Origin of the sequence: Candidatus Flexicrinis affinis (assembly GCA_016716525.1) — a bacterium.
GTDB classification, from domain to species: Bacteria; Chloroflexota; Anaerolineae; order Aggregatilineales; family Phototrophicaceae; genus Flexicrinis; species Flexicrinis affinis.
The window spans coordinates 57672-171236 of record JADJWE010000009.1; the positions used below are offsets into that span (position 1 = coordinate 57672).

The 113565-nt window shown below is 63.2% G+C and carries 114 protein-coding genes, 1 tRNA gene and 1 pseudogene (1 of these 116 cut by a window edge); 50 read left to right on the top strand and 66 right to left on the bottom strand.

The window, feature by feature from the left end:
* The first annotated feature begins 180 nt into the window (after positions 1-180).
* Positions 181-1566, top strand: a complete 1386-nt coding sequence (gene murD / locus IPM16_19405) for a UDP-N-acetylmuramoyl-L-alanine--D-glutamate ligase (GenBank protein MBK9125270.1) — start codon at positions 181-183, stop codon at positions 1564-1566.
* A gap of 199 nt (positions 1567-1765) precedes the next feature.
* Here the strand turns inward: murD and IPM16_19410 are convergent, their stop codons facing one another.
* Together IPM16_19410 and IPM16_19415 are read right to left on the bottom strand one after the other, a co-directional pair.
* Positions 1766-1981: a cold shock domain-containing protein gene (locus IPM16_19410; protein MBK9125271.1), complete on the bottom strand. Its 216-nt coding sequence runs from the start codon at positions 1979-1981 to the stop codon at positions 1766-1768.
* Positions 1982-2185: 204 nt separating this feature from the next.
* Entirely contained in the window at positions 2186-3013 is an 828-nt protein-coding gene (locus IPM16_19415; protein ID MBK9125272.1) for an alpha/beta hydrolase, read from the bottom strand.
* Positions 3014-3075: 62 nt separating this feature from the next.
* Between IPM16_19415 and IPM16_19420 the strand changes: the two genes are divergently transcribed.
* A complete protein-coding gene (locus IPM16_19420) occupies positions 3076-3798 on the top strand; it encodes a VOC family protein (GenBank protein MBK9125273.1) in 723 nt (240 codons plus the stop codon).
* Here the strand turns inward: IPM16_19420 and IPM16_19425 are convergent.
* The 3 genes from IPM16_19425 to IPM16_19435 all read right to left on the bottom strand — a co-directional run bounded on the left by IPM16_19425 (position 3795) and on the right by IPM16_19435 (position 7739).
* Positions 3795-5348 carry a PAS domain-containing protein gene (locus IPM16_19425; protein ID MBK9125274.1) on the bottom strand — a complete coding sequence of 518 codons (1554 nt, stop codon included), beginning with the start codon at positions 5346-5348 and terminating at the stop codon, positions 3795-3797. The two genes, IPM16_19420 and IPM16_19425, sit on opposite strands and share 4 nt — an antisense overlap.
* Positions 5349-5458: 110 nt before the next feature.
* Positions 5459-6682, bottom strand: a complete 1224-nt coding sequence (locus tag IPM16_19430) for a cytochrome P450 (GenBank protein ID MBK9125275.1) — start codon at positions 6680-6682, stop codon at positions 5459-5461.
* A gap of 133 nt (positions 6683-6815) precedes the next feature.
* Positions 6816-7739 (bottom strand): hypothetical protein, encoded by a 924-nt coding sequence (locus tag IPM16_19435; protein MBK9125276.1) that lies wholly within the window; start codon positions 7737-7739, stop codon positions 6816-6818.
* A 338-nt stretch (positions 7740-8077) separates the two neighbouring features.
* Between IPM16_19435 and proB the strand changes: the two genes are divergently transcribed.
* The 3 genes from proB to IPM16_19450 are packed head-to-tail and all read left to right on the top strand — an operon-like array spanning position 8078 to position 9767.
* Positions 8078-9184: a glutamate 5-kinase gene (proB, locus tag IPM16_19440; GenBank protein ID MBK9125277.1), complete on the top strand. Its 1107-nt coding sequence runs from the start codon at positions 8078-8080 to the stop codon at positions 9182-9184.
* A 26-nt stretch (positions 9185-9210) separates the two neighbouring features.
* Positions 9211-9471, top strand: a complete 261-nt coding sequence (locus IPM16_19445; protein MBK9125278.1) for a hypothetical protein — start codon at positions 9211-9213, stop codon at positions 9469-9471.
* 59 nt (positions 9472-9530) lie between these two features.
* Positions 9531-9767: a DUF4926 domain-containing protein gene (locus IPM16_19450; GenBank protein MBK9125279.1), complete on the top strand. Its 237-nt coding sequence runs from the start codon at positions 9531-9533 to the stop codon at positions 9765-9767.
* A gap of 12 nt (positions 9768-9779) precedes the next feature.
* Here the strand turns inward: IPM16_19450 and aac(3) are convergent, their stop codons facing one another.
* The gene (gene aac(3) / locus IPM16_19455; GenBank protein MBK9125280.1) at positions 9780-10583 is read right to left on the bottom strand and encodes an aminoglycoside 3-N-acetyltransferase; all 804 of its coding nucleotides are present in this window, start codon (positions 10581-10583) and stop codon (positions 9780-9782) included.
* A gap of 92 nt (positions 10584-10675) precedes the next feature.
* On the opposite strand from aac(3), the gene IPM16_19460 reads away from it, so the two are divergent.
* Both IPM16_19460 and IPM16_19465 read left to right on the top strand, forming a co-directional pair.
* A complete protein-coding gene (locus IPM16_19460; GenBank protein MBK9125281.1) occupies positions 10676-11149 on the top strand; it encodes a DinB family protein in 474 nt (157 codons plus the stop codon).
* A gap of 210 nt (positions 11150-11359) precedes the next feature.
* The gene (locus IPM16_19465; GenBank protein MBK9125282.1) at positions 11360-12415 is read left to right on the top strand and encodes a fasciclin domain-containing protein; all 1056 of its coding nucleotides are present in this window, start codon (positions 11360-11362) and stop codon (positions 12413-12415) included.
* 139 nt (positions 12416-12554) lie between these two features.
* Here IPM16_19465 and IPM16_19470 read toward each other — a convergent pair whose 3' ends face one another.
* From IPM16_19470 to IPM16_19495, 6 genes are all read right to left on the bottom strand, one after another.
* The gene (locus IPM16_19470) at positions 12555-13730 is read right to left on the bottom strand and encodes a hypothetical protein (GenBank protein ID MBK9125283.1); all 1176 of its coding nucleotides are present in this window, start codon (positions 13728-13730) and stop codon (positions 12555-12557) included.
* Positions 13731-13830: 100 nt separating this feature from the next.
* Positions 13831-14094, bottom strand: coding sequence for a hypothetical protein (locus tag IPM16_19475; protein MBK9125284.1), 264 nt, complete (start codon positions 14092-14094; stop codon positions 13831-13833).
* A gap of 157 nt (positions 14095-14251) precedes the next feature.
* A complete protein-coding gene (locus IPM16_19480; GenBank protein ID MBK9125285.1) occupies positions 14252-14803 on the bottom strand; it encodes a Uma2 family endonuclease in 552 nt (183 codons plus the stop codon).
* A 465-nt stretch (positions 14804-15268) separates the two neighbouring features.
* A complete protein-coding gene (locus tag IPM16_19485) occupies positions 15269-16321 on the bottom strand; it encodes a hypothetical protein (protein ID MBK9125286.1) in 1053 nt (350 codons plus the stop codon).
* 120 nt (positions 16322-16441) lie between these two features.
* Positions 16442-16819 (bottom strand): type II toxin-antitoxin system death-on-curing family toxin, encoded by a 378-nt coding sequence (locus IPM16_19490; GenBank protein MBK9125287.1) that lies wholly within the window; start codon positions 16817-16819, stop codon positions 16442-16444.
* Positions 16819-17040 (bottom strand): hypothetical protein, encoded by a 222-nt coding sequence (locus IPM16_19495; GenBank protein MBK9125288.1) that lies wholly within the window; start codon positions 17038-17040, stop codon positions 16819-16821. Before IPM16_19495 ends, IPM16_19490 begins: the two co-directional genes overlap by 1 nt.
* Before the next feature lie 121 nt (positions 17041-17161).
* On the opposite strand from IPM16_19495, the gene lpdA reads away from it, so the two are divergent.
* A complete protein-coding gene (gene lpdA, locus IPM16_19500; GenBank protein ID MBK9125289.1) occupies positions 17162-18568 on the top strand; it encodes a dihydrolipoyl dehydrogenase in 1407 nt (468 codons plus the stop codon).
* Positions 18569-18855: 287 nt separating this feature from the next.
* Here lpdA and IPM16_19505 read toward each other — a convergent pair whose 3' ends face one another.
* From IPM16_19505 to IPM16_19535, 7 genes are all read right to left on the bottom strand, one after another.
* Positions 18856-19623, bottom strand: coding sequence for an alpha/beta hydrolase (locus tag IPM16_19505; GenBank protein MBK9125290.1), 768 nt, complete (start codon positions 19621-19623; stop codon positions 18856-18858).
* A 161-nt stretch (positions 19624-19784) separates the two neighbouring features.
* On the bottom strand, positions 19785-20693 hold the full coding sequence (locus tag IPM16_19510) for a GNAT family N-acetyltransferase (protein ID MBK9125291.1): 909 nt from the start codon (positions 20691-20693) through the stop codon (positions 19785-19787).
* A 30-nt stretch (positions 20694-20723) separates the two neighbouring features.
* Entirely contained in the window at positions 20724-21632 is a 909-nt protein-coding gene (locus IPM16_19515) for a GNAT family N-acetyltransferase (GenBank protein MBK9125292.1), read from the bottom strand.
* A gap of 67 nt (positions 21633-21699) precedes the next feature.
* Positions 21700-22848, bottom strand: coding sequence for a M20 family metallopeptidase (locus tag IPM16_19520; GenBank protein ID MBK9125293.1), 1149 nt, complete (start codon positions 22846-22848; stop codon positions 21700-21702).
* Between the two features lie 31 nt (positions 22849-22879).
* Entirely contained in the window at positions 22880-24199 is a 1320-nt protein-coding gene (locus tag IPM16_19525) for a hypothetical protein (GenBank protein MBK9125294.1), read from the bottom strand.
* 324 nt (positions 24200-24523) lie between these two features.
* Positions 24524-24997, bottom strand: a complete 474-nt coding sequence (locus IPM16_19530; GenBank protein MBK9125295.1) for a hypothetical protein — start codon at positions 24995-24997, stop codon at positions 24524-24526.
* A 203-nt stretch (positions 24998-25200) separates the two neighbouring features.
* Positions 25201-25728, bottom strand: coding sequence for a hypothetical protein (locus IPM16_19535; GenBank protein ID MBK9125296.1), 528 nt, complete (start codon positions 25726-25728; stop codon positions 25201-25203).
* A 277-nt stretch (positions 25729-26005) separates the two neighbouring features.
* On the opposite strand from IPM16_19535, the gene IPM16_19540 reads away from it, so the two are divergent.
* A complete protein-coding gene (locus IPM16_19540; protein ID MBK9125297.1) occupies positions 26006-26356 on the top strand; it encodes a VOC family protein in 351 nt (116 codons plus the stop codon).
* Positions 26357-26359: 3 nt separating this feature from the next.
* Here IPM16_19540 and IPM16_19545 read toward each other — a convergent pair whose 3' ends face one another.
* The 4 genes from IPM16_19545 to secA all read right to left on the bottom strand — a co-directional run bounded on the left by IPM16_19545 (position 26360) and on the right by secA (position 30648).
* Entirely contained in the window at positions 26360-26572 is a 213-nt protein-coding gene (locus tag IPM16_19545) for a DNA-binding protein (GenBank protein MBK9125298.1), read from the bottom strand.
* A 229-nt stretch (positions 26573-26801) separates the two neighbouring features.
* Positions 26802-27422: a hypothetical protein gene (locus IPM16_19550; protein ID MBK9125299.1), complete on the bottom strand. Its 621-nt coding sequence runs from the start codon at positions 27420-27422 to the stop codon at positions 26802-26804.
* On the bottom strand, positions 27415-27792 hold the full coding sequence (locus IPM16_19555; GenBank protein MBK9125300.1) for a hypothetical protein: 378 nt from the start codon (positions 27790-27792) through the stop codon (positions 27415-27417). The genes IPM16_19550 and IPM16_19555 overlap by 8 nt, the downstream gene beginning before the upstream one ends.
* Before the next feature lie 36 nt (positions 27793-27828).
* The gene (secA, locus tag IPM16_19560) at positions 27829-30648 is read right to left on the bottom strand and encodes a preprotein translocase subunit SecA (protein MBK9125301.1); all 2820 of its coding nucleotides are present in this window, start codon (positions 30646-30648) and stop codon (positions 27829-27831) included.
* 257 nt (positions 30649-30905) lie between these two features.
* Here secA and IPM16_19565 point away from each other — a divergent pair, with 257 nt between their 5' ends.
* The gene (locus IPM16_19565; GenBank protein MBK9125302.1) at positions 30906-31301 is read left to right on the top strand and encodes a RidA family protein; all 396 of its coding nucleotides are present in this window, start codon (positions 30906-30908) and stop codon (positions 31299-31301) included.
* A gap of 21 nt (positions 31302-31322) precedes the next feature.
* Here IPM16_19565 and IPM16_19570 read toward each other — a convergent pair whose 3' ends face one another.
* The 6 genes from IPM16_19570 to IPM16_19595 all read right to left on the bottom strand — a co-directional run bounded on the left by IPM16_19570 (position 31323) and on the right by IPM16_19595 (position 39206).
* Positions 31323-32072 (bottom strand): PKD domain-containing protein, encoded by a 750-nt coding sequence (locus IPM16_19570; protein MBK9125303.1) that lies wholly within the window; start codon positions 32070-32072, stop codon positions 31323-31325.
* Positions 32073-32094: 22 nt separating this feature from the next.
* Positions 32095-33696: an amidohydrolase gene (locus IPM16_19575; protein ID MBK9125304.1), complete on the bottom strand. Its 1602-nt coding sequence runs from the start codon at positions 33694-33696 to the stop codon at positions 32095-32097.
* Between the two features lie 255 nt (positions 33697-33951).
* The gene (locus tag IPM16_19580; protein MBK9125305.1) at positions 33952-35685 is read right to left on the bottom strand and encodes a hypothetical protein; all 1734 of its coding nucleotides are present in this window, start codon (positions 35683-35685) and stop codon (positions 33952-33954) included.
* 32 nt (positions 35686-35717) lie between these two features.
* Positions 35718-37058 carry an ABC transporter permease subunit gene (locus IPM16_19585; GenBank protein ID MBK9125306.1) on the bottom strand — a complete coding sequence of 447 codons (1341 nt, stop codon included), beginning with the start codon at positions 37056-37058 and terminating at the stop codon, positions 35718-35720.
* A gap of 85 nt (positions 37059-37143) precedes the next feature.
* Positions 37144-38517 (bottom strand): HAMP domain-containing protein, encoded by a 1374-nt coding sequence (locus IPM16_19590; GenBank protein MBK9125307.1) that lies wholly within the window; start codon positions 38515-38517, stop codon positions 37144-37146.
* Positions 38517-39206: a response regulator transcription factor gene (locus IPM16_19595; GenBank protein ID MBK9125308.1), complete on the bottom strand. Its 690-nt coding sequence runs from the start codon at positions 39204-39206 to the stop codon at positions 38517-38519. Before IPM16_19595 ends, IPM16_19590 begins: the two co-directional genes overlap by 1 nt.
* Before the next feature lie 217 nt (positions 39207-39423).
* On the opposite strand from IPM16_19595, the gene IPM16_19600 reads away from it, so the two are divergent.
* The 3 genes from IPM16_19600 (at position 39424) to IPM16_19610 (ending at position 42826) form a co-directional block, all read left to right on the top strand.
* Entirely contained in the window at positions 39424-40128 is a 705-nt protein-coding gene (locus IPM16_19600; protein MBK9125309.1) for a DUF3298 domain-containing protein, read from the top strand.
* Between the two features lie 118 nt (positions 40129-40246).
* The gene (locus IPM16_19605; protein MBK9125310.1) at positions 40247-41647 is read left to right on the top strand and encodes a hypothetical protein; all 1401 of its coding nucleotides are present in this window, start codon (positions 40247-40249) and stop codon (positions 41645-41647) included.
* Positions 41648-42025: 378 nt separating this feature from the next.
* Positions 42026-42826 (top strand): hypothetical protein, encoded by an 801-nt coding sequence (locus tag IPM16_19610; GenBank protein ID MBK9125311.1) that lies wholly within the window; start codon positions 42026-42028, stop codon positions 42824-42826.
* On the opposite strand, the gene IPM16_19615 is transcribed toward IPM16_19610, so the two are convergent.
* A complete protein-coding gene (locus tag IPM16_19615; protein ID MBK9125312.1) occupies positions 42798-46070 on the bottom strand; it encodes an NACHT domain-containing protein in 3273 nt (1090 codons plus the stop codon). The genes IPM16_19610 and IPM16_19615 overlap by 29 nt on opposite strands.
* 246 nt (positions 46071-46316) lie before the next feature.
* Here IPM16_19615 and IPM16_19620 point away from each other — a divergent pair, with 246 nt between their 5' ends.
* The 4 genes from IPM16_19620 to IPM16_19635 all read left to right on the top strand — a co-directional run bounded on the left by IPM16_19620 (position 46317) and on the right by IPM16_19635 (position 51410).
* Positions 46317-48809: an AAA family ATPase gene (locus IPM16_19620; protein MBK9125313.1), complete on the top strand. Its 2493-nt coding sequence runs from the start codon at positions 46317-46319 to the stop codon at positions 48807-48809.
* A gap of 126 nt (positions 48810-48935) precedes the next feature.
* Entirely contained in the window at positions 48936-49172 is a 237-nt protein-coding gene (locus IPM16_19625) for a DUF433 domain-containing protein (GenBank protein ID MBK9125314.1), read from the top strand.
* Between the two features lie 167 nt (positions 49173-49339).
* Positions 49340-51007 (top strand): restriction endonuclease, encoded by a 1668-nt coding sequence (locus tag IPM16_19630; GenBank protein MBK9125315.1) that lies wholly within the window; start codon positions 49340-49342, stop codon positions 51005-51007.
* Positions 51008-51110: 103 nt separating this feature from the next.
* A complete protein-coding gene (locus tag IPM16_19635; GenBank protein ID MBK9125316.1) occupies positions 51111-51410 on the top strand; it encodes an antibiotic biosynthesis monooxygenase in 300 nt (99 codons plus the stop codon).
* Between the two features lie 81 nt (positions 51411-51491).
* Here the strand turns inward: IPM16_19635 and IPM16_19640 are convergent, their stop codons facing one another.
* Positions 51492-52412 carry a UbiA prenyltransferase family protein gene (locus tag IPM16_19640; GenBank protein MBK9125317.1) on the bottom strand — a complete coding sequence of 307 codons (921 nt, stop codon included), beginning with the start codon at positions 52410-52412 and terminating at the stop codon, positions 51492-51494.
* Positions 52413-52648: 236 nt separating this feature from the next.
* On the opposite strand from IPM16_19640, the gene IPM16_19645 reads away from it, so the two are divergent.
* From IPM16_19645 to IPM16_19655, 3 genes are all read left to right on the top strand, one after another.
* A complete protein-coding gene (locus tag IPM16_19645) occupies positions 52649-53338 on the top strand; it encodes a hypothetical protein (GenBank protein MBK9125318.1) in 690 nt (229 codons plus the stop codon).
* A gap of 87 nt (positions 53339-53425) precedes the next feature.
* Positions 53426-54232 carry a hypothetical protein gene (locus IPM16_19650; protein ID MBK9125319.1) on the top strand — a complete coding sequence of 269 codons (807 nt, stop codon included), beginning with the start codon at positions 53426-53428 and terminating at the stop codon, positions 54230-54232.
* A 52-nt stretch (positions 54233-54284) separates the two neighbouring features.
* Entirely contained in the window at positions 54285-55178 is an 894-nt protein-coding gene (locus IPM16_19655; protein MBK9125320.1) for a hypothetical protein, read from the top strand.
* On the opposite strand, the gene IPM16_19660 is transcribed toward IPM16_19655, so the two are convergent.
* The 5 genes from IPM16_19660 to IPM16_19680 form a co-directional block, all read right to left on the bottom strand.
* A complete protein-coding gene (locus tag IPM16_19660; protein MBK9125321.1) occupies positions 55175-55714 on the bottom strand; it encodes a DinB family protein in 540 nt (179 codons plus the stop codon). The two genes, IPM16_19655 and IPM16_19660, sit on opposite strands and share 4 nt — an antisense overlap.
* Complete coding sequence (locus tag IPM16_19665) at positions 55711-56487, bottom strand: methyltransferase domain-containing protein (protein MBK9125322.1); 777 nt, start codon at positions 56485-56487, stop codon at positions 55711-55713. Before IPM16_19665 ends, IPM16_19660 begins: the two co-directional genes overlap by 4 nt.
* A gap of 4 nt (positions 56488-56491) precedes the next feature.
* A complete protein-coding gene (locus IPM16_19670; protein ID MBK9125323.1) occupies positions 56492-58330 on the bottom strand; it encodes a hypothetical protein in 1839 nt (612 codons plus the stop codon).
* A 76-nt stretch (positions 58331-58406) separates the two neighbouring features.
* Positions 58407-59210 carry an enoyl-CoA hydratase/isomerase family protein gene (locus IPM16_19675; protein MBK9125324.1) on the bottom strand — a complete coding sequence of 268 codons (804 nt, stop codon included), beginning with the start codon at positions 59208-59210 and terminating at the stop codon, positions 58407-58409.
* A 48-nt stretch (positions 59211-59258) separates the two neighbouring features.
* Positions 59259-59768 (bottom strand): PaaI family thioesterase, encoded by a 510-nt coding sequence (locus tag IPM16_19680; protein ID MBK9125325.1) that lies wholly within the window; start codon positions 59766-59768, stop codon positions 59259-59261.
* A gap of 126 nt (positions 59769-59894) precedes the next feature.
* Here IPM16_19680 and IPM16_19685 point away from each other — a divergent pair, with 126 nt between their 5' ends.
* Positions 59895-60959, top strand: coding sequence for a Gfo/Idh/MocA family oxidoreductase (locus tag IPM16_19685; protein ID MBK9125326.1), 1065 nt, complete (start codon positions 59895-59897; stop codon positions 60957-60959).
* Between the two features lie 177 nt (positions 60960-61136).
* Here IPM16_19685 and IPM16_19690 read toward each other — a convergent pair whose 3' ends face one another.
* From IPM16_19690 to IPM16_19700, 3 genes are all read right to left on the bottom strand, one after another.
* Complete coding sequence (locus tag IPM16_19690; protein ID MBK9125327.1) at positions 61137-61679, bottom strand: dihydrofolate reductase; 543 nt, start codon at positions 61677-61679, stop codon at positions 61137-61139.
* Between the two features lie 100 nt (positions 61680-61779).
* Entirely contained in the window at positions 61780-62466 is a 687-nt protein-coding gene (locus IPM16_19695) for an AraC family transcriptional regulator (protein ID MBK9125328.1), read from the bottom strand.
* Positions 62467-62481: 15 nt separating this feature from the next.
* The gene (locus IPM16_19700) at positions 62482-62751 is read right to left on the bottom strand and encodes a DUF2277 domain-containing protein (GenBank protein MBK9125329.1); all 270 of its coding nucleotides are present in this window, start codon (positions 62749-62751) and stop codon (positions 62482-62484) included.
* Between the two features lie 110 nt (positions 62752-62861).
* Here IPM16_19700 and IPM16_19705 point away from each other — a divergent pair, with 110 nt between their 5' ends.
* Complete coding sequence (locus IPM16_19705) at positions 62862-63962, top strand: site-specific DNA-methyltransferase (protein MBK9125330.1); 1101 nt, start codon at positions 62862-62864, stop codon at positions 63960-63962.
* A 145-nt stretch (positions 63963-64107) separates the two neighbouring features.
* Positions 64108-64689 (top strand): TlpA family protein disulfide reductase, encoded by a 582-nt coding sequence (locus IPM16_19710; protein ID MBK9125331.1) that lies wholly within the window; start codon positions 64108-64110, stop codon positions 64687-64689.
* Positions 64690-64693: 4 nt separating this feature from the next.
* Here IPM16_19710 and IPM16_19715 read toward each other — a convergent pair whose 3' ends face one another.
* Positions 64694-64996, bottom strand: coding sequence for a hypothetical protein (locus IPM16_19715; protein MBK9125332.1), 303 nt, complete (start codon positions 64994-64996; stop codon positions 64694-64696).
* A gap of 394 nt (positions 64997-65390) precedes the next feature.
* Here IPM16_19715 and IPM16_19720 point away from each other — a divergent pair, with 394 nt between their 5' ends.
* The 4 genes from IPM16_19720 (at position 65391) to IPM16_19735 (ending at position 67056) form a co-directional block, all read left to right on the top strand.
* Complete coding sequence (locus IPM16_19720) at positions 65391-65603, top strand: helix-turn-helix domain-containing protein (GenBank protein MBK9125333.1); 213 nt, start codon at positions 65391-65393, stop codon at positions 65601-65603.
* Between the two features lie 34 nt (positions 65604-65637).
* Positions 65638-65949 carry a hypothetical protein gene (locus tag IPM16_19725; protein ID MBK9125334.1) on the top strand — a complete coding sequence of 104 codons (312 nt, stop codon included), beginning with the start codon at positions 65638-65640 and terminating at the stop codon, positions 65947-65949.
* A 141-nt stretch (positions 65950-66090) separates the two neighbouring features.
* On the top strand, positions 66091-66411 hold the full coding sequence (locus tag IPM16_19730) for a hypothetical protein (GenBank protein ID MBK9125335.1): 321 nt from the start codon (positions 66091-66093) through the stop codon (positions 66409-66411).
* 93 nt (positions 66412-66504) lie between these two features.
* Positions 66505-67056 (top strand): HNH endonuclease, encoded by a 552-nt coding sequence (locus tag IPM16_19735; GenBank protein MBK9125336.1) that lies wholly within the window; start codon positions 66505-66507, stop codon positions 67054-67056.
* Positions 67057-67086: 30 nt separating this feature from the next.
* On the opposite strand, the gene IPM16_19740 is transcribed toward IPM16_19735, so the two are convergent.
* The 3 genes from IPM16_19740 to IPM16_19750 form a co-directional block, all read right to left on the bottom strand.
* Positions 67087-67779 (bottom strand): hypothetical protein, encoded by a 693-nt coding sequence (locus IPM16_19740; protein ID MBK9125337.1) that lies wholly within the window; start codon positions 67777-67779, stop codon positions 67087-67089.
* A gap of 124 nt (positions 67780-67903) precedes the next feature.
* A complete protein-coding gene (locus IPM16_19745; protein ID MBK9125338.1) occupies positions 67904-68758 on the bottom strand; it encodes an IS3 family transposase in 855 nt (284 codons plus the stop codon).
* Positions 68755-69042 carry a transposase gene (locus IPM16_19750; protein ID MBK9125339.1) on the bottom strand — a complete coding sequence of 96 codons (288 nt, stop codon included), beginning with the start codon at positions 69040-69042 and terminating at the stop codon, positions 68755-68757. The genes IPM16_19745 and IPM16_19750 overlap by 4 nt, the downstream gene beginning before the upstream one ends.
* Positions 69043-69246: 204 nt before the next feature.
* On the opposite strand from IPM16_19750, the gene IPM16_19755 reads away from it, so the two are divergent.
* On the top strand, positions 69247-69876 hold the full coding sequence (locus IPM16_19755) for an NYN domain-containing protein (GenBank protein ID MBK9125340.1): 630 nt from the start codon (positions 69247-69249) through the stop codon (positions 69874-69876).
* 4 nt (positions 69877-69880) lie between these two features.
* On the opposite strand, the gene IPM16_19760 is transcribed toward IPM16_19755, so the two are convergent.
* From IPM16_19760 to IPM16_19770, 3 genes and pseudogenes are all read right to left on the bottom strand, one after another.
* On the bottom strand, positions 69881-71389 hold the full coding sequence (locus IPM16_19760) for a hypothetical protein (GenBank protein MBK9125341.1): 1509 nt from the start codon (positions 71387-71389) through the stop codon (positions 69881-69883).
* A gap of 348 nt (positions 71390-71737) precedes the next feature.
* A complete protein-coding gene (locus tag IPM16_19765; protein ID MBK9125342.1) occupies positions 71738-72001 on the bottom strand; it encodes a hypothetical protein in 264 nt (87 codons plus the stop codon).
* Positions 71994-72743: pseudogene (locus IPM16_19770) on the bottom strand (tRNA-dihydrouridine synthase family protein). Before IPM16_19770 ends, IPM16_19765 begins: the two are co-directional and overlap by 8 nt.
* A 126-nt stretch (positions 72744-72869) precedes the next feature.
* On the opposite strand from IPM16_19770, the gene IPM16_19775 reads away from it, so the two are divergent.
* Entirely contained in the window at positions 72870-73700 is an 831-nt protein-coding gene (locus IPM16_19775) for a peptidylprolyl isomerase (protein MBK9125343.1), read from the top strand.
* Positions 73701-74755: 1055 nt separating this feature from the next.
* On the opposite strand, the gene IPM16_19780 is transcribed toward IPM16_19775, so the two are convergent.
* The gene (locus IPM16_19780; GenBank protein MBK9125344.1) at positions 74756-75508 is read right to left on the bottom strand and encodes a M4 family metallopeptidase; all 753 of its coding nucleotides are present in this window, start codon (positions 75506-75508) and stop codon (positions 74756-74758) included.
* 895 nt (positions 75509-76403) lie between these two features.
* Here IPM16_19780 and IPM16_19785 point away from each other — a divergent pair.
* Positions 76404-77693, top strand: coding sequence for a hypothetical protein (locus IPM16_19785; protein MBK9125345.1), 1290 nt, complete (start codon positions 76404-76406; stop codon positions 77691-77693).
* Positions 77694-78473: 780 nt separating this feature from the next.
* On the opposite strand, the gene IPM16_19790 is transcribed toward IPM16_19785, so the two are convergent.
* The 6 genes from IPM16_19790 to IPM16_19815 form a co-directional block, all read right to left on the bottom strand.
* Positions 78474-79415 (bottom strand): PPC domain-containing protein, encoded by a 942-nt coding sequence (locus IPM16_19790; protein MBK9125346.1) that lies wholly within the window; start codon positions 79413-79415, stop codon positions 78474-78476.
* An 11-nt stretch (positions 79416-79426) separates the two neighbouring features.
* A complete protein-coding gene (locus IPM16_19795) occupies positions 79427-80161 on the bottom strand; it encodes a hypothetical protein (GenBank protein ID MBK9125347.1) in 735 nt (244 codons plus the stop codon).
* A 205-nt stretch (positions 80162-80366) separates the two neighbouring features.
* Entirely contained in the window at positions 80367-81050 is a 684-nt protein-coding gene (locus tag IPM16_19800; protein MBK9125348.1) for an MBL fold metallo-hydrolase, read from the bottom strand.
* Positions 81051-81248: 198 nt separating this feature from the next.
* Positions 81249-81533: a phosphotransferase gene (locus IPM16_19805; GenBank protein MBK9125349.1), complete on the bottom strand. Its 285-nt coding sequence runs from the start codon at positions 81531-81533 to the stop codon at positions 81249-81251.
* Between the two features lie 423 nt (positions 81534-81956).
* Positions 81957-82916, bottom strand: coding sequence for a GAF domain-containing protein (locus tag IPM16_19810; GenBank protein MBK9125350.1), 960 nt, complete (start codon positions 82914-82916; stop codon positions 81957-81959).
* On the bottom strand, positions 82850-83440 hold the full coding sequence (locus IPM16_19815) for a response regulator (GenBank protein ID MBK9125351.1): 591 nt from the start codon (positions 83438-83440) through the stop codon (positions 82850-82852). Before IPM16_19815 ends, IPM16_19810 begins: the two co-directional genes overlap by 67 nt.
* A 259-nt stretch (positions 83441-83699) precedes the next feature.
* On the opposite strand from IPM16_19815, the gene IPM16_19820 reads away from it, so the two are divergent.
* Positions 83700-83773 (top strand) — tRNA-Ala (locus IPM16_19820).
* A 58-nt stretch (positions 83774-83831) separates the two neighbouring features.
* Entirely contained in the window at positions 83832-84002 is a 171-nt protein-coding gene (locus tag IPM16_19825; GenBank protein MBK9125352.1) for a hypothetical protein, read from the top strand.
* Between the two features lie 72 nt (positions 84003-84074).
* Here IPM16_19825 and IPM16_19830 read toward each other — a convergent pair whose 3' ends face one another.
* Together IPM16_19830 and IPM16_19835 are read right to left on the bottom strand one after the other, a co-directional pair.
* A complete protein-coding gene (locus IPM16_19830) occupies positions 84075-84761 on the bottom strand; it encodes a hypothetical protein (protein ID MBK9125353.1) in 687 nt (228 codons plus the stop codon).
* Positions 84643-85647: a M23 family metallopeptidase gene (locus tag IPM16_19835; protein MBK9125354.1), complete on the bottom strand. Its 1005-nt coding sequence runs from the start codon at positions 85645-85647 to the stop codon at positions 84643-84645. The genes IPM16_19830 and IPM16_19835 overlap by 119 nt, the downstream gene beginning before the upstream one ends.
* A 979-nt stretch (positions 85648-86626) precedes the next feature.
* On the opposite strand from IPM16_19835, the gene IPM16_19840 reads away from it, so the two are divergent.
* The 3 genes from IPM16_19840 to IPM16_19850 all read left to right on the top strand — a co-directional run bounded on the left by IPM16_19840 (position 86627) and on the right by IPM16_19850 (position 89075).
* Positions 86627-87262, top strand: a complete 636-nt coding sequence (locus tag IPM16_19840) for a hypothetical protein (GenBank protein MBK9125355.1) — start codon at positions 86627-86629, stop codon at positions 87260-87262.
* A complete protein-coding gene (locus IPM16_19845) occupies positions 87256-88095 on the top strand; it encodes a hypothetical protein (protein ID MBK9125356.1) in 840 nt (279 codons plus the stop codon). The genes IPM16_19840 and IPM16_19845 overlap by 7 nt, the downstream gene beginning before the upstream one ends.
* 158 nt (positions 88096-88253) lie before the next feature.
* Positions 88254-89075 (top strand): hypothetical protein, encoded by an 822-nt coding sequence (locus IPM16_19850; GenBank protein MBK9125357.1) that lies wholly within the window; start codon positions 88254-88256, stop codon positions 89073-89075.
* Positions 89076-89425: 350 nt separating this feature from the next.
* Here IPM16_19850 and IPM16_19855 read toward each other — a convergent pair whose 3' ends face one another.
* Positions 89426-89803, bottom strand: coding sequence for a hypothetical protein (locus IPM16_19855; GenBank protein ID MBK9125358.1), 378 nt, complete (start codon positions 89801-89803; stop codon positions 89426-89428).
* Between the two features lie 31 nt (positions 89804-89834).
* On the opposite strand from IPM16_19855, the gene IPM16_19860 reads away from it, so the two are divergent.
* The 4 genes from IPM16_19860 to IPM16_19875 all read left to right on the top strand — a co-directional run bounded on the left by IPM16_19860 (position 89835) and on the right by IPM16_19875 (position 93254).
* Positions 89835-90305, top strand: coding sequence for a hypothetical protein (locus IPM16_19860; protein ID MBK9125359.1), 471 nt, complete (start codon positions 89835-89837; stop codon positions 90303-90305).
* A 79-nt stretch (positions 90306-90384) separates the two neighbouring features.
* Positions 90385-91125, top strand: coding sequence for a DUF4231 domain-containing protein (locus tag IPM16_19865; protein MBK9125360.1), 741 nt, complete (start codon positions 90385-90387; stop codon positions 91123-91125).
* Between the two features lie 134 nt (positions 91126-91259).
* Positions 91260-91835 (top strand): hypothetical protein, encoded by a 576-nt coding sequence (locus IPM16_19870; GenBank protein MBK9125361.1) that lies wholly within the window; start codon positions 91260-91262, stop codon positions 91833-91835.
* A gap of 273 nt (positions 91836-92108) precedes the next feature.
* A complete protein-coding gene (locus IPM16_19875; protein MBK9125362.1) occupies positions 92109-93254 on the top strand; it encodes a CoA transferase in 1146 nt (381 codons plus the stop codon).
* A 129-nt stretch (positions 93255-93383) separates the two neighbouring features.
* Here the strand turns inward: IPM16_19875 and IPM16_19880 are convergent, their stop codons facing one another.
* Both IPM16_19880 and IPM16_19885 read right to left on the bottom strand, forming a co-directional pair.
* A complete protein-coding gene (locus IPM16_19880; protein ID MBK9125363.1) occupies positions 93384-93599 on the bottom strand; it encodes a hypothetical protein in 216 nt (71 codons plus the stop codon).
* 2 nt (positions 93600-93601) lie between these two features.
* Positions 93602-94117 (bottom strand): hypothetical protein, encoded by a 516-nt coding sequence (locus IPM16_19885; protein ID MBK9125364.1) that lies wholly within the window; start codon positions 94115-94117, stop codon positions 93602-93604.
* Positions 94118-94270: 153 nt separating this feature from the next.
* Here IPM16_19885 and IPM16_19890 point away from each other — a divergent pair, with 153 nt between their 5' ends.
* Positions 94271-95059, top strand: a complete 789-nt coding sequence (locus tag IPM16_19890; GenBank protein MBK9125365.1) for an SRPBCC domain-containing protein — start codon at positions 94271-94273, stop codon at positions 95057-95059.
* A gap of 3 nt (positions 95060-95062) precedes the next feature.
* Entirely contained in the window at positions 95063-95770 is a 708-nt protein-coding gene (locus IPM16_19895) for a DUF2461 domain-containing protein (GenBank protein MBK9125366.1), read from the top strand.
* 201 nt (positions 95771-95971) lie between these two features.
* On the opposite strand, the gene IPM16_19900 is transcribed toward IPM16_19895, so the two are convergent.
* Together IPM16_19900 and IPM16_19905 are read right to left on the bottom strand one after the other, a co-directional pair.
* Positions 95972-96760: a hypothetical protein gene (locus IPM16_19900; protein MBK9125367.1), complete on the bottom strand. Its 789-nt coding sequence runs from the start codon at positions 96758-96760 to the stop codon at positions 95972-95974.
* A gap of 336 nt (positions 96761-97096) precedes the next feature.
* Positions 97097-97801, bottom strand: a complete 705-nt coding sequence (locus tag IPM16_19905) for a hypothetical protein (GenBank protein MBK9125368.1) — start codon at positions 97799-97801, stop codon at positions 97097-97099.
* Between the two features lie 183 nt (positions 97802-97984).
* Here IPM16_19905 and IPM16_19910 point away from each other — a divergent pair, with 183 nt between their 5' ends.
* Both IPM16_19910 and IPM16_19915 read left to right on the top strand, forming a co-directional pair.
* The gene (locus IPM16_19910) at positions 97985-98737 is read left to right on the top strand and encodes a polyprenol monophosphomannose synthase (GenBank protein MBK9125369.1); all 753 of its coding nucleotides are present in this window, start codon (positions 97985-97987) and stop codon (positions 98735-98737) included.
* On the top strand, positions 98734-99063 hold the full coding sequence (locus IPM16_19915) for an NGG1p interacting factor NIF3 (protein ID MBK9125370.1): 330 nt from the start codon (positions 98734-98736) through the stop codon (positions 99061-99063). The genes IPM16_19910 and IPM16_19915 overlap by 4 nt, the downstream gene beginning before the upstream one ends.
* A 156-nt stretch (positions 99064-99219) precedes the next feature.
* On the opposite strand, the gene IPM16_19920 is transcribed toward IPM16_19915, so the two are convergent.
* The gene (locus IPM16_19920; GenBank protein MBK9125371.1) at positions 99220-101865 is read right to left on the bottom strand and encodes a YfhO family protein; all 2646 of its coding nucleotides are present in this window, start codon (positions 101863-101865) and stop codon (positions 99220-99222) included.
* A gap of 191 nt (positions 101866-102056) precedes the next feature.
* On the opposite strand from IPM16_19920, the gene pgeF reads away from it, so the two are divergent.
* From pgeF to murJ, 3 genes are read left to right on the top strand one after another with little or no spacing between them, the layout of a single operon-like run.
* Positions 102057-102833, top strand: coding sequence for a peptidoglycan editing factor PgeF (pgeF, locus tag IPM16_19925; GenBank protein ID MBK9125372.1), 777 nt, complete (start codon positions 102057-102059; stop codon positions 102831-102833).
* On the top strand, positions 102821-103291 hold the full coding sequence (locus IPM16_19930) for an adenylyltransferase/cytidyltransferase family protein (protein ID MBK9125373.1): 471 nt from the start codon (positions 102821-102823) through the stop codon (positions 103289-103291). Before pgeF ends, IPM16_19930 begins: the two co-directional genes overlap by 13 nt.
* 23 nt (positions 103292-103314) lie before the next feature.
* A complete protein-coding gene (gene murJ / locus IPM16_19935; protein ID MBK9125374.1) occupies positions 103315-104892 on the top strand; it encodes a murein biosynthesis integral membrane protein MurJ in 1578 nt (525 codons plus the stop codon).
* A gap of 164 nt (positions 104893-105056) precedes the next feature.
* Here the strand turns inward: murJ and IPM16_19940 are convergent, their stop codons facing one another.
* The 3 genes from IPM16_19940 to IPM16_19950 are packed head-to-tail and all read right to left on the bottom strand — an operon-like array spanning position 105057 to position 106688.
* A complete protein-coding gene (locus IPM16_19940) occupies positions 105057-105497 on the bottom strand; it encodes a type II toxin-antitoxin system VapC family toxin (protein ID MBK9125375.1) in 441 nt (146 codons plus the stop codon).
* Positions 105494-105745 (bottom strand): hypothetical protein, encoded by a 252-nt coding sequence (locus IPM16_19945; protein MBK9125376.1) that lies wholly within the window; start codon positions 105743-105745, stop codon positions 105494-105496. Before IPM16_19945 ends, IPM16_19940 begins: the two co-directional genes overlap by 4 nt.
* Positions 105746-105767: 22 nt before the next feature.
* A complete protein-coding gene (locus IPM16_19950; GenBank protein ID MBK9125377.1) occupies positions 105768-106688 on the bottom strand; it encodes an SDR family oxidoreductase in 921 nt (306 codons plus the stop codon).
* A gap of 135 nt (positions 106689-106823) precedes the next feature.
* Between IPM16_19950 and purD the strand changes: the two genes are divergently transcribed.
* Both purD and purN read left to right on the top strand, forming a co-directional pair.
* The gene (gene purD / locus IPM16_19955) at positions 106824-109103 is read left to right on the top strand and encodes a phosphoribosylamine--glycine ligase (protein MBK9125378.1); all 2280 of its coding nucleotides are present in this window, start codon (positions 106824-106826) and stop codon (positions 109101-109103) included.
* Positions 109096-109746 carry a phosphoribosylglycinamide formyltransferase gene (purN, locus tag IPM16_19960; protein MBK9125379.1) on the top strand — a complete coding sequence of 217 codons (651 nt, stop codon included), beginning with the start codon at positions 109096-109098 and terminating at the stop codon, positions 109744-109746. The genes purD and purN overlap by 8 nt, the downstream gene beginning before the upstream one ends.
* Positions 109747-109763: 17 nt before the next feature.
* On the opposite strand, the gene IPM16_19965 is transcribed toward purN, so the two are convergent.
* Positions 109764-110582, bottom strand: coding sequence for a thioredoxin domain-containing protein (locus IPM16_19965; GenBank protein MBK9125380.1), 819 nt, complete (start codon positions 110580-110582; stop codon positions 109764-109766).
* Positions 110583-110709: 127 nt separating this feature from the next.
* Between IPM16_19965 and IPM16_19970 the strand changes: the two genes are divergently transcribed.
* Positions 110710-111834, top strand: coding sequence for a 5-(carboxyamino)imidazole ribonucleotide synthase (locus IPM16_19970; GenBank protein ID MBK9125381.1), 1125 nt, complete (start codon positions 110710-110712; stop codon positions 111832-111834).
* Positions 111835-112110: 276 nt separating this feature from the next.
* The gene (locus IPM16_19975; GenBank protein MBK9125382.1) at positions 112111-113283 is read left to right on the top strand and encodes an MFS transporter; all 1173 of its coding nucleotides are present in this window, start codon (positions 112111-112113) and stop codon (positions 113281-113283) included.
* Positions 113284-113440: 157 nt separating this feature from the next.
* On the opposite strand, the gene IPM16_19980 is transcribed toward IPM16_19975, so the two are convergent.
* On the bottom strand, positions 113441-113565 hold the 3' portion of the coding sequence (locus IPM16_19980) for a M3 family oligoendopeptidase (GenBank protein MBK9125383.1). It continues 1582 nt past the right edge of the window; the window shows 125 of its 1707 coding nt (coding positions 1583-1707); the start codon falls outside the window, past its right edge; its stop codon occupies positions 113441-113443.

Below are 113565 nucleotides of genomic sequence, written 5' to 3' on the forward strand. Positions count from 1 at the left end.
TTTGATCGGTCGAATACGGGGTGGAGATGTAGTGTTGCATGTGAGCGAGTACAAGCCTCTTGATCGCCAGCGTACCCGATCCCCAAGTATAGCGCCCTTATCCCTGTTCTCTTGACCCTGTTTTCTATACACTGACTGCTGAATCCTGAACACTGACTCCAGCCAACGGGTATCTCGCCCATGCTCAAACACTTCGACGTATTGAACGGCCGGCGCGTGGTGATCGTGGGGTTCGCGCGGCAGGGGCAGGCGCTGGCGCGTTGGCTCCCGACTGTCGGCGCGCGCCCGATCGTCACCGACAGCAAGAGCGCCGAGCAGTTGGGCATCGACCCAGCTGACTTCCCCGGCGTGCGTTTCGTGCTGGGCGAGAACCCGCCCGACCTGCTTGACCGTGCCGATCTGGTGTGCGTATCCGGCGGCGTGCCGCTGACGATCCCACTGATCGTGGACGCCGCAGCGCGCGAAATCCCCGTGACCAACGACGCGCAGTTGTTCGTGGACCGCTGCCCCGCGCCGCTGATCGGCATCACCGGCAGCGCCGGCAAGACCACCACCACCACACTGGTCGGCCAAATGATAAAGGCCGGCGGATTCCAGACATGGATCGGCGGCAACATCGGCAGCGTGCTGCTCGACGTGCTCAACTACATCCAGCCCAAAGACCGCGTCGTGATGGAACTGAGCAGCTTCCAGCTCGAGCTGATGCACTCCAGCCCGGCCATCGGCGCGATCCTGAACGTCACGCCCAACCACCTCGACCGGCACGGCACGATGGAAGCGTACATGAACGCCAAGTCGCAGATCATCGCGCATCAGAACAGCGAAGGCGTCGCGGTGCTGAACAAGGACGACATGGGCAGCATGGTAATGGAGGGCCTCGCGTCCGGCGACGTGTGCTGGTTCACGCGCCGCGAGATCGTCTCCGACGGGGCGTTCCTGGCCGGCGAACGGCTGTTCGTCAGCGGGCGCAGCAGCACCACTGGCGACCCGCAGTACGTGTGCGACGTGTCCGACATCCCCCTACGCGGGACGCACAACGTCTCGAACGTATTGGCCGCCTGCGCGATTGCCGGGGCGGCGGGCGTCGCTGCCGAGCCGCTGGCGGCGACGATCAAGGCGTTCAAGGGCGTGCCGCACCGGCTTGAGACCGTGCGCGTCGTCAACGGCGTGACGTGGGTGAACGACTCGATTGCCACCGCGCCGGAACGGGTGCTGGCGGCGCTCGACAGCTACACCGAACCCATCGTGCTGCTGTTGGGCGGCGCGGACAAGAAACTGCCGTGGACCGAGTTGATGGCCGTGACCATGCGCAAGTGCCGGCATATCGTGTGCTTCGGGCGCGACGGCGACATCCCGCTGCAGGCGATGGAGCAGGTGAGCGGCGACACGGGGATCATGTCGCGCGTCGGCACGCTGGACGAGGCGGTGGCGGCGGCGGCACGCGTGGCGCAAGCCGGCGACGTCGTGCTGCTCAGCCCGGGCATGACGAGTTACGACGCCTATCTCAATTTCGAAGTGCGCGGCGAAGCCTTCCGCACGCTGGTGGCGGGGCTGGCGGGGGAGTAGGACGCCTTGTCCACAGGGCTTTCGCCCTCTGGACTCCCGTATCTACGGATATGGGACACACGCGTCTCATATCCACGAGAAGCGAGGTGCAGGAGTGCAAACTCCTGCCGGGGTTTGGGGCAGCGCCCCGACGCAGGAATCGAAACCGCCCGTGGAGGACATCCGCGGGCGGTTTGTGTTCTGATGGAGCGGACCAGAATTACTTCTGGACGACCGTCACGGCGCTAGCCTGCTTGCCCTTCTTTCCATCGGTCACCTCAAACTCGACCTCGTCCCCCTCGTTCAGGGTGCGGTAACCGCGCGACTGAATTTCCGAGTAGTGAACGAAGAGGTCCTGACCGTTGGGCTGGGCGATGAATCCATAGCCCTTTTCACCGTTGAACCACTTCACCGTACCGCGAACACGATCACCCATTGCTGCAACTCCTGACAACTGCGAATTTGCTGCATCCTGCAAAGTGCACCCACGTCTTCTCTTAGTTGCGAGGAGCTGTTCGAGGTACTTCTAAGCGGGGCGAGCATCGCTCGAGCTGGGGCCACAACACCCCGAATCACCCGAAGCGCACGATCAGGTTACTCCCATTTCGTTTGGCGCGCAAGTGATATGTGTTAAGAAATGTTAATCACTGTAATAAGGCCCGGGCGTTCCCGTGAACTGCGACAACGCTTCCAGAATTCTCACCGTCGCGGGATCGGGGTCTTCGTAGGTCGGTAGATGCGCGGTGTTCGGGCGTTCCCACAGCTGCGCGTTGGGGATTTCGTGCGCGGCGCGCCGCGCCAGATCCACGAAGCTGGGCGTGTCGAGCAGCCCGCCGATCACCAGCGTTGGCGCCATGATTTCGCGCAGGCGGGTGGTGGCCGGCGGGTCGAGCTTGATCGACCGGCAACCTTCGGGCACGGGAACGTCGAACGAACCCCGCTGCATCGTGAATACCGCCTGCCGCAGTGCCGGGTTAACGTCCTTCGCCGCGCGGTGTTGGCCGACGAGCCAAAAGTCGACATTGAGCTGTGCCGCCGCATCCAGATCGCCGCTGTCGATCAGCGCGTCTTCTTGATCGCCGAACGCGTCGACCTCCCACCCCGTTATGGCGCCTCCCACCGCCGGCGCGGCGAGGATCAGCCCGCGCACGCGGTCAGGCGCCGCCAGCGCGACATCCAGCGCGACACTCCCGCCGAACGACGCGCCGATCAGCACGGCCCGATCTATCGCCAGATGATCCATGAGCCGCAGCACGATGTCGTGGTAGGCGAACGCATGCGGCGGTAGGGTCGACTGTCCGCAGCCGGGTAGATCAAGGCGCACGGCGCGATACTTCTCCGTCAGCGTCGGCCACTGCGGGTCCCACATGCGGTGGTCGCAGATGCCGGCATGCAGCAGCACGACAGGCTCGCCGTCCCCGCTTACGTCATGGAATAGCGTGATGTCGTCAAGTATGATACTCGTCATTGAAACGTCCTCAGTTTTCGCGGCGGCGTGGCCGGGCCGGCCATCACCAAATAGGTTCGCGTATGTTGAAGTTCGATCATATCATCCTTGCCGTTTCGGATCTCGCCGAAGCCTCGCGCGATTTCGAAGCGGCTGGCTTTACCGTCTCGCCGGGGGGCGTCCACAGCGCCGGCACCACCCACAATGCGCTTGTACTGTTGTCGGACGGCGCGTATCTCGAACTGATCGCCCGCACCGGCGCACCCACCCCGGAGGGTAGCACGGATTTGACCTTCTTGCTGGAGCACGGCGAAGGGCCTGTCGGCTTGTGCTTGTCCAGCGACGACCTTGACGCCGACGCCGAGAAGATTCGCATGCGCGGCGCGTCGGTCAACCCGCCGCTGGACGGCGGGCGGGTGCGACCTGACGGCGTGTGGATGCAGTGGCGCATCGCGTGGGTCGAGGAATTACAGCTTCCGTTCATCATTCAGGACGTGACACCGCGCGAACGGCGCGTGCCGGACGACGACCTGACCGCGCTGACGCACATGAACGGCGCGCGCGGCCTGCGCGGCGTGAACATGCGCGTCGGGTCGGCGAGCACGATGGCCCGGCTGCATGCCGTGTTTGGTGAGCCGGTGAAGGCCGGAGCGCGAACGGTGGCGTTCGACTGCGCAGGCGGGATCGTGCATGCGGAAGTGACCGGAATCACTGACGCGATCGAGTCGATCGTCCTCAGCGGGATCGACACGCCGTTCACCGTGCGCAATTCGCGCTTCGTGCCGGTGGCGTCCGTAAGCGCCTAGACGACGATCTGTTCCAGCGCGACGACCAATGGCAATTCGACCGTGACGGTGGTGCCTTTGCCGACCGTGCTGGCAATACGAATCGCACCGCCGTGGGCCTCCACCGACTGCTTGACGATTGTCAGGCCGAGGCCCGTGCCCGGAATTCCGCTGGTTTCGGCGCCGCGGAAGAACGGCTGGAAGACCTGTTCAAGCTCGTCTTCGCCGATCCCCATGCCGCTGTCCTCGACGGCGACGAGAATCTTCGAGCCATTCACCGCAACGCGGACGTTCACCTGCGTGTACTTGCCGGAGTATTTGAGGGCATTGGAGATCAGGTTCGAAAACACCTGCTGCATGAGCGTTTCATCCAGTGCGGCGGTGATTTTATTGGGCGTGGATGTGATGACGACGCGGCCTGCTTCGCCGCGTACCAGCTCGGTTTCATTGGCGATGGCCCGCAGGAATCGCGGCAAGTCGACCGGCGTGACACGTAGGGTGAACCCGCCCGTTTGCAGCCGATGGATGTACCCGATCTCGTCGATCAGCGCGCCAAGCCGCTTGAGCTGGCTTCGCATGCGTACGATCTGATCCTGCCGTTTGTCGGGCGTCATGATGTCGAAGTAGCTGTCGAGCAGGTCGATCGACAGCGAGATCACCGTCAACGGTGTACGGAACTCGTGCGCGACGACCCACAGGAATCGGTTCTTGACGTGATGGAGTTCGCGCTCCTTCTCAAGCGCGCTCTCGGCTTCGAGCTCCGCCTCGCGCAGGGCGTGGTTGATGCGCTCGAGCTCGGCGGTGCGATCGGCCAGCGCGGTGCGCGTGTCGATCAACTCGGTGATGTCGCGCGATGAACCGACCAGCGCGATGACCTCGCCGTCCGACCCGATCAGCGGAATCTTGTAGGTGTCGGTGTGGATACGGCCGCCGGGCATGTCGAGCGTTTCAACCAGATGCAGCGGCTCGCCGCTGGCGAACACGTGCTGCACCTGCGACTTGAAGTAGGCCGCCAAATCTGGCGCCATCACGTCGTCGATCAAGCGATCTTCGACCTCCTCACGCCGAGTATAGCCGATGATCTTGGCGAACTCGTCGTTGCAGTAGGTGATGGCCGTGCTGCGATCGACCACGAAGATGAAGTCCGGCATTGCGTTGACCAGCGAGTCGAGGAAGTCCTCGGCCTGTGCGACGCGTGTCTCCAGCTCGGCCTTCTCGCGCAGGACCGTCTCGCGGGTGGCGCTTCGGTCGTACTCTTCACGCGGCAGCAGCTCGCGCCCGGAGATGACCGTGTGGCCCTCGCCATCGTCGAACCAAGCCCACGACAACGCGACGCTGGGACGCGTCGCTAGCCTGCCCATCATCGGTCCGCCGCTTGGCGCGTTGCTTAGGCGAGCAAAGAGCTGTTCCCAGTCTTCGTCGTGGATCAGATTGTCGATTCGTTGACCGATGATGCCCGGCACGACGGACGTCATTGCCGGGTTGGCCGCAACGATTATGCCATCAACCAGAATCGCCACGAGATCAGTCGTGCGCGCGAACAACGGGCTGTTGACGAATGAAAGCTGCATGCCGGATTGGTGCATGGATGATGACGTGAAATGTGATGGTGACACCAGTCAGTGTACCCCGTATTGGCGTACTATGCGCTAAGTGTCTCATCAGGTGCTGATCAGAGTGCTTACCAAGCCACTGGCAAGGCGCGCAAACCGTGAATCAGCAGGTTGTCCGTCCACGCTAATGTATCGACGTCGGCGTTGAGTCGAAGCGTCGGGACGCGCCGAGTCAAGGCGTCAAGGGCGATCGCACCTTCAAGCCGTGCTAGCGGCGCGCCGAGACAGAAGTGGATGCCAAACCCGAAGGCGACGTGCGGATTTGGACTGCGCGTGATGTCGAAGCGCTCCGGGTCGGGGAACACTGCCGGGTCGTGGTTGGCGGCCATCAGCGCCGGCACAATCATGTCGCCGGCCTTGATGTAATGCCCGTCCCAGTCGACGTCTTCCAATGCGTAGCGTTCGGTGGGCGTTTCGAGCGGGCCGTTGAAGCGCAGCATTTCCTCGATGGCGCTTGGCATCAACTCGGGGTTGGCCTTGAGCAGGTCGAATTGATCGGGATGAGTCAGCAGCGCAAGCGTGCCGTTGCCGATCAGGTTGACGGTCGTCTCGTGGTCGGCCACCAGCAGCAGGAACAGCATCGACAGCAGCTCCATGCGGTCGAGGCGGTCGCCTTCTTCTTCGGCATGGACGAGGTTGCTGAGGATATCGGCGCGCGGGTTGTCGCGGCGTTCGTCGATCAACGCGTTCATGTACACGCCGAATTCCAGCGCGGAGTTTCGGGCGTCGTCTTCGCTGGTGCCGAACAGCAGGTTGGTCGTCCACATGCGGAACTTGTCGCGGTCGGCAGCGGGGATGCCAAGCATTTCAGCAATGACGGTGATCGGTAGCGGGAACGCAAAGGCGTCGATCAGGTTGGCTTCGCGCGATTGCGTCATCGTGTCGAGGAGGTCGTCAGCGATCTCACGGATGCGCGGCTTGAGGTCGGTGATCATTTTGCGCGTGAACGCCTTGTGCACCAGCGCGCGCAAGCGGGTGTGGTCGGGCGGGTCGAGGTTCAGCATGTGTCGGCTGACGGCATCGAAGACGGGGTCCGGATCGTTCGTGCCGACGTGCTGCTGCCTCAAATCGGGCGGGAGCTTCGTCACGTCCTTACCGAAACGCGGGTCTTTTAGCGCGGCCTGTACGTCGTGATAGCGCGTGAAGAACCAGAACGTGCGCCCAGAGACTGGGCCGATCCCAGCGTAAATCGGGTCGTTTTTGCGCATGAGCTTATAGACAGGCTGAGGATTGCGGCGGACCTCAGGCGACCACAGTTTGTACGTGTTGACGGTGTCGGTGATTTCCGGCATGGAACGGCCTCGGTGTGCATCGGACTTCTCAATTTTACGCGAAACACCGGCATCGCGTTGCAGCGCATGAATAGAAAACGCAGGATCAGCTTCGACCCTGCGTGTCGTGTGCCATGCGGGTAGGGCAGCGTGGCTATGCGTGCTGGGCGATGTTCTTCCACTGGGCGAGGTTATAGAGCTGCCCATCCAGTTCGAGGTGCAGAAGATGCGCGTGCATTTCGATGAGCTGTTGGCTCAGGATGCCCAGAGCCTCGGTACCGAGCACGTCGCCCATGGCCAGCGTCAGCATTTCACCGTCGACCGCCAGTAGCTTGAAGCCGAACGCGCCATCGGCATAAGGCGGCAGATCGCGGACGGCATCCGCCGGCATAAGCAGGGTATCGAGCAGCAGATGTTGATTTTCGCGGCGCAGTTGGCGGACTTGGGTCGCCAGCGGGCTGTCATCGAGCGAGAGAAGCGAGTCGAAACCATCGTTGCGGGTGCGCACCGGCTTTTGCACGATTCCGACCAGCGAGTTGGCGATGTCGGCGGTGCTGATCGCGTAGAGCGTCGGCTCGACCAGACCGGCGTTGAGTAGTTGATCCAGTCGGTATGCGGCGATCATGCGATTGGCATCGGCGGGCATGACCCAGCGAACATCGTCTTCATGCGCTTGATCGACCGTGTGCCAGTCGAACGACCCCAGCAGGGACATCAAACGCGGGCGGGCGGTGCTGTACTGCGAGGCGTTTTCGACCGCTTGCAGCATCGTCCCGATGGCGTTGGTCTTAATGTTCTGGGCGTGCAGCTTGAGCCGACGGAAGTAGGCCGCCTTCTCGCCTTCATATTCGTCGCAGGCCTCGATGATGGCGTCGAACTTGCGCATCACGTCCTTCGCCTGTGCCAGGATCTGGCGCGGCGATGCCGCCAACACGCCGTGAAGCATCACGTCGAAGTCGCGCAGCGCCGTATAGAAACTCTTGGTCTTGGGCTGTGCGCTCAGGGTAACCGGACGCGTGGACAAGGTCGGGGGCTTCACGATAGCCATCTCGTACTTTAGCACTGCCTCAATGTACATCGGAATCGACCATGAAGATTGAGTTGTGAAAGAACCCTGACATCGCCATCGCATTGCTCACGCCATACTCAACTTTTCAGGCGAAGAACCCGAGAATCGGCCGCGAAATGAGTACTTGTTGGCCAATGTTATCTTAATGATTAAGAACCCATGTTCCCTCAACGGCGGCCTTGTGCATTGTGTGATGAGCGACTCACGTCAAGGAAGGTATGACTCGCGTACCATATTGCGACAGCGCAGCGCCCGTTGAGCATCCGGCAAACGTCCCCTACACGCTCGGCCCCATACCCCGTAGAATCATGCGACTTGATTGCCACGCAGTACATCTTTGGATCATCATGGCCCGCACGACCACGCGTCTCGTCGTCAAGATCGGCACCAGCAGCCTCACCGGCGGAACGCCCGCGCTGCAGCGTCCGCGCATGCTCGAGCTGGTCCAGCAGATCGCGCGCATCCACGCCCACGGTATCGAGATCATTCTGGTGACGTCCGGCGCGCAGGCCGCGGGCCGCGAACGCTTGGGTTTTCCGACGCTTGATCGTTCGGTGCCGGCCAAGCAGATGCTCAGCGCAGTGGGCCAAAGCCGTCTGATGCACTACTACAGCCAGTTGTTCGAGATCTACGAGATCGTCGTGGCGCAAATCTTGCTTACCCGCGACGACCTGACCAACCGGACGCGCTACCTGAACGCGCGCGACACGATTGTCGAACTGATCGGCCGGCGGATCATCCCGATCATCAACGAGAACGACACGATCGCTACGAAGGAATTCCGCGTCGGCGACAACGACAATCTGGCGGCGATGATCGCCAGCTCGCTCGAGGCCGACCTGCTGGTGATGCTGACCGATCAGTCCGGCCTATTCACCGCCGACCCGCGCCGCGACCCGAACGCCCACCTGCTGCGCGATGTCGAACGAATCGACGACTCGGTTTACGCGCTGGCCGGCGGCACCGCCTCGAGGCTTGGCACGGGCGGTATGGTCACCAAGATCGAGGCGGCACATACCGCTACCCGTGCCGGCGTGACGACGATCGTCGCCTCCGGCACCGAGCCGGACGTGCTGGCGCGCATCATCAGCGGCGAGAAGATCGGGACGCGCTTCCACCCCAACGAGGTCGACTTGCAGAGCCGCAAGCGTTGGCTGTTGACCGACAAGCCGCACGGGTCGGTGTGCGTCGACGCCGGGGCCAAGCGCGTGCTGGTCGAGCGCAAGGCGAGCTTGCTGCCCGTCGGCGTGACGCGCGCAATCGGGACGTTCGACCGGGGCGAGACGGTCACGATTATCGGGCCGGATGGCGAGAAGATCGCGCATGGGTTGAGCAACTACAAAGCCGAAGACCTGCGCCAGTTGTGCGGGGTGAAGTCGCACCGGATCATCGAAATCCTCGGCTATACCTACGGCGACACGATCATCCACCGCGACAACATGGTGATGTTGTGAGGCTTCCATATGCGGATCGGGCTGTAGTGGAACGTCGCAAACTTGAACTGTACCTCCTCAATGGCGATCACCCGCAGAATGGTGGAAAGGCCGAATTCTGGCATCGTCGCGGGTTTTCTGTGGCACAATTGCAGGTACTGATTGATGCGCTGCTAGAGCACGCGCTCAACGGTACGGTCGAAGGAACTCGCAACACGCCCGTTGGCATACTTTACGCGATTGCGGGACCTATCACGGTTCCGAGTGGGGCTCCCACAAACGTATTATCAGTATGGGAACTCGCCTAGGGCAGCGATAGACCCAGACTTATCACGGCCTATCCTGCAAGGTAGGTTGGAGGACGAGTATGATAAACGAGTACGATGTCGTAGTCGTGACCGACGACCTAGACGAGTTCGATATCAGGGCAGGCGATATTGCTACTGTGGTCGATCTGAACCCGGACCACGAGTATGCGTTGATTGAAGTCTTCAGCGCAACAGGCGCGACGATCGGTGTATATCCGGTCGCTTTGAGTGCGATTCGACCGCTCCAACCCACCGACATTCCGAGTGTCAGACTGGCATCATCCGGGAAAGCATAAGTGGCGTAGTTCTCACTCCCCGAACCGCAGCTCGAGCCAATCCACTGCGAACGAAACGAGGTCCGCGGCGTCGAACAGGTACGATTGCGCACTGCCGACGCGACCCTGCCGGCCACCGCCCGCCGCCAAATGCGCCCGCGCGATCTGTTCAAGCGTGTACGTGTCGTGCGGGTCGCCGGTGTCGAAGTCCTCGACTTCGACCCATACCGTGCGCCCGTCACGAAGAAGCGGCACGGCATAGCGGACAACGCGTTTGCGGCGCATCCGGGCGCGATTTTCGGCATGGTGCAACAGCGTGATCGTGTCGAGCGGCGCGCCGAGCAGCAGCACGCGCCCGCCGGCCTCGACCAGTTTGGCAAACGGCGATCCGGCCCCATAACCGTAGTTCAGCGGATGATCGCCGGTGATCCACGCGGCGCGCGCACCGACCGCGCACACCGACGCCTCAGGGTTCATGCTGCGACGCGCGCCCGGCCACGTCCTCACGCATTCGGCCAGCACGCCGTGATCGCGGACAGCACGCGCGGTCAGAGGCTCGAACGGCGGGTGATGCGCGCGGTACGCCGCCTGCGTTGCCTCGGGAAGTTCGTGCAGAAAGTCGGGGATGTCGTTCCAGCCGACGTACATCATCACCGTGCCGGACGGGGTCAGCGCGTCAAGCAGGGCGTGGACGACCTCGTTGGGGCCGCCCATGACCGGGCCGATGGCTTTATAGCCGGCGTGCAGCATGACGATGTCGCCGGGGGCGACGCCGAGCGCGCGGATGTCCGCCGTCAACTGCGACCGGGTGTATGGAATTCGCGCTGCCAGAGTCATCGCAAACCTGTCAGGATCACGTGAGAAACGTGCGAAGTCGTGCGTCTACATATCATACTGGAGACCGGTTGACCACGCACAAGGAGCACGCCATGGCGGCCTACACCGACCGTACATCTGCAATGGAGCGCCTGCGCAGTTTCCCTGACGAACTGGAGTCGTTGGTCACGCCGTTGAGCGACGCCGACCTCGACCGGCACGCCCCCGGCGAGTGGTCGACGCGGCAAATCGTGCATCATCTGGCCGACAGCCACATGAGCGCCAACTTTCGCTTTCGCAAGCCGCTGAGCGAGCCGAACCCGGCGCCGCTGCCGGTCTACGATCAGGAGGCGTGGGCCGAGATGGCCGATTCGAGGCTGCCGATCGCGCCGTCGCTGCTGATCCTGCGCGGGCTGCACGCGCGCTTCGTGGCGCTGCTGGAGTCGCTCGCCGATGCGCAGTGGATGCAGACCGGCAGTCATCCGGACTGGGGCATCGTGACGGTCGAGAACGTGGCGTATCGCTACGCGGCCCACTGCGACGTGCATCTGGCGCAGATCCAGCGCGCGCTGCGCGGCGAGCCGTAGGCGGAACGCGCTGCGTCGGTGTGCATGCGACCGGAGCAGGACGGCCAACGTTAACGCGAATTCCCCATTCGCTTAGTTGGCACTACGCAATAACTCGACAGTGGCTCATCCATAATTCGTTTGGGATTAAACAATTCCATCCATGCTTAGGCCCAGTGTGCAGAGAGCACATGTGTTTATCGGTACAGTCAAAGCATGGAGATTCACAGTATGCGCAAGTTGATCGTAGTGCTCGTCCTCGCCCTGTTCGCCGTCCCCGTATTCGCTCAGGACGCCGAACTCCCCACCATCGCCGACATTGTCGTCGCCAGCACCGAAGCGGAGACCCCGGAGTTCACCGTTCTGTTGGCCGCGGTTGCCGCTGCTGACCCCGCCTTCCTTGAGACGCTGTCGAACCCGGATGCCGGCGTGACCGTCTTCGCCCCGACCGATGCCGCCTTCGGCGCGCTGCTCGAGGCGCTCGACATGTCCGCTGAGGACGTGCTGGGCAACGCCGACCTGCTGAACTCGGTCCTGGCCTACCATGTGGTCCCGGGTGTCTTCAACGCGGAGGCCGTTGTCGCCGCTGACGGCGCGATCCTTGGCACGTTCCTTGCCCATCAGGGTCTGCTCGTGTCGGTCACCGATGACGGCGCGTTCGTCAACGAGGCGACCATCGTCGCCACCGACATCGCGGCCAGCAACGGTATCGTGCACGTGATCGACGCCGTGCTTGTCCCGAACATGGACGACATGATGGGCGACGACATGGGCGAGATGATGGAAGAGCCGACCGCCTCGATCGCCGAGACCGTGGTCGCCGCCTCGAGCGCCGAAGCGCCTGAATTCACCGTGCTGCTGGCCGCCGTTCTGGCCGCCGACCCGAGCATCCTCGACACGCTGATCAACGGCGGGCCGTACACCGTCTTCGCTCCGACCGATGCCGCCTTCGGCGCGCTGCTTGAGGCGCTGGGCGCCACGGCCGAAGAAGTTCTGGCCAACACCGACCTGCTGAACACGGTTCTGGCTTACCATGTCGTGCCGGGCACCTTCGTCGCCGGTGACATCGTCGCCACGGCCGAGGCCATGGGCGGCGATGCCGAGACGATGACCAGCGGCTTCAGCATCGCCACGCTGCTGCCGGGCGGCCTGCTCGAGATCGGTGTGAACGGCGGCGCCGTCACGATCAACGAGACGGTCAACGTCATCGCCACCGACGTGTACGCGACCAACGGCGTGATCCATGTGATCGACGCGGTCCTGGTCCCGGCCGCGGACGAGATGTAAGCACCCTGCGCCCCCGCGCAGCCCTGATTACTGGTAGTCACACCACCCCCGGTCGGATCGGCCGGGGGTGGTGTGTTTTGGGGTGGAACGAGTAGAGTTGACCTTTGTGATCACATTTTGGGAGCGGACATACTAGTTATCAATTCTTTGACCTGCCGAACTGAATTGCTCTAGCACCTTCCAGTAGTATTGACCGCAGTGAATTTTCTCTCTTAGCAATCTGCTCGAGATGTTGCTGAGTCACGACCACACATATCGCGTTGTCTTCATGGTAGGCGCGTCGAATCAGGCTATCTGCAGCTCGATCCTTATCTTGTCCGGTAATGCCGTTGCGCGAGAAAATGGCACCAAATTTGGTGTGACTCAAGCGCATCCGATACAGAAAGTAGCCGACTTCACTTACCCCGATCGGCGTCGACCAATTCTTGCACTCAATTAGGAAGCTCCGACCAAACGTCTCTGTGTCGACTGTAGGTGACAAGTGACTGTTGTGAACTACTAGGTCATGCTCCCCATCTTGTGTCTCACTACGCACGTTTCTTCGCGGAGTCAGACCCGGCATTAGCATAACGAGATATGCTGCCAGCGTTTCGAGCGCATTCCCGATGGCTGTAGTGGTTTTGTGATGAGCATCAGTGTTTGCTAGGAGCGCGCGCAGGTATGCTTGATTAACCGGAAACTCCAACAGCGATGTCGGTAGGGCGAATAGATGAGAATGCTCAGGGTGCGTTATCGCGAACTTCACGATTGCGTCTTCAGGAAAGCCGGAAGAAAGCGCCCAAGAGTCATGTTTGCGCGCTCGGCCATGCATAGGCTCAATCAGGTGGTTGAACTGCTCAAGTGCCTGTGCACTCATTCCGAGCCTGTTGCGAACCCTCTGCATGCCTTCACCGACACGATGACCTACAAGATAGTCATCGCCGTGGGTGAGAATTGACCAGTAGAACATCGCTCCTTGGTCATTCAGTTTCTCGTAGAGCATGGAAAACCAAATAGTCAGTCCCGCTTTGTATGTCTTCACTTTTTCCTGAAGCTGGAGTCCATTGAGATAGTCCCAGCCGTTTAGGAGTAATTCAGTACCCGTGAATGGCATCCCTATCTCTAGGAACCTCATGGCGGTAGCTCCGTAAAGTCTGACCAATTCCTCCGCCCGAGTCTCATCTTCATACTCAGGACGCGGATCGAGAGGACCGCCACGCTGTGACGAGGTTTGCAGGTAGGCAATGATCTTCTGCAGTACTTCCTCTGAATGGAATCCATCGGACTGTTCTCCGTCAATGAAAAACTGATGGATCATCTCATTGTGTGTGACCAAGAATGCCCCCATTTGACAAATAGACGACTCGCGTGCGCAGGAATTTGGGATCAGACTGAAAGCTGTGTTAGCTACGCTCTCTGACCAATTTCCCGTACTCCTAACGTTGTAGAGACCGTTTTTGTGCTGGCGCGGCCCGCGTAGTTTCACGATTCTGGGCCTGAAGCAATTTGACGATTGCCGTCTGTAGCTTGATGATACGGTCAAGCATGATGGCCAGCCCTGCGGTGAAGAGAGCTCCGACCAAGAGCGCCAATGCGATCCCAAGCCAATTGAGATCACTACCACGGCTCAAGATTCCACCCAAAATAACAAACACCAGCAGCGCCAACTGTAAACCTACTGCGAAGATCATTGGCTGCATCGCATACTCCGCATGGTAATGAAATGGTTACAAGATACTATAAAGTATTGGCTGATATGACGCAACTAACTCGCGCGCGTTGAAACCCGCTTCAGCGGGTCTGCGGACTAGCGCGGGGCTTGAGCCTCGGGCGGCGGCACGCGCCGCACCCCGCAAGCTACCCGCCGAACACCGTGCGCAGCGGGATGCTCAGGCCGGGGAGAACGTCGCCGCCGTCGAGTGAGTCGTCAATGTGCAGCACGCGCACGGCCCGCCCGGGGGCGTAGATGACCGCCGCCTTGCGCTCCGGATAGATCACCCACACGGTCGTCCCCGCGGACAGATAATTGGCAACCTTCACGGTAAGGCGCTCGGCGGAGGCGGTCGTCACCGGATGCTCGACCTCCACGGCCAGATCAGGCGGCAGCCGATTGTAGCCCTCGCCGTCCAGCTCGGTCTGGCGCGACTTGAGGACCACGCCGACATCCGGCGCGTAGCGTTCCCCGAACACCCGGTAGCCGCCGTCTGCGCCGGTGACGTGGGCGATGTCGTTCTGCATCACGTGGACGTTGATTAGCGTGGCAATCATCACGGCGATTTTCGAGGCATAGGCGTTCGATGGCACGACGTGAATCTCCCCGCCGATGAACTCGAGTATCTTGTTGTCTTGATCCTCAAGGGCCAGCTTCTCAAACGCCTCGGCCGTGAGGGCGGTGACCTGCTCAAACATGCGGGGTCATCCTCGCCATGTGGACATGTCTAGTATAGCGGATCGCCTGAGTTGCTGCGCCCGGCGGGGGGCGGGGGGGGGGGGGGGGGGGGGGGGGGGGTGGGGGGGGGGGGGGGGGGGGGGGGGGGGGGGGGGAAAAGGGAGGGGGGGGGGGGGGGGGGGGGGGGGGGGCGGGGGGGGGGGGGGGGGGGGGGGGGGGGGGGGGGGGGGGGGGGGGGGGGGGGGGGGGGGGGGGGGGGGGGGGGGGGGGGGGGGGGGGGGGGGGGGGGAAAGGGGGGGGGGGGGGGGGGGGGGGGGGGGGGGGGGGGGGGGCGGGGGGGGGGGGGGGGGGGGGGGGGGGGGGGGGGGGGGGGGGGGGGGGGGGGGGGGGGGGGGGGGGGGGGGGGGGGGCGGGGGGGGGGGGGGGGGGGGGGGGGGGGGGGGGGGGGGGGTGGGTGGGCACAGCTACGCCGGTCTCCCGCGCCCTCACCACCCGCCGGCGGCAGGGACAGACAGCAGCGCCGGGTCGCCGCGGGCAATGCCGCCGGCGTACATGGCGAGCAGGAGGTAGTCGACATGGAAGATGTCCGCCGCTGTCGGGCTTTGCACGCTCGCGATCACCTTCTTGACGTTCTTACTGGCGAACTCGGCGTAGAACACGCCGATCGTCGACCACGTGTTTGACGTCGTGTTCGTGAACTGCTTCGTGGTGCTGACCTTGGTGGCCGGCGTGCCGTCGTTATAGGTGATCTTGATCGCCAGCTTCACGTTCGAACCGGACACCGGCGTGCTGTTGAAGCTTCCCGACATCCGGAGCAGGTCGCCGGGCTTGATCTTGAGATGGTCGAGCGGGAGCGACACCTTTTGCAGCAGCTTGCCGCCGGCAATTCCCCGGAACTCGACATCGCACGTACCGACGCACGTTCGTACAATTTTCGGCGGATTCGTGTCGCCTTTGCGCTTCCACGGCGATCCGAGCGCGTTCGTCTCGAAGCTGAAGTCGTCGAGCATATTGGTGAACGAATTGACCCGGATGCTCACGCGGGCTTGCGACGGTGCGAGCACCGTCTGCGGGTTCATGCTGGCGATGCGAACGCGGTAAGTCGCCGCTGTCAGCGGAACTTCGCTGAGCACGGGCCAAATGTCGTTGTCGCACATGATGTGATTTGGCAGCGGGACGTCAAGCCGGTACAGCGTGACAAGGACGTTGTAGTTGACCCAGTAGACTCCGGTGTTGAAGAACGTCCCGCTGGTGTCGATGGTCACCGTCCCGCTGTATGGCATCGTGAACGTGAACCACACGCTGTTCTTCGAAAAGTCGGACGGGTCGCAGGTCGTGTCTTCGATCAGCGAGCCTTCGAGCGTGGCGTCTTCGACTCCGGTGATGGTCGCGCGACCGTTGAGCTTAACGTGGACGGCATCGTTGGCGTTGTCGCCCGGGATCGGCGTGCGTGGGGCAGGCTGCGCCTGCGTGGATGTCATGGTGCTGAGGAATAGGAGGGCTGCGAGGATCCCGACACGGGCGGCGCGGGCGAGCATGGGCCGTCTCCTGTTAACCAGCGGTAGTTACAGGATATGCGATTCTGGTCCGGCCGCCAACTCACCGGGACGCGGGTACTGTGAACGTGTTTCGCCGAGTAAGGTTCGGCATGAGCTGGCTTATTCTCGCGCCCTAACCCGAGCCGCGATCCAATCGCGCACATCGGCTACCGTGCGTTCACCACGCGCAACGCTGATCGTGAAGTCGTACGCATCGTCTTCTTCCCAAGCTTCGGCAAGGCCATTGAGATTCAGGAACACGACAAGCGTAATAACGGCAGTACGCTTGTTGCCATCTACGAAGGGATGATTGAGGATTAACGAGTGAAACAGGGCCGCACCCTTGTCAACGACCGTCGGATACGCATCAGAGCCGAAAGCACTTGCCCGCGGTCGCATCACGGCAGACTCGAGCATGTTGACGTCCCTAACCCGTGCCGTACCTGCAAGGATCGCTGCATTGATCGCAGTGACCTCTCCGACGGAAACGTATCGCATTAGCTCTCAGCGAGTCGATTCAGGAGTGGCTGATGCTTCTCGATTGCCTTGTGCACGGCGTCAATGAACTCCGAACTGACGTCATCGCTGCCTTTGAGGTAGGCATCAAGAACGCGAGCTGCGAGCTCACTCGACGTCAATCCATGCTCGGATGCCATCTGTTCGAGTTGGGCGCTCTGCTGTTCATCCAGCGTGACGATGAGAGTGTTGATTTCGGCCATGTTCGATACCCGTTAACCTGATCACAGTATAGCTGATTGCCTTCGCCCACGTAACCTCTCCCCCGTACGGCGCGTCTGTTACAATATGCCGAGATCCCACCATTTATAGGAGTCCCGAGATATGGCGAACGAGTACGATGTCGTCGTGCTGGGCGCTGGCCCCGGCGGCTACGTGGCCGCGATCCGCGCCGCCCAGCTTGGCCTGAAGACGGCCATCATCGAGAAGAAATACTGGGGCGGCGTGTGCTTGAACGTCGGCTGTATCCCCAGCAAAGCCCTGCTGCGCAACGCCGAACTGGCGCACATTTTCACGCATCAGACCGAGCAGTTCGGCATCAAGGTCGACGGCACGGTGTCGTTCGACTTCGAGGCGGCGTACAAGCGCAGCCGCGAGGTCAGCGACCGGCTGACCAAGGGCGTCAAGTTCCTGATGAAGAAGAACAAGATCGAGACGTTCGACGGCTGGGCGACGTTCACCGACCCGCACACGCTGTCGGTCGAGCTGAACGACGGCAAGACGCAGACCGTGCACGGTAAGAACATCATCATCGCCACCGGCGCGACCACCCGCCTGCTGCCGGGCCTGAAGGTCACCGACAAGGTCGTGACCTACGAAGAGCAGATCATGACCGACAACCTGCCCAAGTCGATCGTGATCGTCGGCGCGGGCGCCATCGGCATCGAGTTCGCTTACGTGATGAAGAACTACGGCGTCGACGTGACGGTGGTCGAATACCTCGACCGCGCGCTGCCGCTGGAGGACGACGAGGTCAGCCGCGAGCTGGAGAAGGCGTACAAGAAGCTGGGCGTCAAGCTGATGACCGGCCACGGCGTCGAGAAGGTCGAGGAGACCAAAAACGGCGTGAAGGTCACAGTCAAGGCGACGAAGGACGGCAAGACGAGCGAGATCGAGGCCGAGAAGGTGTTGGTCGCGATCGGGTTTGCGCCGCGCACCGAGGGCTACGGCCTCGACAAGACCGGCGTCAAGCTGACCGAGCGCGGTGCAATTGCCATCGACGATCACATGCGCACAAACGTCTCGCACATCTTCGCCATCGGCGACGTCACCGCCAAGCTGATGCTGGCGCACGTGGCGGAGGCGATGGGCATCATCGCGGCCGAGGCGATCGCCGGGCACAGCCCTAAGCCGCTCGAATACAAGATGCTGCCGCGTGCGACGTACTGCCAGCCGCAGGTCGCCAGCTTCGGTTATACCGAGAAGGAAGCCAAAGAGGCCGGCTTCGAGATCAACGTCGCCAAGTTCCCGTTCCAAGCCAACGGCAAGGCGCTCGGCCTCGGCGAGTCGACCGGGTTCGTCAAGCTGATCAGCGACAAGAAGTACGGCGAGCTGCTCGGCGGGCACATGGTCGGCCCGGATGTGACCGAACTGCTGCCGGAGCTCACGCTGGCGCGCTATGCCGAACTGACGCCGGACGAGATCGCGCGCAACGTGCACGCGCATCCGACCCTCAGTGAGGCGATCAAGGAAGCGGCGCACGGCCTCGAAGGGCACATGATTAACCTGTAGGAGAAGACGTCAGCGGTCAGAAGTCAGTCGTCAGGCTAAAACACGGCCAGATTCGTAGGGCCACGGCACTGCCGTGTCCAATGCACCTCACCCCAAACCCCTTTCCGCACGGAGAGGGGTCTTTGCTTGCCGCGAGTGTGCTTGTCTCCCCTCTCCCTCAAGGGGAGAGGGGCCGGGGATGAGGGGAGTGGGGTGCGCGGATCACAAGGGCGAGCCAGCGGCTCGCCCCTACTGACGTCTGGTACCTGAAGTCCGCATTCTGACAACTGACTCCTGATACCTGAGAACTATCCTGCCAAAAACGCCCCGATCGCCGCGACGGCCTGCGCGCCGGCGCTCTCGTACAGCATCGTGTAGTGATTGCCGGCGACACGCACGTACTGGCAGTTGGGCAGCATCGACAACGTTTGCTGCGCGCCGTCGTCAGTCAGCACCGGCGGTGTGGGCGCAGGGCCGACGCCTTCCGTGCCGTGAATGAGAATTGCGGGATGGGTCGCACGTGGCATGGTCGCGTTCCAGTCGACTTCGAGGATCTGGTCGACGGCGGCGCCGATGACCTCGGGCCGGCTGCGCGGCAGCACTTGACCGTTCGGCAGGTCTTCGACATCGGCGCGGTAGTAGGCGACGATGTGGTCGTTCCAGATGCCCTGATGATATGCCGGGATCTGCTTCATGGCGGCGAGGTAGGCGTCGAAGCTGGCGACCGGCTGACCGAGCCGCTTGAGCGCCGGCGCGATCAAGTCTTTCACAGCCGGGTGCATCACGCCTGCGTCGAGGATCACCATCTTCTTGACCCGCTCGGGATAGTTCGCGCCGAGGTAAATCGTCATCAGCCCGCCGTAACTGTGCCCGCCGATGTTGGCGCGTTCGAGGCCGAGCGCGTCCATCATGCCGACGATGTCGCGAGCGTGATCTTCGGGGCTGTACACGGCGCCGGAAGGCTTATCGCTCAGGCCACGCCCGCGCAGGTCGACGGCCAGCACCCGCGCGTGTTGTGTGAGGCCCGCGGCGATCAGACCGTCGAAGTGGTGGCAGTTGGCGGATAAGCCGTGCATGAGGATCAGCGGCTCTCCGTCGCCGCCGTGATCGATGTACGCCAGTTTGATACCATTTGTCTGTACGAATTTCTGCTCGCTCACCGGTTTCCTCCGTTGGCGTAGGTCGCGCTAATGGCGGGTATTGTACCGCGCTGTGCGGCGCCAACCCGCACGGGCGCCTAAAGCACGAATGCCGGATTAGTGATGCAGTACCGGTCAAACTGTCCGAAGCGGTGGTCGCTCAACAGCAGGCCGAACGACTTGTCGATTTCGAACCCGCGCCCAAGCAGGTACTGAATCGCCACGCGGTTCGACATCGGCACGCGCACGGTGAGCGACTCATGGCCGTGCTGTGCGGCGAGCGTTTCGGCGTGGGCGAGAACTGCCGGCAAGTCAGCGGCGCTCAATGCTGCAAACGGCCCGCTGCGCTCGCCGACATAGCCGTAGCCGATAATTGTATCGTCGCGCACGGCCGCGAAGCCGGTGCGACTTCGCAGAAACAAGCCGTGTTCGGGATCGCGCCGGAAACCCAGCACGGTCTCATCCACCATGCCGAGCTGCTCCAGCAGCTCCGGCGAATCGGTCAGCGGCATGATGCTCAGGCCAACCGGCGGCAGCGGCACGACCTCAGGACGGCGTGTGTATGCGTGGACCGACAACTGCGCCGAGACGCCGGTCTTGAGGTAACGCACCAACGCCCGCGAGTCCATCGTCGCGAGGATGCAGCGATTGGTTGCACCGTCTGACGGGAATGCCCGCGCCAGAAGTTCACGCCCGATACCGCCCGCCTGTCGGCCGGGCAGGACGAACAGCTCGGTCAGTTCGCGCACCGATCCGCGCAGGATCGAGCGTGCATAACCGATCGCCTCGCCGTCTTCTTCTGCGATCCAGAAGTGTTCGCAGTGCGCGGCAAGGTGGTCGAAGATGGCGCGATAGCGCGGCCACTGGTCGGCGACGGCCTGTGCGTCGATGACCGGCGCATTGGGCGCGCTGCCGCTGCGGCGCGAAAGGTCGGTGATCGACGCGAGGAACACGGCATAGGCCGCGTAGGAGTCCGCCGGCGTGCCCTGCCGAACTATGGTCGTCATCGTCGTTGGCCGCCTTTCCGGGCCGTGCGCTTACACGAAGAACGGCGGTACAGTCAGCAAATACTGCTCGAACGCGCCGAACGGCGTGTCGCTGAGGAAGAACGTGTAGAACGGGTCGATATGGTAGCCGCGCCCGATGAGATAGCCGAGCGCCGAATGATTGACAGCCGGGACATCGATCCCGAACTCCTCGATGCCGAGCGACGCGGCGTGCGACTCGGCGTGGGCGAGGATGGCCGGCAGGTCGTGGGAATCCAGTGCGGCGAACGGCCCGCTGCGCTGGGACACGTAGCCATAGCCGACCGGTGCGCCGCCGCGCCAGTAGGCGAAGCCCTGCCGGTTTGCCGTCAGCCACGCCTGCTCGGGGTCGCGTCGGAAGCCAAGCAGCTTGGAGTCGACCTCCGCGACGAACGCGATGTCCTGCGCCGACCCGGTCAGAGGCGTGACGCTTACGTCAGGGTCGGGGGGCTCGACCGTCACAGGTTCCCGATACATCCCGAAGATCGTAAACTGCGGACGCACGCCGGATTTCATGTAGCGGCCCAACGCGCGCGTGTCCGACGTGGCGACGATGAAGCGGTTGGTCGCGCCCTCGGCTGGAAATGCCAGCGCCAGCAGTTCACGGCCCACCCCGGCCGACTGGTTGCCCGGATGCACGAAGAACTCGGTCAGTTCGCGCACGGTCCCGCGCAGGATCGAGCGGGCATAGCCGACGATCTGGCCGGCGTTCTCGGCGACCCAGAAGTGCTCGTTGTGCTCGGCGAGGTGCTGGAACAGCGGGCGGTAACGCTGCCATGCCGCATCGACCTCGGCCGGGTCGAATGCGTTCGCGGCGACTTCCATACCGATGCGGCGCTGCAGATCCACGACCGCGGCGCGAAACACGCCGAACATTGCGTATGAGTCGTTTGTCGTCCCGGGTCGAAATGTAACGTTCACAGCCACCTTCCCTTCGGGTAACCGGACGTGGTGCGGCGCCGATCGGGCTGGCGTCGGGTTATGCGAGCTACTCGCTAACCCACTCCTTCAGCATACCGGCGACGAGCGCGGCGCGCTGCGGCAGGCTGTTGATCACGACGTGTTCGTGCAGCGCGTGCAGGCCATCGCCTTGCGGGCCGAGGCCGTCGAGCGTCGGGACGCCCATCGCCGCCGTGATGTTGCCGTCGCTGCCGCCCCCGCTGCCATCTTCACGCACGGTCAGGCCGAGCTTCTCGCCGATCGCCTTGCACTGGGCGAACGAGCGCTCCATCTGGGCGTTGTGCTCCATCGGCTCGCGGCTGTGAATCTCCTCAAGCCACACCTTCGCGCCGGGGATATGCGGATGCAGATTGCTCAGGCTGTCCTTGATCGTCGCCAGCGCGCGCAGGGTCATCACGCGGGTGTCGATGTACGCGCTGGCCTTTGCCGGGATGACGTTGCCGGCGCTGCCGCCGTCGATCATCGTGACGCTGACGGACGTACCGTTCTTGAGGTCGTTGAGCTGATTGATCTTGTCGATCTGCTGAGCCAACTCGACGATGGCATTGATGCCCTTCTCAGGCTGATTGCCAGCATGAGCGGCGCGGCCTTCGACGTGCACGCGGAAGGTCGCGAGGCCCTTGCGCCACGTCTTGAGCGCGCCTTCCTGCGTGGCCGGTTCCATGACCATCACGAGGCCACAGTCTTTGGCCGTCTCGCGCAGGACGGGGATCGAGTAGATGCTGCCGACCTCTTCATCGCTGGTCATCAGCACCCATACCGGGCGGTTGGGGAACTGGCCGAGCTCACGCAGGCCGCGGATGGCGGTCAGGACGATCGTGATGCCGCCTTTCATGTCAATGGCACCGGGACCGAACAGCTTGCCATCGGCGTCGATGGTGACCGGGCGTTCGGCCAGCGTGCCCAACGGCCACACCGTGTCGATGTGGATCAGGAACATCAGCGGCTTGCCGGGGGCGTCCTCGTTCCACTTCGCGAGCAGAAAGTCACCGACGGCGGTCTGCGGGATGCGGGTGATCGAGGACGCGCCGAGTGCCTCGAACTGCTGGCGCATGTGTTCGCCGAGCGCATCGACCGACGCCTTGTCGGTGGTTGGGGTCTCGAAGTTGACCAGCGCGGTCAATTGATCGACCATCGCCTGCTTCTGACCCGTGAAGTAGGTGAGCAGTTCTGACATTGTGTTCGATTTCCTTACTGCCTGTGGGGAGTTAGAACGGGCAAAGATCCTGCGCCGTATACGACGGACTGCGGCTTCCATAGCGATTGAGCTGCGCCAAGGCTTCCGGCGCGGTCTCGATTATAGTCCCGACCGCTTCGCAGGCGCTACTGACATTGGCCGTGCTTTGGAACGTCTCAAGGAACGTGCGGGCCATCTGCGCGTAGACCGGCGTGCGTTCCGGATCGTCGTAAATGCGCTGAATTTCCTGAAAGGTCGTGGTTTGCAGCGGGCTGGCCTGCACGACTTGTGCTTGCAGCAACCGGTACAGCGCGTAGCTCTGCAGCAGGTCGGGCTCGTCGTTGAACCAGAAGCGGAGGTCGGTGTTGTCGATGGCGCCGCGGTAGATGGTCTCGGCGGCGGCGTAGTCCCCGCGTAGGAGTGCGCGGTCGCCTTCGTGCAGCACCTGAATCTTGAAGCGCGGCGGCTCAAGTTCCACGATGCTTAGCACGTATTGGCTGCCGTTCCAGTCGTAGATGTTGGTGCCGGTGCGCAGCGGCCCGGTCTCGGCCGTGCCGCGCGACGTCAGCCGTACGACGATCTCGCTGACCTCGTCATTGTCGAAGTCGAGCACCTGCGCCGGATCGGTGCTGGTGACGTTGGGTGGCAGCAGGTCGACAAATCGCGAGCGCACCGGCGAGAACGTCACGAGCTGGGTGCGGTATTCACAGGTCTCGGCGGTGGGGCAGGACGGGATCGCCAGCAGCAGGTCGTTGCGGCGGTCGCGGTTGACGTCGAGGAAGGCCAGCACAGTCGGCGCTTGATCGGTATCCGAGACGGCCTCGAACAACACTTCGACGGTGCCGGCACGGCAGCCGAACACCGCGACGCCCGCTTCGCCGTCTGGCGACACGTACGGCACAAGCACGTCGGGGCGACCTTCACCGGTATAGTCGATGTCGGCGCGGGCGATGGCGTCGTTCGGTGTGACATCCCAATCGTCCTTCAGCACGTCGATCAGTGTTTCGGCGTCGCCGCCGAGGTTCAGATAACGCGTGATCTCCTCGATCAGCACGGTGGCGTTGGCGGGCGGGGAGTCTTCGAGCGCGACCTCGGCATTGGCGGCCGGACAGGCGGAGAAGTCGGGTGTGGCGGTGGCGGGCGGGGCGATGGCGACGACCGTCGACGGGGCGCTGAGGTCGGGCTGGCCGATCAGCGAGACGCCGCTGGGCAGCAGATCGCCGTACACGACGCGACCGATGGTGGCGGTCGGGAACGGGGTAATCGCGCGGCGCGCCGGCTCCGGTGACGGGACGCACGCGGCGAGCAGCAGTAGGGCGATCAGGGCGGGGACGAGCGTCGATCTAGGCATGGCCGGAAGTATACCATGCACAGGGAAAGCGATCAGGATTCAGGATTCAGATGTCGGGCCGGTGTATGGGCGAGCCGACGGCTCGCCCACTTCCGCCGAGCGTTGAAACGCCCGGCTGATCGGCCCGAAACCCGCTAAAGGGGTTGGCTGCACAGCGCTCGCCAAACAACCGGAAATTTCACCGTGACGAGCATTCATGCTGGCGTAAGCTGTACATACGCTGCTTGGCTCAGCCCCTTCAGTGGGCTTTGATCTTGTTAGCCTCGGGTTTCAACCCGTGGCGGTGTAGGGGCGGCGCGCCGGGGCGATCGCGTTGTCCGTGAGTCACTCCTCGCTGCCCTCGTCTGCCGCATCCGCGGTCGGCAGCATGGTCGGGAAGGGGCCGAGGTTGACCGGCGTCGCGCGGCGGGCGACCTCGATGTCCCGGATGTGGCTCTCGTCCAGATAGCCCACTGACGTTGTCGGCATGCCGCTGGCGGCGTCGATCCCGATTTCGAGCGCGACGAATGGACCGTAATTGCCATCGCCGCCATACAGCCTGACGTCTTCAAGATTGCCCCACACCCGGTACACGAACGTCTCGCCCACAGTCGGCAGCGCGTCGATCATGCCGTGCATCTGGCGGTAAGCGTAGGTTGTGATTCGAGCCGAAAACTCCCGGGTGGGTTCGCCTTTCATCCCCCAGAAGTGTGCCACGCGACGGGCTTCGGCGAGCAGGTCGGCGTCTGTCCACTCTTTGGTTGACGCCTGATGACTGACCAGGAACATCACCACTATCATCAAGACAGGTAGGAACATGGTCGCCAGAATCCTGAGACGAGTTGACGTAAGCATAGTGTGTTTTCCGATCCTCACTATCCTAGACCGAGGTGATAGCAATAGTAGCTAACCGGGGCAGTGGCCGACGCAACCTGACAGACGTAACCGTCCTGATATAGGCGCTCAGAGCTGGAGTTCCACAATTTCGTAACAAGACTTCCGTCACTCTTCAATTTCACCCACTAAAGATTGGAAAACCACGGATAATTCAGCGATTCAACGCCAATCAGAGCCTCGCTTCCCGCAACGGCTGCATTTGCAATATCAAAACCTGTCTGAACCGAGGTAAAGCTTACTTGTGGATATCCATTGAAGAACATGGTCCATCTTCCTCCGCCGGCTCCGTAATCCCAGAGAACGGAAAAATCAGATGTCTGCTGCACGATATTACCCACATGGACTGTTACAACGCTGCTTGTTGTGAACTTGTATGAATAAACGAGTGAGTAAGAAGCTGGGCCGTAGTATCGATCATAGACCCATCCAATCTCCAAGAATGCATTGGCTGGCGCGCTGCCGGCTGTAATCTGCGGGGTTACAGCCACACGATTGAAGACACCTAATCCAGAACCGCCTGCATCTAAGTTGGGGTTTGTCATTGTGATCGTACCGATGACTCCCCGAACTTTGCCCTCCTTAACGAACTGACGCGTGGCGTTACTCAAGGCAAGTGTCGACGATGCAAGTGCGACTAGTACGAGCGCTACCATAGGAAGACGTAGAGTCCTGAACATATCCTGATATTTTCCTGAATCTGGAACTGACAATAATGAGTTTACCCCCCCCAAGATTCTATGTCAACTAGGACATAAGTACGACCGGGCTATGGCTGTTATGATCTCTGACATCCGGCCAGTCGGCTGTCGGCAGCATAGTCGGGAAGGGGCCGAGTTGACCGGCGTTGCGTTCCTGTCCGCCGCCCGGTTTGCGTGAACACTAGAACGCATGTACTATTATCGTAACCCGAAGCGCGGCAGGAGATGTGCCATGATCCTCGATAAGTTCACCATCGCGACCACCCACACCGAGGCGATGGTCGCCTTCTACAACGCCGCGTTCGACGCCGACCTTAAACCGATCCACGGCACACCGTTCTACGCGGGCACCCTCGCCGGACTTGCGCTTATGTTTTGCCCGAATGAGATCGTGCAGATCAAGGCCGAGAAGAACCGGATTCAGATGCGGTTCACGGTGGAGGACGTTGCGGCGGTCGTGGCGCGGGCGTCCGCGCACGGCGGTGGGCCGTACGGCGAACGCTATGAAGATGACACGACTGCAATCGGGTGGGGGATCCACGACCCCGACGGCAACTCGATCGAGCTGCGGCAGGTGAAGTAGTCGCTAGGGCTTGAACGTCAGGCCGCGGTCGGCCAACGCCTCACGCAAGATGCGCATCGCCTTTGGTCCCATGCCGTGCAGCGTGAGCAGATCCTTCTCGGTGTGCTGCGTCAACTGCTCAAGGCAGGTGATCCCGACGCTTTCCAGCGCGCGGGCCGCCGGCGCACCTGTCTTGGGCAGGTCGGAGGTGGGTTTGGGCGCGTGTTTAGCCGGCATGGAGTCCTCCACGATGCACAAAGTGATGAGTGATGAGTCCTAAGTGATGAGAAGACCTGTTACCTCGTCGCCGGGCATAGATTTCGATCGGATTGATCGGGTTTGAGGCACTCAATCTTGTAGGGGCGACCTGCCAGGTCGCCCGCGTGCAGGATTGCGGGAATACGCGCTGCTCACGTGACGCCGCTCGCCGATACGAGACTCATCACTCGGCACTCAGCACTGTCCCTTATCCCCGCTCCGCTAACAGCCACGACCACGCGCGCCACGTGACGATCGCGCACAGGGTGAGGCTGGACGCCAATAGCAGCGGATAGAGCAGGCCGAGGAGATCACCGGGAGGCCGGGCAAGCAGGCGAGCGCCGGCCGATAGCAGCAGCCCCGTACCGGCGACGTAGTGCCACGTGTGATAGTGCGGGCTGCGGTTCAGGCGCACCATGCGCTGTGTAAAGCGCCCGAGCAAGATAACCGCGACGCCGAGCGCCGCCGGGCCGATCACTCCGCTCACCGCGATTAACAGTGGGGGAGCGGCGGCAGCCGAAGGGCGTGCAGGCGGGGGCGGAGCGCCCCGCAGCATGAACCATGCCAGGCGCACCGTCAGGATCAGGGTGACGATTCCGCTGATGGCCTGCATCTGATCGGCCAGCGAATCGACCGGTGTGCCGGTATTCGCCTCTCGGACAAACGCCGCGGCATACCCCAGGACGGGGATGCCGTACAGGCGCCAATAGGTATGATGCGGGCTGAAGCGGTCGTAGAACCGCGCGATCAGCAGTAGAACCGCCAGCAGGAAAGCCAGCGGAAACCATGCGAAGAGGATAAGCGCCTGATAGACGACAAGCTCAACCACGCGCCACCGCCGCGGTGGACGGTTGCTCCGATCGCATCAGACACTGGATGACGGTTAGCCGAAAGTCACGATTGCGGCACGCAGCCAGAAAGTTGTCGACCGTACGGCGCAGGCCACTGTATTGCGTTATCCGGTAGCACGTTTCGCCATGCCCTCGTACGGCCACGACGATACGATCCTCGTTCAAGGCGCGCAGGCCGTCTTCGACCTCCGCGAGCGGACGCCGTGTGCGTGCGGCGATCTGGGCGGCACTCAACATGGTTTCCGGCGCGTCGCTCAGGACTCGCAAGATGTCCCATTTGAGGAAGCTATTGATCGTACGAAGCGCGACCTCGACCAGCGTCGTCTCAAACGGGATTTGTGCTGCCATTGTCGTCACACACTTCCTGCCTGCTGATAACCGTTCCTAACTGCGCGCGTCAGAAATTCGATCCTGTTTCATGTGACACTTCTTGTATTTCTGCCCGCTGCCGCACCAGCACGGATCGTTCGGGCCGGGCCGCTTGATGGCGCGGACGGGCTGCGGGCGCTCGGGGCCGCTGTTTCCGGCTGTGGCGGTCGCGCGCTCAGCCGGGGATGCGGCGGCGAGCTCTGGCGCGGCGGCGCGACCGGTGGTCATCGCGCGGCGCTGCGGCGTGGCCTGCGCCTGCTGAATCTGTACGCGGAAGATGCTGTTGAGCGCCTGCGTCCGCACGCGCGCTTCCATGTCGTCGAACATATCGAACGACTGGCGCTTGTACTCCACCAACGGGTCGCGTTGAGCGATGCTAACGAGTCCGATGCCCTCGCGCAGGATGTCGAGGTCGGTCAGGTGGCGCTGCCACTGATTGTCGATCGACATGAGCAGGATGCGCTTCTCGGCCAACAGCATGACCGGGCCGAGTTCTTCGGTCTTGCGATCATAGGCCTTTTCGCCCGCCTCGAGCAGCAGGGCCTTCAGCGCCGCGCGGTCGTCGCCACAGAGGTCGATCGTGTCGTCAGTGATGTCCTCCGGCACGGGGAAGATCGTCAGCATCTGACGGTAGAGCATGGTCGCGTCCATCTCGCTCTCCGGCGCGAAGTACGCGTCCAACTGCTCCTCGATCGCCTCGTCGAGCATCTCCATGTACTGATCGCGCAGGCTTTCGGTGGCGGTCAGGATGTCGCGCCGGCGCTGGTAGGTCAGGTCGCGCTGGCGGTTGACGACGTCGTCGTATTCCTTGACGCGCTTGCGGGTGTCGAAATGATAGCCTTCGACGCGCACCTGCGCCTGCTGGATCATGCGCGTGATGAGGCTGTGCTCGATCGGCTCGTTGTCGGGCAGCTTGGCCCAGTTCATCACACCGCGCATGCGCTCGCCGCCGAACCGGCGCACGAGGTCGTCATCGAGGCTGAGCATGAAGCGCGACTCGCCCGGGTCGCCCTGACGGCCTGAACGTCCACGGAGCTGGTTGTCGATTCGGCGCGCCTCGTGACGCTCGGTGCCGAGCACGAACAAACCGCCCGCGTCGATCACCTTCTGCCGTTCGGACTTGGTGATCGCCTTGGCCTCGGCGAGCGCCGCTTCCCAGTCGTCGTGGGTGACCTGCGTGACATCGATGCCCTTTTCGCGCAGCATCTGGCGCGCAAGCCCGTCCGGGTTGCCGCCAAGCAGGATGTCGACACCACGCCCGGCCATGTTGGTGGCGATGGTCACGGCGCCAGCACGCCCGGCCTGTGCGATGATCCCGGCCTCGCGCTCGTGCTGCTTGGCGTTCAGAACTTGATGCGGAATCTTCGACTTCTTGAGAAATTCGCTGAGGCGTTCGCTGGTCTCGATGGCGACCGTACCGATCAGCACAGGCTGGCCTTTGTCGTAGCGTGCCTTGATTTCGTTCGCGATGGCCTCGAACTTGGCCTTCTCGTTGATGTAGATCAGGTCATTGTTGTCGGCGCGTGCGATCGGCAGGTTGGTCGGGATGCTGACGACATCGAGTTTGTAGATCTTGTAGAACTCTTCCGACTCGGTCATCGCCGTACCGGTCATGCCGGCCAGCTTGTCGTACATCAGGAAGAAGTTCTGGAACGTAATGGTCGCCAGCGTAAGATTCTCGCGCCGGACCTCGACATTCTCCTTCGCTTCGATCGCCTGATGGAGACCTTCGCTGAAACGCCGGCCGTACATCAAGCGGCCCGTGAACTCGTCCACGATGATGATCTGGCCGTCCTGAACGACGTATTCCTTGTCCTTGGTGTACAGGGCATGGGCGCGCAGGCAGTTGTCGAGATAGGGGATCATCTCGGCGTGTTCGGGGTGATACAGCTCGTCAATGCCGAGCAGCTTCTCGATCTTTTCGGTGCCGGCCTCGGTCAGGAAGGCGACGCGATCCTTCTCGTCGACGACGTAGTCGCCATCAGGCGCTTCGTTGACGACGCTGTCGTGACTGCTCACCTTGAGCCGGCGCACTAGGTCGGCAAACTTGCGATAGAGATCGGACGGCTTCTCGGCCGGACCACTGATGATAAGCGGCGTACGCGCTTCGTCAATTAGGATGTTATCGACCTCGTCGACGATGGCGTAGTGCAGGCCGCGCATCTGCACGAGCTGGTTCTCTTCCCACACCATGTTGTCGCGCAGGTAGTCGAAGCCGAACTCGTTATTGGTGCCGTAGGTGATGTCCGCGCCGTAGGCCTCCACGCGCTTGACCGGGCGCAGATTCTGATAGCGTGCGTCGTTGCTGCCGAACTGCGGGTCGTACAGGAACGACGCCATGGCCGGGTCGTTGCCCATGTTCTGAATCACGGCCACGCTGAGGCCGAGGAAGTCATAGATTGGGCCCATCGTCTGCACGCCGACCTTGCTCAGGTAATCGTTGGGCGTGATCAGATGGACGCCTTTGCCCAGCAGGGCATTGAGGTAGATGGCGAGAGTGGCGGTGAGCGTCTTGCCTTCGCCGGTCTTCATCTCGGCGATCTTGCCCTCGTGCAGCACCATGCCGCCGATGAGCTGAACGTCGAAGTGACGCTGGCCGATAGTGCGCTTGGCCGCTTCGCGGACGACCGCGAAGGCCTCCGGCAGGACGGCTTCCAACGGCTCGCCCTCTTCGATGCGTGCCCGGAACGCGTCGGTCTTGGCGCGGAGCTGTTCGTCCGTTAGCGCGGAGATCGTGGGTTCGAGCGCGTTGATCTGATCGACGCGGTCGCGGTATTCATTCAGCACACGGTCGCCGCCGCCGCCGAAGAGTCGTTTCGTGATCGAGCGGAACATGCGTCCTTCTTCGTCTGAGAGACGTCAATTTGGCCACCGCATTATAGCACAGCCTCCGCCTCGCGAATCTCAGGGGAGCGTAAGCATCGTATATGCGTTGTATTGGCGGCATGACTATCACGGCGGAGCGATGGTAATAATCGGTCGTATAATAAGGGTACGGCGGCTCCGTTCGGCAAAGCGCGCCGGGCGGGACGCCCACCGGTCCGATCACGCCGGGGCATACCGTATAGATAGACAGATAGGGGTTTATTGCCATGCTCGAACAGACTCGTATCCCCGTTCGTTCTACACTCGCCGAAACGTTTCCGTATTCTCGCGCAGTCCGCATTGGCAACGTCATCACCGTATCCGGTACGGGGGCGTATGGCCCGGACGGCAACATCGTCGGGCCGCGTGACCCTTATCAACAGGCCGTGCGCATCTACCAGATCATCGACGATGCGCTAAGGCACTTCGGCGCAACTCGCAACGATGTCGCCCGCGTCGGGATCTACGTCACCAACATCAAGCACTGGGAGGCGGTCGGCCGGGCGCACAAAGAGTATTTCTTCAGCGAGCCGCCGGCAGTCACGCTGACGCAGGTCTCCGCGCTGCTGTATCCGGAGATGCTGGTTCTGATCGACGCGATGGCGGTCGTCGCGGAGTCGTAACCCCGCGCCTGCTGCGAGACGCTATTCTTCCTCTGGCACCGGGCATTCGCCGGTGATCGTGGTGAACCAGTCGGCACGGACCCAGCCGGTGACCGTGCGGCGCACGTAGTACCACGTGTTGCCTTCATCGTCGTAGGCCGCCAGATTGGTTGAAAGCGAACCGCTGGTGACGCGACCCTTTGGTGCTCCACGATTGCTCGGCGTGTTGAGCATGGTTACCGGACTGCGCACCGACAGCGTGCAGGTCGGCAGGCGCAGTGTCAGACCGCGAATGGCGGTGCTGCTGCCGCTGACGTTCCTGACGGTGAGCTGTACGACGTAGCGCCCTTCGGCAGCGTAAGTGTGCGAGGGTTCGAAATCGGTCGAGGTCGTGCCGTCGCCGAAGTCCCACAGCACTAACCCTCTACCGCGGGTACGATTGTCGAACTTCACCGTGAGCCGGCGCGAGTCCGCGATGCCAAAGCTGGCGCGCGGCGCGGCTGGGCCGGGCGTGGGCGTGATCGTCGGCGTGTTGGTGGGCGTTAACGACGCGGTCGGTGTCGCGGTATCCGTGGCGGTTGCGGTCGGTGTCGAAGTGGCGGTCGGGGTCGGCGTGGGCGTATCTGTCGCGGTGGCGGTCGCAGTCGCAGTCGCCGATGCCGTGACCGTCGCAGTCGGGGTCGAGGACGGCGTTGCCGTGGGTTCGGCAGCGCCGGTGCAGCCGATGGCAGCGGCCGTCGCGACGATCAGCACCGCACCCAACCGGATGAGTCGTACGTGTCGAGCGTTCATCGTCCCTCCAACCACGGTTAGCTTACACGCCGCCGAAGCGCCATTCGCCGCCAGTCATCGTGCCGACGACCTGTGCGTGCGGCAGTTCGTCCAGCGGGATATCGAACAAGTCGCGATCCCACACCACCAAGTCGGCCAGATAGCCCGGCGTCAGCCGCCCGAGATGGTGCTCCATGCCGGCGGCATAGGCCGGGCCTTCGGTATAGCCGCGCAGCGCCTCGTCCAACGTGAGCCGGTTCTCGGGGTACCAACCGTCCGTGCCGGGCGCGCCATCGGACGCGCGGCGCCGGGCGACCGCTGCATACACCCCGATCACCGGATCGAACGTGTCGACCGGGCTGTCGCTGCCGAACGCCACCGGTGCGCCGAGGTCAAGCTGCACGCGGGCGTTGTAGGCGAGCCGCGCACGTTCGCCCCAATAGGCGTCGGCCATCTCGATGTCGGAGACGGCGTGGATCGGCTGAATGCTGGCGATGATGTGCATTTGTGCGAGGCGTCCCACGTCGTCCGGGTGGATCAACTGGACGTGTTCGATGCGATGCCGGCGCTGGTCGGGCCGTTCGCCGCGGGCCGCTTCCTCGGCGCGGACGACTGCATACACGTCCAATACCGTGCGAACCGCTGCATCGCCGATCGCGTGGATCGTGGACGGGATGCCGTTCGCGCTGGCCCGGCTAACGAGCTGCTGCATCTCGTCTTTCTCTGTGACGATTACCCCAAAGTTGTCCGGTTCACCGTTGTACGGGGCCAGCATGTGCGCCGTGCGCGGGCCGAGCGCCCCATCCGCGAAGATCTTCAGCCCGCCCAGCCTCAGCCAATCGTCGCCGAAGCCCCACCGTTGACCCGACTGGATGATGTGCTCGATGTACGGTGCGTTGACGTTCTTGACCACCCGCATGACGAGCTTGCCGCGCTCCCGCAGCACTTGCAGCGCGCTCAAGCACGGCGGACCGTCGTAGTCGTGCCAGCCGGTCAATCCGCGCGCTAGCATCTGTTCCTGCGTGCGCTCGAGCAGGTCGGCGATCTGGTCGGTCGTCAACGCTGGTACGTGATCGCGCACGGCGGATGCGTTCTCGAAGATGACGCCGGTCAATTCACCGTACACATCGCGTTGATACTGCCCGCCTTCCGGGTCGGGCGTATCGCGGGTGAGGCCGGCGATCTCCAGCGCCTTGGAGTTGACCCAATAGGCGTGCAGGCTCTTCGAGCCGAGCAATACGGGATGATCGGGGGCGACAGCGTCGAGGTCGAAACGAGTCGGGAAGTGCTTGCCTTCCCATAATTCCTGAGTCCAGCCTGCGCCGAGAATCCACGTGCCCGGCGGGGTCGTGCGCGCGCGCTCGGCAACCCGCACGATGGCATCTGCCTTCGCCGCGTTCATCACGTTGACGTCGGCCAGCGTGCGTGCGGTCAATTGGCCGTGCAGATGTGCGTCGGTCAAGCCGGGCGTAACCCGCCGTCCGTCGAGGTTGTACTGGCGTGTGCCGGGCCGCGCCAGCGCCACGATCTCGTGGTCTGCGCCAGCCGCGACGATCCGCCCGCCGCTGATGGCCAGCGCCGAGACCTGCGGGTGACGCGGGTCGTGGGTGGTGATTCTCCCGTTGACCAGTATCGATTCAATCATGTTACAGGCGTGCTTTCCGGTGTGCTTGACGAATCAAGTGTACCGCAAACGGTCCTACCGGGTGGTGGAAGTGCGTAGAGGCCGCCATGGCTGACTGAGCTGTGCGCGGAGGCTTCTCCTCCACACCCTTCACATGGGGTTTGCACCCCTTGACCCCGTTACTGCGAAAGCAACACGCTGGCGTGTCGCTTTCGGGGCTAAGGGAGTCCAGAGGGCGAAAGCCTTCTGGCGGGGTTTGGGGCAGCCCCCCAAGAGCTACGGCTGTGCGCCCGGATCGAGCGACGAGAAATAGCTGCGGATCACGTCACGCATGCCGAGCGGGATGTACCCGCTCTCGAGCGCGCGGCTGGCCGCGTTGGCATAGTCGCTGAACACGGTATCGTACGGCACGACCGACTGGCCCAACGGGTTATCGTCGAACTCGCCTTGATTGAGCGGCGTATCGCCGGGGTCGGCTTGCAGGCGCACGTCTTCGCCGTCCTCGGCCTCGACTGAGAATCGGGGCGAATAGACGGGCTGATAGGCACGGACTCCGGTGCCGTCCGGATTGTTCTCTTGTGGGTTGTCGGGCTGCGAATTGCGCTGGCCCTGTGCCGATGCGTCATCGCTCAGGTCGGCGGTGCCGTCGCCCATGCCCTGACTGCCGCGTCCGGCCTCGCCCGCTTCGTTGTTCTCGCCTTGCGCCGCGTCCTCGGGCGGGGCCAACTGCGAACTGCCGCCTTCGCCTTCAGTTTCACCTTCACTGGCCTGCTGTCCGAACATGCCTTCGCCCTGAGCGCCGTCCTGCGCCTCGCCCAAGCCTTCCGACCCTTCCTCGGGGCGGCCGGATGCGGTCGGTTCGCTGGATGACTCGGCTGCTTCTTCTTGGGCGGCCTGTGCTTGCTGCGCGCGTTCTTCCATTGACTGCCGCTGCTGCGCCTGCTGCGCACGCTCGGCGGCGGATTGTTCAGCTTGTTCAGCCGCACGGCGCAACGCCTCGGCGGCCGCTTCACGATCGCCTTGGCGTAGAGCCTCTGCGGCCTCGCGCAGTGCCTGTGCTGCTTCCGGATCGGTCTGCTCAAGCGCGTTGGCTGCGTTCTCAAGCGCTTCTGCCGCTTGCGCGAGTTGTTCTTGGGTCATTTCGCTCAGCGATTGCTCGAACGAATCGATCTGCTCTTGCAGCGACTGGCCTGCGGATGCCTCGCGTCCTTGCCCGAGCGCGTTGGCCGCCGCGTCCTCGGCGGCCTGCTGCTGCTCGATCTCGGACTGCGCCATTTCGGCTTGTTCGCTGAGTGCGCCCTCAACCTCGCTCAACGTCGCCAGCGCCTCGTCCAGCGTGATGTTCGGGTCGCGCATGGTCTCAAGCTGGGCTTGCAGGGCTTCCAACAGCGGCCCGCGCTCTTCGTCGGAGAGGTTCGGATCGGCCGCGACATCTTCGAGGATTTCCGCTACCTGATCGGCCGCCGCAGCAATCGCCGCGCGCTCGCGGTCGGCGGCGGCATCACCGGCGGCCACTGGCGGAATCAGCATGATGAGGATCGCCAGCATCGCCAGTGTGGCCACGACCGCGATCCACGCACGCCGGTCGGACGTAAACGGCAGCATCACATTCGCACGCACGCCGCCGGCGATGGCCTGTGCGTCGTCGATCTGGTGTGCGGCGAGGCCGGAATCCGCGTGGATTTTCCCGTCGATCAATTCCAGCGCCGTCGAGACGCGTTCCTTGAGTCCGAAGCGTACGTCGAACCAGCGCGCCGAGTCGACCAGCGTGCGCGGCCGAAGCCACACCCACGCCGCCAACGCCAGCACACCGAGCGCCGCGCCGGCCAGCGCGACCGTCACAGCCACGACATCCTCGACGCCGGGGCGCAGGCGTGAAATCAATGCCAGCCCGGTGCCAATTGCCGTGCCGGGGATCATCGCGCGCGGGAGGTTTTCGACGAACACGCTCAACTGGCGGCGGCGTTCCCACGTGCGGACAACGGTTTGAAGGGTGACTTGAGCGGACATCCGGACTTCCTCGGCACCAGCGCGACGGCCGGTTAATCCTCAACCTGACGGATGCGGCGGACGGACAGGGCGATCAGCACGACGGCGACCGCCAGCGCGATCACGCTGTAGCTGATCCACGGCGACACCAGCGGGATCGTACCGCCGGTCGAGCTTAACGTCGCCGACCACAAGCCTGTACTCCCCTGATTCAAAAGCAGAGTCTGGCTGGCGGTGCTGGCTGTAAACGGGTTCAGGCTCGATATGATCGCGCCGATGTAAATCCAGAACGACTCGACCACCGGCGACCCGCTGAACCCGGTGCCGCTGCCCGTGTACACCGCGGCAAACGGACCGCCGAAGAACGCGGCCAGTACCGGCGCACCGACCAGCACGATCAACGCCGTGGCGTACGATCGCACGCTGGCGGTCACGGTGCGATCGGTCAGTGTCGAAAAGAAGATGCCGACCGCGCCGAAGGCAATCGCCGTTGCAATTAAGACGATAAACGACACGAAAAGTTCCACTTCGCTGACGCCGCCGAACAAAAACGCGATGCTTTGCAGGGGGAGCGCAGCCAGCAGCAGCAGCACGATAAACCCGAGCGCAGACTCGAGCTTGCCGATCAGGAAGGTGGCGCGCGGAAGCAGCGTGATCTTGAGCAGATCGTAGGTTTGGCGTTCGCGCTCGCCGGTGACGGCGCCGGCGGTGAACGCAGGGGCGATAAACATGATCAGGAGCAGTTCGAGGCCGACCACGCCGGCAAACACTGTGCGACCCAAATCGCCGGTGACGGACGTCGCCAAGCCGCGGCTGAACGGCGCGTTGGCGAGGAAAAGCAGCACGGCAAAGGCGCTCATCAGCAGCAGGTACACGGTAAGGACGGCGAACGCGCGCCCGCCGCGCATCCGTTCGCGCAGTTCTTTCGAGGCAACCGGGTTGGAACGCAGCGCGCCGCGAAACAAGGCGACCGGCAGTAGGCCCCATACAACCGTCACGATGGTGACGATGCCGGGGAAGTAACGCCAGCCCGCGATCGTGGCAACCATGCCAGCGACCGTGCCCGTCGCGGCGATCCACGCCCACCATTCGTGGGCTTGCACACCGGCGCGAATTAGCAGTAGTGCGACGGCAGAAAGCAGTGTCAGACCCAACGCCGTGACCCACGCGTAATCTGCAGGCGGGCCGAACCCGCCGATCAACACCGACACGATTCCGTCGAGGGAAGCACCATTCAGCGCCGTGACAATGCCGACGAGCGTGATGAGGATCGCCATAACACCGTGTATTGCCACACCGACCAACAGCCATGTCGCGCTGACGGCAAGCTGTCGTTCTCGCGGCGTAAGCGCGGTTTCTTGGGCTGACGGCAGGCTTTGCGGGGCGGCGGACATGCAGCGGTATTCCCGACGGTTCAGCCGGACGATGCACGAAGTATAGCATGCCCGCATAGGCACGCTGGTCAAAGGTGCGGCGGTCCTAACGGGAACCCAAAAGCTGCGGAGTCAAAGCGATCGTCATGCGCGTGCCGTTGCCGGGTGCGCTCTCGGCACGAATAGTGCCACCGTGCGCTTCGACCAGCGAGCGCACGATCGCCAAACCCAGTCCGGACTCGCCTTCCTGCTGTTGCCGCGAAGCTTCTCCACGGTAGAAGCGTTCGAAGATGTGCGCGAGCTGTTCCGGCGGGATGCCTTCTCCGGTGTCCTCGACCGTAAACTCGACATTGGGACCGGATGGGGCGGCGAGCAGCATCACGTGACCGCCGGGGGGCGTATGGCGCAGGGCATTGCTGACCAAATTGCCGAAGACCTGCGTCATACGCAGCGGGTCGACCGCTACGGGCGGCAGGTCCGGGGCCGCGTCGACCTCCAACGTCACGCCGCGCGCCTCGGCTTGCAGCGCAAACGACTCGCGCACGTCGGACAGCAGCGCCGCCGGTTGGATGGGCTGGCGCTGCAGGCGCAGTTCGCCCGCGTCGGCCAACGACAGCGTGCGCAAATCCTCGATCAGATGGTGCAGGGTGGTGACCTCGCCCCGGATCGCGGCGAGCCGTTCCGGAGACGGCGGCAGCGCCCCGTCGGTCATGGCTTCGAGGTAGCCGCGGATCACCGTCAGCGGCGTGCGCAGATCGTGGGCGATATCGGCGGTCATCTGCCGGCGCAGTGCGTTGACGCGGTCGAGTTCGGCGCTCATTCGGTTGAAGGCGCGGATCACGTCGGCCAATTCGTCGCTGCCGCGCACCGGAATGTGCTGCTTGAGATCGCCTCGTTCCACGGCATGAATCGCGGTGTTGAGCGCGCGAAGCGGGCGAAGGAATACGCCCGCGAGCACGGCTCCGACCGCTACCGCCACCGCCGCCGCGCCGAGCGCTCCGATCATCAGCGCGCGGGCCGTGTTGTCGAGGTAGAGCTGGTCGCGGGGATCCAGCGGCGGGCCAGCGTCGATCAGTGCGACCTGCCCGATCAACGTGCCGTCATCGAGTGTCACCGGGCTCAGCGTGTTGAGCGTAAGCTCAAACGGGAGTCCGTCGGGCGAGGCACCGGGAAGCCCGCTGACGACCTCGCCTTCGATGTCAAGCAGGACGACGCCGGGGGGCATGACGACCCGCCCGAGGGTTCCCTCGTAGTGCATGCCTTGCCCGCGGCCGGACATAGACATGAAACCGTCGAGCGAACCCTGCTGCTGGAAGAAGATGACGGCGGCATCCGAGACGTCCTCTACCTCGCGCTCGATGCGCAGGCGGTCGAAATCGCGCGAGGTGGCGCTGTTCACGACGACGGCGGCGACGACCATCCCGACCAGACTCGCCAGCGCGATCGATAGCACCCACTTAGCGGTCAGCGAAATGCGCATCAGTCCTCGCCGGCAAACCGATAGCCGACCCCGAATACCGTCAGGATGTAGCGCGGCTCGGCGGGGTCCGGCTCGAGCTTGGTGCGCAGATTGCGTATGTGCACGTCGATTGTGCGTTCGACGCCCTGTATGACATCGCCGTGCAGCGCTTCGATCAGGTCCATGCGCGAGAACGTCCGGCCCATGCTGCCCATCAACACGGCTAGCAGATCGAATTCGGAGCGGGTGAGGTCGACGCGCTGCCCGGACACTGCAACTGTGCGCTGTTCGCGGTCGAGCGTAATGGCCCCACCGCGCAAGACGTCCGGCACGGCGACCGCCGCCTTGTCATAGCGGCGCAGCACGGCACGGATGCGCGCCCCCAGTTCGGCCATGCCGAAGGGCTTGGTCACATAGTCGTCTGCCCCCAGTTCAAGCCCGATGACCTTGTCAGTTTCCTCGACCCGCGCCGTGAGCAGGATCACCGGCGTGTCGCGCTCTTTGCGGTATTGGCGCAGGAAGTCGAAGCCGTCCATCTCCGGCATCATGATGTCGAGCAGGACGAGATCGGGTTTTTCGTGGCGGGCGGCGAACAGCGCGTCGCGTCCGTTGCCTGCCGTGACGCACGTGTAACCCTGTTCGGTCAGGTAGTCGCGCAGGAGTGTCCGCACACTCAGATTGTCGTCTACGATGAGGATGACTTTACCCATGGTACAGCCTTGTCGCGCGCAGATCCTCGACCTGCGATAAGCCTACCACAGCGGCAGGCGCGTGTTCGAACGGATTGACACACACGATAGCACGCGGATGTTCAGGAGTTGTTCAGCCGGTGTTGGCCCGTAGGACACGACGATCGATCCCGTCGCTTTCGACGGCGCGTTTCGGGCTACACTGGAATAAGCGAACGACGTCACATCGGAGGACGAAATGAAGCGGATCGTGTTATTGGGAATCCTCGCGCTGCTGATTGCCGCGATGCCGGCGGCGGCGCAGGACATGCCGTGCCAAGCCGGCGGACAGAACTTTGACAATCCCGAGGTTTGCCGTGCCAGCATCGAGGTGACGATCGCGTACCCGACTTGGATCCTCGACAACCCGACGACGGCGGAGACGGTCGTGGGCTGGATCGGCGAGGCGCGCTCGCAATTTCTCGCGTTGGCGGCCGAGTACTGGGATGCCTTCACGTTTGCGTACTCGCTGGACATCTCGTTCGAGGAGACGGCGCTGGCCGAGCAAACGCGATCGGTCGTGTTCACGATTTCCGAGTACACCGGCGGTGCGCATCCCAACAGCTATTTCCAGACCTACACCGTCGATGCCAGTGCCGGCGAGCTGCTGACTCTGGCCGATGTCTTTCGCGATGTGGATGCCGGATTGCCGGCAGTATCGGGGCTGGCGGCGCAGGCCATCCTGAGCGACATGGGCGAGATGGCCGACGCGCAGTGGGTCACCGACGGCACCGCGCCCGAGCCGGTGAACTTCCAGCATTGGGTGCTGGCCGACGATGCGCTGCGTGTGTTCTTCCCGCCGTATCAGGTCGGGCCGTACGCGATGGGGCCGCAGATGGTCGACATCCCGCTGAGCGAGCTGTACGACCTGCTTGCGCCACGCTGGCAGGCGTCAGGCGACTAAGGGGCGGGCAAGCTGGGTCCACGACCGTCAAACGCGCTACACTGTGCGGCATTGGAGGCGTGGGCCGGGCCGACCGCATCACGGAAGCCGAGGGCCGCAGACGTGAAAGGACTATCCCGTGAAAGTCATACTCGTGCTGCTGACTCTGGCGGCGTCGGTGCTGGGTGTGTTTGCTCAGGACGACCTGCCGCAGTCGTTCTCGTTCAACGGAATCACCGTGTCTTACCCGGCGGACTGGTTTGCCGGCGAGGGCAGCGAGTCGCAGGTCATCATCGCCAACTCGCCAGAGGGGCCGGAGATGGGCGCGTTACCCAGCGGTGATCCCGGCCCCGGCAAGATCCACTTGTCGATCGCCGGGCCGGCGTATGTGTTCGAACTGATTGGGCTTGAGAACGCGGACCCGGAAACGACGCTAAGTGCAGTCGCAGCCGCTTCTGACCGCACGCTGGAGGTCGAACCGGTGATGCTGGGCGAACTGCCGGCGGCGACAATGCTGCTGGTGAACACCGATGATGCCGGGTACACCACGCTCGTATGGGCGGTACGCGTAGACGACTCGACGCTGCTTGCGGAGTCCGCGCACGGTGAAGGGGCCGAGGAACTCGTTCCGACCGTCGAAGCGATTCTCGCTACGCTGCAGTTCGACTCGCTGCGCGAGATGCAGTCGTTCGGCCCGTCGCACACGCCGGCAGTCGACCTTGAGATGTCCGTTGCGGTCGCCGTGGGACCGAACGCGCTGATTAGCGGCGTGCCGGTCACCGGGAGGATCACCACCGAAGATCCGTCCGACGCGTGGACGTACGACGGCACTGCCGATCAGACGATCCGCGTGTCGATGGTGGCGCTGTCGCGCGGCGTGCTGGACCCGCGCCTCGACATTTCGCTGCCGGATGGCACGCAGGTGGCTTCGAACGACGACTCCGGGAACGGCGAATTCGGCTCGCTTAACGCCTACATCGATCTCGTGCAGCTTCCAGAAGACGCGACCTACACGATCACGGCGACGTGTGTCGGGATGTGTCAGGGTGCGTATGCGCTGCTGCTGGAGGTGGTCGACCTCGAAGGGCTTGAGGTGCTGCGGCAGTGGGCGGTGCGCGCCGAGGCGACATCGGAGTACAGCCGCGACCAGTGGAGTGCGCGGCAGGCCACCGGAGCTCCGAACACCGACGGATGCCGCGATGCGCAGACCGCGTGGGCGTCGTCGCAAGGTGATTCGTCCGCCGAGGAGCTGCGCCTGACGTATGCCACGCCCGTGATCCCGCGGCAGGTCAACGTCTATCAGGTGTACAACCCCGGCTCGATCGTGAACATCGCGGTGGTCGATGCCGAGACTGGCGCGCGCATCGACCTGCCCAACAGCATCGACGCGGCCGGCAATACGCCGTGCCCGGGCGTCTTCACGGTCGACATCAGCGACATCAACCGTCCTGTGAGCGGTGTGGTCATCTATCTCGACCAATCCGTGCTGGGGACGTGGAACGAAATCGACGCGGTCGAGCTGGTGGGTGTCGCGCCGTAGAGCAGGGGAAAGTGGAGAGGGAGAAGGGGAAAGGGAGAGCAGATGTTGGCCCACAGCCCCAAACCTCTCTGGTGCCGACCTCACCCCGCGTCGCTGCGCTCCGCTGCCCCTCTCCCGAAGAGAGGGGCCGGGGGCGAGGGTTTGTTGAGATGCCGCGTGTCGTTCCTGCCCTCTCTGGTGCCGACCTCACCCCGCGTCGCTGCGCTCCGCTGCCCCTCTCCCGAAGAGAGGGGCGTTCGACTCCGGCGCGTTTTACTCCCCTCTCCTCGGGAGAGGGGGCGGGGGTGAGGTGAGTCTTGGCGCCGGGGGCGAGGTGTGCTTTGAGATTCTCACCACGCATCACTCGTTACTCATCGCTACTCTATGGGGAATCTACGCATGAACCTGACCGACTTCCGCGCCTACACTGCCGCCCTGACTGCCTCGCTGGCCGCCGACCCGCGCGTGATCGGCCTGATCGCCGCCGGCTCGATGGCCGAGCAGGGCCGGACGCCCGATGCGTGGTCCGATCACGACTTTCTGGTCGTCGTGGAAGACGGCGCGCAGGAGTCGTTCCGGACCGATCTGCGCTGGATGCCGATGCACGAGCGGATCGCCTTCAGCATCCGCGAGACCGAGCACGGCCTGAAGGTGCTGTACGACATCCCGCATCTGGCGGAGTTCGCGATCTTCGACCGGGCCGAGCTGGACGTGATGGTCGCCAACGACTACCGCGTGCTGATCGACCGGGGCGGGATCGCCGAGGCGATGACGCGCATCGCCGCTAAAACCGCCGCAACGACAGCCACGCCGGACTATGACCCGCAGCGCGACCTGCTGATGGTGCTGTCGTTGATCTATGTCGGCTACGGCCGGTGGGCGCGCGGCGAGCACCTGAGCGCGCACGTCTTCCTCAAGCATCACCTGATGCACCACCTGCTGCGGCTTCTGCGCCACCTGCACGCCGGCGATGCGGCGCGGCTCGATTCGCTCGATCCGTTCCGGCGTTTCGAGATGGCGTATCCGGCGCTGGGCGAACGGCTCAACGCGCTGATGCTGCTGCCCCCGCCGGACTGCGCGCGCGGCCTGCTCGATCTGGTGACTGAGGCGGCGCGCGGCAAGGTCGATCCGTTCCCCGAGGCGGGGGTCAGGGCAGTAAGGGAAGTCATTGCTAGTAGAAGAAATGATCGTAACCCATGAAACGGACTCTATGTAAGTACATTACACGACTAAAGTCAATCTGCGTGGACTTGAAACAATCCATATTCTCACTTGCAGGCGTCCGCCACAGGCTCAGGGTCTTTAGTGATACCGATTCCGCCAACTTGCAGACATCAAGCAGTATCGGGCAGTTATGAAACTGGCTAACGGTCAGTTTGGGGAGCGTTTCAAGACCCTCAATGGACTTCAGGTATGGTGCCTCCCAGACACTGAGGATTCCCAGCTGCTTCAGATTCTTCACTTCTTCCATATTCGGAATGTCCGTATTTACGAGTTCTAGGGCCCTCAAGTTCGGAAGTGATTGAAGTAGCGTGTTTCCAGTTCGGACATTCCTTAGTGAAAGTACTTCGAGACTTTCATGTACATTAACTGAGTTGACTTCTATTTGAGACCCATGGATCGACAAGTGCTTTAGGCCTTCAGGAACTATTCTTGATAGCTCAGTGTCGGATTCCAGATGCGCAATAATCAAAGTCCGCAATCCATCAAGCTCGCGAATGTGTTGGATTTCTTTCCAGCTAGCTCTTCCCAATATCTCCAATTTACGTAGATTCTCTAGCGACGCGAGTCTTTCGGCCTGATACACCGGACCGTCACCTATGAGAGACAAGTCTGAAATCGTCTTGTGTGGATTGAGACTGCTGAGGTCGATTCCAGTGTAGTCATATCGAATAGTAAGCTTGACAAGACCCGTGATTGCCGTCAGTCCAGCAAACTGTGACATCACGTGGACATCCTCAAGCACTAATTCTTTCAGAAATCGAAGTGAGCTCAGCATGGAATAGCTGATTACGTCACCCGCGTATCTAATGACTATACGCCTAGCGAGATTCAAGTAGCTAGCACTCTCAATCGAATTGACATGAATCGTTTCAATGGGAACGTTTGAGAGAATCCGTCGACAGAACTCAGACTCATTATCGAAGTACTCCATGGCACGAAGTAACTCAGAGATTACGGTGCTACGCGACTCGTGTTGCGATACGAGACTTTCCAAAGCCGACAGCGCTGCGGGGGATCCGATAATCGCCAACGCACGAATTGTGGCAGCCATTTCTGTAGCATACGACTTCTTCTTTTTCGAGACGATCTCTCTGAGCGGACCTACAGCGAGTTCGCCGGCTGAAGCCAGTGCTTTGGCTTCCGATATGTTCTTTGGTGGTACGAGTTGAGAGATTCGCTCTCCAATCTTCGTTCGTAACACACCATCAATATCCCGACCGGTTTCTAGACATGCCACGGCCAGCAAATTGAAGTGATGCCGACGGTACGTAGCATTGTCGCCTTCATCCAATAGTGTCTGCATCAATTCATTGGTAAATCTCTTACTTCCGAGCCCTGCTGCCAATATGATCACTTCGCGCCATTGGTCGCTGAGCGCATTCTTGACGAGTACCCCGACGTGATCTTCGTGTGCAGCTTGTTTGGCGGCGTAGAATTCCTGAAACGTTCGGTGGCTGAAATCAAGATAGTGCTTCGTAGGTTCGCGAAGCACCCCACTTCTCTCGACCAACAGTGCAAGGATCTTTGGTGCGAGTCGGCTGTCAGGGATACCCAGACTGGGTAGAACTCGTTCTACGCAACTAGTTGCGCGGGCGAAGTCGATCTCCGACCAATTGTTTGAGATCATGAAGTAAGCCAAGTACTGAACCAAGAGTTCTTTCTGGCTCATCGTAAGTTCTGGCTTCAGGCTGACCTTGATACTTCGTTCTTCGTCTCGCCGGTGCAACAACATTGCAGAACATGCTTCGTAAAGCTCGATACGATCTTTAGGCAAGTGTTGATTGCGATCGCGGTGCAATGCACACAACATTGCGCAAAGAAGCGGATTGGTAGCTAATCCCCTTAGTGACCTGTTTTCTCGAATGCTTTGCTTGAGTCGTGAAGCAAGCGCTTCGTTCGAAGTGCTGCTATCTGACGAAGCGCCAATATCGAGATTAGCTCTGTGCCAGTGGTCGATGAATCTTCCCACATCAGCTGAAGACATTGGGAGCAGTTCCGCATCTATGAATCCTATTGACTCGTACTTAGTGGGGTCCACGGCGGGGGGACGAGACGTCACGATGAAGACAGCCGACTCAAACGTCTCGACTAGCTCTTCGATCCATCTAATGACTTCATCGCGCTCTTCAATTTCGTCTATGCCGTCAATGAGTACGATCGCTTTGCCGGCCCGCAGTTTCTCGTGAACCCACCCCGCAGGCATTTCTCCAAGAAGGTTAGGTGCACAGTATACGGGGAACTTCTCTGGGACCGGCAATGTCGCCCCCGCGTATGACCGCAAGGGAATGAAGAATGGGACTAGGTCATTCCAAGCCTTGAGAGAATCGGGAAATGTTCTATTTGCGGCATTCACAGCGATCCAAGAAAGAAGAGTGGTCTTGCCCGATCCGGCCAGGCCTCTGATCAGGAAACGCGTCGACCTGGTCAACAAGTCATCTGCTCGAACGCTTCCCGTCTGTTGCTCTTGCTGATCAGCGTGATTCAGTTCGTCTAGATTCAGCTCCAATGAGATGTATGCGATACTTAACTGCTGGCGTCTGCTGGTCTTTAGATCGACGCCGAACAATTCGAGCCGATCCAGTTTTCTTCCGACTGCTAGTCGGTAATCTTGATCGAATAGTTGCGATTTTCGATCACTTCCAGATTCTATGCTCTGTTGGCGAATTTCTTCCAGGCGATCCAACATTTCTGAGAGAGAATCAATTATCTGTCGATCATTCTCTAGGAGTCGTCCCATTGCCCGAGGTTGAACTGCGGGAAGCTCGCTGGAGACATCAACTATGGTATTGCAGATCCGTCGAACTAGGAGCTCATAGACTGCCACTTCAGATGAATTCAGTCCGACCAGAGACTCTTTCTGTCCGGTAATGAGTGCTTGTGCAATGAGATTTGGATCCAAATCGCGATCAACCAGCAACTCAGCCGTGAGTGTGGTGTCGTTTATGGATGCAAAGACAGCATGAAGTACTGCGTCGTCGCTTATTGAGTCGATTTCACCGCGTGCATCCTTTAAGGATCGTAGAACATCCTCAGCGACTCTTTCGCTGATCGTACTCACGATTCGGTTGGCTGCACTCCGATCGCGGACACTAGCAAATGCTGCCTGAACAACATCAACCGCGCCTGAAGCAGCGTCAGCGCGATAGTCCTTGAGCCACAAATGCAGTATGCCACGCCCGATTGCTGGAGCGATCTTGCCGAACAATAGTGCGTCGATCATTACTCTAGACCTGTATGAGACACGTTGCCACTAATACATCATACTCAGATCGTCAGATTTGGCAACGCAATACTAGCTTGGCCCTGGATCCCGCTCCACCGCCACCCTTTACCCGCCTCTGAGAAATCGCGTACACGATTCTAACAGTCGTACGCTAGAGTATGAGGCAACGCGTGCGCGAGTCCGCGTTACAATAGTGCCGTGTCGCTCGCGCCCGTTCCCGAAATTCCGAGGACTCAACTCATGATACGTTTCGATCGGTTTACCGAACGCGCTCAGGACGCCGCGACGCGCGCCTACGAGATTCTGCAGCGTTACGGGCACAACCAGCTCGACAACGAGCATCTGCTGCTGGCGCTGCTGGAACAGCCCGACGGCGTGGTGCCGCAGTTGATCGAGCGGTTGGGCGCCGACCCGGGCGGCATCCGGACGCGTTTGGACGAGCATCTGCGCCGCGCGCCTAAGGCCAACATCTACGGCGGCGGGACGGGGCAGGTGTTCATCACGCCGCGTGTCAAGGGCGTGGTCGACCTCGCCAACGAGGAAGCCAGCCGCCTCAAGGACGAATACATCTCCACCGAGCATCTGTTCATCGCCATCCTGAGCGAGCGCAACACGCCGTCCAGCCGCATTCTGGCCGATGGCGGAATTACGCGTGACCGCGCCTACGACGCGATCAAGGATCTACGCGGCGGTCAGCGCGTGACCGATCCGCAGGCCGAGTCGCGCTATCAGACGCTGCAGAAGTACAGCCGCGACCTGACCAAGATGGCCGCCGAGGGCAAGCTCGATCCGGTGATCGGGCGTGACGCCGAGATCATGCGCGTGATTCAGGTGCTGTCGCGCCGCACCAAGAACAACCCGGTGCTGATCGGCGAGCCGGGCGTCGGCAAGACGGCCATCGTCGAAGGGCTGGCGCAGCGCATCGTCACCGGCGACATCCCCGAATCGCTGATGGGCAAGCGGGTCGTCGCGCTCGACCTGGCCGGCATGTTGGCCGGCAGCCGCTTCCGCGGCGAATTCGAGGAACGCCTCAAGGCCGCCATGGAAGAAGTCCAGCGCGCCGCCGGCGAGATCATCCTGTTCATTGACGAGCTGCATCAGGTGGTTGGGGCGGGCGCGGCCAACGGCGCCATCGACGCCGGCAACATGATGAAGCCGGCGCTGGCCCGCGGCGAACTGCAGTGCGTCGGCGCGACCACGCTGGACGAATACCGCCAGTACATCGAGAAGGACGGCGCGCTCGACCGCCGCTTCGCCCCGGTGTACGTCGAAGAGCCGAACATCGAAGACACCATCGACATGCTGTACGGCCTGCGCGACCGCTACGAGGCGCACCACAAGGTGTCGATCAGCCCGGACGCGATCGAGGCCGCCGTGCGCCTTAGCGACCGCTATGTCACCGGTCGCAAGCTGCCCGACAAGGCCATCGACCTGCTGGACGAGGCCGCCGCCAAGCTGCGCGTCGCGCTGTATGCTATGCCGCCGCAGCTCAAGGAGATGAAGCAGCAGATCGACCGGCTGACCGGTGAGGAAGAGGCCGCCGGCCTGGCCCGCGACTATGAACGCGCCGCCGAGTACAAGATGCACCGCATGCAGCTCGAGTCGGAGTATCAGCGCGAGCTGTCGATCTGGCAGCAGCAGAACCGCATCGACGAGGTGGTCGAAAGCGAGGACATCGCACAGGTCGTCGCGCAGTGGACGGGCATTCCCGTCCAGCAGATGCTCGAGACCGAGAGCGAAAAGCTGCTGCGCATGGAAGAAGTGCTGCATCAGCGCGTGATCGGGCAGGAGAAGGCCGTGCAGGCGCTGGCCGACGCCATCCGCCGTGCGCGCAGTGGCCTGAAGGATCCCAAGCGGCCGATCGGGTCGTTCATCTTCCTCGGCTCGTCGGGCGTCGGCAAGACCGAGCTGGCGAAGGCGCTGGCCGAGTTCATGTTCGATGACGAGGACGCGCTCGTGCGCATCGACATGAGCGAATACCGCGAGCAGCACACGGTCAGCCGCCTGTTCGGCGCGCCGCCGGGATATGTCGGCTACGAAGAGGGCGGTCAGCTGACCGAAGCCGTGCGGCGTCGTCCGTATCGCGTCGTGCTGTTCGACGAGATCGAGAAGGCGCATCCGGACGTGTGGAACGCGCTGCTGCAAATCCTCGAGGATGGCCGCCTGACCGACGGGCAGGGCCGCACGGTGGATTTCCGCAACACGGTCGTCATCATGACCAGCAACCTCGGCACCGAGTTCGCCAAGCGCGGCGGGGCGCTGGGCTTCGTCCAGACCAACGACGAGCAGGCGATTGTCGATCATCAGAAGATCGAGCGCGCGCTGCGCGAGACGTTCCGGCCGGAGTTCCTCAACCGCGTCGACGAGATCATCATCTTTTCGCCGCTGTCGATTCAGGACGTCGAGCGCATGGTCGACTTGCAGATGAAGTCGCTCACTGGTCGCTTGGCCGAGAACGGCCTGTCGATCCACCTGACCGAGCCGGCGCGCAACTGGCTGGCACGGCAGGGCTACGACTCTTCGTTCGGGGCGCGTCCGCTGCGCCGGGCAATCCAGCGTTACGTCGAGAATCCGCTCAGCATCCGGCTCCTGCGTGGCGATTTCGTGTCCGGCGATCTGGTGGTGATCGACGAGTTGGACGGCGCGATCACGTTTACGCGCGAGGTCGGCGCGGTGAGCGACTACAACGCGGCGCCGCCGATCAACAGCGGGTGGCGTTCGCCGGCCAGTGACTAGGCACGACATCGTCGCACCGGTGGTGAGGGGATACGTCTCCTCGACCCCGTTTCACCGGCCCCGGTCACTCGATCGGGGCCGGTTGTTTTCGTGCTACACTCTACGAAGAACAGGTGGAGATACGCCATGCGCCACGATCGCATCAAGATCGATCCCGACATCATGCTAGGGAAGCCTTGTATTGGCGGCACGCGGATTACGGTTGAACAACTGCTGCGCGAGCTGGCGTCGGGCATGAGCGCGGACGACATTTCCGAGGCGCATCCGCACATTACCCCGGCCGATGTGCAAGCCGCGCAGGCCTACGCTGCCGATGTCCTTCGCCAAGTATGGATGACGACCCAACCCGCTATGCTTGCCTAGACCTCTGAATTAGGTCCTATTGTGCACCGGCCCCAGTCATGCGATCGGGGCCGGTCTATTGTAGGTCGATGTAGGTTGCCTTGATAATGCTAAGACAATGGTTTTGCATGATTGGACGGTTCATCATACAATTTGTTACGGAGTAGGATCGCTTTAGGACACATGCAATGGCACGCAAAACCAGCTTCATGACGGTTATCACTCGTACAGCACGCGAGATGGAACGGCAGCAACGGCGCGCGATACGAGAGCGCGAACAACAGGCCAAGGCACTACAGAGGGCTCAAGAGAAGGCAGCGAGGGAAAGAGCGAAGCTCACGGCGCAAGTCGCAAAGAACCAAAAGGAACAGGAAAAAGAACGTCAACGTCAGTACACTGCCTCGCGCGAAGCAGATGTTGATCTAAAGAACGCCGAACTTGAGGACAGAATCGCCACACTTGAAAATGTTCTCAGTACAACGCTCGAGATTGATGACTATATTGATCTCGATGATTTGAAGGAGAAACCCGAGTATCCACCCCTCGAAATACTGAGCCAATATACGAGCCCGGTTGTGGAGCCCGAATTCAACGCCTATGAGCCTCCCGCTCCAACGGGGATTTCCGCGTACCTTCCTCACGTAAGATCGAAATATGCGAACGAATTCGAAGCTGCCAAGAAGCGATATGAAGCTGATGTGGCGAAAGCTCGAGAGCGGGAGGCGTTCAGACTAAAGCGAATCGCTGAAATTAAGGCTGCACACGCCGAAGCCGTTGCCAAGATCGATGCTGAGATCAAAGAGCAGCACAGTGAGATTGAGGAGTTCAAGGGACGACTCGAGCGAGCGAGTGTCGAGGCAATTCTTGACTACTTTCGCCTTGTACTTGAGTCGAGCGTCTATCCTGACGACTTCCCACAGCACGCGAAACTGGCATATATTGCCGAATCAAGACAACTGGTCATCGAGTACGACCTTCCAACTCTTGACATTGTTCCAGAGGAAGCTAGCTTCAAGTACGTCAAGACTCGGGATGAAATCACTTCGACATCACGGCCTGCGAGTCAGCGCAAGGCGCTGTATGCCTCGCTAATCGCACAAGTCACACTGAGAACGATTCACGAGGTGTTTGAGGCCGACCGCGGTCGCTTTGTCGATACTGTTGTCTTCAACGGGCACGTGGATGTCGTAGACAAAGCGACGGGCCGAGATATTCGCCCATGCCTCATTACTCTACGCACAACGAAGGATGTCTTCGGGGCTCTTGACCTAAGTCGGGTCGATCCGCAGCTGTGCCTCAAGAACTTGAACGCCGGCGTGTCGCAGAATCCGAGCGAGCTTGCACCTGTGCGTCCCGTTCTCGAATTCAATATGGTGGATCCGAGATTCGTTGAGGAAGTAGATATTATGTCGTCGCTTGACATGCGGCCTAATCTGATGGAGTTGTCGCCGACAGAATTCGAGTCGTTGATCACGAATCTTTTCCACAAGATGGGACTTGAGGCACGGACGACTCAGGCGTCACGTGACGGGGGCGTGGACTGCGTGGCGTGGGATCCCCGACCCATCTTTGGTGGTAAGGTCATCATTCAGGCGAAGCGTTACAAGAATACAGTCGGTGTGAGCGCTGTCCGCGACCTCTACGGCACGCTGCAAAATGAGGGGGCCTCCAAAGGCATTCTTGTCACGACAAGCGGCTACGGTAAGGCTGCCTACGAGTTTGCTCAAAACAAGCCCCTTGAGTTACTTGATGGGAGCAATCTACTCTATTTGCTTGCTGAGCACGCAGAAGTTGATGCGCGTATCGAGATCCCAGATTCGTGGGTTGAACCGGAGTACGATACACCCAGCGCATAGGTAGGAGCTTCTGACCCCGTTTCACCGGCCCCGGTCCTCCGATCGGGGCCGGTTGTTTTCGTGATAGACTGTGCGCGACCACCTGACCATCACGGAGAGCCCAATGTACGGACTGCACGGAAAGATCATCGCGGCGCCGGGGATGCGCGCGGCCCTGCTCGGCTACCTGCTCGAAAACGCGTCCAGCATGCCCGGCTGTCACGTCTACATCGTCAGCGAGGACACTGAGAACCCCGACGCCATTTGGGTCTACGAGGTGTGGGACTCGCCCGAGTCGCACCGCGCGTCGCTCAATCTCGAGTCCGTGCAGCAGACGATCGCCAAGGCGCGGCCACTGATCGCCGGCATGGGTGACCGGTCGGAGTTCACGCCCATGGGCGGGTTGGGGCTGCCGGGCAAGTAGCCGTCTTCGCGCACCGCGCAGATAGACGACGAAGGCCCGGACTGATCCGGGCCTTCGCGTATTGTGGGGTTCGACGTGGCGTTAGCGGGTGAGCTGCGTGAGCAGCACGGCCACCAGCCACGCGATCATGATAATGTTGAAGACGATCAGGCCACGGATCTGCACCGACGCCGACTTGGCCATTTCGGTGTAACCGCGCAGGTCGGCCTTGGGCCGGAAGATTGCGCTGATGGCGATGCCGACACCTGCGGCGGCGGCAAGCCAGATCGGAAACGCGCCGAGCGCGATGGCGACCATCAGACACACCACCGCGAGCGCGATGGTCATCCACACCACAACCTGCGTGTTGCGCGGGCCGAGGATGATGGTCGTGTTCCTGAGGCCGGCGGCGACATCCATGTCATAGTCGCGCAGTTGATTGTAGAGCTGGCCGTATACCGACCACAGCGTGACGCCAGCGGCAACGAACCACGCGATGCCCGGCTCGGTGTGATAGGTGAAGTAGCCCGCCAGCAGCAGCAGGCCGCTGAGCATGAGCGAGTGCGACACGATATCGGTAACCGGATACGCCTTGAGCCGCACGGGCTTCCACGAGTACAGGTGCGACAACAGCAGCGTGATTCCGCCGATGATAAAGACCAGCCCACCGCCCATGGCGTATAGCACGAGCGTGATGATGGCGACCAGACGGCACGCGTTGTAGCCCATGCGGACGCTGATGGTGCCGCTGGTGATCGGGTTGCGCGCGGCGCGCTTGGGATCGAGCGCGTCGTCGGGCGCGTCTTCGATGTCGTTGATCATGAAGGCATAGGCCACGACGAGCAGGTTAGCCGCAGTCACGGCGACCAGACGCAGGTCCACACCCGCGCCGTCGGACAGGGACTGGAGCGCAAGCAGCGCGCCCATGATGGTCAAAGGCACGACGAACGGCACGTGTTCCTGCCAGCGCGTGAGCTGGACAAGGCCGTTCAATCTTGCGGTCAAAGTCGGTTGCGTCTCCAAGTGATCCCTCCCCGTAACGGCGGCGGTCTCTCACCGCCCCCTCATATACTGCGCCGCATACTATAACACACGATCGATGAGAGTCGATACGGATTCGGGCATGCCGCGGTTGTACCGATCCGTTCACGCAGCGCCGATAGCGGCTGCGTCTCAGCGCCGATTCGAAAACCGTCCTACAATCGAATCGATACAACACCCCATCCACGCTGCCGTCCGCATAGTGCCGAGGGAAGCCCATGCCGAGACTGGTCAACGTTGGCGCGCTGTTGTTCGTGATCTTCGTTACTTGCCTGACAGCCGCCGCACAAGAGCCGGGCCACGTAAATCCGGAACCGGACGAATACTATGCCATCCATTGTCAGAAGGACGCCGTCGAGGTGTATCGCACGGCGCCGGAGCGCGAACTGCTGGGCAGCACGCCGTTCCGCATGTTCGTGCCGATGGCTGAAGGCGCGTCGTTCGAGATCGGCCCGGGCGTCACGCTGACGCGCGTCGATCGCGAGTACTTCACTGTGTCGGGCAGCAACGGCAACCGCGCGCCCGAACCAGGCACAAAGACGTTCACCTTCACAGCATGTACGCTGACCAATGCCGGTATGCCGGTGCCAGCGCCGACCGTCGCGCGGACGCCTGAAGCCCGCCCGACCCCGTTGTTTCAGGAGGGAGAACAGCGCGGCTTCAGCTACTGCCTGTACACGCTGCGCTATTTCGACGCGGGAATCGCCAATTTCCTGCAGTGCGTCGAGACGGCGGCGGACATGAGTGGCGTAAGTTCGTTCACCAGCCCGGGCAACGGGCCTGCCGGCATCTCGTGGGCGACGATCTTCGCGTACATTTGCTGGGGTGATGGCCCGGTCATTTTCGGTCTCGTATTCGTGCCGGGTCTGCTGCGGTGGCGGCACCGCCGGCGCAAGCGCGCTGGCTAGAAACCGGCGCGCGCCGCAGGCTGTATCGAAAGGAAGACACACATCGCTTACTGGTAGATCGCCAGATAGTAGCGGAGGGAGTGCATCATGCGAATGATTTCCATCGCTGGCGTACTGATCCTGTTGATCGGTGCGATCGTTTTCACCCCATTTGCCCAAGGGATACCGTGCGAGGACGATCCGGAGTGTATCCCGACCCAGACGCCGACCCCGACGGCCTCGCCCACGCCGTACGAGATCGACGAGCCTGACCCCGAGCCGGACGCCGGCCCGCCGTACGGAAGCGACGGCCGGCTCAACCCCGACGCCGGCGAGTACTACACGCTGTACTGTGCGTACGACACGCTCCATATCTACCGCGGTACGCCGGAAAGCCTGCTGCTGAAGCAGGTCGAGATTGCTGACCTGCTCAGCCTGTCGGTCGGTGCAACCCTTGATCTGGGGGACTTCATGACCGCTGTGCGCCATAGTGAGGACATCTTTACGATCTATGGCAGCAACGGCAATACCGCACCCGATTACGGGCAGAAGTCGTTCTCGATGGCGGAGTGCATCGCACGCAACGGCGGCGCGCCGACGGTGGCGCCTACCAACACGCCGCGCCCGTCCGGGGGCGATGACGATGACGACGACGAGGAGACCGACGCCGAGCACCGCATCCGCGAACGGCAGGAGGCGCAGGAGAACCTCGAGTTCTGTTTCGAGTCGTACGAGTTCTTCGGCGGCGACACCGAGCTGCTGCTGGACTGCCTGGGTTTCGCGGCTGAGCTGCCCGGCACGAGCAGCATCGAACAGCTTTGGATCATCATCTGGTCGATCTGCGCGGGCACACCAATCTTTGGCGTCGGCATGATTCCGGTGATCCTGCACCGCAGGCGCAAGCGCCGCCGCTGATGGCTCCAGCGCGGTACAATGACGGCACTTAGTGTACCCGTGAGGGCTGTCGATGTTCGCGCTTATCTTGTCGCTGCTGTTCGTCCTGATGCAAGGCCCGCCCACGTCGACCGGATGGCTCGAAGTGTCGCTGGTGCATGACGGTATGACCCGCCGTGCCCCGCTGTTCGTGCCGTCCGTGCTGTCGGATCCCGCGCCGCTGGTCGTCGCGCTGCATCCCGCCGGCACTTCGCCCGAGCAGATGGCGATCATTACCGGCTTCGCCCAGCTCGCGTCGCAGTCCGGGTGGCTGGTCGTGTTTCCGGAAGGCCCAAACGGCTATTGGGATTACGGCGCCGGCACGCCGGAATGGGAGGTGCTGGACGACGTGCGCGACGATCCGGGCTACCTCGCCGCCTTGATCGAGTCGATCGCCGAGGTCTACACGGTCGACCGGTCGCGGATCTACGCGGTCGGCTTCTCCAACGGCGCGCGTATGGCCTACCGGCTCGCGTGTGACCTGCAGTTGGCTGGCGCTGCGATGGTCGCCGCGTCGATCAGCGACGAAGTCACGGCGATTTGCAGCGAGGATGTCGTGTCGATTTTCATGCTGCACGGGACCGAAGACACGATTACGCCGTTCGACGGCAAAGACTTGTACGTGGGCGACTTGCGCATCAGCCACGCCCTGAGCATCCCCGAGACGGCACAGTTCTTCGGGCGGCGCAATGGCTGCGCCAACCCGGAGCGTGAGCTGGTCTTCACGTCCAACACGGCGCGCGTCGAGATCAACCGGGTGCGCTACCCGGACTGTACGGACGGCGCCACCGTCGACGCGTATGTTGTGGTCGGCGGCGGGCACGTGTGGGCTCCCGCGGCGGGATTCGAGACGTCCGTGTTGATCTGGGAGTTTCTGGCGGCGCACGCACGGCCCGTGCCGGAAGCGGACGACGAGTCGGGCGACTAATCCGCCGACGGTTTTGGCGCGCGCGCGATCAGGGCCATCATCTCGCCACGGTGCTCGGCCTCGTGCTGGGCCAGATGATGCAAGGCCCAAGCCGGGCTGACCAAGTAGCGTTCCATCGTGCGCGGCCGCACGAAGTCCGACTCGGTCATCGGCCGCAGGGCGTCGAGGACCGCGTGCCGAGCGACCTGCAAGCGGTGCAGGTGCTGGTCGACCGGCTGCTTGCGCACGACGCTAAGCCGGCCCGATCCGTCGCGCACGTCGACATCGAACAAGCGCTCGACGTCGGCCGGGAAATCGGTCTGCAGGATGTCATAGAACACCCAGTCGATCTCGATCGCTCCGATGTGGTAGAGCAGCGTGCCAAGCGTGTTGACGGTATCGCCGTTGTCCGGTTCCCAGTCGACCAACGCCGAATCGACCGTAGCGAGCCAACGCAGCGTGCGGTGCCGGCTGTCTTCGAGCTGCCAAAGCGCCATGGCCACAGAGGGCGAGTACCCGGGGAGCGGATGCGCGAGGTTCGTCCACAACGTGCTCATGCCGGTTTGCTCCCACAGATCAGAATGTAGACGTGATCGAATTTCGCATCGGGCGTGCCGGCGGCTTCAGGATGGACCCATTCGCGCACGGCGTCGGGCGCTTGCGCCATCATCACGTGCAGGTGTTCAATGACCTCGGGCGAGCAGTCCTGCCGTTCGGCCCACGTGACGAGCGACGTGCGATGGCGGGCCAGTTCGACGTGATCGACGGTCAGGCCGACGTCGAGGTACAGCCCGCGCCATTCCAATTCCGAGTAGATGCGGTGGTGCGACGGATCGCGCAGGCGCTCGAAGCTGTCGAGGTAACGCGCGGCGGCGTCCGGCTCGGGCGTGACTTGATCCTGCATGACGAGCCGCCCGCCCGGCCGCAGGACACGCGCACACTCCTGCATGAACCTGAACACGTCCGGAAAGTGGTGTTGCGCGATGCGGCACGAGACGATGTCGAACGAGGCGTCTTTGAACGGCAGCGCTTCGGCGTCGGCGGCGGTGAATTCGATATCCGCGCTTTTTTGCTGCGCATACGAGCGGGCCGCATTCAGCATGCCGAGCGCCAGATCGGAGGCGACGACATGACCGACATGCGGGGCAAAGGTCAGGGCAGTGTGGCCGCCGCCGGTGGCGATATCGAGCAGCCGATCGGTCGGTTGGGGTGCGGCCATCGCCACGAGCTTGGCAGGCTCGGCGGTGGCGCCCATCTGCGAGGCCTGCACATAGCGTTCGGCAAAGCGCGAGAAACGATCGGTCGACAGCGATTTGATATCATTCGTCATCAGGTTAGGACGCCTTTCGACTCAGCCGGGTGCGGGTGAACTGGATAAAGCTCTGGACCTCGTCGCTGCCCATTTCACGGCCGGGCATGAGCGCCATGTAGGCATCTGCCCACACCGTCTCGGGGTCCCAATCTGCCCGGCGCTGACATGCCGCGTCGGCCGCATAGTGCATGAGGTCGGCCACGATTTCGTTGGCGAGGTAACCGGCGTCGACTTCGCAGAAGATGTAGATGAAGTCGGGGTGGACATTGAGCGTGTGGACACGCCAGCCGATGTCGCGGAACTGCGTATCCAGCTCGAGGACGATGGCCTGCGCCACCTCGGCCGTGATCGGGTCGGACGGGTCCTCAAGCATCCAGATTGCGGTGATCGGCTGCTGCAAGCGCGGGGCCGCCGGTGTTTCGGGGAGCTCTTCTTCGGCTTCCGGTTCCTCGACACCGAATTCATCTTCGGACGAAAGCTGGGCCAACGCGTCGGCGATCTGGTCGCTCTGCTTGCGCAGCTCGCGGACGGGCAAATCGCCGGCGAACGCCAGCGAGAGAATGTGGCCGGTGCCGGTCCGCCGCGTGTGCAGCATGTATTCCTGCTTGCTGGTGGGCAGGGTCACGTAGCGAATGCGCGACTGCTGCCCGCCGACATCCCAGTCACCGCTGATGACGTCGTTCAGCTCTTCGATTTCCTGCGTCGGCATTTCGCCGCTGTGCGCGATGATGTGGTCGGGATCGGACAAGATCAGCGCGGCGGCCGTCACACCGATCCGCTTGTAGGTCTCGGTCAGAGCGCGTTTGAGCTGCGATCCGTCCGGCGGCATCATGGCTGTCGGCGGAATGCGAATTGCCTTGCCGTGGCGGCGTCCGGGGATCCGCGAAGGCGGCTCAGGCTCGACCTGACGCGGGACGGGGGACAGCGGCGCCGGGATATCGCCGGTATACGTCGGGGCTGCGGCTTTACGCACCGGCCGGCGCTGACCGGGAATGCGCAGCGCGGGCGGCAGCTCCTCAAGCGGCTCGGATTCGGCGGGTGCCTCCGGCTCAACCGGAGTAGTCGGCGCGGCAGTCACAGGAGGTTCAACACGCGCGCTCCGTGCTGTGGTCGGCATCGCGTCGAGGTCGGAGTCGGCGTCGTCGAACGGCGTATCGCGTACCTCGTCGAACATCGGGCCGCTTTCCATCAACGTTGCCGCGAGGGCGTCGGTGCTTGCAGCAGGTGGCACAGGCTCGGCAGGCGGGACTTCCATCGCCGCGTTCTGATCGGTCTCGAACGCGCCGGATGGAACCTCCAGCACATACGCGCTGCTGTCGAGCGCCTTGCTTGGCAGCAGCGCCGCAATGGCTTCGCGCAGCGTACCGCCTTCTTCCAGTGAAGGGACGGGCGGCTCTTCGCGTGCGATCCGTTCCAACGGATCGGGCGGCGGCGGCGCGTTCAACGCCTTGGGTTCTGGCGCCGCCATGGGAGCAGGCGGCGGAGTCTCGACACGCGGCGGCGGGGGCGGGAACAGCTCGTCGATCTGCGGGATCAAGTTGCGGGCACGGGCGGGTAGCGCGATCGTGCCGTCGGCGTGCAGCTTACTAATCGCCTCGACCGGCGCGTTGGTCAGCAGCAGCTTGACCTTCGGATTGAGCTTGCGAAGCGCCGTTGTAACCTCAAGCACGTTGGGCTGGCGAAGATGCACGTCGAGAATCGCCAGATCGGGCGGGGCCGTGCGGGCGTGGTTCAAGCCATTGATTGGCGACGTGAATGGTCGCACGTCGAAACGGCCGACAGAGTCGAGCGCAGCCTTGATGCCGACGGCGTCGGACAGGCGCGGAATAATCACCAGGACATGAATTCGTACGTCGGGCATGGTCAGGGGTATCTAGATCGCCAATGCAAATAGTGTAACCCGATTTACGCCGAAGCGGCGCATCGGACATGCTGCGCTAGCGACCGGTCCACTCCGGGTCGGTGCGGGTGAACGCTGCCTGCGCGCCGCGCATGAAGTCTTCGGTGCGGATCAGCGCGGCCTGCGCCCACGCTTCGAGCAGCTGCCCGCGCTGCGAGTCGGCCAAGCCGTCGATCACCTTCTTGCCATAGCGCACGGCCAGCGGGGCCGCCACCGCCAGTTCGCCGGCGAGCATTTCGCCGCGCTGGGCGAGTTCCTCGGGCTGGACGACCGTGTTGACCAGTCCCCAGCGTTCGGCATCGGCCAAATCGAACGGCTTGCCGGTGAGGATGTACTCTTTGGCGCGGGCCGGGCCCAGAAGCCGTGTCAGGCGGGTCGTGCCGCCGACATCCGGCACCAGACCGATGCGCGCTTCGGGCAGCTGTAAGCGTGCCCCCACCGCCGCGATACGGAAATCTGCCGCGAGTGCCAGCTCCATGCCGAAGCCGATGACCGGACCGTGCAGCAGGGCGATGACCGGCAGTGACAGCGCCTCGATCTTGCCGAGGATGCGCTGGTAGAACGCCGTGAGCACGAACAGGTTGTCGCGCCATTGTTCGCCGAAGGCCGCGGCGGACTGCTCGAAGCCGCCGAGGTCGAGGCCGGCGCTGAAGGCGGGGCCATCGGCGCGCAAGATCACCGCGCGCCAGACGGTCGGCGCGTCGGTCGCCAGCCGCTCGGCGGCATCCAATATCGTGTCGAGGTCGGTCAGCAGCGCATGATTGATCGCGTTTCGCTTCTCCGCGCGGTTCAGCGTGACTTCGAGGACGGGCGCGCGTTCGGTCAGCGTGACGTGCGGCATAACGGGTTCTCCTGCGGCATCGCGTATCGTGATTGTAGCACGCGGCGGTCAGCCGATTTCGCGCAGCGGGAAGATCGCGCACGTCGTCGTGGCGTGCGCAAGCAACTTGCCGCTAGAGTCCTTGAGCATCCCTTCGGCTGTGGCGATTTGCCGACCGGCGTGGATCACGCGCGCCTCGGCGCGCACGACGCCGGTGCCGGGCAGAATCGGCCGGACGAGATTGACGTTGACCTGTACCGTGGTATAGCCCACCCCTGCCGGCAGCGTGGTGTGGATTGCGCATCCGAGCGCGCTGTCGAGCAGCGTCATTGCATAGCCGCCATGCACCACGCCGATCGGATTCATCAGCCACACGTCCGGCTGCCCCTCGAACGCAGCGCTCCCGTGATCGACTTCGACCAGCCGGTAGCCGAGCGTATCGGCGATCGGCGGCGTGGGATACTCGCCGGCGATCAGCGCGCGCATGTAGTCGAGGCCCGCCATAGTGCGGCCGACAGCGGCGGCCTCGGTGGGATCGTGATAGGTATAAGTCCGCGTGAATTCGGTCGAATTCGCCATCTCTTAGCGCCCCAAAAGGTGTTCGTAATAGCAACTATTATATCGGCAGATGTGCAAAGCTGCGGCATGCGGTGACGGCATGTGGTCTAATCGTCGTGTGCCGCAGAGCAGACGAGGAGCATGTCCATGATCCGGTTTGGTGTTGTCGGCGCGGGATGGCGTACGCGCTTCTTCCTCAAAGTGGCGCGCGCCTGCCCGGATCGGTTCGAGGTTACGGGGATTGTCACCCGCGACCGAAAAAGGGCGGCGAAGTGGCTGCCTCCTTATGATGTGCCGCTGTTCAAGTCGCTGGACGACCTCATCGACACGCGCCCGCAGTTCGTCATCACAAGCGTGCCGTGGGGCGTAAACCCGGGCCTGCTGACCACTTTAGCGAACAAGAATATGCCCGCGCTCAGCGAGACGCCGCCGGCGACGACCGTCGAGGAGATGATCGATCTGTGGCGACTGGTCGAGTACGGCGCGAAGATCGCCGTGTTCGAGCAGTACCACCTCCAGCCGATGCACGCGGCACGGATCGCATTTGTGGAGTCTGGGCGGCTAGGCCGTCCCACCTTCGCCAATGTATCGGTCGCGCACGGCTATCACGGCATCAGCCTGATCCGGCGACTGCTCGGAATCACGTACGAGGACGCCGTGATCCGCGCGCAGTCGTTCACCGCGCCGATCGTCAAGAGCCGTGACCGAGACGGCTATCTCGACAAAGAACAGATTACGACCTCGGATCAGGTGATCGCGACGTTCGATTTCGGCGAGAAGTTGGGCATGCTCGATTTCGTAGGCGAACAATACTGGTCGCCGATCCGCGGTCACCGCGTGACAGTGCGCGGCGAACGCGGCGAGTTGATCGACGACCGGGCGACCGTACTGCTCGACCACCGCACGCCGCTGACGATCCCGTTTGTCCGGCATGTCGCGGGCGGGCCGGGCAACATCGAGGGTCACTACGTCAAAGGTGTTCAGGCGGGCGAATCGTGGCTGTACACCAATCCGTTCGGGACGGCTGAGCTGAACGATGAGGAGACGTCGGACGCGGAGGTGCTGACGCGGATGGCGGAATACGCCGAGGGCGGGCCGTGCTTCTACCCGCTTGCCGAGGCGTGTCAGGACCGCTACCTCGATATTCTGACGTGGAAATCGGTCGAGACGGGCCGGCCAGTCGCCAGCGAACGCCAGCCGTGGGCGCCGTAGCGTCGATCTGTATCGGGGCGCTGCCCCGAGCCCCGGCAGGAGTTTGCACTCCTGCACCTCCTTACTCGCGGATTTGAGCCGCGCGCGGCTCAAATCCGCAGATCCGGGAGTCCAGAGGGCGAAAGCCCTTTGGTGGAAGTGTAGAGGCGAAGCCTCCGCGGACCTCAGGTGTACGACCTAGCCGCGGTCGGGTTCGTAGATCAGCGCCGCCACGCCTGAGCTGAACGACCGGCTTTCCACCAGCTTGAGCGTCGCCTCCATGCCCGCTTCGAAGAGACGCTGGCCCGTGCCGAGCACGACCGGGTAGATCAGCAGACGGAAGACGTCTACGAGGTCGTGCTTCATCAGTGTCTTCACGAGCTTGGCGCTGCCGTGGACGACGATATCGGGGCCATCCTGCTGCTTGAGCTTCGCGATCTCCTCGACGACGTTGTCACGGATGATGATCGAATTGTTCCAGTCCGCCGTATCGAGTGTGGTGGATACCACGTACTTGCGCGTTCCGTTGAAGTACACGCCACCGGACTCTTCGTCCGTCCGGCTTGGCCACGACGCCGCGAATCCCTCATAGGTTACGCGCCCGAGCAGAATGGGTTGCTCGGATGACGTCTCTTCCCCTTTGAACGCGGCGATCTCGTCGTTCCAGTACTTGAACGTCCACATCGGGTTCTCGATGACGCCGTCCAGCGACATGAACTCGGTTACGATCAACTTTCGCATGATGCTCTCCGTCGGTGCTTTCCTGATGCGATGTCTGGATGATACAGCGGGGGACGGTGCGTCGTCTTGAACAAAAGCGACACGCGTTGTGGTCTACGGATCAGCTGGAGCGGATGGCCGGAGCGCGCAGGATTTGCGCCGGCGTTTGGCCTGTATAGAGACGCACGGCGCGGGTGAGGTGCGGCTGATCGGAGTAGCCAGCCAGAGCGACAACGTCGAGGATCGGGGTGCCACGTTCGAGCAGTTCCAGCGCATGGCGGGCGCGTTCGATCTGCAGCATGGTGCCCTGCGAGATGCCGGCCGCGTGCACGAACCGGCGCTGAAGCGTCCTTGACGATACGTCCGGGATGCGCCCGCCGATCACGTCCGCGATTGTCGGTTCACGGCTCAGCGACCCATCGCGGATCAGGCGGGATACGAACGTGTCCGCGTTCTCGAACGTCGGGAGTTCGCAGGCCGCGCCGTGCATCCATACCGTGCGGGCGGATGCGTCGGGCAGGTCGATGTGCGCATCGACGAGCTGGCGGGTCGGGATGTGGGGCAGGTAGGTACCGAGCTTGAACACGATACCGAAGAACTCGGCGTGATCGGGGACGCCAGCATGGGTAGCGACCGTCTCCGGACCCATGAGTGAAACCCACGTCTTTCCCCGCTGGCGTGTGACAACGAGGCTCACATACGACTGGGCAATCGAAATGAACGTGCCGCCCTCGCTGCTGATCGTCCGCCAGATCGAGTCGACAAACGGAGAGTCGGACGCGCGTGACTCAAAGACGAAGGGTTCCAACGCGCGATCCCGTGTTCAGCGGGCGAACCGCCGCGCCGACCGGATCTTCAGCGCTGCGGCCACCTGTTCGCGGTCGCGTGGGGCGGCGGTGGTGGTCAGGGACGCGAGCAGCGTCCGGGCGGCGTCCGTCACCTGATCGACGGCGCTGTTGAAGGCCGCCTCGTTGGCCTTCGACGGTTTGTTGAATCCGCTCAGCTTGCGGACGAACTGCAGCGCGGCAGCGCGGATTTCGTCGTCGGTTGCCGGCGGCTCGAAGTTGTACAGTGTGCGGATGTTCCGGCACATGCGGCATGCCTCCTTGCTCGGTCGTATGAGTATAGACCAGATGTTCTGAAATGCGCAACTGCGGACGTGCGCCTTGTGGAGATGCGGAAAAGCGCGGTTATACTAGCGGAATGACCGACTTCCCCCTCGACACGATCCTCCACGGCGACTGCCGCGACGTGCTGAACCGCTTGCCCGAGCGGTCGGTCGACGTGATCTTCGCCGATCCGCCGTACAACCTGCAGCTCCATCAGTCGCTGGTCCGGCCAAACCATACGCTGGTCGATGCCGTGGACGATGCGTGGGATCAGTTCGACGACTTTGCCGCGTACGACCGGTTCACGCGCGAGTGGCTGTCGGCCTGCCGGCGCGTACTGAAGGACACCGGCACGCTGTGGGTGATCGGCAGCTACCACAATATCTACCGTGTCGGGTCGATCCTGCAAGACCTCGGCTACTGGTTCCTGAACGATCTGGTGTGGCTGAAGTCCAACCCCATGCCGCACTTCCGCGGGGTGCGTTTCACCAATGCGCATGAAACGCTGCTGTGGGTCAAGAAGTCGAGAGATCAGAAGAAGTACACCTTCAACTATCACGCGATGAAGTCGGTCAACGACGGCCTACAAATGCGCTCGGACTGGGAAATCCCGATTTGCACGGGCGGAGAACGGCTGACCGATGGAGGGGGCCAGAAAATCCACAACACCCAGAAACCCGAGGCATTGCTGTACCGTGTCATCCTCGCGACGAGCAACCCCGGCGACGTGGTGCTCGACCCGTTCTTCGGCACCGGCACGACCGGGGCGGTCGCGCGCAGGTTGGGGCGGCACTATATCGGCATCGAACGGGACGCGGCCTACATCGAGGCGGCGCGCGCGCGAATCGACGCGATTCCCGTGCCAGACGCCGATGACGAGGTGCTGGGCCGCGCGTTCGGGCCGCGCAAGCTGCCGCGTGTGAAGTTCGCATCGCTGCTGGAACGGGGGCTACTTCGACCGGGGCAGGTGCTGTTCTTTGACGGAGATCCACACCGGGCCGCGACTGTGCTGGCGGACGGCAGGCTGCGCGCGCCGGATGGCGGATGCGGCAGTATTCATCAACTGGGGGCGGCGTTCGGTAAGGCGCCGTCGTGCAACGGGTGGGCGCGCTGGTTCTACGAGGAATCGGGCCTGATGCATCCGATCGACAACCTCCGCGCGCGCGCCCGCGCAGAGGACGGCATCGTCTCATAACGGCGCGGGCACGGCCCGGCGGACTTCTATCCAGTTGTTCGCCTGTGGTTCACCCGCGGTTCAGGCAGTTGCAGCATGATAAACGATGGCCAGCGCGTGACCGAGGCGCGCAGGCACCGCATTTGTAGCCCGAGCAGATGACAGCGTGTCTTTCAAGCATCCTTCGCCTTCCCCGATTTCCCGCCGCTGGCGCATCCGCATGTCGCCGTTGGTCGTGTTTGCCTTGGCCGCAGCCTTGCTGGTGACGGCGGTCGCCGCCATGGTCGTCATGGGTCAGACAGCCCAACCACTCAGCGACGGCCCTGCGCCCGACTTTTCACTGGCGATGCATGACGGCAGCACCTTCAGGCTTTCGGATCACCGCGGGCAGTGGGTGGTCGTCAACTTCTGGGGGAGTTGGTGCATGGCCTGTCGTATCGAAGCGCCGGAGCTGCAGCAGGTGTGGACGAAGTACCGCGATCACGGCGTGACGGTGGTGGGTATCGGGTTTCGCGATGCCCCGGACAGGGCGCTGGGATTCATCGAGGAATTCGATCTCACGTTTCCAAACGGTCACGACGACGCCCTGAGCGTGACCCGCCAGTTCGGGATTACCGGCGCGCCGGAGACGTACTTGATTGACCCCGAAGGGGTAATCCGCGCGATCAGCATCGGTCAGTTCACCGAGGGATGGTTAGATTCAACGATGGCGGAACTGCTAGGCGTGCAAGCGCCGGACGGGGCGTGAGCCGTCAGTCGCCGGCGATCGCGTAGGCCGGGATGCTCGTCCCGACGATAAGCGCGGCGGCGGGCCGGCCCGAGTGGACGCGGAACGCGCGCACCTCGCGCAGAGCGTCGGCATAGCGGGCCAGCAAGTCCTCGTCCGACCCCTTGAAGCGCTTCAGCACACGGTACGCGCACAGCGAACAGCCGTTCATGGCGCGGTAGCTGTCAGTCGCGCAGCTTACGCATCCGTTGAGCTGCACCATCATGTACATGAAGGCCAGCGATTCTTCGTGACATTCCGGCAGGCTGCAAACGTGATCCACCAGCATACAGAACTTATCCCCACGGGCATGTCGGAGCGACTTGATGGCACTGCGCGGGAATAGAAGATCGTTCTGCATGTACATACGGGATAAGGCCCTTGTGAATACCAGATAATAACGAGTTGGGTTCTTTCAGGGTATTTGGGTTTTCATTTGGCGTCAACAAGTACTAACGTACCTAAAGAAGTTGTGAAGATGGCGGCCAATGGCGATTCACGAACCGCCGCGATCGGACTGCTGCAGTGCGGCGCCTTACCCGCGTGCAGCCCCCAGCGGGTGGGGGTTTTCTGACGTGTCAAGACGCTCAGTTGATCGTCTAGGCACGTCGTGACCCGTTATTGACCGCTTGACACGATGTGGGAAGTGTGTCATTCTAGCCCGCAGGAGGAAATGGTAATCGATGGCACAGATCAAAGCGACCATTGAGCCAGGTGCGGTCTACTCGCGCCAGGAAGCGTCTGAGGCACTCGGCATTAGCCTGAGCACCCTCAAGCGCTTGATTGCGCGTGGCCACCTCAAGATCAGCAAGCCGACCGGCATGCGCCGCGTGTTCATCACCGGCGACTCGATTCTGGCGATGCTGAATCAGACCGCGATTGACAAGGGTGCGTAAGACGCATCGTTCGGCAGGAAAGGAGGCATCGAAGATGAGCAGCGACTTCGTCATCAACACGACGCCTACCTTTGCGTTGGCCGGTCCCGGCGCCGCTTTGGGCTGCCGCATGACGGAAGCGCACGTGCCTGCCCCGATTCGGCTTGCGGATTCGGCAGGGCCTATTGCAGCCGCAGTCCTTGGGTGGATTCTGCCTGAGGGACGTCTCGACAGGGGCGGCGCAAGGGGCAAAGCGCCGCGCGTTGCCGGGGATGTCCGCATGGACGGCCGGAATGCTGCACGGTTCTTCTCGCTGAACGTTAACACCACTTGTCAGTCGCGCGATCGAGGTGCCTTCCTCACCTGAGGTCATCACACCCGACGCACGTGTTCCGAACCGACGCCGGAAGGGACATGGGACTGACAACAGCCCATGTCCTTTTTGTTTCACACCACGCGAACGACGAACACTCCAGCGATCCGCTGGACAACAAGGGGACCTCTCGCTATGAACTCGCACACTACCCCCGCGAAAGCATCTACGCTGCACCGGCTGGCCGCGCTGTATCCCTGCGACAGCCTGCCGGAGATCGTCGACCTGATCGACCAACTGCACACAGCGGCCAGCGACGGCCAGCTTTCGATGACGACGACGCTGCCCGCCGAAGATGTCGCGGACCTGCTGGAAGAGCTGATCTATGTCGCGCAGGAGGCGTTGAACGAACTGCGCCAGCGCCCTTCACGACAACAGCAGCGCCGCAGAGAGCCGATTTTGCGCTTGCTGCCGGTCGAGACGTCCGGCGAGCGAATCGAGGCGGACGCTTCCTAACCGACTGCCTTACGGACTTAAAGCGGGGTTAACGAAATGGCGCTATAATCTTGTGACGAATCGCGCAACTGAGGACGTGTACTTGAGGTTCGCGTGGGCGACAATGGGTTAGTATCACAAGGACGAGTTCTACTGCTGAACGGCTCGACATGGGAACCGCTGGCGGTCGTCAGCCTTCCCCGGGCCATCAATCTGGTCATCGCCGAGAAGGCGGTGATCGTCGAACAGACCGGCGAGTTCTTACGGACCGTGAGGTCTCGATTCCCCGTCCCCTCGGTGATCGCGCTGCGGCGCTACATCAACGTGCCGCGCCGGCAGGCGCATTGGTCGCGCAAAGGGGTGCTTTTGCGCGATAACTTTGTCTGCATTTACTGCGGCGTGATGCCCGGGTCGATCAGCCACAACAAGGTGCTGGCGAAGGACGACTTCACTATCGATCACATCGTGCCGCGAAGCCGGGGCGGCAAGGATCAGTGGACGAATACCGCCTGCGCCTGCTACCACTGCAATCATCGCAAAGGGAGCAGGCTGCCGCACGAGGCCGGCCTGAAGATGCTCTGGGAGCCCAAGACACCGCGCACCAGCTACTTGGTGATCGCGGTGGGCAGCGGCCCCGACGCGTGGAAACGCTATATCGAAGTCTAGGCCCCTGATCGCATTGACTCGGGGGCTTTTCTATTTCGGCCACGGCCGCTCGGCGTTGTAGAAGACGTAGTACAGCACTGCCGATGCGATCAAGAACACCGTCACAATGGCGGCGACCATTTGTGCATCGCCACCCTCGCCAATCATGATCAAACCGACCCCGGTGACGATGATCGCCGAGACGATCATCCGAATCACAGGGGTACTGCGGTAGCGATGCGGCAGCGACGTATCGGCAGCGGCGCGTTCACGGGCGGTCATCGGCCTGTATGTGACCGCATTCATCATCGATGTCGAACCGCCCCGGCCCATGCGACCGGCCTTATCCTCGATCGACCGGAACACCTTCAACGCGCCTTGAGCAGAAATCGCCCGCATGTCTCCAAGCAGGATGTGTAGATCGACGCCGGCGCCGCGTGCACGATTCACGAGGTTGTTGAGCATTAGCGTGTCGTCGCTCGGGTCGACACCGGGTAGACCGTCCACCATCGAGATATACGCCAACAGCCGCCGCACGTGCTCGACCGGCGCCAACGCATTCCACAGCGGCGCGTGCCGTTCCCCGCTCAGGTCGGCCCGCAGCGGCGCGACCAATTCCCGAATGTAGGCGTCCTGCTCTGCTGTCGTGTCGGGCCGCAGGTACTCGTCCATCAGCTGAAACAGGGCGCGCGGATCGCTGCGCAGACGTGTGCTCAATCGGTCGATGACGTCATATTCGGTCATAGCTTTGGCTAACTCCGGCGGCGGCGCTCTTCATAGGCGAGCGATGATCCCATTATACGCGGCACGTTCACGATTAAGGCGGATGCCAACTGACCTAACCCCGATTCAACGGACGGCAAGAATGTCAGGGGCAAGCGAGTTGCTCGAAATCAGCAGGGCTGAGATAGCCCAAGGCTGAGTGCCGCCGCTGACGGTTGTACCACACCTCGATGTACTCGAAGATCGCCTTACGAGCCGCCGCGCGGGTCGGAAACGGACGGTCGGCGCACTCGGTCTTCAGCGTTCCCCAGAAGCTCTCCTGCATGGCGTTGTCATAGCAGCGCCCGACATCACTCATGCTGAGGGTCACCTGGTCGTTCTCCAACAGGCGCAGGTAATCGTCGCTGGTGTATTGACTGCCCTGGTCGGAATGGTGCAGGCGCGGTGCACCCCGCCGCCCCACCGCCAGCCGCCACGCGTCACAAACCAGTGTTTTGGTCGGGCGGTCACTCATCGCCCACCCCACTATGCGCCGCGAAAACACATCTTGAATGCCTGCCAGATACAGCCATCCCTCGCGGGTCGCGATGTAGGTGATATCCGACAGCCACTTTTCGTTCGACTGCTTGGCCGTGAAGTCGCCTGCCAGCAGGTTCGGAGCGCGGCGGTGGGTCGCATCGCGCTGGGTAGTCGTCTTGAAGCGCCGTCGCCCTTTGGTCTGTAAGCCCATCTGGCGCATTAGCCGCGCAATCCGGTGCTTGCCCGCCCGCTCGCCATGTGCCCGCAGTTCCGCCTGAACGCGCAGCGTGCCATAGGTCTGGCGGCTCGCCTCATGGACCGCTCGGATCCGTGCGCTCAGCCCGTGATTGGCTTGCGCGCGACGGCTGGGCGTGCGTTTCAGCCAGTCGTAGAACCCGCTCACCGACACCTTCAGCACCGCACACAACCGTCGCAGCGGATACACCCTCCGCTCCTCGGCGATGAACCGGTAGCGGCTCACGACTCCCCCCGCGAGAACACCTGGATGGCTTTTTTTAGGATATCCCGCTCCTGCTTGACGATCTCCAGCTCGCGCTTCAACCGCCGCAGCTCCGCTTGCTCCGCCCGCGCTTCGCTCGGTTCCAGCCGCTCGTCCTGCACCCGGTAGCGCTGCTGCCACTTGTAGATCAGTCCTGGCGTCAGATCCAAGTCGCGTTCGATCTGCGCAATCGTCCGCGTCTTCTCCGCCACCATCGCCAATACGTCCCGCTTGAACTCCTCGGTGTACTTCTTGTAGCGTCCCATCGTCCTCTCCTTACGCTCAGTCTAACGGACATTTTCTCCGTCCGCTAAACTGGGGAAAGGTCAAACGGAGGAGATATTGTCAGGACGGCGATTACAGACTATAATTTCAAGATATCCCCCCAACCGCTTCGGTGGTTGGGTTGAAGCCGCGAAAGCGGCTTCTCGTATTTATTTCGTATCACACCGAACAAATCAGGAATCTCGATGAAAGCGAATGTCTATATAGATGGATTCAATCTCTACTACGGGTGTCTAAAGGGAACTCCATACAAGTGGCTCGATGTCTCAATGCTGGCTCAAGCGCTTCTCCCCACTGACACCATTCACCACATAAAGTATTTCACCGCTAAAGTCTCAGCACGCCCAAACGATCCCGACCAGCCCATGCGCCAGCAGACCTACTTGCGAGCGCTAGAAACGCTTCCGAATCTTGAGATCGTCTTTGGCCGCTTCCAGACTCGAGACGTCTATATGCCGCTGGTCAATCCAGTCGGCCAACAGAACAGAGCATACGTAACCCGCACCGATGAAAAAGGCTCGGACGTCAACCTCGCGCTCCACATGCTGCATGATGGTCACCGCGGCGACTATGAGTTGGCGGTAATCGTCTCAAACGACGCCGATCTCGTTGAAGCTATCCGTCTCGTGCGGCGGGATCTGCACCTTCCTGTTGGCGTACTGAATCCGCAGATAAAGGCTCCTCGTCCCAGTGTCGACCTTAGGCGTGAGGCAACGTTCATCAAGTCGATCACCAAGCAGCATCTCAAGGCCAGTCAATTCCCGCTGACGTTGACTGACGCGTCCGGCGTCATCACCAAGCCGACGAGCTGGTAACCCCTCACCCGCGCACGAACAGCACCGCGACGTCGTCCTCGTAGGCGACCGACCACCCCGGCTCGGCACGGAGCGCCCCGGCTAGCGGAGTCTCCGGCTCGACCAGCACGCTGTTGACATCCCACTTCGCCAGTTCGTCCTGCCAGCCCGGATCGGCGCGGTGGATGGCGATGTACTCCCACGTGAAGGCGCGGTACAGATCGGCGCGGCCGTCTATGAACACCGGGTACTCGCGCGCGAAGTAGATCAGGTAGCCGCCGAAGTTCCAACTGTTGAACAACCGCTGCGGCGGCGCGATGCGGTTGAGCGCCTCGACCGCGTCGATGGGCAGGCGCTCGCGCAGTTCCTTGTCGAGGTTGACAGGCGTCAGTGTGAACGTGACGTACATCACGCTGGCGAACCCAATGGCCGCGATCAGCACGGCGTTGAGGCGCGCGCGGCGCGGCGTGACGTTGGTCGTGCGGCCGATGCGGATGCCGCGATCGGCACCGAGGTGGGCGACGTGGATCGACAGCGGGATGACCGCGATGCTGGTGGCGAATGCGATGTGCCGCGCGCTGGTAAGCGCCATGTACGACGCCCCGGCCACCATGATGACCTCGACGAAGTTGACCCGCCGCGAGTCGAGCGCGATCGCCAGCGCAGTGAGCGCGACCGTGGCGAAGAACGGGATCATCTCGACGCGGGCCAGCGACGGCGCGCGCCACTCCTCGATGAAGATCGGCTGGAAGTCGAAGCCGATGGTGTCGATCGGCACGGTGAGCATCTGCGGGCCGTACGGGTTGAGGAACGGGATCAGCGCGGCGGCGGCGATGCACGGCGCGAGGAACAACGCGATCTTGCGAAGCTCGGCACGCAGGTCGGGCGTCGCGGGCTGAGCGATCCCCAGCGCAGCGGCGGCGCGGGGCGGCAGCACGCGGCGGAACACGATCAGGTTGACGACCATGCCGGCGGCGGCCGCCATCAGGATCAGCGCGCCTTGCGGCCATCCGCCGTGCAGGTTGATCCACAGCACGAACATCGGTGGCAGAATCCACAGCCGCCACACGCTGCGCCCGCGCAGAGAACCGTACACCAGCCACAGTGTGACGGCCGCGAGGATGAAGCTGAGCATCAGCGGGCGCGCGCCCCAGAAGATCGACGCGGACGTGGCCCCCAGCACGGTGATGAACGCTTTCAGGTACGGCCCGCCGTGCATGGTGCGATACAGCACGGCCATCCCGAGCATGCCGCACAGGACGGCGTACAGCGACAGCCCGACATGCCCCAACGTCTGCCAGAACGCGACCAGCACGGGCTGGGCTAACCATTCGTGCTGCAAGCGCGCCTCGCTGCCGGCGAACGTGTACGAGAACTGATCGGCCTGCACGATGCGGCCGGCGGCCAGATTCTGCTCGCCGCTGCGCAGCTGCCACCACACGTCCGGATCGTTCTGTACGCGCAGGCCGACGACCGGCAGCAGCAGCCACAGGATGATCGTCAGCGTGCGCGAGATGGTGAGGTTGCGGAGCATGCGCGTGTCCGGTCGGGTGCGGGTGGATGACCCCTCTATGGTACACGCCGCGGGACGGAGCGAGTGTGAAGAAACAGGGGGAGAGGTGAAAAGGGGGAACGAGGAAAGGGCTAAGTTGGCGCGGGTGGAACCAGCCTCCGCTGCCCTGTACGCAATCAGACCTCACCCCCGGCCCCTCTCCCGAGGAGAGGGGAGAAAGACACGCCGGATTTGAAAGCCCCTCTCCCCTTGAGGGAGAGGGGTTTGGGGAGAGGGGCAGCGGAGCGTCAGCGACGCGGGGTGAGGTTTCTTTAGGCAGGGATTTGGGGTGAGATCCGCAGCGCCCGCGGGCGACCCGCCGGGTCGCCCCTACAGTACCGGTTCCAGCGCTCGCTCGATGTCGTCCAGCGACTCGGCGCGCACGATTCCATCGCGGATGGTTGTGGCGTCCGGCATGCCGACGGTGTACTTGCACAGTTGGCCGCGCAGCTCGCGGATCGCCTTGACCTCGACCATGCGGGTCGTCTCCAGCGTCAGCCGCGCCTGATACAGGCAGGTCTGCGCGCGTTCCTGCACGGTCGGCTCGGGGAGCGGCTCGCCAGTCGTCAGCTCGTGGTGGATCTGCTTGAAGATCCACGGGTTTGCCCAGCGCCGCGCGGCCGATCATCACGCCATCGCATCCGGTCTGTTCGAGCATGCGGCGGGCGTCGTCGGCGCAGGTCACGTCGCCGTTGCCGAAGACCGGGATGGTCGTCACGGCGTCTTTGACCTGCCGGATGATGTCCCAGTCGGCGGTGCCGGTGAACCCCTGCGAGGCGAAGCGGGCGTGTACGGCGATCATCTGTGCGCCAACGTCCTGCGCGGCTTTGGCGAACGGCACCGCGGTGATGATGCCGTCGTCAAACCCGGCGCGCACCTTGACGGTCACCGGCACGTCGACGGCCTTGACGCACGCTTCCACGACGGCGGTCGCGCTGCACACGTCGCGCAGCAGGGCCGCGCCGCCGCCCTTCTTGACGACCTTCGGCACCCAGCAGCCCATGTTGATGTCGACCATCGCCGCGCCGTAGTCCACGACGATGCGCGAGGCCTCGGCCATCACTGCCGGGTCGTTGCCGAACAGTTGGACGGCGAACGGGCGCTCCTCGGGCCGCCAGTCGAAGTACTGCAGGCTGGTCTTGAGGCCGCCCTTGAACTGCAGCGGCACGCTCGACAGCAGCTCGGTGCAGACCAGCCCCACGCCGCCGATCTCGCGGCACAGCCGGCGGAAGGCGTGGTTGGTCTGCCCGGCCATCGGCGCAAGGCTGAGGGGCGGGTCGATGGTCATGTCCCCGATCTGGACGGGGTTGAGGAGGGTTCGAGTCTCGGCAATCATCGCGATTCTATCGTGTGTTTGACGGCATTATACGGGATGCGCGCCGTCCTATACAGAACCGATTGCCGGCCCTATAATACGTCGGTTCCGGAAATTACGGTCTGACGCAGACAGGGATACCCACCCATGAGTGACACGATTGGCAGCGAAAAGGTCGTCAGCCTCGCGCTGACGTTGACGGTCGACGGCGAAGTCGTCGAGGAATACAGCGCCGAAGAACCGTTCGATTATCTGCACGGCGCGGAGAACGTCGTCCCGGGCCTCGAGGCCGCGCTGGACGGCCGCAAGGTTGGCGATAAGCTGACGGTGACGGTCCCGCCCGCTGAGGGCTTCGGCGAGTACGACCCCGAGGACTTCGAGGTCTTCGACGAGGACGATCTGGAAGGTGCCGAGCTGGGCGCGGCGGTCGTGCTCGAAGACGAGGACGGCTATCTGTTCGAAGGCATCATCACCGAGATCAACGACGGCGAGATCAAAGTCGACTTCAACCCGATGTGGGCCGGCAAGACGCTCAACTATCAGGTCGAAGTGCTGGGCGTGCGCGACGCCGACGCCGAGGAACTCGAGCACGGGCATCCACACGGCACGGACATGGACGAGTACGAGGACGACGAGGATTGGGAGAGACGAGGAGTAGGCGCTTCGCCGTCTTTCCCGACAACTCAACTTGTGAATCACCAGCGCGGAGGAATCGCCTCCGCGCTGGTTGATTCTGAGCTAAGGACGACGTGCAGCGGTCAGTTAGTTCCCGCCGCGGAAGCCGTCTGGCGCGGCCGGCGGGGGCAGCACGCCCGCGCTGCGGCGCACGTCGGCGACGGTCAGCTCGAGGTCGTCGACCCACATCTTGCCGGCAGGTCCGCTGTACTTGGCTTTCACGAACGCGCTGGTCACGGTCTCAGGAATCGTGTCGGTGACGGTGTACTCGGTGAAGGCCGTCGTCCCGACCGGTACCGATAGGTTCAGCTTGACCGGGCTGCTGACGGCGAACTTCAGCTTGACCATCACCTTGCCGCCGGATGCGTTGTTGCCGCGCAGCCAACCGCTGAGTGTGGCCTCGTCCATCCCCGCGAACAGTGTCGGGTCGATGGTCTGCTTGAGGCTGCCGTTCAGGCCGGGCTGCCCCTTGAAGCGCAGTGCGCACACGCCCTCGGAGCTTTGGCCGGCCTTGTTGCAGACGACCTTATTGCCTGCACCGAGCTTCGCGGTGTTCCAGCTCGGGATCGTGCCGGGCGCGCCGACGGTCTCGAAGCTGGGGTTAGCGATCAGATTGGACGGCGCGGCGACGCACGTGTAGATGCGCACGTCGTCCACCCACCAGCCCGGCGCACCGAAACTCGAGTCCGACGTCCCGCGGAAGCGGATACGCACCGACTGGCCCGAAAGTGACGCCAGCGAGTAGCGTTCCGCTGCCACGCCGAACGAGCTGTTGCCAAACGCCTCTTGTCCCGCCAGCACGTTGGTATTGCCGTTGCCTGCAGTCTCAAGGGCGTCAACGTAACCTTCGCCGGCTTCCAGCGACGCATTGGTCAGGCGGCTCCAGCTTGCGCCGCCGTTGGTCGAATACTCGACCACGCCGCCGTCCCAACCCTCGATCTCGAAGTCGTAGTTGTGGATGAAGTGCAGCTTAGCATCGGCCGGCAGCAGCACCGAACTGTTCATCTCGGCGCGGCCATCTGACGTCGAACCGAGGTCGAGGCCGCGCAGGCTCTGTGCGCCGCTGATCGGGCTATCGGTGCTGCCGATTGTCCAGACGGTCGTATGTCCGGTCTCGACCCAGCGCGACGTCGGGTTGACCTCGAAGTCTTCGAAGAACAGGTCGCTTGCGACACTTCCGCCGTCGCAGACCGGCGCGACGACCGGGAGGAAGAGCGACGGCTCGTCCAGCTCGGTGGCCTGCGCGGCGTTCTGGACCTGCGCACAATCGCCCGCGGTGATGCCCGCTGCGCCGCCGACGAGCTGACTACAGCCAGTCACGAGCGCGTTGTACAGGTCGACGTACATCGAGCCCGATGTCAGGAAGCTGGTCTGCGCGCGGTAGAAGACGGCCAGCGTCTTGTCGATGCCGATGCCCGTGACGGTGACGCTGTTTGAAGGTGTCGCCGTCGACCATCAGGTAGGTCGTCTTGTTGCCGATGCCGCTGTTGATGTGCACACCACCAACGTCGAAGTATTCCAGATAGAAGATCGGGCTTTGCGTGCGGTCGGGGGTCGCTCTTGAGTGGCGGATTCTTCATATTGCGGATGCCGCCGGCGACTAGCTCTTCGCCGACGATCCAGCGGTTGGCCGGGATATCCTCCGCCGTGCCGTTACCCAAGTCGAACAGCTCGCCCCAGATGTCGGAGAACGACTCGTTGATCGCACCCGACTCGTACGCGTAGACGAGGTTGCTGGTGAATTCGGTTACGCCATGCGTCGGTTCGTGCCCGACCACGTCGTCGAGCACAATCGTCGTGCCGCAGCCGTCGCCGTAGGCCATCTGCGTGCCGTTCCAGAACGCGTTGCAGTAACCAGTGCGGTGGTGCACGGTCGAAATCAGCTGCATGCCATTGCCGTCAAGGCTATCGCGGCCGTGTTTGACCTCGTACAGCTCGTAGACCTCGCGGGCGAACTCATGGGCGGCGTCGGCGTCTGTGTCAGCACCGCCGACCGTACACGGGTCGTCCGACTCGTCGCACACGAACGTGCCGGGAAGCGTCGTGGTATTGTTGCCGTCGTAGGTTGCCGTCCGGGCTGCCGAGCACGCGCGGGCCGATCGTCGGGGCAAGTGTGGCGGTAGACGGAACGGCACGGGCGGCGTCAGGATCGATCCACGGCGCGGCGTGAATCTTGTTGAAGGTGAACAGCACTTCGCTGGTCGCGGCGTCGGTCAGGACAATCTGGCGCACCGGCGCGCCGGCGGTCGAGACGACTTCGGTCAGCCACGCCAGACGGGGCGCATAGCGCGTCTGCGGGGTGACGATGCGCGCGTCATAGACCACCAACTGCGGCGCCAGCGGCACGAGCGTTTCGCGCAGTTCACCACTGCGAACGGTGGCGTAGTCAAGCGCGGCAGATGCACCGTCGGCCGCGGAGGTCGCCGGCGTCGTGTCGATACTCAGCGCGGGCGAGGTTTCGCCGTTGATCGACAGCAGGCTGCCGTCTTGACGCGCGTTGACGACCAGCGTCGCGCCGTAGACCGGCACACCGTTGATCGTCTGCTGCCAACGCGTGGTGACAATCGGCTGTGCGGCGTCAGTGCTGGTCAGCACGGGGCCAGTGGGCTGCAAGCTGCTGGCCTGTACGCCGAACGCCGGCGCGAACTGCTCAAGCCATGCCGCGGCCCGCTGCTGATCGGACAGGTCGCGTACGGACGCCTGCGCAAGGATGCCCGGCGATGCGGGATCGAACGTGATCCACGATGCAGCCCCGGTTTGACGATGTTGAATGATGTTGGCGGGTGTGACTTGGTTGACTGGTGCAGCAAACGTGGCCGACAACGCGACCACAACCAGCACCCAAATCAGCACACTGACAGCAAGGTGACGCACACTGCGGTAGCTCATAAAAGTTGTGTCCTCTCATTCGGCCTTAACACTATACGCCCGGTCCAGATTCCCGGCAACAAGCACTTATCCAGAAGGAGTACACTGGGGGTGGTAGCGGCATAACTGAGGCGAAACGTGCTGTCGATCGTGTGGGGACTCGTGCGTATTTTGCGGCGGGCGACATGGCTGCTGGTCGTGGCGTTCCTGCTGCGCTACTCGACGATGCCATTGGGCGAGTCGTGGGCGCGCATCGGGCTGCAAATCGGGTCGAACGGGTTCGACTTTGTCGGTTGGACGGTGGACGCGCTGGGCGCGAAGGCAGGGCAGGCGTTGTGGGGCGCGCACCCGTTCATGACCGAGGACGAGCGCACGGCATTTGCCCGCGCGTACTTCACCGACGTGGCACGCGCACAATCGCTCGATGGGAAAATGGCAGTCGTCTACGCGCAGCCTGATCTGACCGATCCTCACGCCGCGACTGCCGGCCTGCGCGCAGAGCGCGACGCGCTGCGGCAGTCGCTGGCAGAACGCCAATCGCTCGCGGAGGCGATTATCGAAGGACAGGTCGCGACGGTGTTGGTCGAGCAAGGATACGGTCTACTCGGTACGCTCGTGCCGCCGATCGCCATGCGCTTCTCGCAAGCGCCAAACCTGCTGGTGATCTCGCCGCGCGATTCGATTCGCATCGACCTCGGCCTGAACGTCGATCCGCTGACCATTGACGAGCGCGCGCAGCTCGAAGCCGCCGTCGAAGCCGCTGAGGACGTCTCGGCGCTGGTCGTGCCGATCGGCGGGATCGCGCTGTATCCGGCGCTCATCCTCGAGACCTCGAACCTGACGTGGGCAGTGGAGACCTTCGCGCACGAGTGGTTTCACCACTACCTGTTCATGTTCCCACTGGGCTGGGAGCTTGACTTCGCGGCCGACTCGCGGCTGATCAACGAGACGGCAGCCAATATGTTCGGCAAGGAGATCGCCGCAGTCGTCTTCGAACGTTACTATCCCGACCTTGTTTCGGGGCGCGCACCGGCGCGGGCAGCACGCGGCAGTGCAACCTTACGCCAGTTCGCGCAAGCCGAACCGTTCGATTTCGGCGCCGAGATGAACGAGACGCGCGTCACGGTCGATGCCCTGCTGGCCGAGGGCAAGATCGAGGATGCCGAGGCGTACATGGCCGAGCGGCAGGCGTTGTTCTTCGATGCCGGCTACCCGATCCGCAAGTTGAATCAGGCATACTTCGCGTTCTACGGCGGTTATCAGGTCGGCGGCGTGCCGGGGATTGCTGGCGAAGACCCGATCGGCCCGGCACTGCGCGATCTGCGCGCGGCCAGCCCGACGCTGCACGACTTCACGACGTTGATCCGCGGCATCACGACACGTGAGGAACTGCTGGAATTGAGGGACAAGGTGTCTGAGGAAAGGTGAAAGGGCAGAGGGATGAGGGCAAAGGTGAAAGACCAATGGCGGCAACTTCGAACCGTCGACCCGCACGTGGGAATACGGCACTGCCGTGTCCCGTATGGCTTCCTGTCGTCTGCGCGGGCGAGCCACCGGCTCGTCTGCCCTTAAACCTGTCCCCTTTTCCCCTCTCCCTTACGGCAGTTCCACACCCACGTGTCGCTGAAGCTGCACGATGTGTCGCTGCGCACGTAATTGACGACCGCGTTGCCCACTTGCCCCGCCTGTGCGAAGCGCGCCGGCAGGTCGAAGCCGCCGACGTGGACCCGGTCGACCCACAGCTCGGTGCGCGTGCCGATCTTGGTGACGATCAGCGTGTGACGCTGCCCTCCGGCGAACGCCTCGTTTTCGCCGAACAGCCCGGGCGAGAAGTTCGCGCCGTCGCGCGCGCTGATCCCGTAGCCGCCCTGCCGGTCGAGGAATGCAACGACGTGCTGGGTATCGCTTAGATTCGCGAGCAGCAAGCCGCACCCAACCAGCGCATCCGGCACCGCTGTGGTGAGCGTGAACGTCGTATAGGCCACATAGTCGGTGAAGGTTACGCCGCGCCCCAACAGTACCCGGTTGACGCCCGGTTCGATTTGTCGTCCAGAGCTTTCCGGCACGGTGAGCGAGGCGCGCCCGCCGGTGGGGATGACGAGGCGGCGTTCGAGTTCCTGCACCGTGAGCGCCTGCCCGCCCGGCACGATCTGCGTGGGCATTACGTCGATCTCGCCGACCTTCAGCGGGCGCGTCACGATCAACTCGTCAAAGGCGACGGTGATCCCTGCGCCGATGGCGTCGGGCGTGGCGGCGAATAAGCCGACCGTGCCGCTTTCCGGGCCGCCGCCGGTGTCGAGCGCTTGACCGACCCACGCGCCGTTCACCAGCACGTCGAACGCGGGGCCGTTCGCCAATACGCCGACCGTGAACTGCGTCACGCCGGCTTGAATCGCGGGATGGAAACGTCCAGTCGCGGATCTGGCGGGGTTCGCCCTCGGCCGGGAAATAGTCCATGCGCCACGATCCGCCGTCACCGAGCATTAGCCCGTACGCGCCGTCCGGCGTGCCGCGCAGGGTGAGGCCGGCGCGCCAACCTGATGGCCCGCGTACGACGCTAATTCGTGCGGATGCGAAGAATGTGCCGAACGTCGGCCCGTTGCCATCTAGGATAGGCACCGGGACACGCACGCCTTCGACCGTTACGCGAAGCTGGCCGTCCTGTGTTTCAAGTACCGCGCCCGTATCGCCGGTCTCGCGCCAGCGGCCCGCACTGTTGAACGACTCGTTCAAAGCAGGGTCGGCATACCCCGGCATGAAGGAAAGCGTATACGTGCCGATGGTCTGGCCAAAGCCGTAGACCGCGATTGAATAGGTGTCGATACGCGGAAGCGTCGCCGCTTGAATCAGCGCGTCGCGCCGGCCGGGGTAGGCGAAGTCGTCGTTGCTGGCGAGGATCTGTCCGCTGGAATTGCGCAGTTCGATGATCGGGTCGAGCGTGCCGCCGCTGGTGACCAGCACCGATACGATCCCCCCTTCGAGGCCGCCGAACGTCCACAAGTCGGTCGCACCCGGGACGGTCAGTTCGCCTTCATACGGCACGAACGGCTCGATGGGGGTTGACTGCGCGTATGTGAGCGCCGTCACCTGAACGCCGAGCAGTACAGCCAGCCCGGCGGTCAGCAGGCGCGCGACGAGGGGGAGTCTCACGCCGCGCCGCCTTACTCCGAGATCATCCACGCCGGGAATTCACGCCCCAGCGCGTCGAGCGCCTCGATGAAGTGGGCCTTGCTGAGTTCGCCGCCGTCATTCCAGCGCGCATATTCGGCGGTGCGCAGGCGGCGCTGTTGACCGGCCAGACGCAGGTCGCCCTGATCTTTCTGCTTGGCGGGTGTCAGCACCGCAAAGTGGCTGTTAAGCGGCAGTAGATTAAAGTCGTCCGGCGACATGAAGGTGTAGACCGGCAGGTAGAGGTCATCCTGATGCAGCGCCAGCGCAACGACGAACCAGCCCTTCGGCACGCGCGTGCGCCGGCTGATTGTGAAGCGCCACGCCAGTACGTTGACGTGCTGTGCGCCGTCGATTTCGGTCGGCGTCCCTTTGCCGGTGAGCCGGATGGTCGAGCCGTCGATTTCGAACGTCCGCCCGGATGGCCAGCGGCGCTTGAGGCCGCCTTCGACCGCCCGCGTGAGCAGCATCGCGACGCCGATCGCGATGGCTACGCCGATCAGGTTGATCGCCCCGCCCTCACCCTGCGGGAACAGCAGCGTGATGATGATGTACGTCAAGATGCCGCCAATGACGAACGTCAGGATGACGGCAAGCCGCAGCAACCCGTGTTCAGGGTCGACGGGCCAACGGCGGGCCGCGGTGGTTGCAGCAGCGGGAGAAGCGTGGTCGGTCACGGTCATGGCGCGTAACGGTTCGATAACGGTCAGACCGCGATAGCTTAACACAGCCTACGGGGCGCGAGTAGGGGCCGGCGGTTGGAAAGCGGTTAGGGGTCGGGCCCGCGTTGGGGATTGCGCTTTCACACTTCCACAAGGGCTTTACACGCCTTGACCCTTTCTCTACGGAATTGACCTGCGGGCTAGCCAGTTCCGCGGGAAGGGAGTCCAGAAGGCGAAGGCCTTCTGGTAGGGTGTGGGGCAGCCCCCCAGATCACAAACCGCGCGAAGCCACGAACTTGTCAAGCCGGGCGGCGGCCCTGCTCAGGATCGGCGGCCCGTGGCCAAACAGCAGCGCGTCCGGCTTGAGCGGCGCGATCCGCGTCTTGACCAAACTTCGCCGCACATCGCGCGGCTGACCGTCGCCATCGGCAGCGGAAAGCGCAGGCCGAGGGTGTGCAGCATGACGTCGCCGGTGAACAGCATCCGCCGATGGGGCGACCAGTACGACAGGTGCCCGAGCGTATGCCCCGGCGTCGCCACCGCGACCAGCCCGCCCAGCACCTCGTCGATCACGTCGCCGTCGTGCAATTCGCGGGCGACCGGCGACGGTGAAGAACTGGCGCGGCAGTACGTTGATGCGGTGGTTGGTCGGGCGAGGCTGTTCGGCTGTGCCACGCATCACGTCCGCCTCTGCGGCGGAGACCATGATCGCTGCGCCGGTGAGGGCGTTCAAGGCGTGCGCGCCGCCGCCATGATCGACGTGCGCGTGCGTGATCACGATGCGCTTAATGTCGCTGGCTTTGAATCCGGCGGCTTCAATCTGCGCGACAATGCGCGGTGCGGCTTGCTCAAGCCCGCTGTCGATGAGCGTCAATCCGTCCGGGTCGCGGATGGCGTACACGCGCCCGACCATCAGCCCGGTGAACCCGTAAATGCCGTCCAGCAGTTCGATCATGACCCCACCGCCCGTAGTGCCGCGCGGATGAACTGATCCGCGTCTGCGACCATCGCCCGCTCGCGTTCAGGCCGACGCCCCACAGCGGGATGCGAGACACGTCGAATGCTAATCGAGAGATCCCAGTAAGGCAAATCGGTGGTATCAAGGCCAGACATCTCCGCCGCGTAGACCTTCGTAAATGCGCGCAGCGCGTCGTCACCGAACGCCCACAGCAGTTCCAGCCGCGATGGCGAGGTCGGCAAGCGGGTCGCCGAACGCAGCGTCCTCCCAGTCGACCACACCGGCGAGCTGGTCGCCCTCCCAGATCAGGTTGCCGATCCAGTAGTCGCCGTGCAGGATCGTTTCCCGGTTGCGGGCGGGTCGTGACCAGTCCGCTCGGACGACGCCAGCACGCGTTCCGCGTCCACGAGATGCGCCAATTCTCCCGGCGTGTGCTGCACATGCCGCCGGATCGATCGGATAGTGTTCGAGGAACGGCACGGCGGCGCGAGGGGATATCCGCGCAGTGGATCTGCGCCAGCGTCGCCGACATTGTGGTGGCAGTCGTCAGGGTCACGCGGTGCGGCAATGGTCTCGCCATCGATGTACGACTGGATCAGGTACGGAGATGGCAGCATGTCGCCGCTGGTGTCCAGCGCAAGCGGCTCCGGCACCGGCAGCCCGGCGCCAATAGCGCCTTGAGCAGCGCGAGTTCGTGAGCGGTCACGTCCGGGTTGCGGGCGAGGTCGCGCGGCCCGTGCTGGCGGACGACGACGGGTGCCGGGCACCTGTCGAATCGGCCAGTTCCATCGCCGTGACCTGCGCCGATACGCCGCCCTCCAGCGGCCATGCGCGAACCAGCCGCGATGACGGGAAGTGCCGCGCGGCAACCCGCTCGAACGGCGTGCCGGCCATCGCGGCGGACTAGTCCTGCGGGGCCGGACGGACGATGGCGTTGAACGTGCCGGTCGCGGTGACCGTCGCGCCCAGGTCGTCGCTGGCGGTCACCTCAAACGCGCCGGTCAGCGGCTCGATCGACGTCAGGGTCGAGCGGCCTTGAAGCACGTTGGCGTAGAGGGCAAACGGCAGGATCGAATCGGCCGGCGGAATATCGTCTGTAATGGACACGCCGACGAAGCGCACCCGCTGCTGCGAGTCGTACGCCGACAACAGCGATGCGATGCTGTGCGTGCCGACCACGATGTCGTGCGGGAGCACGAGGTTGACGGCGTAACGTTCGCCTTCGAGATAGAGCGCGATACCGATATCCGGATCGTTAACGGACGCAGCGGTGCCGGAGAGAGATTGGTCGATGGCGCCCGTGAGGGTCGGCACGGAAATCGCCTGCGCTGCCGAAATCGCCGGTGTCGACGTTGAGCGGGCGGGCAGCAGGGAGACGGACGGCGCGCACGCCGTCAGCACAGCGGCCAGCACGACCAACATATTGGCGGCAAGCAGGCGGAGCACAGCGGCTCGTGCTACGGAGTTGTTGCTGCGCAGCATGTCGAGGTTGCGGGCGTTTTCAAGCGCGATCGCCGCATAGTCCGACAACGCGCTGAGCAGCGCCGCGTGATGGGTAGTGAACTGCGGAGAATCCGGGCTGAGGTTGCGGATTCCCATAGCGCCCAGCACGCGATCTTGAATCATGACCGGCACATAAGCGGCGGAGTTGGGGGCGCCGGGGATGCGCTTGAGGCGTTCGGCGTCGGCCACCAGCGAGCGCGCATTCTTGATCGCCATCGCCGCGAGCGGATCGGTGGCAACGACGTTGGCCGGTACGGCCCGGGTCTGATCCTTGCGCTTGGCGGCACGGCAGGTCAGATGGTCGCCATCGCGCGAGCATGAGATACGCCTCTTCGGCGCCGGTGGTTTGCACGGCGGCATCGAGCAGGCGCGGCAGCAGTTGTTCCATCGGCATGAGCTGGGCGACGCTCTTGCCCGTGCTGTACAGCACGTTCAAATTCGTTGACGCGCGCCTGCAGCTCCTTGTTGGACTGCATCATGCGCTCGATCAGCGCGTCCTTTTCCTTCTTGAGCCGGCTTTCACCGAGGCTTTTCTCGATGGCGCGCAGCATCTCGTCCGGGTAAAACGGCTTGATAACATAGTCTTTTACGCCCATCCGGTACACTTCGACGGCGATGTCCTCGGAGCCGTGGAAGGTCATCAGGATGACAGGGATGTCGCTGTTGTTGGCATTGAGCTGGCGCAGCACCTCCATGCCGTCCATGCGCGGCATGTTGAGGTCAAGCAGGATCAAATCCGGCTTGTTGCGGAGCGCCATTTGCAGACCTTCGACACCGTCACGCGCGCTCATGGGCTTGTACCCGTTCGGGACAAGCACATAATCGTTGAGGAAGTGGTGGTTCTGCTGAGCGTCGTCTACGATGAGGATGGTTTCGCCAGCCACGGTCCCGCCTCGTGTGGTTCGCTTGATAAACGTGATGAATAACATTGCAGCCAAAATGATGCCCTATTGTAGCGCAGTTTCGGGTTTTGGCGCGATTGAGAACCCGGCGCGCATCCGACGCCACCCCTGAATCAGCGGCGGATGAACATTTGGTGACGGGTTGTTAGAAAGATGCAAAGTACCGCACACAAAACGCGAGTTCCGGGTGTAGAGTCAGCATTGACAGCGTTATTCAGGGGTTAGACTCCTGAACTCATGCGGGCCTATAGCTCAGTTGGGGAGAGCGCTTCAATGGCATTGAAGAGGTCATGAGTTCGAGTCTCATTAGGTCCACACGATGACCCCCCGGCCTGCGCTGCGGGGTCGTTTGTTTAGTCAGAGAGGCGATGCCATGGCTAGCACCAAAGAGAAGCGGAACGTGCTTGACGATTTGGTCGACGGTGCGCGCGAGATTTTCGAGGCGCTCGACCGCCTGTTGAACCCCGGCAAGCGCCCCAAGCCGCAGCCGATCCCCATTCCCGTGCGTTCCAACCCTCCGCGGCACGATCCACGCCGGCGTTAGTTCTATCCATTCACGCTTAACAACAGCGCGCCCAAATCGGCGCGCTGTTTTCATTGTCAGGCGGGTTACGGGCTACCCGCCCACCTCCAGCAGTGTGAGCTCGCGGGTGGAGATGTCGCGGAAGGCGACGCGCGTCCTGTCGGCGTTGACCGCCCAGTCGCCGTTCATGATCTTGAAGGGCGCGGTCGAAAGCGGCGTCATAACCCGCGTGTTCAGGTCAACATGATGCAGCGCGTGCGCCGCTGCGCCCGGCTCCAACGGGATCGCGTACAGCTCGTCGCTGTCGCGCCAGCGCCAACTGCCGAAGAACGGCAGCCGCTGCGCCGGAGCGCCCGGCTCGGTGCGGATCGCGTACACGCCCGAGGCGTTCGGGTCGGGCTGATTGGTCGCGTAGAACACGACGTACTGCCCGCCGGGGCCGACGTTCGTTCCGCGCACCCACGACCAACGGCCTAACTCGTACTGCTCGCCGGTCTGCGCGTCGATGACGATCATCGTCGTCACGCGGTCGTCGCCCGGCACGGTCACCAGCACACGGCGGTCGTCGAGCCACTGCGCGTTGGCGCCCGGCGCGCTGAACAGATCGAAGGTGCCGCCGCCCAGCACGCCGGCGACACGCACGACCGCGGGCGCACGCTGTTCACCGGGGACGGTTGGGCGCGTGCTCACCCACAACAGCCGGCTGTTGTCGGCGCTGAAGGCTGGCAGCGCCCCACCCGTGTTGAAGCGGAACTCGCGCCCTTCGGAATCGAACAGCACGGCGTCCTGCCCCTCGACGCGGCCACGCCACGTCCAGTCCGGCGAGCGATGCTCGGGCGGCGCGGGTTCGACCGTTTGGTTCAGACTGGGCGCCGCCAGATCCCACCGCATCACCTGTGCCGGCTGACCGGACAGCCCGTCGATGGAGTAGAGGCCGCCCGCGTCGGTCGGATGCCACCAGTTCTGCCAGCAGCACTGCGCGCTGCCAATTGTGCGCGCTGACCACTGCCCGGCCGGAGACAGCGGAGGCAGATCTTTCCAGCGGACCAGCGCTGTTGGGTGCGTTGTCGGCGCCCGTGCGCGGGAACACCGACCGGTAGGCGTTGAGGCGCGGGCCGTAAAACCGCACGTCCGGCTGATCGTCCAGCGACATCCACCGCCCGGGGTTCTCCATATCGCCTTGGAACAGGTTGCCGCTGTAAGCGCCGACCAGTGCCAGTGTATGCCAGTCGACGTCGATCCAGTCGATCGGGTTGAAGGTGGTCTGGTAGTCCAGCGAGCGCACCTCGAAATGCAAGTGCGGGCGCGAGAAGCACGTCGAGTCGGGGTCGCCGCTGACGCCGATCTGTTCGCCTTGCACGACCTGCTGGCCGGGCGACACCGGCGCGCGCCCCTGCAAATGCCCGTACAACGTCGTGACACCGAGTTGGTCGTGCCGCACGATCAAATTGTGGCCTGCGCCGAAGCCGAGATCGTCGACGAACGCGATGACCCCGTCCGCCACAGCCACCAGCGGTGTACCGCACGGCATGCTGACGTCGATGCCGAAGTGCAGCCCCTGTCCCGCGCGATACCACGCGTCGCCGAAATTGTAAGCACCGGGCGTGTTGCCATACGCCTGCCCGAACAGCCATGTCGACGGGCCGGGCGGTGACGCGACCGGCATCACCATCGGCTTCCGATCGACTGCGCGCGCGCCTGCGCCGGTATAAGGGCCAGTACGGCCAGCATAAGAATCATCAAGAATCGCATCGGCGTTCCCTCGATACGTGCGATGGGCGTGAGGATTATTGCCGGACAGGATGAAAGGCGCATGATTGCGAAGGGATACGGTTGAGAAGAAGTCAGCTTTGTGTCGACAGACCGCGAATCTTTGCGCGAATCTCCACAGATTACTGTACACTCTCATCAGCGCAAGCGCGGGGTCGTGGACGAGGCAATCTCCAACCGTCACGATCCAGCGCGTAACCTAATTGGGTTCATGTCAGAACCGTCGACAACGCTTCAGAACCGCAGGGGAACGACGCCGAAACAACGTGACGGTGCGCTTGACGTTGCTGGGGACAGGCCACAGCCCGCTGCGCTGCCGCTCGACGTCAGTCACATGCTGCAGATGCAGCGCATGATCGGCAACCGAGCGCTAACGCGCATGATTCAGCGCGAAGACGGGCCGGGCGGTGCAGGGACCAGGGTGGCGGGGTTGCGGTTGCGCAGCGCCAGCCTACGCCCGTACAACTGCCGCTGTTCAAGGCCGGCGATTATGTGTCAGCGGTCGTCGAGGGACAGATCGAATACCCCGACCCGAACGCCGATCCGAACGCACCGTCGCCGGTGCTGAGCGCGGGCGACTTCGGCCATACGCTCAAGAAGGGCGCGGTCGAGTTCAGCGCCTCGTTGATGAAAGTACCCAATCCACTGGACGAGACCGTCAACGAATGGCTGGGGCTGGGCCAAAACGTCAAGGTCAGCAGCTCCCTCACGGCATTCAAGCTCGCGGCCGATACCAGCATGGCCGACCTCAAGGATGTCGATGCCAGCGTGAACCTCGGCGAGATCGAGCTGGCGCTCAGCGGTAAGTTCGACCACACCACCATGCAGACGTCGTGGGGCAGAAGCTCTTCGGCGGAACAGCGCTCGGCCGCGCTATGGCAAAGAAGACGGCCGTGTTCGTCGGGACGATCAAACTTAGCCTTGCGCTGCCGGCCGAGGACGCGCTGCGGCTGGCGCAGATTGCGGCGCATCACAAGCAGCTTCGCGCGATGGCGTTCCAGAACAAGGTTTGGCTCAAGCACATCCGCGATCTGAAGGGGCGGCTCAAGCAGTTGGAAGCGGCGTGGAAGACCGCCGACGGCTTCACCCGAATCAACCTCGCAAAGCAGTTCGCAGAGGTGCGCAGCGGCTTGAAGGCGTTGGGCAAGAAGGTCGCCAAGAACAAGAAGCTGGCACGCAGGCTGCTCGGCGAGGCGGTGCGCTGGGCCAAGGCCATGAGCGCCGTCCTCAAGAAGACGCTGGCGCGCTTTGTGCCGATCCTCAATGCGTACTTCCTCGTGACCGACACGATCAAGGCGATCGAGGTCATCTACGGGTTGATCACCGGCAAGGGGTACAGCTTCGGCGGTGAGGAAGGCGGCAGCGGCGAAGGCGAAGAAGCCGCGGGTGGTGGCGATGCTTCCGAAGGCGAAGGCACGACCAGCGGTGTGGCTGGCGACGATGCCGAATTCGCCGGCATCGAAGATCAAGAGGCGGGGGCGGCGACGCCTACAGTCAGCCGGTCGTGCTGAACCCGAACGCGGCGCTCGTCTTCGAGATTCTCAAGGATCGGACAGGCAGCAAGCTGGGCGGCACCGATCTCGCGGCGCTCGACAGCATCGTGCCGGCCGATATGAACGCGCAGGACATGGAACGGCTTTTGTCCGCGCTGCAAACCTCCAAGCTGTCGAGCAAGCCATTCAAGGCGCTGACGCAGGTGATGACCCTCGCTAAACGGGCGCGTGACGCCGCGGCTGTCGACCCAGACAAGGCTGGCGGAACGGGCGGTGGCGCAGGCGGTGGAGTCGGGCAGTGCGTCGGCCCCGGTGAGGGCGGCGAGGAGCAAGGCGGCGAGGTCGAGTCGGAGAACGACCAGACATACGACGAGACACCTGCCAACAGTCAGCAGACGGAGCAGGTCGAACTGGGCGCGGACGAACAGCCCGACTCGCCCAATCCTGCCCCGAAGGAGAACGGACAGGCCGCGCCGCCGCAGATCGATCCCGACATCCGCGCGTTCATGACCCGCGCGCTGGCGGCGATCGAAGGGCAGGGACTGGGCGGCTATGCCGAGTTCGACGGCGGCGTCTCGTATAACGGGCTTTCGGTCGGCGATGTATTCAACGGCATGGCTGCCGTGCAGGTCGCGACGCAGGTGCGCGATGCCGAGGGTCAGGTGACGACTCAGGACATCTGGTACGGCGGCGAAGCCAAGTTCAAGGTGCTGGCCAAACTCCCCAACGGCCAACTCGACGTCATCCGCTCGGTGATGCAGGCGTACAACAAGTACGGCCGGTTCGTTGGGACTGTCGCCGCAGCGCGCATGACCGTCGGCTACAGAGGCGAGCTGCAGCTCGAGCCGTAAGTTCCCCGACGTCCGAAATCAAACCCTACGCTGCCCGCGTGCATATACTGGGTGTGTACACGCACCGGTGAGGACTCCACGTGGAAGACCCGCACAATCCTTGTGGCCTGCTGTGATACACTGCTTGACAGTGTTGAAACAGTAGGAAAGGCACTCGGATGATCCGCACAGTTTCAATATGCATGGTCGTTTTCTGCATTTTGACGCCTGCTCTCCTCCTCGCGCAGCAGCCAACCGAATTGACTTGGACTTACTACTCAGAGCGCGGCTGGTTGCCGATCTATCTCTCACTGAATGAAGACAGGACCCTTTCAGGCGTCTGCATATTTCGGCCCAGAGATGAATGGGCAATGTGCGATCTAGGGCAGTTCAATCTGGAGGAGAACCTATTAATTCGAGAGCCCTACATTGGCGAACGAATGAGCGGCGAGGATTGGAACCGAATTCGATACGATATCGAGCTTGTTGTGTCCGGAGATCTCTCTGACAATATGAGATTCTTCTGTAGCAATTACCAACTCAATGACGACAGTTGGAACTACTACTTCTCATGCAATGAAATGCTTGGTGTTGTGATCGAAACACTTGCCGAGAACGATGCCAGGTATGCGTTGGAAGACGTACATCTCGCAGTCGCAAGTGAGTGGGATCTTGTTTCCGCCCGAATTGATGTGTCGACGGGAGACGTAGAAGGTGTATGTACCTTAGGCTATGACACATGGGCAACTTGTAAGCCGCGGCTCGTCATACAGCCCGACTCGGAAATCATTCAAGATTGGGAAGTCTTGGAACCCCGTGGCGAAGTACCCGATGACTACAGTCTGCAGTCAGTTGTGTACTCGGCTGACCCCGTAGCAACTCGTCTCCTGTGTGTCAGGTCAAGTTTCACGACCCCGGAACACGTGTTCTTCGAGGATTGCACAGAGCAGCTTGGATTCGTCGAAGACCCGGACTCCATGACTGCGACTCCAGAATCTTAGGCTTACGACTGCTTCAGATATCTGAAGCCGACTGCTCGCTATCAACATGCGTTGTAGTCAATTGTGGCGCCGTCAGGGCATAGACCCGTTGAGTAGCCACTGTCATACACAGTGTCAGTGTGCACAACCACGTTCACGCTTGTGTATCCCTACCTTATGAGTAGAGCAGTGCCGATCTATGGGAGGTGATAATGACTTCTAGGCCCCATTGGCCCTGAATTGCACATGCAGAGGTCGTCGCCGGCGAGTGGCGCCTGGTCGTCGCTGTCGAGCAGTAATCGCATCCACCCCCTTCCAACCAAGCGAGCCGCGGCAGGTCCGCGCCTCTGTGCGTTCCCCTCGGCGTCGTTTCAATGCTGAAACGTGCGCACGAATTTGCGCACGTTCGTGCGCCGCGCCGCGGTACGGGTGCTAGAATGGGGAACAGCGATCAGGAGGCCGCCATGTTTCGATCCATCGCCAGCATGTTCAACCGTATCGGTCGCGATCTGCGTGCGCGGCGCAATCTCGAAAGCTACCTCGTCGCAGTGGTGGCGGGGATTGTTGCGGTGGTAGGCCTGATTGACGACGTCGTTCCCGATTCGGTCAAGATGTCCGTAATCCTCGGTGCGCTCGGCTTGCTGGTGTTCAACATGTCGCGCCCGGTCGAAGGCAAGGCGTCGATCGAAGACTACCTGCACAGCCGCCCGGAACTCGGGAATCTGCCGGATCGCATCAAAGGCGCGCAAGCTGTGGATTTATGCGCCGTCCGCCGCCAACGTGCTGGCCGGCCCGAACCTCGACGCGATCCGCCAGTCGGTCCTTTCGCAGCGCGGGGGCGAGCTGCGGGTGATCATTCAGGACCCGAGCAAACCGGAAGCGGTCGCGCTGCTTTCCGAACAGCTCGACAAGTCGGTCGACTTTCAGCATCAGCACCTGCCGGAGGAGATCGCCAACACGCTGAAGAAGTTCGCAACCCTTCGCAGTTGGAACACACTGGGCAGCTTCGAGGGCCGGCTGCTGCCGTACTCGCCCGGGTGCAGCATGGTGCTGATCGACCCGGACAAGGCCAGCGGCACGGCCATCATCGAACTGTACGGATGGCACTTGCAGTCGACCAGCGACCGCATGTCGATCGAGATTCAACAGGCGGTGTCGCCGCGCTGGTTCGGCTATTGGGTCGAGCAGTTCGAATTCATGGGGCGATGCGGCACCCGCCGCCCCGCCCCCAGAACGGAGTCGTACGGCTAGCGCGGCCGCGTTTGCCAAGACTTCCGTTCCTGCGCCATACTGAAGAGGGCTACGCAAGTCATCCAAGGAGGGACGACTTATGGCGTCGAATCCACCACCCATCGACCAACCCGGTGAAACGCCTCCGCCGCCGATCCCCGAGGCGCCGCCGCAGCGTCCGCCGAGTCAGCCGCAGAAGCCGCCGCGCTACGAACCGCCCGGAGCCAATCACGCAGGAAACGCGCAAGACGCGCGGTGGGTTCCGGAGTGGTTCAAGTACATGCCGAAGTTCCGCTTCAACGATTCCGACGAGTCGGCCGCGTTTCAACTGCTGCCGGAAGACGACTTGAACGAGATGCTCGCCACCTGTACGCCGGAGGCGGCACAGTCCATCCTCCAAGACCTGCACGTACTGGATAAGGAAGTGCTGCGGCTGTTCCGCCGGCTCGACTACGAAGCGGCGCGGCAGCAGAATCGTTACAGGCGCTCGCAGTTGATGTACGCGCTGCTGGCGCTGGCCGCGACAATCGTCGGCTCGATCATGGCGCTAACGCTGGAGTCGGCCCCGCGGCTGACGCCGTGGCTGGGCGGCATTGAGACCATCATCGCCGGTCTGACGTCGTTCATCGCCGCGTTGACTGCCGACGAGCCGCCGCAGCAGTTGTGGTTGCAGAACCGCCTCAAGGCCGAGCACCTGCGCCGCGAGTACTTCCGCTACCTTATGCGCCTCGAACCTTATGATGGCGTCGAAGACCGCTTCGATCGCGAAACGCTGCTGGCCAAACGTGCTGCTGACATCAACCGCGGCTTCTTCCCGGAATCCCCGGTCCAGCCGAAGTAGGGGGAACGCCACATGGTAAACCGTCAGGAACTGGAAGTCCGTTACAAGATCTTGACCGCTTCGCGCTCGGCGATCAGCGCCACTACTATCAGAGCAAGCTCGACCCGTTCCGCAAGGCGCGCGGGCAGGTCAATATGATCCGCGCGTCGATGGGTCTCGCGACCGTCGTCGCGACCGTGTTCGCGATCACCATGGCCCCGTCGGCATTCAACGAAACCTGCACCGAGGCGATCCGCGCCGTGTCGACCGCGCAGCTTTCCGGCGGGATCGAGAGCGCCGCGGCGGCGACCGTCCAGCAGTTGTCGAACTGCCGCAGCATGCAGTTGTGGACCAGCATCGCCGCCGGCCTATCGATCATCTTTCCGGCCATCGGCGGCTTCTTCGGCGCGCTGCTGGGCGTGTATCAGTGGGATAAGTTCGTGCAGATTTACAAGGACGCGCAGGAGAGCCTTGAGGCCGCCGACGCCCAACTGACCGACCGCATCAGCGACATCGACGACGAGCGCTTCATCTCGGCCTATATCGCCTATACCGAAGGCACGCTGGAGGTGATGGCGTCCGAGACGTCGCAGTGGGGCCAATCGGTCAAGACGCCGGCGCAGATCGAGGCGTTCGTCAAACGACAGGTCGAGCGTGCGTCGCGCGCCCAGCGCGGCATCACCGGCGAAGGCGGCAAAGAGTTCGAAAACCCGGACGGCTCGTTCGGCTAAACCAAGCGTTGAATGCGCCGAGTCGGTGTTTGTAGGTTCGTCGCGTCGCGTGACCTCACCCCCGTCTTGCTTTGCTCGACTCCCCCTCTCCATGGCCATGGAGAGGGGGCGGGGGGTGAGGTAATTCGAAAATCGGACACACGAGACGCGGTACATTTGAGTCCGCAGGTACGCCCTGAGTGCTGAGAAGTTGATGCGAGTCATCGCTCACCACACGTCGCAGCAGTTTCAAGTCAGTCTCGCTGCTTGCACCGCACAGGCTAGGAGCCCCCGGTGTCGTTAGAGGGCGTGCGCGTCCTGGACTTTTCGCGCGTGCTGGCCGGCCCGTACTGCACGATGCTGTTGGGCGACCTCGGCGCGGATGTCGTCAAAGTCGAAAGCCCGCAGGGCGACGAGACGCGCCAGTGGGGCCCGCCGTGGGCCGGTGACGGCCCCGACCGCCAGAGCGCGTATTACCTGTCGGTCAACCGCAACAAACGCAGCATCGTCCTGAACCTCAAAGACCCGGACGGCCAGCGCATCGCCCGCGCACTGGCCGTCCGCGCGCAGATCGTGGTCGAGAACTTCAAGCCGGGGCAGATGGCCCGTTTCGGCCTCGACTACGACACTCTGCGCGCCGACAACCCCGCCGTGGTCTACGCCAGCATCACCGGCTACGGACAGACCGGCCCGTACGCTGACCGCCCCGGCTACGACCACGTGATTCAAGCCATGTCCGGCCTGATGTCGATCACCGGGCCGCCGGACGGCCCCGGCTATAAGGTCGGCGTGGCGGTGGCCGACGTGTTCACCGGCCTGTTCGCCCTGAGCGCGATCCTCGACGCCCTGCGCGACGCCGAACGCACCGGACAGGGCCGGCATCTCGACCTCGCGCTGCTCGATTCGCAGCTATCCGCGCTCGTCAATGTTGCCAGCGCCGCATTGGTCAGCGGGCAGACCCCGCGCCGCTACGGCAACGCCCACGCGACCATCGTCCCGTATCAGAACTTCGACGCGGCGGATGCGCCGTTCGCGCTGGCGGTCGGCAACGACGGGCAGTTCGCCGCGTTGTGCCGCATCCTCGACCGCCCCGATCTCGCGTCCGACCCGCGCTTTGCGACCAATCCGGCGCGTGTGACCCACCGCGACGCGCTGATCGCCGAGCTTGCGCCGGCATTCGCGTCACGTCCGGCAGCGTATTGGGTCGAGGCGTGTCTGGCGGCGGGGATTCCGGCGGGGCCGGTGAATACAGTGACGCAGGCGTTGGAGAGCGAGCACGCGGCGGCGCATCATCTCGTGCGCGACGTCACGCTGGGGAACGGCACGCCGATCCGGTCGGTGGCGTCACCGCTGCTGCCGGACGCTCCCGGCGCGATTCGCTACCCGCCGCCGCTCCTCGGCCAGCACACGTCCGAGGTGTTGGGCGAGTGGCTGGGGTGAGATCACATCGCCCGGATCAAATGCAAATGAATCCAAACTGCGACAACAGAGACTGAACTCACGCGTGGGCCAGCGGTCGGATCGGCGTGATGTAGGATGAAGTCGATCGGCTCCCTGACAGGGTGCATGCTATTTGGGCTGCTGTAGGTCGCTTTCCGTGACCTTGCCCTCGCGAATCGCGGCGATCAGTTCCTGATGCTGGCGATCCTCGCGGGCGCGCTGCTCAGTACGCTTGTGCGCTGACCACGCGACCCATGAGGCCGTGACAAACAGTAAGCCGACAATCCAGTTGAAGTAGCACGACACTATGCCAAGAAAGCCAAGTGAAATAGCTAGAAACAGCATGTCTACCTCAGTTTCTCGATCGTCAGCATCCAGCTCCCTGCGCTACCGCCGAAATTCATGTTGATCGTCGTGAACTCCAACAGCGCGTCGCACGGGCGTTCAAGCTGGACAATCTGCTGCGTATCGGTCTGAGTCACGATAAAGAGCGTCGGGATGAACTGCCCGCAGTTGTCGCCGTCGAGATCCAGTAAGTCGACGTTGATTGCCATCTGGCCCTCGATTTCGAGCGATAGACGGTATGTGCCTATATCGAGGGAAATCGGGCCGAGCGCCGGTGATAGTCCGTATTCCTCACTCGTGAAAATAAGGCCGGCGCATTTGGCCCGCACTTCCTGCACGGCTTCGTAGATCATCTCGAGCGCGGTCAGAGGCTCATCGGCTAACTCTGTGGCGAATTCGATAATCTCCGGCAGTAGATCCGCGGCCTCAGGACACTCTGCCGGGGTGTCCTGTGCGCTCAAGGTCGGTACGACCAGAACAGCAAGTATCAGTGCAAGTGCAACTATCGGACGACGCATGTTTAACTCCTAATGTGTACCTTAAGATGGTTATAGTATAACGCAAGATTGTGCACTAACTGAATGATCTAGCGATCGAACACCGCGTTGGGATTGCTTCAGATTCGATGGAACCTGTTGACATGTGACCAAATAGTCACATATAATGAACGCATGGATACGGAACAGGTGTTCAAAGCCATGGCGGATGCCAACCGCCGCACCCTTCTCGACCGGCTCTTCCAGCGCGACGGCCAAACGCTGGGCGAGCTGCAATCCGCCCTGCCGGACATGACCCGCTTCGGCGTCATGAAACACCTGCAGGTGCTGGAGACCGCGGGGCTGATCACCACGCACAAGGTCGGGCGGGAGAAGTTTCACTACCTGAACACCGTCCCCATCCAACAGGTCTACGACCGCTGGGTGAGCAAGTTTTCCCAGCCGTGGGCCCGCTCGCTCGTCGATCTAAAGACCGCACTCGAGGAGACCCCCATGACCGAGAAGCCCAACCACGTCTACGAAGTCTTCATCAAAACGACGCCCGAACAGCTTTGGAACGCGCTCACGCAAGGCGACATCACGCGGCTGTACTACTTCGGCACGCGCGTCAAGTCGGACTGGACGCCCGGCTCGGCGTACGCCTATCACTACGACAGCCCTGAGGCGCAGGTGATGCTCGAAGGCGAAGTGCTCGAAGCCGACCCGCCGCGCAAGCTGGTCACGACCTTCCGCCCGGTGTGGAACGACGGCCCCGAGGGCCGGCGCACGTCGCGGGTCACGTTCGAGATCGAGCAGCTCGGGCCGGCGTGCCGCCTCGTGCTGACCCACAGCGGCCTCAATCCGGACGCACCGCTCACGCAGGGCATCGGCTCGGGCTGGGCGCAGATCCTCAGCGGCCTGAAGACCCTGCTGGAGACCGGCGAGCCGCTCGTCGTCGAGATGCCGCAAGCCGAGGAGGCGTAACCCATGACCCAACGCGCGCCGGGCACCCCGTTCACCGGCTTCCCTGCCGAAGGGCTTCAGTTCATGCGCGATCTCGCCGCGAACAACACCCGCGAGTGGTTCGAGTCCCGCAAGCAAGCGTATCTCGATACCGTTCAGGGTCCCGCGGTCGCGCTGGTGGAGGCGCTCGGCGCGCGCTTGCAAGACCTCGTGCCGGGCATCACGGTCGATACGCGCACCAACGGCAGCGGCAATCTGATGCGCCTGCACCGCGACACGCGCTTCAGCACTGACAAGTCGCCGTACAAGACGCACATCCCGATGATGTTTCCGGTCGGCGGCAAGAAGATGGACAGCCCCGGCTTCGGCCTGCAGATTACGCTCGACGGTGTCGACTGCATGGCTGGCGTCTTCCGGGTTCGACAAAGGCGCGTTGGCCCGCTATCGCGATGCGGTCGTGTCCGACACGCACGGCCCGGCGCTCGTGAAGGCGGTCGCTACCGTGCGCAAGGCCGGGCCTACACGCTCAATGGCGGGAGCTTCAAGCGCGTGCCGTCCGGCTACGACCCCGAGCATCCGCGCGCCGAATGGCTGCGCTACGGCGGATTGTACGCCTCGATCAGCGGCCTGCCGCAGGACATCGCGCGCTCTGCCGCGCTCGTCGACGTGCTGATGACCCACTTCGCCGCCATGAAGCCGATCGTGGATTGGCTCCGCGCCGCGATCGGATAGGGGAAAGGGGAAAGGGGAGAGGGCAAAGGGGAAAGGGGGAAGCGACCAACCGCAGCCCGCCGCGACCATTCGCATCCTTCGTGTTCAACAAGTAATTCCCCTCTCCCTGAGGGAGAGGGGCTAGGGGTGAGGGCTCGCGCGGTACGGGACGACCCGGCGGGTCGCCCCTACGCCTGACATCTGATTCCTGAAAACTGGCTCCTACTCCGTGGCCTTCTGCATCAGCTTGGTCAGCCGTTCGGCCATCGACGCCGGATCGGGATGGATGCCGTCTTGCAGCAGCGCCGTCTCGAACACCTGCTCGATCACCAGATCGACCACCTCGTCGCCGCCCGCCGCGATGTGCCTGGCGAGATTGTGCAGCAGCGGATGGCGCGGGTTGAGTTCGAGCGTCTTGACTGGCAGCGAGTAGTCGCGCGACAGCAGGCGGTTGACGCGGAACATCTGCGCGTCGGCGCTGTTGTCGTCGCTGACGAGGCGCGCCGGCGCGCCCGCCAGCGTCTTGCTGGCGCGCACGCCCTTCACACGCTCGCCCAGCAGCTCGGCGAAGCGGTTGCGCACCGTCTCGAAGTCGGCCTCGGCCACCGGCTCGGGCGCGGCTTCCTCGTCTTCGGCGGGCGTGCCGACGTCAGTCAGGTCGAGTTCGGCGTCGTCCACCGAGCGCAGCTTCTTGCCCTCGAATTCGGACAGGTTGGTGAGCAGGATCGGATCAACCGGATCGCTCAGGATCAGCACTTCGATCCCGCGCTTGCTGAACGGTTCGAGGTGCGGCTGCGCCGCGCGCTGTGGAAGTCGTCGGCCACGATGTAGTAGATCTCGCTCTGGTTGTCGACCATCCGGTCGGCGTATTCCTTGAGCGTGGTCGGCTGTTTGCTGCCGTCGTGGGTGGTCGGGAACAGCAGCAGCGGCAGCAGATCGTCCTTGTCCTCCGGCGACAGCGCGACGCCTTGCTTGAGGAAGCGCCCGAACTGCTCGTACAGCTTGATCCATGCCTCGCGGTCGGATGTCGCCATCTTCTTGAAGTCGCCCAGCACGCGCCGCGTGATCGCCTTCTTGAGCTGGCCCATCAGCACGTTGGCGCGCACGGTCTCGCGGCTGACGCTGAGCGGGATGTCCTCGCTGTCGACCACGCCGTGCAGGAAGGACAGGTAATCCGGCAGCAGGTCCGTGCAGTAGTCTTGAATGAGCACCTTGCGGGCGTACAGCTTGAGCCCGACCTGTTTGCGCGGGCTGAACATCGGCGGCTGATTGCTCGACGGCACAAACAGCAGCGCGTAGAACTGCAGCGGCACGTCGGCGCGCATGTGGATGACCTTCTGCGAACCGTTAAAGTCGAAGGTCATCGACCGGTAGAACTCGTCGTACTTCGACGCCTCGATCTCTTTCGGGTCCTGCCGCCAGATGGCGATGCGCTGATTGGTCGGCTCGGCGTCCTCGCCGACGTACACCGGGAAGCTGATCGTGTCGGAGTAGGTGCGGATGACGTCCTTGAGCTTCCACGTCTGCAGGAAGTCGTCGGCGTCGTCCTTGAGCGTGACGATCACGTCCGTGCCGCGCTGGGCGCGCTCCGCCGGAGCGATGGTGAAGTTGGTGCCGCCCTCGGCCTCCCACGCCCACGCCGGTTCGTCGGCCTTGTGGCTCTACGAACTGCCCGATCACGCTCTTGGCCGTCTCGGCGTCCTTGGCGTCCTTGAGCGCGTCGATGAAGGCGCGCGCGCCGCTGCGGGCGATCACGCCGAGGTTGTTGATCAGGTCGTCACGCGTCATGCCGATGCCGCTGTCGCTGATCGTGACCGTCCGCGCGTCGTCGTCGACGGTGATGCGGATCGCCAACTCGGCGTCCTGATCGCGCATGTCGCGGTTGGTGAGCGACTCGAACTGCGCGCGGTTGAGCGCGTCGCTTGCGTTCGAGATCAGCTCGCGCAGGAAGATGTCGCGCTCCGTGTACAACGCGTGGACCAAAATGTGCAGAAGCTGTTGAATCTCTGCCTGAAAATTGAACGTGGTCTGTTCGGCCGGCACGTCGGTCATAGCCCGTATCCCCTCAATGTCTCGTGATGCCGTTCTGTTCTGAATCGCGGAGTGTTATAGCACAGGTCTGTAAACGGCATGTAAGAATCGCGGCGGACGTGCGATGGCAGGTCGTATCTTGCGCGCATGCCGCGCGGCCCGTAGACTTCACCCCATTCAGTCGTCCGCGCAAAGCAGTCTGTGATGCCCAAACTGACGGTCGTCCTGCCGACCTACAACGAAGCCGAAAACCTTGCCCTGCTGGTCGAAGCCCTGCTCGGCCTCGACATCCCCGACCTGCACGTGCTCGTCGTGGACGACAACTCGCCGGACGGTACCGGCCGCATCGCCGACGAACTCGCCGCCGAAATGCCGGGGCGCGTCAGCGTGCAGCACAACCCGGGCAAGGGCGGGTTGGGTCCGGCGTATATCGGTGGATTCCAGCGCGCCATCGCCGAGGGCGCCGAGCTTGTCCTGCAGATGGACACCGATTTCAGCCACCAGCCCAAGTACATTCCGTCCATGCTCGCCGCCGTCAACGCCGGCGCGGATGTCGTGATCGGCTCGCGTTACGTCAAAGGCGGCAGCGTCGACGAGCATTGGGGCCCGCACCGCAAACTGCTGAGCTGGTGGGCGAACCGAATCTACGTCCGCACGATCCTCGGCCTGCCGATCAACGACGCGACCAGCGGTTTCCGGCTGTGGCGCGCATCGGCGCTCAAAGGCATCGGGTTGGAGCGCATCCGGTCGAACGGCTACGTGTTTCTGGTCGAACTGGCCTACGTCGCGCATCGCCTCGGCTACAAGCTCGGCGAAGTGCCGATCCACTTCCCGGATCGCGAGCGTGGCGCATCGAAGATGGATACGCGCATCATGGTCGAGGCCGCCCTGCGCGTGTGGCAAATCCTGTTCCGCCACCGCGCGCTGAAGCCCACCCACCGCGAACAGACCTCATGACCGACGATCTGTACATCGTCACCACCGTGCCGGAGTCGCATGTCGACGCCGTGCTCGACGCCATCGCGTCCGCCGGCGGCGGGCAGATCGGCAGTTACACCCACTGTGCCTTCACCAACATCGGGCGCGGGCGTTTTAAGCCGGCCGAAGATGCCAATCCGCACGTCGGCATGGTCGGCCAGATCAACGCCGTAGACGAGTGGCGAGTCGAGACCTTTTGCGCCCGTTCGCAGGGTCGCGCCGTCGTAGACGCCATCCGCGCCGCACACCCCTACGAACAGCCCGTCATCTACGTGATTCCATTGCTCGATATTGACGCGTTGTAGGTTGCAGGCAAAGGCTTCGCCTCCGCACCTCCACAAGGGATTGGCACCCCTTGACCCTCTATCTGCGGATTGATCCCGCACGCGGGATCAATCCGCGGGATGGGAGTCTAGAGGGCGAAAGCCTTCTGGCGGGGTTCGGGGCAGCGCCCCGCAGCTCTAGCGTCTGCTGAGGCGAACGGTGGCGAACAATGCAAGGATCCACGCCGCCCACGCAAAGGCTGCAAAGGCCAGCAGTGGCCGAACCCACGGCGGTCGGTAGTCGACGGTGACCGTGTGTTCGCCGGGCGGGATGATCACCGCTTGGAACATAATGTCCGCGCGGTAAAGGGGGGTGTCCGCGCCGTCGAGGGTTGCCGTCCAGCCCGGGAAATAGGCCGTGTTGAACACCAACGCCAGCGGCACGGACGCCGTATTGACGACGGTCGCCTCGCTGTGGGTGCCGGCCCGTGTGTACGATACGACAAGGCTGAGGGCCGGGATGTCGGCGGATGGCGTAGCCAGATCGTCCGGCGCGCCGTGGACGACCGCGGCGGTCAGCGGATCGAAAGCCGGATCGCGCATGCGTTCGATGGCCGCCTCGCTGCCGTCCCACGAGTCGGGCAGGACGGTGTCGACACGGGCGAGGAATGGCCACACGACCGTGCCGGACTGGCGCCGGTAGAGCTTGATATCGCTTGAAAGCAGCTTGTCCCAGCCGCCCAGCGGCACCATGTCGAACGCGCCGGAACGGGTATCCACAAGCGTAGCAGCGCGCACAGTGATGTCCTCCGATTCGCTGCGGAGCGCGACGCTTTCGACGGATGTCAGCGCGGCAGTGAAGCGCGCCAACGTTAGTCGGTCGTCGACTTGGCGGGCGTCAATGAGAGTCATCTCGACCGTGGGGCGGACATTGAACCACGCCCGCAGATTGGATGGGTCGCCGGCGAGCAACACATGCAGTTCATCGGCCGCGAACGTTGGACTGACCGACCCGGACTGCGACGTGCCTCCGCCGGACAGGCGCACCGGCAGGCTGACGTCGAACTGGATGTCGTCGTAGAACCGGTCGGCGGTCTTGTCGAGGACGAGGTATTTGACGCCGGCGAGGTCGAGCCACCGATTCTCCGGCACGCACGCGCCGAGGCACGCCGGCAGCGCGAGCAGCTCACGTAACCGTCCGTCCTGCGTACGCGGCTCGCCTTCCGGCAGCAGCAGCGCCGAGAACGCCGAGTAGTACACGGTTGGCACCAACCCGCCGCCGAAGCCGTCGGCGGTCGACAGGCCGTACAGCAGTGGGAAATTCGGCGCCTGTAACTCCTTCAGCTTGGCGGCGGTCAGTCCCGCCTTTGCCGCGCGTTCGGTCATGCCGACCAAGTCGTAATAGTCGAGCAGGGCGTCGTGGTCGTACGTGTCGAAGTAGCCGTTGGAGATCGACAACAGCCGTCCGCCGCCATCCGCCTCGATCTGATACGCGGTCAACCGCGGGTCGCTGGCCGCGGCTGGATCGACCAGATCGGCATGCGGCATGTTGGTGGCGGCAATCGCCAGTTCGCCGGCGGTGATCCCCACCAGCAGCACGGTCAGCAGTCCACGGCGCGCCGTCTGCCGCGAGAGCAGCACGACGTTGGCGAACATCAGACCGGCGGCTGCCCAGAACAGGATGGTGGACAAGGTCGGGCTGGACGATCCATCGACCTCGTCGGCGGAGGCCGGCGCGCGCCACACACTGAGGACCGCCAGCAGGGCGACCAGCCCCACGGCAGCGAGCAGTCCGCGGTTGGGCTTCTTGGCAGTGCGCTTCAGCAGCGCATCGGCGCCGAGGCCGGCCAGCATCGAGCCGCCCAATGCGACGAACGCCAGCCAACGCGCCGGCACGCGAAACAGGTTGAAACCCGGCAGTTCGGCCAGTGCCCAGTAAACTGGCGTGTACAGCCCGAGCGCCAACACGACTCCGACGACCGCGAGCACGAGCCACGGCCAGCGCGCGCGGCGGCCATATAACGCGCCCCACACCGCCAATCCCAGCCCGAACACGCCGAGATACGCGACATATTCACCGAACACCTGCCCGTCGAGGCTGGGCAGCAGGCCGCGCGCGGCGAGGTTTGGGTTCCAGCTAAACGCCATCGCCGCCAGCGCCGAAAACCCGCCCGATCGGTTGCTTAATCCGGTGAGTTCCAGTGTCGGCAGAATCTGCACGGCGGCCAATGCCAGGGCGATCACCGACGCGGCTGCCAGTCCGATCAGACGCAGGCCCGTACCGGTCACGACTTCGCGGGCGCCGCGTTCGCCGCGCGGGACGAGCGCCAGCACGCCCAGCATCACGCCGGTAATGAACAGTGTTTGCGTGTGCCCGCTGAGGGCGATCAGCGCCAGAATACCGGACAACGCCAGCAGCGAGACGATCCGCCCGCCGCGACTCTGTTGGCCGGACGCCGGCGGAAGAAAACACGCCGCCGCCCACGGCATCCACGCGATCCCCTGAAGCTGGTTGATCTGTTCGACATGCGCGCCGACGTATCCACCCAACGCAAACACGGCCGCTGCGACCAGCGCCGGAACGAGGCCGAGTCCTACACTGCGCCGGGCCAGCACCAGCGCACCAGCCGCTGCCCACGCGACATGAATCAGCACGCTGACCTTGAGCGCGTCCCACGCCGGCAGCCACACGGTGAGCCAGTTCGGCGGATAGAAGGTGCCAAGCTGCGAGGTCGGCCAGCAGTGGCACGCCCATGAACACCTGATCCGTCCACATCGGTAGGTCGAATGACCGCAGCGCCACGTCGCGCGCGGCCCACAGCGGCGTAAAGTAATGGAACGCATCGCCTTTGCCGAAGATCAGGCCGCTGAACGCGACGTGATGAAACCCGAGCAGGGTAATCGCAATCGCGGCGGCGATCGTCAGCACGGCGGGAAGTCGACGCATGAACGGTTCCTTGTAGCTGCGTGTACAGGGGCGAACCCCCGCCCAACGTTTGCTATAATGCCGCGGTGCGGTTCAAAAGGAAACCCTCATGCAGCGCATCGACGGCCCGGTGCCGTATTACACCTTCGACGGTTTCGAAGGCACGACCCACGCGGTATTTACGCGGCACGGCGGCGTCAGCCCGGAGCCGTTCGGATCGCTCAACACGGGCGGATTCATCGGCGATTCGCAGGACAACGTGCGGCGCAATCACGAGATCATGGCGGAGGCGATGCGCGTTGACCCGCAGCGCATGACGACGACGTGGCAGGTACACGGCAACGAAACGGTGCGCGTGCTGCGCCCCTCGCGCGACCGGCGCTGGCTGGCGCAAGCGGACGGCATGATCACCGACCGGCACGACGTGGTGTTGACCATGCGCTTCGCCGACTGCACGCCGATCCTCGCGGTCGATACGGTGCGCGGGGTGATCGGTATTGCCCACGCGGGCTGGCGTGGCACGGTGCGTGGTGCGGCTTCCTCGTTGATCCGCGCAATGACTCACGCCTACGGTACCAACCCCGCCGACGTGCAAGCCGGCGTGGGGCCCTCCATCGGCCCGCGCCGTTACCAGGTTGGCGAGGAGGTTGTGCGCGCCGCACACACCTATTTCGGCGACATCGACAGGCTGATCCGCCGCGATCCATCCGATGGCACGGCCTACTTCGACCTGTGGGAGGCCAACCGGCGCGACCTCGCCAACGCTGGCGTCGAACGGATCGAAGTTATGGGCGTGTGCACCGCCGAGCGCACCGACGACTTCTTCAGCCACCGTGCCGAGAAGGGCATGACCGGCCGGTTCGGGGCGCTGATATGCCTGTCCTGAGCCTGCCCGAAGCCGTCCTGCTGCGCAACACCTTCGCCGATACCGGCCGTTCGGTCGTCTTTACCAACGGCCATTTCGACCTGTTGCACATCGGCCACGTCCAGTATTTGCAGGCCGCCCGCCGCCTGGGTGACGCGTTGTTCGTCGGCGTCAACGGCGACGAGTCGACCCGTCGGCTCAAAGGCGAGGGGCGGCCGTACACGCCCGCCGTCGAACGCGCCGCGCTGATCGATGCGCTCAAGCCAGTCACGGCCGTCATCGTATTCGAGGAGGACACGGCCAACGCGGTCATCGAGATGCTGCGGCCCGACATCTACGTCAAAGGCGGTGACTATCACGACAAGCCGCTTCCGGAGCGCGAGCTGGTCGAAAACCTCGGCGGGCGCGTCGAGCTGATCGACCTTGTGCCGGAGCGCAGCACCACCGCGCTGATCGCCCGCATCCGCGCCGCGCCCTAACACCGACACCAAGCCGAACACCCATGTCCGCCCGACCGCCGTCTATCGCCCGTGCATCGGCCATCATCGCCGCTGGGAACATCGCCAGCCGTGTGTTGGGCCTGGGCCGCGAGGTGGTCCTGTCGAACTTGTTCGGCGCGTCGCGGGCGCTCGAAGCGTTCAATAACGCCGTACTCGTCACTCGTTCGCTGTTCGATCTGCTGATCGCCGGCCACGTCAACAGCGCCATCGTGCCGGTGCTCAGCGAGATCGACTCGAAGCACGGGCGCGATTCCCTGTGGCGCGTGTTGGCGGCGCTGGCCGGGATCGTGGTGCTGGCGCTGGCCGTCGTCGTGCTCGTCATGATTGCGGCAGCGCTCCCGATCGCGCGCATCATCGGCGGTGACGCGGCGACGGTGGAGGAGACGGCCGGCCTGATCCGGCTGACCGCGCCGGCACTGCTGCTGATGTGCTTGTTCGCCTTGTACAGCGGCGCGCTGTATGCCTTGCGCATCTTCACCTATCCGGCGCTGGCCGCGGCGGTCTTCAACGGCACGATGGTGGCCGTCACGTTGATCCTCGGCGGGTCTCGCCAGATCGAAGCGGCGGCGGTGGCGTGGATTGCGGCGGCGGCGGCACAGCTCGCGCTTCAGCTTTACGGCCTGCGGTCCGGCAGACTGCGCCTGTCGTTGCACTGGCGCGATCCGCTGGTGGCGCCGGTGCTGCGCCGGATCGGCCGGCTGTACGTGCCGGTTATCGGCTCGCTGATCGTCGATCTCATCACCACGCGGTTCTTCACCTACGCGCTTGCCGCGCGCGCATTGATCGACCACGGCAACAACTACATGCAGTGGGCGACGACGCTCATTCAGTTCCCGCAGGGTCTGGTCGCAACGGCGATCAGCGCGGCGGTATTGCCGACGCTCAGCCGCGCCGCCGTCGCCGAACGGGACGGTGAAGCCGCCGAGGGACAGTCGTTCGCCGACACGCTTGGCCTCGGCCTGCGCATGACCACCGTGCTGATCCTGCCGGCGGCGCTGGCGCTGGCCGTGCTGGCCGTGCCGATCGTTCAGCTCGTGTTCGAGCACGGCGCGTTCACGCCGTACGACACCGGCATCACCGCGCTGGCGCTGCGGCTGTACGTGATTGGCCTGCCGTTTGCCGCGTGGGATCTGCTGCTGGTCTACGCGTTCTATGCGCGTCAGGACACGCTGACTCCGGCGCTGGTCGGTGTCGCCAGTCTGATCGTCTATGCGATCGCCGCCGTGCTTCTCTTCCCGACCTTCGATCTCTACGCACTCATGCTGGCTGACGCGGTCAAGCACGTCACGCACGCGAGCATCTCGGCCGTTTTACTCGCACGGCGCGGACCGGTGTTCGCCAACCAGCGGCTGATCGGCACGTTCGCGCGGGGCCTCGTTGCCTCGCTGGGGATGGCGGCGATCGGCCTGCTCGTGATGCAGGCGCTCGCCCCGTTGTTCGGCACCAACACGCTCAACGAAATCGTCGGTGTCGGCCTGAGCCTCGCCGCCTGCGGCGCGACTTATCTGGCACTGGGTGTGATTCTGCGCCTCGAAGAACTGTCGATGCTGCGGCGCGTCTTCCGCCGGTTGCGGGGCTAAAAAGGAGATTCTCTCCAATGGGCTTTCGCTGCTCCGGACACCCTTATTTGCGATTTCATCGCGAGTAAGGAGGTGCAGGAGTGCAAACTCCTGCCGGGGTGTGGGGCAGCGCCCCAGCGCGCGTTAGTTCGACTGCATCGTACGGTGGGCGGGCGATGGCGTGATTACGTTGCTGTCGTCCAGTTCCCCAGCCAATGAATGCTCGGAAACCGGTCTTTCATCGCGTTGAACATACGCTCGTCGGCTGTCCAAAACGCGCAGGAAAGTTGTTCGGCCACGGCGAGGTATTGTGCATCATAGGCGGTGGGGCGGTTATACGTCGCTGCCAACTCGTATCCCCGCTTGAGCAACGCGCTGTTGAAATGAAGGGTGATGGGATAATCAAGCAGTCTATCGCGCGCGCGTAGTCCTTCTTCAACCGTCACGCGCCCTTGAAAAACCGCCTTGCGACAAACTGCGACAAATTCGTATCGAAGTAGAACCGGTGCATGGAGCGTCGTGTTCTCGTCCTGCAGGTACTTGATAAGCTGCTGCGCTTGTGGAGAGAGTGTTTCTGGAAAGACGCTGGCGATGAAGATCCCTGAGTCCAGAACGATATCGCTCAAGAGGCTTCCTCGCGCAGTTCATCGAGCAGCGAAAGCGCGCCAACAGTTCCGGTCTTGCCGATCCGCGACCGAATGTCGGCTTGTAACGCATCGATGTCTGCCCACCACGCATCAAAGTCGAATGAGGACATATCAGCCTGCTCAGCGTCGACAGCAGCTTCTTGCTCGATCAATGCACGCACACGCCGTTTGGCATCGGGGTGAAGTTGATGAAATTTCTCGATAATCTCGCGTTCGAGCGTGCTCATGACCGTAGTCCTCGATCTCTTCCTAGCGCCATTCTACACCGAGTTCTTTCCGTCTCCGCTCGTTATCAGACATACGAACAGAGAGCATCGGTATTGACGCTTCGGCAGCAAAACCCAGAAGCTCGATACGCTTGCCACTCGCCGTTAGTTTGACTGCATCGTACGGTGGGCCAGCGCCGTCATCATGCGGCGCGGCGTCAGGCGAAGGGTCCAGACCATCAGCGCGTTCAGAACACCCGGCACGATGCTCGCCTTCCGCCGCAGCATCCGCGTTAATCGACGCGCGGACGCACGGCTCTGGCTCCATAAGCGTGAAGCGTTGGAACAGCGTGTACTGCTGGCCGCTGACGTCGTGGAACTCGGTGCGAGTCACACCCGGGCAGGTGGTCGTGACGCTTACGCCGCTGCCGCGCAGTTCGAAATTGATCGCTTCGCTGAAGCTGAGGACGAATGCCTTGGCGGCCGAGTAGCTGGCGTACAGCGGGCTGGGGAGGAACGCGCCGATCGACGCGACCTGTAGCACGTAGCCGAATTTGCGCGCGACCATATCCGGCACGAACAGACGTGTCATGCGCACCACCGTCGCAATATCGATGTCGAGCATCTGCTGCTCGCGCTCCCATGCGATATCCGTGAACTTGCCGTACAGGCCGAAGCCGGCGTTGTTGATCAACACGTCGACCCCGATACCGTCAGCACGGAGCTGATCGTAGATCGCTTGCGGCACGTCCGGCAGGCTGAGGTCGGCGGCGATCACTTTGGTCTGGATGCCGTGCGCCTTTGAGAGCTCGTCCGCGACAGCGTTCAACCGGTCTTCGCGGCGGGCGACGAGCACGAGATTGGTCCCGGCAGCGGACATCTGTCGCGCGAACTCTTCGCCCAACCCGCTCGATGCGCCGGTGACCAGCGCCCACTTACCTTTCAGATCTGATAGTTGCGTCATAGCTGATCCATCTGCGGGAAGATTGCCCTACAACCCCCGTTATTGTGGCACGGAGCGCACATATAAACGATGACCGGTGCGCCGCCGTCAGCTAAAATAGGGTGTATCAGGCAGCCAATGCGACAGGGAGTCGCCGTGAACGTATTGATTGTTGGCAGCGGCGGGCGCGAACACGCGATTGCGGTTGCGCTGCGCCGGTCGAGCCGCGTAGATGCGCTCTACGTCATGCCCGGCAATGCGGGAACAGCCGTGCTCGGCACCAACGTCGAGCTTGACCCGAAAGATCACGCAGCGCTGATCGACTTCGCACGCCACCGCCAGATCGGTCTGGTCGTCGTCGGGCCCGAGGCCCCGTTGGCCGAAGGAATGATCGACTCGCTCCAAGCGGCAGGCATTCGCGCCTTCGGGCCGACCAAAGCCGCCGCCCAGCTCGAGTCGTCCAAGGCGTTCTCGAAGGAGTTCATGCGCAAGGTAGGCATCCCGACCGCAGAGCACGCGACGTTCAGCGACTATGTCGCTGCGCTGCGCTATTTGGAGACCTGTAAGCACCCGGTGGTCGTCAAGGCCGACGGGCTGGCCGCCGGCAAAGGCGTGATCGTGTGCGACGACCGCGACGACGCGGCCGCGGCGGTCACACACCTGATGCGCGATTCGGCCTTCGGCACCGCCGGCGCGACGGTCATCATCGAGGAGCGATTGACGGGACCGGAACTGTCCGTACTGGCGTTCTGCGATGGCAAGACGGTCGTGCCGATGCCGCCCGCGCGCGACCACAAGCGGATTGGCGATGGTGATCGCGGCCCGAATACCGGCGGCATGGGTGCGTATGCGCCGGTGCCGGATATCCCGAAGACGATGGTCGATCAAATCGTGCGGCGCGTGCTTCAGCCGGCGGTCGACGGCATGGCGGCGCGCGGGACGCCATTCGTTGGCGTGCTGTACGCCGGCTTGATGCTGACACCCGACGGCGTGCGAACGCTTGAGTTCAACGTCCGCTTTGGCGACCCGGAGACGCAGGCCATTCTGCCGCTGTTGGACAGCGATCTGCTCGACATCTTCGAGGCGTGCATCGACGGCACGCTGCGCCGCGATCAGGTGCGTTGGCTGGACGGCGTGTGTGCGACCGTCGTCCTTGCTGCCGCCAACTATCCGGCCGATCCGCGCCGCGGCGACCCGATTCAACTGCCGGCGCAGCTTCCGGAGTCGGTCGAGATCTATCACGCCGGCACAGCTCTGCAAGGGCATCAGGTGGTGACTGCCGGCGGTCGCGTGTTGGCCGTCAGCGCCGTCGGACCGACGCTGGACGACGCGCTGCAAACGGCGTACTTCATCGTCTCGCAGGTGCAGTTCGACGGCATGCAGTACCGCCGCGACATCGGACGCCCGCCGCAGGCCGCCTATGCCCGTGCGGGGGTGGACATCACCGCTGGCACGCGCGCCACCGAGCTGATGAAGGGCTACGTGCGCAGCACCTACACCCGCGCCGTACTCAGCGAGATGGGCGCGTTCGGCGGTTTGTACGACGCCAGCGAGATCAAGGCGATGACCGCGCCGATCCTCGTGTCGTCCACGGACGGCGTCGGCACCAAGACGATGGTCGCCGCGCGCATGAACCGCTGGGACACGATCGGCCGCGATCTGGTCAACCACTGCGTCAACGACATCCTCGTGCAAGGCGGTCGCCCGTTGTTCTTCATGGACTATGTCGCCAGCAGCAAGCTCGACGCCGAGCAGATCGCCACAGTCGTGCGCGGTGTTGCGGAGGCGTGCCGCGAGATCGGGTGTGTGCTGCTCGGCGGCGAAACCGCCGAGATGCCCGGCGTCTACCAGCCCGGCGAGATCGACCTTGCCGGTACGGTGGTCGGGGTGGTTGAGCGCGACGCGCTCATCGACGGGACGCGCGTCACGCCCGGCGATGTGCTGCTGGCACTGCCGTCGACCGGCTTGCATACCAACGGCTATTCGCTGGCGCGGCTGGCGCTTCAATCGCTGGACTGGCAAAGCCCGCATCCACAGCTCGACGGCCAGTCGATCGGTGCTGCGCTGCTGGCGGTGCACCGCTGCTATTTGAACGAGGTCGCGGCACTGCGCTCGTCGGGGATCGATATCAAGGCGTTGGCGCACATCACCGGCGGCGGCGTGGTCGACAACGTGCCGCGTGTGCTGCCTGCCGGAACCGCTGCGGTCATCCGGCGCGGGACGTGGCCCGAGCCGCCGATCTTCGGGTTGATCGCGCGCCACGCGCAAGTCAACGCGGCCGAGCAATTCCACGCGCTAAACATGGGCATCGGTATGATCGTGATCGTGCCGGCGGAGCAGGCCGACGCGGCGCTGACGGCTGTGCCGGACATGCACCGCGTGGGCGAGGTCATCACCGGCGAGCGCACCGTCACGATCGAGGCCCCGTATGGATAGTCCTCACAGCCCTCACCCCCTTGCCCCCTCTCCCTCAGGGAGAGGGGGCAGACGAATCGTGGTGATGGCGTCCGGGAACGGCAGCAACTTGCAGGCATTGATCGACGCGTGCGCCGACGGGCGGATCGATGCGCCGATCGCCGGCGTGATCGTCAACCGGCGCGACGCCTACGCCCGCGAACGGGCCGCGCAGGCGGGAATCCCGTGCGAGTACCAGCCGCTCAAGCCGTACACCGACGCCGGACGGCCGCGCTCTGACTACGACGCCGACGTGGCCGAACGGGTCGCGGGGTATGCGCCCGATTTGATCGTGCTGGCTGGGTGGATGCACGTGCTCTCGCCGGCGTTCCTCGACCGCTTTCCGGGCAAGGTGATCAACCTGCATCCGGCGCTGCCGGGCATGTTCGCTGGCACGCACGCCATCGAGCGGACGTTCGAAGCGTACCAACGCGGCGAGGTGGCATGCGGCGGGATCATGGTGCACGTCGTGGTGCCGGAGGTCGACGCCGGGCCGGTGATCGCGCAGGCCGAGGTGCCGATCCTGCCGGACGACACGCTGGAGACGTTCGAGGCGCGCCTGCACGCCGCCGAACACGCGCTTCTCGTCGAGGCCACGCGGCGGGCGCTGGAGGCCGACTGTTAGCGCAGGCACCAATCTAGCTAGGGTTGCAGCGAGTCGATAATCGCAGCAATTCCTTGCATCGAACGATCCGGCAGCCGTTGTGGACGCCCGCCGTCGACGCGATATAGCACAGTTGGTGTCGAACTGACATTGAGATCTCGCGCCAAACGCAGATCAGCCGCGTCTTGTGACGCACTTTGCGTACAGCGCAGTAGCTCCGGAAAATTGACGCCGCTGCGTTCAGCCAAACCTTGCGAGAAGTCGGCGCCGGCGTTGCCGGACAGAATCAGCTCGAAGGCGAGTTCGCTGGCGTAGAAGTACGAACCGGGTTTCTGCGCGTTGACACATTCGAGCAGGTCGGCGACCTGCGTGGTATTCGGACTTGCATTCACACCGGCCGTCGGGAGCGTGCGTAGTTCAAAGCGCGCCCGTCCCTTAGCCACGTAGTCTCGCAGGAGTTGGTCGATCGTCGGCTTGTACTGCTGACACGCTGGGCAGTACCAGTCTGCGAACAGGACAATCGTCACCCGCGCCTGCGGATTTCCGAGGACGAAACCTCCATCCTCAAGGCGCTCCATGGGCAGCGGCGCGAAGAACGCGGCGTCGAGCGGCGGCGGCCCCTCGTGTCTTGGTTCGTAAAACGGAGCAGGCCTGCACTTCACGCGCACTTCTTGAACAGCCGTGTAGATCAGTTCGATTGCGATGTCCGGCTCGCCGGCAAGGTCGGTAGCGATCTTCGCGATGACAGGCAGCACGGCTGCCGCCTCCGGGCAGTCCGTCGCCGGTCCTTGCGCAGCGATCATTGACGATAGTACGACCAGTACCACAGTGACAAACAGCAGAGTCAATTTGCGCATATCGACTCCCAAACGTAATGGTGCACGGACAGGCGAGTATAACCGGCGGCTTCTATAAGCGCCCAACAGTAGTTGCGGTGCGGGGCGCGTTGTGCGACCATTCGCAGCAGTTACAGACGGAGGCATCATGAGAGTTGGCGTTCTCGGCGGGGGACAGTTGGCGCAAATGCTGACGCAGGCAGCAGTCAGCCTCGGCCTCGACACCGCCATCTACGACACCACGCCGGACACGCCGGCCTCGCGTCTGACGCATCACAACGGTGTCGGCACGTGGGACGACGTCGCTGCGCTGCGCACATTCGCCAGCGGGTGCGACGTGCTGACGCTCGAAAACGAGTTCATCCGCGCGGAACCGCTGATCGCGCTGGCGGACGAGGGCGTGGCGATCCATCCCAGCGGGCACACGCTTGCCAAAATTCAGGACAAGTTGATCCAGAAGCAGACGCTGATCGCTGCCGGTCTGCCGGTGCCGCCGTTTGAACCGGTCGCGTCGGTGGCCGATGCCGCACATGCCGGTGCGACGTTCGGCTATCCGATCGTCCTCAAGAAACGTTACGGCGGCTACGATGGCTACGGCAACGCCACCGCGCTGCGACACAGTGAGGTCGCCGAGGCGTATGCGCGCCTGTCCGCCACCGGCGCGGCCCTGATGGCCGAGTCGTTCGTATCGTTTGCGCGCGAGCTGGCGGTCATGGTCGTCCGCGCCCACGATGGTGAGACGCGCGCCTATCCGGTGGTCGAGACGGTGCAGCGCAACCACATCTGCCACATCGTGCGCGCGCCGGCGGGGATCCCGCGGCAGGTCGCGGCGTTGGCGCAGGAGATCGCGGTGCGGGCGGTGCAGGCGTTCGGCGGGGTGGGCATCTTCGGCGTCGAACTGTTCGAACTGCTCGACGGGCAGATCGTGCTCAACGAGATCGCGCCGCGCCCGCACAACTCCGGCCACTACACGATCGAAGCGTGCGTAACGTCGCAGTTCGAGAATCACCTGCGGGCGGTGCTGGGCTGGCCGCTCGGCGACGTGACTCAGCGCAGCGCGGCCGTGATGGTCAACCTGCTTGGCGCCCGTGCCGGCGCGACCTCCGCCGCCGACATAGCCCCAGCGTTAGGGGTGCCGGGCGCGCACTTTCACCTGTATGGTAAGCGGGAAGGGCGTGTAGGGCGCAAGATGGGTCACATCACGGCATTGGGGGCCAGCGTCACCGATGCCGAGAGGACCGCCGTCCGCGCCGCCGCCCTGTGCACGTTGTAGGGGGGGGGGCCGTTGGGGGCGGGGCCCCCCGGGGCGGGGGGGGGGGGGGGGGTGGTGAAGAACAGGGATCAGATATCAGGAGTCAGTGGTCAGGTTTCAGTCAGACGCCATGTATGGTGGCCAGACAAGTTGCGACGAAGTCATTCATCGCTTGTGATAAAACGCGCGTCGAACGCCACTGCCAACCATCTCCTGTCACCTGACACCTGATTACTGACGACTCCCTCCACGCATCACGCATCACTTTCCACTCAACACTCCTCCGAAGGAGGTCTCGTGCAGCGCGGCATCCGCCTGATTATGGCGTTCAACTTTCTCGAGGACTTTCTGCCGTACAGTGTCTTCGCAGTGCTGATCTTCGCCGACATCGCCGGCTCGTTCACGGCAGCGGCGGCGGCGTTTAGCGTGACGATGCTGGCGAGCGTCGTGTTCGAGGTGCCGACCGGTGTGCTGTCCGATCGTGTCGGGCGCAAGGCGACGGTCGTGTTGGGTGCGCTGTTTAGCACCGCCGGCATCGTGTGCTACGCGTTGGCGCAGGACGCGACCCTGATCTTCATCGGCTCGGTCATCGGCGGGATCAGCACCGCGTTCTACAGCGGCAACAACGACGCGCTGCTGTACGATCTGCTGGTCGATCACGGCAAGGAGCATCAATTCCGCGACTACCTCGGCCGTACCTCGTCGATGTTTCAGGCGGCAGGGGCAGTGTCAGCCGTCATTGGCGGCGTGCTGGTCGCCGCGACCGACTATCGGACGATTCTGTGGGTCACAGTGATCCCGCAGGCACTATCGGTGATCGTCGCGTTGATGCTGCCGGTAACACGGCCGCACGAAAAATCGGAGACACCGTACGCGCACCTGCGCGAGTCGATCGGGCTGATCGCCGCCAATCCGCGCCTCCGCGCGCTGACCACGGCGCAGGTCATCCGCTTCAGCTTCGGTGAAGCCGGTTATCAACTGCGGGCGGCGTTCGTCGAGACGCTGTGGCCATTGTGGGCAATAGGAGCGGCACGCGCGTTCTCAAACGTCATTGCCGCACTCAGCTTCTACTTTGCCGGTCCCTTGATCCGCTTTTTCGGCGAGCGTCGGATCCTGCTTGGCGGCGTCGGGTTCGCCAACATCAGCGAGATCGTGTGGGTCTCTCTGTCCAACGTGCTGTCCCCTGCGCTGATGGCGCTCAACAGCGCGCTGTTCGGCGTGATCACCGTGTCCAGCGGCACGCTTATGCAGCGCGAGTTCAGCCCGCGCCACCGCGCCACGATGGGGTCGGTCGCCTCGCTGTTGGGGAGCTTCGGATTCGCGGTCGTCTCGGTCGTGTTCGGCGTCATCACCGACCTGATCGGCCCTGACCGCGCGCTGATGTTGATGCTCGCCGGGGCGCTCACCAGCGTGTTCTGGTATCGCGTCGCCTTCCGTCGCAACGGCGCCGAGCCCCTCGCCAATTCCTAGCCCGTCGTTGGGGCGCTGCCCCAAGCCCCGGCAAAGGCTTTCGCCCTCTGGACTCCCATATCCCGAAAACAGCCCGCTTGCGAGGTCAAGTTCCGCAGAATGGAGTCCAGAGGGCGTAAGTCCTCTGGTGGAGGTGCGGAGGCGAAGCCTGTGCGCGCTACAGCGCCGTTTCCAGCTCGCCGATGGTGCCTTCCAGCACGTCGATCAGGCCGCGCAGCATGTCGCTGTCGAAGGCGAAGCGCAGGCCCGCTGCGCCAAATAGTTGATGCAGGTTACCGGTGC

What these genes read in the sequence shown, in the direction of transcription:
- murD (MBK9125270.1), top strand. Translation starts at nt 181, where the DNA reads ATGCTCAAACACTTCGACGTATTGAACGGCCGGCGCGTGGTGATCGTG.
- IPM16_19410 (MBK9125271.1), bottom strand. Translation starts at nt 1,981, where the DNA reads ATGGGTGATCGTGTTCGCGGTACGGTGAAGTGGTTCAACGGTGAAAAG.
- IPM16_19415 (MBK9125272.1), bottom strand. Translation starts at nt 3,013, where the DNA reads ATGACGAGTATCATACTTGACGACATCACGCTATTCCATGACGTAAGC.
- IPM16_19420 (MBK9125273.1), top strand. Translation starts at nt 3,076, where the DNA reads ATGTTGAAGTTCGATCATATCATCCTTGCCGTTTCGGATCTCGCCGAA.
- IPM16_19425 (MBK9125274.1), bottom strand. Translation starts at nt 5,348, where the DNA reads ATGCAGCTTTCATTCGTCAACAGCCCGTTGTTCGCGCGCACGACTGAT.
- IPM16_19430 (MBK9125275.1), bottom strand. Translation starts at nt 6,682, where the DNA reads ATGCCGGAAATCACCGACACCGTCAACACGTACAAACTGTGGTCGCCT.
- IPM16_19435 (MBK9125276.1), bottom strand. Translation starts at nt 7,739, where the DNA reads ATGTACATTGAGGCAGTGCTAAAGTACGAGATGGCTATCGTGAAGCCC.
- proB (MBK9125277.1), top strand. Translation starts at nt 8,078, where the DNA reads ATGGCCCGCACGACCACGCGTCTCGTCGTCAAGATCGGCACCAGCAGC.
- IPM16_19450 (MBK9125279.1), top strand. Translation starts at nt 9,531, where the DNA reads ATGATAAACGAGTACGATGTCGTAGTCGTGACCGACGACCTAGACGAG.
- IPM16_19460 (MBK9125281.1), top strand. Translation starts at nt 10,676, where the DNA reads ATGGCGGCCTACACCGACCGTACATCTGCAATGGAGCGCCTGCGCAGT.
- IPM16_19465 (MBK9125282.1), top strand. Translation starts at nt 11,360, where the DNA reads ATGCGCAAGTTGATCGTAGTGCTCGTCCTCGCCCTGTTCGCCGTCCCC.
- IPM16_19475 (MBK9125284.1), bottom strand. Translation starts at nt 14,094, where the DNA reads ATGCAGCCAATGATCTTCGCAGTAGGTTTACAGTTGGCGCTGCTGGTG.
- IPM16_19480 (MBK9125285.1), bottom strand. Translation starts at nt 14,803, where the DNA reads ATGTTTGAGCAGGTCACCGCCCTCACGGCCGAGGCGTTTGAGAAGCTG.
- IPM16_19485 (MBK9125286.1), bottom strand. Translation starts at nt 16,321, where the DNA reads ATGCTCGCCCGCGCCGCCCGTGTCGGGATCCTCGCAGCCCTCCTATTC.
- IPM16_19490 (MBK9125287.1), bottom strand. Translation starts at nt 16,819, where the DNA reads ATGCGATACGTTTCCGTCGGAGAGGTCACTGCGATCAATGCAGCGATC.
- IPM16_19495 (MBK9125288.1), bottom strand. Translation starts at nt 17,040, where the DNA reads ATGGCCGAAATCAACACTCTCATCGTCACGCTGGATGAACAGCAGAGC.
- lpdA (MBK9125289.1), top strand. Translation starts at nt 17,162, where the DNA reads ATGGCGAACGAGTACGATGTCGTCGTGCTGGGCGCTGGCCCCGGCGGC.
- IPM16_19505 (MBK9125290.1), bottom strand. Translation starts at nt 19,623, where the DNA reads ATGCACGGCTTATCCGCCAACTGCCACCACTTCGACGGTCTGATCGCC.
- IPM16_19510 (MBK9125291.1), bottom strand. Translation starts at nt 20,693, where the DNA reads ATGACGACCATAGTTCGGCAGGGCACGCCGGCGGACTCCTACGCGGCC.
- IPM16_19520 (MBK9125293.1), bottom strand. Translation starts at nt 22,848, where the DNA reads ATGTCAGAACTGCTCACCTACTTCACGGGTCAGAAGCAGGCGATGGTC.
- IPM16_19525 (MBK9125294.1), bottom strand. Translation starts at nt 24,199, where the DNA reads ATGCCTAGATCGACGCTCGTCCCCGCCCTGATCGCCCTACTGCTGCTC.
- IPM16_19530 (MBK9125295.1), bottom strand. Translation starts at nt 24,997, where the DNA reads ATGTTCCTACCTGTCTTGATGATAGTGGTGATGTTCCTGGTCAGTCAT.
- IPM16_19535 (MBK9125296.1), bottom strand. Translation starts at nt 25,728, where the DNA reads ATGGTAGCGCTCGTACTAGTCGCACTTGCATCGTCGACACTTGCCTTG.
- IPM16_19540 (MBK9125297.1), top strand. Translation starts at nt 26,006, where the DNA reads ATGATCCTCGATAAGTTCACCATCGCGACCACCCACACCGAGGCGATG.
- IPM16_19545 (MBK9125298.1), bottom strand. Translation starts at nt 26,572, where the DNA reads ATGCCGGCTAAACACGCGCCCAAACCCACCTCCGACCTGCCCAAGACA.
- IPM16_19555 (MBK9125300.1), bottom strand. Translation starts at nt 27,792, where the DNA reads ATGGCAGCACAAATCCCGTTTGAGACGACGCTGGTCGAGGTCGCGCTT.
- secA (MBK9125301.1), bottom strand. Translation starts at nt 30,648, where the DNA reads ATGTTCCGCTCGATCACGAAACGACTCTTCGGCGGCGGCGGCGACCGT.
- IPM16_19565 (MBK9125302.1), top strand. Translation starts at nt 30,906, where the DNA reads ATGCTCGAACAGACTCGTATCCCCGTTCGTTCTACACTCGCCGAAACG.
- IPM16_19570 (MBK9125303.1), bottom strand. Translation starts at nt 32,072, where the DNA reads ATGAACGCTCGACACGTACGACTCATCCGGTTGGGTGCGGTGCTGATC.
- IPM16_19575 (MBK9125304.1), bottom strand. Translation starts at nt 33,696, where the DNA reads ATGATTGAATCGATACTGGTCAACGGGAGAATCACCACCCACGACCCG.
- IPM16_19580 (MBK9125305.1), bottom strand. Translation starts at nt 35,685, where the DNA reads ATGTCCGCTCAAGTCACCCTTCAAACCGTTGTCCGCACGTGGGAACGC.
- IPM16_19585 (MBK9125306.1), bottom strand. Translation starts at nt 37,058, where the DNA reads ATGTCCGCCGCCCCGCAAAGCCTGCCGTCAGCCCAAGAAACCGCGCTT.
- IPM16_19590 (MBK9125307.1), bottom strand. Translation starts at nt 38,517, where the DNA reads ATGCGCATTTCGCTGACCGCTAAGTGGGTGCTATCGATCGCGCTGGCG.
- IPM16_19595 (MBK9125308.1), bottom strand. Translation starts at nt 39,206, where the DNA reads ATGGGTAAAGTCATCCTCATCGTAGACGACAATCTGAGTGTGCGGACA.
- IPM16_19600 (MBK9125309.1), top strand. Translation starts at nt 39,424, where the DNA reads ATGAAGCGGATCGTGTTATTGGGAATCCTCGCGCTGCTGATTGCCGCG.
- IPM16_19610 (MBK9125311.1), top strand. Translation starts at nt 42,026, where the DNA reads ATGAACCTGACCGACTTCCGCGCCTACACTGCCGCCCTGACTGCCTCG.
- IPM16_19615 (MBK9125312.1), bottom strand. Translation starts at nt 46,070, where the DNA reads ATGATCGACGCACTATTGTTCGGCAAGATCGCTCCAGCAATCGGGCGT.
- IPM16_19625 (MBK9125314.1), top strand. Translation starts at nt 48,936, where the DNA reads ATGCGCCACGATCGCATCAAGATCGATCCCGACATCATGCTAGGGAAG.
- IPM16_19630 (MBK9125315.1), top strand. Translation starts at nt 49,340, where the DNA reads ATGGCACGCAAAACCAGCTTCATGACGGTTATCACTCGTACAGCACGC.
- IPM16_19635 (MBK9125316.1), top strand. Translation starts at nt 51,111, where the DNA reads ATGTACGGACTGCACGGAAAGATCATCGCGGCGCCGGGGATGCGCGCG.
- IPM16_19645 (MBK9125318.1), top strand. Translation starts at nt 52,649, where the DNA reads ATGCCGAGACTGGTCAACGTTGGCGCGCTGTTGTTCGTGATCTTCGTT.
- IPM16_19650 (MBK9125319.1), top strand. Translation starts at nt 53,426, where the DNA reads ATGCGAATGATTTCCATCGCTGGCGTACTGATCCTGTTGATCGGTGCG.
- IPM16_19655 (MBK9125320.1), top strand. Translation starts at nt 54,285, where the DNA reads ATGTTCGCGCTTATCTTGTCGCTGCTGTTCGTCCTGATGCAAGGCCCG.
- IPM16_19660 (MBK9125321.1), bottom strand. Translation starts at nt 55,714, where the DNA reads ATGAGCACGTTGTGGACGAACCTCGCGCATCCGCTCCCCGGGTACTCG.
- IPM16_19665 (MBK9125322.1), bottom strand. Translation starts at nt 56,487, where the DNA reads ATGACGAATGATATCAAATCGCTGTCGACCGATCGTTTCTCGCGCTTT.
- IPM16_19670 (MBK9125323.1), bottom strand. Translation starts at nt 58,330, where the DNA reads ATGCCCGACGTACGAATTCATGTCCTGGTGATTATTCCGCGCCTGTCC.
- IPM16_19675 (MBK9125324.1), bottom strand. Translation starts at nt 59,210, where the DNA reads ATGCCGCACGTCACGCTGACCGAACGCGCGCCCGTCCTCGAAGTCACG.
- IPM16_19680 (MBK9125325.1), bottom strand. Translation starts at nt 59,768, where the DNA reads ATGGCGAATTCGACCGAATTCACGCGGACTTATACCTATCACGATCCC.
- IPM16_19685 (MBK9125326.1), top strand. Translation starts at nt 59,895, where the DNA reads ATGATCCGGTTTGGTGTTGTCGGCGCGGGATGGCGTACGCGCTTCTTC.
- IPM16_19690 (MBK9125327.1), bottom strand. Translation starts at nt 61,679, where the DNA reads ATGCGAAAGTTGATCGTAACCGAGTTCATGTCGCTGGACGGCGTCATC.
- IPM16_19700 (MBK9125329.1), bottom strand. Translation starts at nt 62,751, where the DNA reads ATGTGCCGGAACATCCGCACACTGTACAACTTCGAGCCGCCGGCAACC.
- IPM16_19705 (MBK9125330.1), top strand. Translation starts at nt 62,862, where the DNA reads ATGACCGACTTCCCCCTCGACACGATCCTCCACGGCGACTGCCGCGAC.
- IPM16_19715 (MBK9125332.1), bottom strand. Translation starts at nt 64,996, where the DNA reads ATGCTGGTGGATCACGTTTGCAGCCTGCCGGAATGTCACGAAGAATCG.
- IPM16_19720 (MBK9125333.1), top strand. Translation starts at nt 65,391, where the DNA reads ATGGCACAGATCAAAGCGACCATTGAGCCAGGTGCGGTCTACTCGCGC.
- IPM16_19725 (MBK9125334.1), top strand. Translation starts at nt 65,638, where the DNA reads ATGAGCAGCGACTTCGTCATCAACACGACGCCTACCTTTGCGTTGGCC.
- IPM16_19730 (MBK9125335.1), top strand. Translation starts at nt 66,091, where the DNA reads ATGAACTCGCACACTACCCCCGCGAAAGCATCTACGCTGCACCGGCTG.
- IPM16_19740 (MBK9125337.1), bottom strand. Translation starts at nt 67,779, where the DNA reads ATGACCGAATATGACGTCATCGACCGATTGAGCACACGTCTGCGCAGC.
- IPM16_19750 (MBK9125339.1), bottom strand. Translation starts at nt 69,042, where the DNA reads ATGGGACGCTACAAGAAGTACACCGAGGAGTTCAAGCGGGACGTATTG.
- IPM16_19755 (MBK9125340.1), top strand. Translation starts at nt 69,247, where the DNA reads ATGAAAGCGAATGTCTATATAGATGGATTCAATCTCTACTACGGGTGT.
- IPM16_19760 (MBK9125341.1), bottom strand. Translation starts at nt 71,389, where the DNA reads ATGCTCCGCAACCTCACCATCTCGCGCACGCTGACGATCATCCTGTGG.
- IPM16_19775 (MBK9125343.1), top strand. Translation starts at nt 72,870, where the DNA reads ATGAGTGACACGATTGGCAGCGAAAAGGTCGTCAGCCTCGCGCTGACG.
- IPM16_19800 (MBK9125348.1), bottom strand. Translation starts at nt 81,050, where the DNA reads ATGATCGAACTGCTGGACGGCATTTACGGGTTCACCGGGCTGATGGTC.
- IPM16_19810 (MBK9125350.1), bottom strand. Translation starts at nt 82,916, where the DNA reads ATGCCGCCGTGCAAACCACCGGCGCCGAAGAGGCGTATCTCATGCTCG.
- IPM16_19825 (MBK9125352.1), top strand. Translation starts at nt 83,832, where the DNA reads ATGGCTAGCACCAAAGAGAAGCGGAACGTGCTTGACGATTTGGTCGAC.
- IPM16_19835 (MBK9125354.1), bottom strand. Translation starts at nt 85,647, where the DNA reads ATGCCGGTCGCGTCACCGCCCGGCCCGTCGACATGGCTGTTCGGGCAG.
- IPM16_19840 (MBK9125355.1), top strand. Translation starts at nt 86,627, where the DNA reads ATGGCAAAGAAGACGGCCGTGTTCGTCGGGACGATCAAACTTAGCCTT.
- IPM16_19850 (MBK9125357.1), top strand. Translation starts at nt 88,254, where the DNA reads ATGATCCGCACAGTTTCAATATGCATGGTCGTTTTCTGCATTTTGACG.
- IPM16_19865 (MBK9125360.1), top strand. Translation starts at nt 90,385, where the DNA reads ATGGCGTCGAATCCACCACCCATCGACCAACCCGGTGAAACGCCTCCG.
- IPM16_19870 (MBK9125361.1), top strand. Translation starts at nt 91,260, where the DNA reads ATGATCCGCGCGTCGATGGGTCTCGCGACCGTCGTCGCGACCGTGTTC.
- IPM16_19880 (MBK9125363.1), bottom strand. Translation starts at nt 93,599, where the DNA reads ATGCTGTTTCTAGCTATTTCACTTGGCTTTCTTGGCATAGTGTCGTGC.
- IPM16_19885 (MBK9125364.1), bottom strand. Translation starts at nt 94,117, where the DNA reads ATGCGTCGTCCGATAGTTGCACTTGCACTGATACTTGCTGTTCTGGTC.
- IPM16_19890 (MBK9125365.1), top strand. Translation starts at nt 94,271, where the DNA reads ATGGATACGGAACAGGTGTTCAAAGCCATGGCGGATGCCAACCGCCGC.
- IPM16_19895 (MBK9125366.1), top strand. Translation starts at nt 95,063, where the DNA reads ATGACCCAACGCGCGCCGGGCACCCCGTTCACCGGCTTCCCTGCCGAA.
- IPM16_19900 (MBK9125367.1), bottom strand. Translation starts at nt 96,760, where the DNA reads ATGGATCAAGCTGTACGAGCAGTTCGGGCGCTTCCTCAAGCAAGGCGT.
- IPM16_19905 (MBK9125368.1), bottom strand. Translation starts at nt 97,801, where the DNA reads ATGACCGACGTGCCGGCCGAACAGACCACGTTCAATTTTCAGGCAGAG.
- IPM16_19910 (MBK9125369.1), top strand. Translation starts at nt 97,985, where the DNA reads ATGCCCAAACTGACGGTCGTCCTGCCGACCTACAACGAAGCCGAAAAC.
- IPM16_19915 (MBK9125370.1), top strand. Translation starts at nt 98,734, where the DNA reads ATGACCGACGATCTGTACATCGTCACCACCGTGCCGGAGTCGCATGTC.
- IPM16_19920 (MBK9125371.1), bottom strand. Translation starts at nt 101,865, where the DNA reads ATGCGTTCCATTACTTTACGCCGCTGTGGGCCGCGCGCGACGTGGCGC.
- pgeF (MBK9125372.1), top strand. Translation starts at nt 102,057, where the DNA reads ATGCAGCGCATCGACGGCCCGGTGCCGTATTACACCTTCGACGGTTTC.
- IPM16_19930 (MBK9125373.1), top strand. Translation starts at nt 102,821, where the DNA reads ATGCCTGTCCTGAGCCTGCCCGAAGCCGTCCTGCTGCGCAACACCTTC.
- murJ (MBK9125374.1), top strand. Translation starts at nt 103,315, where the DNA reads ATGTCCGCCCGACCGCCGTCTATCGCCCGTGCATCGGCCATCATCGCC.
- IPM16_19945 (MBK9125376.1), bottom strand. Translation starts at nt 105,745, where the DNA reads ATGAGCACGCTCGAACGCGAGATTATCGAGAAATTTCATCAACTTCAC.
- IPM16_19950 (MBK9125377.1), bottom strand. Translation starts at nt 106,688, where the DNA reads ATGACGCAACTATCAGATCTGAAAGGTAAGTGGGCGCTGGTCACCGGC.
- purN (MBK9125379.1), top strand. Translation starts at nt 109,096, where the DNA reads ATGGATAGTCCTCACAGCCCTCACCCCCTTGCCCCCTCTCCCTCAGGG.
- IPM16_19965 (MBK9125380.1), bottom strand. Translation starts at nt 110,582, where the DNA reads ATGCGCAAATTGACTCTGCTGTTTGTCACTGTGGTACTGGTCGTACTA.
- IPM16_19970 (MBK9125381.1), top strand. Translation starts at nt 110,710, where the DNA reads ATGAGAGTTGGCGTTCTCGGCGGGGGACAGTTGGCGCAAATGCTGACG.